Source organism: Deferribacter desulfuricans SSM1, from assembly GCF_000010985.1.
GTDB classification, from domain to species: domain Bacteria; phylum Chrysiogenota; class Deferribacteres; order Deferribacterales; family Deferribacteraceae; genus Deferribacter; species Deferribacter desulfuricans.
The window spans coordinates 587,501-702,843 of sequence record NC_013939.1 but is presented as its reverse complement, the minus strand read 5'-3'; the positions used below and the strand labels follow the sequence as shown (position 1 = coordinate 702,843).

The following is a 115,343-nucleotide window of genomic DNA, read 5'->3' as shown; positions in this document are numbered from 1 at the left end:
CAACCAACAATGCAAATCAAATTTTATTGGTGTTATAATATCAATAGCTATTATTAGTATTTGTTTTTTAATGGAATGGATTTATAAAAAAACAGAAAGGAAATAATATGGATAATTTATTTACTTTTTCCCTTACCGTTTTTACTGGTTTTTTTGCAATTATGAACCCTATCTCAAATATGCCAATATTTTTAAGTTTAGTTGAAGGAGCTGATAGAAAAACAAAACAAAAAATAAATTTAAAAGCAGTAGTCACAGCTTTTATTATAGTTACTGTATTTGTAATTTCAGGAAAATTAATATTTGAACTATTTGGAATTTCAATACCAGCATTTAAGATAACAGGAGGTATATTAATTTTCTTTGTAGGTTTTGAAATGTTGCGGTCTAAAAAGTCAACTATCAAACATTTAGAAAAAGTTAATATTGATGAAAATATAGCCGTTTCTCCTTTAGCAATACCAATTTTAGCAGGGCCAGGTACAATCGTAACAGCCATGAATTTTGTTGCCCATTCATCATATATCCACATTTTTTTAGTTATACTTATTTTTGGAATTATGTGTTTATTAACTTATATATCATTTAGCTTAAGCGAGTTCATTGCAAAAAAGATTGGAGACAATGTAATAGCTGTCATCGAAAAAATAATGGGATTAATTATAGCAATTATTGGAACAAGTATGGTTATAGAAGGGATAAAAATATCATTTAACTTATAAAATAACATTTTAATGGATAAATTTTCACTAAATAATGTGTATAACTAATTGTGAATCTGCTGTTAAGTTGAGAATGAATAATTGACAAAAGGGATCTGTTTATAAAAAGTTACTTACTAAAGGTTATTGCATAATTTCTGTATTTTCCAATTTTCATCATTTTCTTAAATTTTGCTCAATTTTCTACTCAATTTTTATTGCTTTTTGGCTTTTTATTCCTTGTTCACCTCCTCAAATAACTCCAAATCATCTAAAATCCCTAATTTTGGGCGCAATACACCTTTAAAAACATAATCTGATTGCTTTTGTTACGTTAAAACATATCGATTTCATCAGAAATTCATACAACACCTTACGCAAACCCATATATCTCGATCTATTTAGACCATACTGACTCTTCAATGTACCAAAACTACGCTCAATTTTATATCTCACCTGCTTACACAAATTATTTAGCTTTTTTTGTAATTCACTTAATTTCCCACCCTTTACCTTCTTATGCATAATAAAATCTTCTATATCTTTTGACTTCAACATATCTCGATTCTTCTTGCTACTATATCCCTTATCTGCAAATACTATTGGAACATTGTAACCCTTATCTCTTAACTCTGATATCAATGACTCTAAACAGCCTGACTCATGTACATTTGCCCCTGTCATATTTACTGCTAAAATAAAACCATCTATTGCATCACTCACTACATGCGCCTTATAACCATAATAAACTTCATTTCCCTTCTTTAACCAACTAGCTTCCTCTTCTCTGGAATAGTTGATATCCACGTCCCCTTCCTTTGCTGTTTCTTCTTTTGATGAAGATTCTTCTTCATTTTTGGGCTCTATACATTTATTTGGACGACTCTTAGCTTCTATTACTGTAGCATCAACTATCACTCCTTTTTCTAAAATAAATCCAGATTGCTTGAGCTGTCTGTTTATTTCTTCAAATAATACCTTATCCAAATTTAACTCACATAATCTCTTCCTAAATCTGCTTATTGTAGAATGATCTGGTACAGCATCTTCCATCGATAATCCCACAAAATCCATAAAACTTAATCTGTCATGTAAGGCTTCCTCTATCTCATAATCACTTAAATTGTACAAATTCTGCAAAAATACTATCTTGAACAGTAATAACGGTGGATAGGCTGGTTGACCACTTGCATTCTCTGTGTATTTGTACTTCTTCTTTAGCTTTTTCTCAATTTTTGAAAAGTTTATTAACTCATTTAAAAACCTTAATCTATTGCGCTTTTGTTTTGATAATTTATCTTGAGCTGCTATATCTGATACTGTCATCCCTTTTATCTCTTTTGAAGGCATAATTACCCCCTCTTTATCCAAAATTAAGCATATTTTAGCAGATAATAGATTAATTATCAATATGTTACATAAATTTTACTGTGCAACACCCTTTACTATTAATTTGAAATCATTAATATACTGTCTCATAATTGGCAACTTAATAAAAAGCTTGTTAATGTTGATAACAAAATACTTATTATACAAAAATCAAAACTATCATCTTCACGAATTCTTCATAAACATTTTGTTATTGATGGATTTATGGAAAATGTAAATGTAAAATTATTTTTATTAATAAATTCACTATCTGGAAATAAAATACTTGATCATATTTTTATTAATATAGCTAATTATTCTCCATATTTTTATATATTAATTATTTTATACTGTTATTTTTTTAATGACAAAGATAAGGCTTATTTTATTTTTTATTCGGCATGTTTAGGTTTATTACTTAATTTTATCATTACACTTTTTTACTATCACCCAAGGCCTTTTGAACTTGGAATAGGACACACATTAATACATCATTCATTAGAGACTTCATTTCCGAGTGATCATGCTACACTTGTGTTTTCCATATCCATTGCTTTGGTTATTTTTGGTATTGTTTTTGAAGGAATTATTTTGTTTATGTTAGCTATTGTTGTGGGATTTAGTAGAGTATATGTTGGCGCACATTTCCCTTTCGATATTTTAGGATCATTTATTGTTTCAGTGATTTCTACAACGATAATTTTTAAATTACAACATAAACTTTACAAAATAAATTTATTTTTAGATAAAATAGTTAGTTTAATAATTAAGCGTATTCCTTATATTAATAAATTATAAAGAGTAAAATGGCAAAAATACTAATTATTGAAGATGAAAAACAGTTAAATAAACAGATAAAAGAGATATTATCTGAAGAAGGTTACACAGTAGATGTCTCTTTTGATGGTGCTACCGGTTTGGAAAAGATCCTTAGTTCCCCTTATGATTTAATTATACTTGATATTATGTTACCAGAAATAAATGGATATAATATTTTGAAACATATTAGAGAAAATAAAATATTAACTCCTGTCCTGATGATATCTGCCAAAGGTGAAATAGATGATAGAATAAAAGGTTTGAATAGTGGAGCTGATGACTATTTATCAAAACCATTTTCAATAGCTGAATTAATAGCAAGGGTAAAAGCAATTTTAAGAAGGACTTTTTCTCAGTATGAACAAATCATTTCAATATATAACTTAAAAATAGATTTAAATACAAGAAAAGTTTATATAAATGATAGCGAAGTACAACTTACATCTAAAGAATATGGGATAATTGAATATTTAGTTTCAAACAGAAATAAAGTTGTTTCAAAGTTTGCAATAATCGAATATGTTTGGGGGGATGAGTTTGATCCTTTCAGTATGTCTAATTTTTTAGATGTACATATTAAAAATATAAGAAAGAAAATCGGTGACAAAGAATATAAAATTATACAAACAGTAAGAGGTATAGGTTATCTTTTAAAAGGTTAATATGAGTATAAAAAACAGAGTTCGTATTTTAATTTTTTTCTCTTTTACTACCTTAGTAATTTTGTTTACATTAACAATTTTCTTTTATATGAAAAATATGATATATAAGTCGGTCGACTCAGAACTGGATGTAATAGCTAAGAATATTAAAAACAACTTATTATCCAATAATAAAAAATTTATTAATAATAAAAATTATTTTATTAAGGTAATAACCAGCTCAAATAATACCTTATATGAGAATAACATTGCTAAAAGAATATATATACCATTTTACAATAAAAAAGACGCTTATAACTTTAGATTAAAAATTTCAAAAGAAATATTAGATATAGGACAAGATAAATGGGGTGAAGTTCTATTTAGAGTAAAGATATATAAACTTAATAGTGAAACTTTTTTATTACTAGGGAAACCGATCGAACACATTGATGAGCAAATTGTCCAGCTATCAAAAATATTATTTATAATGTTTCTTTTATGTTTAATAATATTAATATTAATTACTAATTGGTTGACTGATAAAATACTTTCACCCTTTCAGAATATAATTAAAAACATTTCAAAAGTTAATTCATCAAACTTATCAATGAAAATACCAGTTCCTAAAGAAAAGGATGAGATCTATTTCCTGGTTAGCTCTTTAAATGAAATGTTAGAAAGACTGGATAAACAATTTAAAAGGGAAAAAGAGTTTATGTCTAATATTTCTCATGAATTAAAAACTCCTCTCACTATTATACTATTATCATTGGAAAAGTTGATTCAGAATTCAGCTATTAGTGAAAAAGATAAAAAAGAGATAGTCCAAATTTATATAACTATCCAAAGACTTTCTTTATTAATTAAAAATTTACTTATGCTTCTGTCCCTAGAATCTAATATGCAATTCAAAAATTTTAAAAAGATGAATTTAACATGTTTAATTAAAGAACTTTTAGAAATTTATGATATTAAAATAAAACAAAAAAAGATAAAATTAGAAAAAAATATGGAAGAAATTTTTATAGTGGGCAGTAGAGAATTAATTAAAAGAATGTTTATGAATCTTTTAGACAATGCTATTAAATATTCTAATAAAAATGGTATTGTTAAGATTAACTTATATAAAGAAGATATTAAAGTTGTTCTGTCTATTTATAACAGCGGTAAAGGGATAACTTCAGATAAAATATATTTAATATTTGATCGTTTTTACCAGATAGATCAATCAAGAACTAATCGTGAAGGTAGCTTTGGTCTAGGTTTATCAATTGTTAAAGAAATAGTCAAAGTTCATAAGGGTGAAATTACAGTGGATAGCGATGGAGAAACATACACTGAATTTAAAGTTATGTTACCAATAAATATGGAGTAGAGACATGGAAGAATTTATTAAAAATACAATAATTTCTATAAGTAATCATCAGATACTGGTGTATGTATTATCTTTTATTATGGCATTTGCAGAATCTTTTGCATTTATAGGTATTATCATTCCTGGAGCTATAATTACAGTTACAACTGGTTTTTTAGCGTCAAGAGGTGTTTTGGATATATGGATTTTAATGATATCATCAGTATCTGGAGCTATTCTAGCCGATGTGGCAAGCTATTATCTGGCAAAATACTACGGTAATAAAATACAAAAAAGCAAAATTTATGAAAAAATAGAGAAATACATCGAATTAGGTAAAGTTTTTTTCCAAAAACATGGGGGCAAAAGTGTATTTTTTGGTAGATTTGTTGGCCCCGTAAGACCTGTAGTACCTTTTATGGCAGGTCTTATGAATATGAAGGAATTAAAGTTTAATATTTACGCAATAATTAGTGGCATACTTTGGGGTGTTATTTATATAGGTGGAGGTTATTTATTTGGTGCTAGCTGGCAATATATAGAAAAGATTTTTGGAAAACTAAGTTTATTATTTATAATACTGATATTACTAATTTACCTTATTATCAAAATATCTAAATTATTTTTTTCTATTATTAGTAAATTTATAAAATTATTGATACTGTCAACTAAAGAAGAGTCAATTGAACCTCATATTATCAAAATTTTGAAAAATAAAGCGCCACGTATATTTGAGATACTTAAGAAAAGACTTGATCCTGAAAAAGAAACTGGTTTGATTATAACAACAGGAATAATCTTTACAGTTTTTTTTACATATTTATTCTTTGGTATAGTTGAAGACATCATATTTAATGACCCTTTAGTTAGTTTTGACTTAAATTTATTCAATTTTCTACAAAAATTTCATACTTCAATTGCAAATGAAATTTTCATATTTTTTACATACCTTGGTAGTAAACTACCTATTATTCTTTTTTTTATTAGTATCAGTATAATATTAATTAGTTATAAAAAAATTAAAGAATTATTATTCTTCGCTGTAAATTTTTTTGGTGGTTTGATATTTCTTATTTCACTTAAATATATTTTTAATAGAGAAAGACCAGTTGCAATTTATCACTATTTTAATGAAATAACACCTTCGTTTCCTAGTGGGCATGCATTTATGTCTTTTATTACCTATGGTTTTGCCGGTTTTTTAATATTTAAAGTAGTTAAAAATAATTATATTAAAAAAATTTATTATTTTTCGTCAATTATAATAGTTTTCTTGATAGGATTTAGTAGAATCTATTTGGGTGTACACTGGTTTAGTGATGTTATTGGTGCTTATGTTTCAGGATTAATTTGGCTATCTATAATGATAACGGCTTATGAATACTATATTTTTAAATCTTCTCATGAAGATTATAAAAAATTGATACCAAATAAAGGTGAATATATAAAAAAAGCAGTTGCGATAACTTCCAGTATAGTTTTGTTATCTGTAAGTTGTTATTATTCTTTGGATAAAACCGAACAAACATTATCATCAGTCAAAATACTTAAACCAAAAAAACAAGTATTAAAAGGTAATCTCTCGGATAATATAAAAAAAGGCGTGTTATCTATTTATACTCAAAATCTTTTTGGCCTAGAAGAAGTTCCAATTTCTTTTATTATTTTAACAGATAAAAGTGATATCTCAGATTTATTTGTTAAAAATGGATTTATAAGATATAGTGATTTTACAATAAAAAAGATAGGAAAATCCTTTTATTCTTTACTAGATAAAAGTAGAAAATTATTACCTGTTTTTTATAGTTTTTATAATAATAAACCACAGGATTACATTTTTGTATATTTAGAAAATAAAGATAAAGCACTTCCAAGAATTATTGTAAAAATATGGAATACAAATAAATGGATTGAAGGGAAAAATATTTTTGTAGGTGAAGTAGTTAGAGAAACTGGGTTTAAAAAAATTGAAAAAAAGTTTAGTATACCAATTGTAAATTATGATGTATCTTTGGCTGATGTAAAAATTAAGCTTAAGCAACTTTTAAAAGGTATTATTGTTGACGAAATAAAAGTTTCTGATCCAGTCATTTTTAAATATCCTAATAATGATAAAGGATATTTTGATGGGATGCTGTTACTGATTCATTATTAGATTATTATTTAAAATATTAAAAAGATAATGTGAAATCACTTGAACCAAAGAGATTAATAAATAAAGTTAGAATGATAGTATAAAGTAGTTAAAGAGTTAAGAAAATACTAATGATATGAAGCTTATTTTTTAAAGTTTCGCAAAGCATTTAAACTGAAGTAAAGGAATTATGTGCGATAAAAATAATAATAACATTTAGCTTGATAATAAATTTATTGCATAAAAATCCACTTATTTTTTTCAAGAAATTCATAAAATGATCTCCTGCCATATTAATACATAATAGGATCATCAATATGTTACAAGAGTGGATAAAATTTATGACATAAAATTTAAGTGTTTACCTAAAAATAAGGTTGACCACTTCTTTTTATATTTAGCGTAAGAAGTTGTAGGTTGATTTGTTAAGGAGGGAGTATGAGAAAGGTTATAAGTATCGACATAGGATTTGGCAGTACAAAGGTTGCTTTTAATGAGGGAAGTGGTTTGCGGCTAGAAAAATTCCCTACCGCAATTGCACCAATTCCATCATCTAATCATTTCAATGATAACTTTTACCAAGAAGACAAACATTTTTATTTTGAAGGTCAGCTTTATACTGTCGGAGATGCTGCAAAAGCTGACGCTATTGTCACTACAAGTTATGAGTTTCTACACAAATATTCTCCGTTGATCCTTTATTATATTATTGAGAAGTTTAACATTGATTATTCAAATGCGGTATTTGCTCTGGGTTTACCTCTTTCATACTACACCAATGATAAGATCAATGAAATGTCAAACAGGTTAAAGAGTTTTACAGTCAATGATGTTGAAATATCAATTGATGTGAAAATCTTAGTTCAAGGTGTTGGATGTTTGTTTGATTATCTTTCTACAAATCAAAGCAATGTTAAAAATGGGATTGTGGTTGATATAGGCTACAATACAATCGAATTTATTGTTATTCAAAACGGTAAGGTTAAAAAAGCTGATTCGAGAGGTTTAGTTAAAAAAGGGATGAATATGTTGATTGTAAAATTACAGCAAGAAATACAATCAAAGTATGCTCTAGAATTAACGGAACATGAAGCTGTTTCAGCGCTGGAAGATGAAAGTATAAACTTATATGGCAACAAAATCCCATTAAAAGAAGATATTATTAAACTAAAAAAATGGTACACTGATACTGTGATTCAAAATTTAATAGGTATGTACGATGATAAAAATAAAGAAATCTGATATCATCATTGTTGCTGGTGGTGGAGCTTATCATTTAAAAGATTATCTACCTGAAAGATATTCGAATATCACTTATATTCCTGCTTATTCAGAATTTAGTAATGCAAGAGGGTTTTTCTACATCATGCAAAATCAGATAAATAGTAAAGGGCAGTAAAAACTGCCCTCTTTATTCATCAAATTCACTCATCATATCATCATAAGAAAGATTACTTTCTTCTTTTTCTGTTTTTTCGTCAAATTGTAAAGAATCATTATTATTTTTAGGGTTTTTATCGGATATTAAATCATCTTCTTTTTTATCCTCTTTTATATCTTTCAAATATTTTTTATGTGGAGATTTTACTATCCCTTTTTCCATTAATTCAATATATTCATTTAGGATATCAGCTATCACAATTCCCCTAAACGGTTGGGGAACATTTTCTAAAAAGTTAATAACCTCTCCATAATATTCACTATCAATAGTTAAAGTATATTTCTTCTTCTTCATACTCACCTCCATAACAAACTATCAACCTACCTATTACAATTATTATAACCACACAAGTCAATATAAAAATCAGTTAAAGTCGATAATATATAGATAATAAATTGATAATAAGTAGCGATAGAATAGTTTTCTACAATTAATGAATTATTGTACATAGATATTATTAAAAAGGTGCTTGCACTTTTTAATAATATCCTCATGTTACCAGTAACTTCTTACCGCTTTTACGGAAAAAATGTAAATTAACTAATTAATCTTCAACTTATTTATATTCATTCATGAATGGAAATCATCTTATTATTTTTTATTAAGGAGAGATTGGAGGCATAACCACATCGTTCACATTTCCAATGTGAATGATGTGGTTATGGAGAGATAATCCATTGATAATTATTAATATTGATTCTACAGAAAAAACAGAAAATTGGACTAGATGATGGAAAAACTGGCTGCAAGCTTGTTTTTACAGGTCTTGCCGTCTTTAAAACAGTGAGGGTGCCGACACTCACTGTTTTTCCATCATCGGAAATTACCCCCTTATAATCCGGCTTTGCCGGTTTACATAGATTGCCTGTGGGCTGTACGGGTGCCTTAAAACTCGTAGGACTTCGCTAAAAATGTATTTATCGGCTCAGGCAAGCATTCATGAAAAATGCTGGAAATATTTTATGTTGTCAGGGTGATTACCCTGCGTTATTAATTACCATGTACAAGAGGTGTGATCTGATCTATATCAGCCTTCTTGCTGGCTTTGTATAAATCATATTTCATTTGCAAACCCAACCAAAACTCTGGAGTTGTCCCAAAATACTTAGCCAACTTCAATGCCATTTCAGGGCTTATAGATCTTTTCTCATTTACAATTTCGTTAATCGTTCTATATGTCACACCTAAATCTTTAGCCAGTTTAACCTGATTTATCCCATAAGGAATCATAAACTCTTCTCTAAGTATTTCTCCTGGATGTGTAGGCATCCTTCTTAATATAAATGGCATTTTTTACCTCTCTAGTTATTTATGATAATCTATAATTTGAACATCATAAGCATTTCCCTGCTCAAATTTAAAAATTATTCGATATTGATCATTTATTCTTATACTATAGTATTCTTTTAAATTACCTTTTAGCCTTTCTAATCTGTTTCCTGGAGGTATTTCTAAATCTTTTATTTCATAAGCTGCATCTAACATATCTAGTTTCCTAATAGCAGTTTTAATAATATGTGATGGAAGCTTTTTACTGATACCTGTTTTAAACAGTCTTTCCGTTTCCTTATCCTTAAAATTTTTTATCATCTTACATATTACTATATAACACTTAACGTAATAATTCAAGAAATACCTAAAAATTATATTGACCCCATCAGTTACTATTTTTGAGAAGTGAAAAGGTTTAATTGGAGGAGGTAAAGTATGAAGATTAAAGTAAAGAGAAACTTTGTAGGGGAAAAGGATTTAAGTAGAAAGCAAGCAGCATTTAGGCTTGCAATGGAAGTTGTAAGATCAGGTAATGAAGGGACTATTAAAAAAACAGCCTATGCAATAATGAAACTGGCTAATTATGCTAAAGAGGTTTTAGAAATAAAAAATCTTACCAGGCTATCAAGCGAACACATGAAAGATTTTGCAGAACATCTTAGAGGTGAAGTGGGTATGGTAAAATTGGCTTAGGCCATGCTACCAATATTATATCAAGCCTTAATCGTGTATTTGACCATTACGGAAGAGATGATTTAAAACTATCTGCAAAAGCTGAAGGATTAAATAGAGGTTCAAGGTACTACAATATCGATAGAAGTGTAAGTGAACAAACTCATAATCAACTTACTGATTATTTAACAGAGAAATATCTATCCACTGGTGATATAAGATTTATAGCCCTTAGGATTCAAGTAGAAATGGAAAGAACCTTTGGATTGAGATTTAAAGAATCGGCATTACATGATTTAAAAGGTATCCATAAAAAAGATAATCTGCTTGATGTTGTCAAAGGTACAAAAGGTGGAAATCCAAGAAAGGTTCCCATTCTTAATGATAAAGGTTATGAACTTTTAGATTATGCAAGAGATTTTAAGAAAGAGTTCGATTTCAATCGTTCATTGATACCTGATGATATGAAATTTCAACAATGGCAGAATTTTGCTTATGGTGTAGTAAAAAGTTTCAATGAACAAAACGGCACAAATTATCATTTTCATGGGGAAAGGCATTATTATGCTCAGACAAGATACCAAGAATTAACTGGGTTTGATGCACCTGTGAAATCAGGATTTTTAAATGGCTCATATTTGAATGTCATGGCTGATTATTATGGAATAACATTGGAAGAAGCAAAAGAAATAGATATTGAAGCAAGGTTGACAATTTCAGAAGAGCTTGGGCATCACCGTATTGATATCACTAATTACTATTTGGGGAAGTAAAATGGGATTGTATGAACAATTCACCAGACAATATGATATCACTGGCAGTAATAGTACTGTTAAACAAAACGAACGGTTTTTGAAAAAATATTTCTTCCCTTACCTGGAAGAAAAATTTAAACTTAAAGACATTACTAAATTGAATCAAAATATGTTGAATAGCTTTTATCACCATATTCTAAAGCTTGTAAGAAAAGGTGAAATGAAAAAAAGTTCTGGAAAGAAATGTCTATATGCTGTTAAGAAATTTATCAGGGTATTCAATCGCATGCACAGAACCGATTTAACGGAATATAATGTACCTGCTTTTTTAGCAACAGTTGAAGGGAAAAAGAATATAAAAGTTACTGAAGAAGAATATAAAAACATAAAAAAGTGGAGGGAACTGAACAACGGGAAAGTGCCATCACCTGATGAAATCAATAAGTAATAAAATAAAACTGATTTATTGATCGTTCTCTTCAGATTCAACTTTAACAGCAAACCAATCTGGAAACTGCCATCCCATAAGCTTACAAAGTTTATATAATGTCTTTAATGTAATATTTAAATCTTCACCTTTTTTGAGCTGGGAAGCTATCTTCTTACCAAAAACTTTTTCTAATTGATAAAGAGTATATCGTTCATTTATATTCTGCAATATATCTTGCTTCAGCTTAATTGTTATTTTTTGTTTTTTTATTTTTTCTAGTTCTTCTGTAATCAAATTCTTTTTTCTTCCCATTATCAAAACCTCGTTATTTAACAATGTTACATTTATTTCAAATAAAATTCAATTTTTTATTGACAATCAATGAAAATCATCATATATCATCCCTACAGATTGGGATATTTAATAAAGAAGGAGGTAGTTATGAACGAAAAATTTAAAAACATTCACCCAAAGGACTATTCATTCAAAAAAGCCGAGTTAATTGACGCAAACAAACTCTTATTTGATCAGCTGGATAACTGCAATGGATTCCTTCATTTTGAAAAAACAAATGATCACAAATTTATGCTTTACCTAACTGATGATGAATTAAATGTATCTAAAATGACTTACCCTTTCACAGTAAGGGAGCTTACAAACCTAATAATAGAAGCTTTTGAACAGGGAAAAAGCAAGTTGGGTATGTTTCTACTGACTTATCTAACCGATGAATATGAAGAACTTATTAAAAATTAAAAAGGGAAAGGGTTCTACAGCTGCCACTGTAGAACCCCCAAGATTTGATATAAATGATAACAATAGTAATTCATTGCTAATGAAATTTAACATCTTTGTCAAGAAATAAGGAGGTTAAAATGAGATCAAATATAAATAAATCTAAAGATAAATTAGCTACTTTCATTAAAGAAAACTTTGATAGTAATATCTATAAGTTCCAGAAGTTTATTATTGAAAACAAACTAGCATTATCAGATATAGCAAGAAAAGTTGGATTGTCTGAAGGTTGGACAATCAGAAAGATGCGTCAATACTCATTAATCCCTTTTACTACACTCTCAGAAGCAAGGAGGGAATATATCTGTGAATATTGTGGGGCGAAATTCACAAACTATAAACACCGTGAAAAAGATGATAAAAACATCTATTGTTCTACAAAGTGCCGCATATTAGCCAATAAGAAAACCTTTTCATATGAAAAGTTCAGGTTTGATATTGAAAGTTATGAATTTACTAAACCATCACCTAAGCTTGGCGATTATTCAGATGTACCTAAAGGGAGAAGAAGATCGCAGTTTGTAAATAAATACAAAGTAAATCATTTTTTCTTCAAGAATGGTATTATAAATGAAGAAACAGCTTATATTGCGGGGATAATATTAACGGATGGTAATCTGGGTAAAAGTGGAACTAATTTTTATGTAAGGCTTGGGTTGGTAGATAAACAAATAGTAAAAGATATAGCATCAGAAATGGAATCAAAATATCCGATTAGGGAAGAAGATCGCTCAAAAAGGAACAGGAAAAATATTTTTGTTATAACCTTCTATAGTCCCTATCTTTATCACGATTTAACCTGCCTTGGTTGTGGAGAAAGAAAAACATATTATGCAAATTACCCTTATATTAAAAATAACGAATTACACAGGCATTTTATCAGAGGTGTTATTGATGGAGATGGTTGTTGGTATTTTCATAATGGTAGTTTAGTTTTATCAATATGTGGCAATGATATGCATTTATATGGAATAGCAAAAACAATTGAAAGGTTTTTAGGGATAACACCAACATCATTATATTATCCTGGCAAAAAGATGAAAAGTTTCTGTAAAATTGATTACTCGCCTGTTGATTCAGTTAAAATACGAGATTGGATATATCAAGATGCTAAAATATATTTAAAAAGAAAATATAATACAGCTTACAGCATTAAAGCAACTTTTCGTACAAGTGATGTTGCAAAAGCATGTAATGTATCTATGCCTTATGTAAGAAAGTTAATTAGAACAGGCGAAATTGATGCCTTTAGAAAAGGTAAAGTTTTTGAGTTTGATGAGGATGGGTACAAAGAAGCTATAAGTTATATACTAAAAAGAAAGAAACAACACCCTTCTCATTTTCCAACAAGATATTGGGTAAAAAAATATGATATCGAGTAGTAAAAAGACTCATTAAAAAGATTTGTGTACCAATTGGTACACCACTTCAAATTAACTTATATTTAGTATTATCATATAATTAAGGTAAATTTGATAAAATTTTTCTGCACCCCTTAATTTTATATTGACCACCCCTGTTTTTATTATTGCCCTCGAATGGGGGTAATAATTTTTAAGGAGGGATTGTATGAAGAAAGAAGTTTATTTTTTAGGGAATTTAGCTAAAATAGGGGGTGGTGAGCTGTTTGACAATCAAATACGACAAAGTGATGAGGAACTTTTATCTACTAATCGGATTTTCGCAATGGTAACCACACCTGATGGATTCCAGTATATTGAAGTAACTAATATTGTCAGAAAACTATTGAAAGAGAACGAAGAATTAAAAGAAAGGTTCAAGGGAGATTTTACGTTACTGACCACAAAAGAAATGGCTAAAGAACTCAGATGTACCGAACAGCATTTAAGAAACCTTATAAGCAAAAAGAAGCTTAAAATGAATTACCATTACGGAAAGTTAGGTTCAAAAGTGTTGTTTATCAAAGAGAGAATGTATGAATTTGCAAACCTCCGGGTGCTGGACTGTGGAAGAAAAAAACCGGAGGTGGTATAATGGGAGTTTTCAAAAGAGGTAAAAAGCTTTGGATTTCTTTTACATACAAAGGAATGCAATGTAAGGAATCTTTACATCTTGATGATACCCCTAGAAATCGTGAGGAAGCTGAAATTATGATGAGTCAAATTAAAAGGCAAATTCAAGATGGAACTTTTGACTATGAAAAATGGTTTCCTAAATCAACTAAACTAGTGAAATTAGGCTTGAAAAATCCTCAAAATGATAATGAGTATAATCCTACAATTGCAGAGCTTTGTGAGGAATGGATTACTATATCCAAAAAGAAATTTAAGAAAAAAACTATTAAATCATATAAAGAGTATGCACAAAGAACAATCCCAATTTTAGGGAATAAAAAAATTAAAGATGTAACATTGGATGATTTGGATAATTTCATAGAAGAATTATACGATTTTGGATATTCACCTAAAACTATTAAAAATACTAAAATATGTATAAATCAAGTTTTTGATATTGCAATGAGAAAAAATCTTGTTGATGTAAATCTGCCATCACGTGTAAGAAAAATTACTATACCACCCAGCAATATAGATCCATTTACACCAAATGAGGTTGAAGCGATATTATCACACATTAAAAAATATTATCCTAGATTCTATGCAATGTTTTCAGTACTTATACTTACTGGAATGCGAATTGGAGAAGTCCTAGGAATGAAATGGAAATTTCTTAATTTAGATAATGGTACATATTATATTATGGAAGCTATGACTGACGGAATACTTGACACCCCAAAAACCATTGGCTCAATACGTAAAATAAAGTTACATCCTGATGTAATAGACGCTTTAAAATATCATAAAAAGTTCTATGCTGTAAAAGATTCAGAGTTTATATTTAATACTCAATACGGAAAAGCTTACACAACTGCAGAATCTATTAGAAAAAATGTTTGGAAACCAACATTGGAAGCTTTGAATATTAAATATAGGATTATGTATCATTGTCGACATACTTATGCTTCGATGGCTCTTTTAGCTGGAGATCCACCAGTAAAAGTTGCAAGGAATTTGGGACATACAAGTGTTCAAATGGTTTATCGTGTTTATGGCCGTTTTATAGATGATGGTGAAGAATCCAAACTAAATAATAAACGTTTTTTTAAGTGATTATCACAATTTTATCACAGTGTATATTGGCCGATTTTAAATCTTTGATAGTAAATAACAAAAAAGACGGAGAGGGCGGGATTCGAACCCGCGGAACCCCTTTTGGGGGTTCACTCGCTTAGCAGGCGAGCGCCTTCGACCTACTCGGCCACCTCTCCTAACAAAAAAACGGAGGGGGAGGGATTCGAACCCCCGGTGGGCTCATCACCCACAGCGATTTTCAAGACCGCCGCCTTAAGCCGGGCTCGGCCACCCCTCCATTTAGGGCGAAGCACTATATAATACAATAATAATTTTTTTTCAATACTTTTTCACCCAAAAAATAATTTTTGTTGATGTTTCTATCTACATCTATAAAATAACAAACAGAATTTTGGAGAGGTGCCGGAGCCTGGCTTAACGGGCCTGACTCGAAATCAGGTGAGCCACTTTTGTGGTTCCGAGGGTTCAAATCCCTCCCTCTCCGTATTTATTTACAAACTAAAAATCTCTTTTAGATATTCTGTAAATCTTTTCCAAGATTTCTTATCTGCATCCTCTCTATAACGCTTACTACCAAACACTGTAAAAGCATGAGGTGCGCCGCTATATGTAATCATTTCGTGTTTTATATGGTATTTTTCTAACTCTTTTACAAGATTTGCAAAATCTTCTATTTTAACCGCTTTATCTGCACTTCCATGGAAAACAAGTATTTCCCCTTTTGTTTTTGAATAATCCTGTTTAGGTGGAGTTGCCAAACCACCATGAAATGTTATAAACGATTTAAAATCAGCACCACTTCTTGCAAGCTCCAATACAACCGCACCACCAAAACAATAACCCATAAAAGCAGCACTCTTAACATTTGCACCAATTGATTTTGCTTTATCAATGGCTGCATTTAAAATCCCTCTCATTTTCATCCTATTTTTATACAGAGCGCCAGTTAGAGCTCTCTTTTCATCAAGCGTAACAGGCTTAACCCCTTTACCAAACATATCAATAACAAATACAGAATACCCCAATTTATTTAACATCTCTGTTCTTTTTATTTCATAATCTGTGATTCCGTCCCAGTCATGAACCATAAAAATTAAAGGCGAACTCTTATTAACTTCTAAATAGTAACCCTGATAAGTTTTCCCATCATACTGATACTCAACATTAATTCCAGCAAAAGAAGCACCTGTAAATATAAAAAATACTAACAAAATTTTTAAAAGTTTCATCTTATCCTCCATAAATCAATAAAGGATAAAATGAGCCAAAATTAAAATTTTACAATTAAAAAATAGATAATAAAAAACTCCTGGCCTAAAATAAAGACCAGGAGCTTAAAATTTAGCTAAATGATTTTCTCCTCCAAATAAACACACCTGTAATGAGTGTTAACACATAGCTTAAAACTTCGATCAAAGATGGATTCCCATTATAGCCAAACAAGCTTTTTAAAAAACTACCTATCAACCCCTTTTCATGTAAAAGATGTGTTTCAGATGCTGGATTAATATCCCATACATGCTCAATTATAACAGGTAATACTCCAGCCTCTTGAAGTTCATGAATCCCATGAGCAAACAAACCTGCAGAAAACAATATTAACAAAACAGAAGAAGCATTGAATAAAGTTTTTAAATTTACTTTTGATAGACCCTTATAAACTACATAGCCAGTTATAACCCCAACTAAAATACCAGCTAAAGCAAAAAATACTTGTAACAAACCTGCATCTTTCATTGCTGCGTTTAAAAATATTACAGTCTCAATCCCCTCTCTTAGAATTGATAAAGTAACAAGCAAAAACAAACTTAATGCAGAGCCCGAAGATAAAGCAACATCAACTTTTTCTCTAATTTCATCTGCAATATTCTTTTTATTTGCCATCCAAGCAACTACGGTAATAATTAACAGAGAGCCTACAACCATAGTAACCCCTTCAAAGATCTCTTCTGCAGTCCCTTCAAAACCACCTGCAATAACATTAAAAACAAATGCTCCAATAAGAGAAGCAGCAACTCCCGCAACAATACCAAAATTGACATATCGCTTATAATCTTCATTATTTGTCCTAATTAAATAAGCAAAAATTATCCCAACAATTAAAGCTGCCTCAAGTGTTTCTCTAAAAGTAATTACAAATGATATCATCTTAACCTCCCTTATTTATTTTTAGCGTCATATATCAAAAGCAATATTAGTAGTCAACAACTTTGTTTTATTAGTCTAACTTTGTTAGATAATAAATACAAATAGAATCAATTATAAGAATTGTTAGATAATTTTTTCATCAAAACGTTTTATTTAGTTATATAAGTTTGATTATAAATGTTTTTAAACCTATACATACAAAATATAGTTTCATATAACTTATTGATAAACTATGATAAAAGGTAAAAATATATCAAAAACTTAAATTAGTCAGAAACAATATATAGCCAACTTAAATATTGACATATGTTCATAACTATATATATTCTCATTTGATTACGTCAATAAAATGAGGAGGAAGATGATGAAAGTAGTGGTAATAGGTGGTGGTCCAGGAGGAATTCAAGCAACAAGAACAATCAAAATGCATAACCCAGATGTTGAAATTACTATGATTAGACCTGAGCCTTACAGCGTAATTTACTGTGCTCTTCCATATGTTATTGAAAACTTAGTAGAAAAAGAAAAAATCAGAAAAAGTGATGAACTTGTGACCAGTGTTGGTGCTAAGTTAGTAAAAGACAAAGCAACAAAAGTTGATTTTAACAAAAAGGTTGTCTTTACTGAAAAAAGTGGTGAATTTACTTACGACAAATTGATAATAGCAACAGGGGCAAATCCATTTGTTCCACCAATCCCAGGAAGTGATTTATGCAATATAGCAACAGTAAAAACTGAGAGCGATCTTGAAAACATATTATCTTACCTTGAAAAAGGTGCAAAAAAAGCTGTTGTTGTTGGTGCTGGAAATATTGGGATTGAAATGGCCGTTGCAATGAAGGAAAGAGGGCTTGAAACCTATTTAGTCGAAATGCAAAATAGAGTTTTACCAAACCTTTTAGATGAAGATTTTGCTAAGTACCCAGAAGAAGATATCAGAGAAACAGGTATAAATTTATTATTAAATACAAGAGTGGATGCTTTAGAAGGGGAAAAATACGTTGAAAAAGTAGTTTTATCAAATGGCAATTTTATTGAACTAGGAGAACACGACTTAGTAGTTTTTGCTGTAGGAGTTAAACCAAACATAGAGATTTTCAAAGATACAGAATTAAAAATAGATCAATATGGAATAGTTGTTAATGAGCATATGATGACGAATATTGATGGTGTTTATGCTGTTGGTGATGTTGCTTCTTTTTTATCGTTTATCGACGGAAAACCAATAGCTGGTAAACTTGCTACCAATGCCGTTCCTATGGGTAAAATTGCGGCATACAATATCTTGGGTAGAAATTATAAATATCAGGGTTTTATAAACGGAGCAATTACTAAAGCTGTAAAGTGGAGAATGGGTGGTACAGGCTTTACTGAAGAAGTAGCAAAACAAAGGGGCTTTGATATAGTTACAGCTATTGGAGAAACAACCACAAGATTTCCAATAATCCCTGGTGCTAAAAAAGTTTACGTGAAACTTATTGCTGATAAAAAAACTATGAGAATTATAGGTGGGCAGGTTGTAGCAGGTGAAGGTGTTCCTGGAAGAATTGACACAATATCTCTTGCAATCCAAAATAGAAACACATGTTATGATCTATTTAATTTCAGTTATTGTGCACAACCTTTCCAAACTTTCTTCCCAGCAAACAACGCTATCGTAATGGCAGCAGAAAAACTTATAAACATATTTGAGTCTAAATAAAAATTATACCAGGGTAATTTAAATTACCCTGGTTTTTTAAACTCTCATTTTTTTATGATTAAGGATATTGAGCAATTATTATTGTGCAATACCCTTAAATTTTATTGTGTAATGTCTTGATTCGTATTATTTTAAAAGAATCAAGGAGGCAAAATGCATTTAGGTTTAGAAAATAAAACAGTTTTGGTTATGGCTGGCACATCTGGGCTGGGTTATGCAGTGGTTTTAGAGTTTGCGAAAGAAGGTGCAAATGTTGTAATTTTTGGTAGAAATGAAGAAAAATTTAAAAAAGCATCTAACAATATTTATGATATCACAAAAAATAAACCAGATTATTTTATAGGTGACATCACAAACCCTGATGATATTCAGCTTGCAGTAAACTATATTGTAGAAAAATATAGGCAAATTTTTGCACTTTTTAACAACACTGGCGGTCCCCCAGCAGGCAAGTTTGAAGATTTTAATGATGAGGATTGGTTGAATGCATTCAACTTAACACTTCTAAGCTACATCAGGACTATCAGAGCAGTATTACCCCACATGAAAAAGAATGGCTCTGGTAGAATAGTAAACAATGCTTCCTCATCTATTAAAAGAGTGATAGATAACCTTATACTTTCTAATACATTTAGAACTGCCATTATGGGGCTTTCTAAATCACTCAGCAGAGAATTAGGAATATATAATATTTTGGTAAATACTGTCGGAGCTGGTAAAATCTCCACAGAAAGGGTAAATTATTTGGATTCAATAAAAGCAAAAAAGGAAGGATTATCTTTAGAAGAATTCCAATCAAAAAATGCAAAAAATATACCCCTTGGTAGATACGGAAATGCTGAAGAATTTGCAAAATTAGTGGTTTTCTTATGCTCAGAAGCTAACAGCTATATCACAGGTCAATCCATACTGGTAGATGGAGCACTAACTGATTGCTATTAATCCTCCTTTTTATTGTTAACGTTATCAACGGATAAATTGATAATTTCTAAATCACCCACATATCGCATAGTATCGTACTTTTTCAAAGATGAAAGTTTATCTACAAGTTTTGAAATTCTATCTGTTGAATCCTCACACATCTTTAAATATCTCTCTATTTCTTGCAAAGCTTCAGGGTATTTATTAGACAATATGGTTCGTATTATTTCAAAACCCATAGTTAAAACAGTCAACGGTTGATTAAAATGATGAGCAATACCACCACCGAGCTGAAGCGCAACTTTATCTCTTTCATAATTTAACAGCTCTCTCTCCATCTTTTTGGCTTTTAAAATCCTTTTTACTCTTGCTAAAAATTCGTTTTCGTAAGATGATTTTATTATATAATCATCCGCACCTCTTTCAAATGCTTCATCAATTGCCTCTGCATCTGCTCTTACTGTAAGCATTATAACTGGAATATCTTTTGTATCTTTATCAATTTTCAACTCTTCTAAAACATCAAAACCGCTTTTTTCAGGCATCAAAACATCGAGCAAAATCAAATCCACCTTGTTATTCTTGATAAATTCAATTGCTTCATCAGATTTTGTAAAACCAAACACATCACAATCAAAGAATTTTTTTAGTTTTTTCTCCACATTTATCAATATCGACTCTTCATCATCTATTGCAACAACTGTAAATTTTTCAAAATTCATAAAACACCTCTCGATTCATAAAATATTTAAATACTTCACAATTATTTTTTTAGCAACTTCTCTATCCACCAATGATTCAAAACTACTTTCTTTTTCAACTAATGTTAGTGCCATATTAAAAAAGTATTTTGCATTTTTCAAATCATTTTTAGAGACTAAAGCAAACGCTAAAAATAGGTTATAAACAAAATTATCATTTAGCAACGCAGCTTTTCTTAAATAATCAACGGCTTTATCATAATTTTTTTCTTTATAACAAACTAACCCCTTAATAAAATAAAATTCATCATCACTCAAATAATCTCTATATTCCCTAAGTTTCTTTTCAATAATAAACAAATCATCATTGTTGAGATACAAAATAATTTCCTCTATTAATAGCTCTTTATCAAACTCTTCATTTTTTGCTTGAACGTTTTCAATAAGATTTATTGCTTCTTCTTTATTATTTAACAACTCTAGTGATTTTATTTCTCGTAAGTACCTTTCCTTTTTATCCGTGATTGGTAATTTTGTCCTATCTCTTTTAATTGAATATTGAGTATCCTGATAATTTCCCTTCTTAAAAACTATATTATTTTCTATAAAAATAGTCTTATAACCTAACTGATTGAGAAAATGAAATTCGCCTGGCGCTAAAAATAAATACCCATTTTCACTAAGGGATTCATCTATAAATCTTTCTACAACATATTTAATATTTTGCTCATTAAAATAAATCAAAACATTTCTACAAAATACGATATCACAATTTAAAAAATAATCATCTTTTAGTAAATTGTGCTTTTTAAATCTAACTAAGTCTCTTATATCTTCTTTCAAAATAAATTTATTATCATCTAATATAAAATATTTACTTAAATACGACTTATCTAAATTCCTTACATGCCATTTTGAATAAATTCCTCTTCTAGCAATTTCAATAGCATGTGATGATAAATCCGTGCCTATTATTGAAACATTATCTCTTAATTCTGAAAAATATTTATCAATTAATATAGCAACAGAGTATGGCTCACATCCATTTGAACAGCCAGCAGACCAAATCCTAATAGCCTCTTTACTCTTTTTAATATCAGGCAATATATGTTTTCTTATCATATCAAATTGAAATTCGTGTCTAAAAAAGTATGTTTCATTTATCAGTAAAGCTTCAATGATTTTGTCGAGGATTTTCGAATCACTTATGGCAAGGTCAATTATTTCTTCAGGATTTAACATCATTTGTTTTGCATAATTTGATACTATATTCTTTAGATTATCTTCATAAAGGCCATAAACTCTAAAGCCTGAAGTCTTTTCAATTTTCTCGCATAACATATTAAAATTTTCAGAATTCATAGGCAATGACCTTGCTTAAATCTGCCACACTAAAGACCTTATCACAATAGCCAGCATTAATTACAGATTGAGACATAGTGCTAACCAATGCTTCTTCTGGCTCTTGACAAAAGACTTTACCACCATTCTCTTTTACTGCTTTTGCTCCTTCTAATCCATCAGAACACATCCCAGTAAACACAAAAAATCTAATATTACTTTTAAATATTTTTGCAGCACTAATTACAAAAGGATCTGCAGGAGGGGTATATAAATCATTTTTAGAAATCTTTTGTAATTTAAAAAACCGAGAATTTATTTTTTTCAACTCTGTATGATATTTAGGATTTAAGACATATATACAATCTTTTTGCTCAAATAATAATTCATAATCGACACTTATAATCTCTTTAGAAGTTTTGCTCTCTATCCATTCTATATAACCTTCAAACATTTCGGGCTCAATATGTTGAATTAAAACAAAGGGAGCATTTATCGTTTCTATCTGTTTTAAAATTAATGGTGTAATTTTTGGACCACCTGTGGACATAGCAAAAATATATAAATTTTTTAATATATCTTCATCTGGCAATATAATTTCATTAATTTTATCCTTTAATCCATCGACCACCTTTTTTGATTTATAATTGATTGTGCTTGCATTTTTTATTTTTCTTAAAAGAATATCCTGAAATCCTTTACTAAACCCTTCAGGTTTATTCACTACATCAATACAATAATTTTGAATTAAACTAAAAGCTTGTTTAATCATTGCGCTATCTAGCGCAGTAACTACAATAATTGGCAATCTATAATTTTCATATATTACCCTTGAAGCCTCCTCCCCATTTACCTCAGGCATATCAAGATCCATAAGAACTACATCAATTCTTTTCTTACCACAAATTTCTATTGCTTGTTTTCCATTTTCTGCGAGAAAAATTTCCCCTATTTCAGCAGAATCTTCCAGCATACTTTTTAAAGCTTCTCTTATAAAAACGGAGTCATCAGCTATTAAAACATTAATCTTAGACACCTAATAATCCCCTTATTTTATTTATAAAATCTTCACCTGAAAATTCTGATTTTGTTATAAAATAATTTGCTCCAGCTCTCAGCCCCTTTTCGATACTTTCCTTATCAGATAATGTAGATACTAAAATGATTGGTATATTTGGGTTTTGCATACCTGTTCTGATACTTTTTGTTAATGTAAAACCATCCATTTCGGGCATCTCTATATCTGAAATAACTAACTCGATATCATCTCTATTATTAAAAATATGAAGTGCATCCTTACCGTTTGTTGCTTCCACAACTTCAAAACCGTTTGCTATCAAAATATGCTTTTCTAGCTCCCTGGTTGCAAAAGAATCTTCAACAAGCAAAATTTTGGGTTTCTTAATCTGAGTGGTAGATGGTTTGTCGATCTTCTTCACAGGGGCAATTTTGCTTATTTGCTCAAAAATGTATTCTATATCCAACATAGGGATAAATGTATCTTCTGATTCAAAAATTAAATGCGAATAATAATCTTGTTTTTCAATAAAATTATCGTATTTATACAATCTCCTTTTAACCACTCCTTCGATATTTTTTGCTGTAATACCAAAGATGTTGCCTCGATAATTTAAGAATATTATATAGTTATTGATATCATTTTCACATTTTAACAATTCTGAGGTATATTGAAATCTATAATTTTTATCATTGATACTGTAAAAAAAACCATTGTCACTATGAAATATAGATTTTTCATCTAAAACCACTAAATGCTCTATTAAATTTTCAAATAGTGCAAATCTATAACCAGCATATTCAAAAATTAACACATCTGTTTCCATAAAACTCACAGGCACATTTAATATAAACCTTGAATACTTCCCTTTTTCAAACTCAATATCAACTCTTCCACCAAGCTCATTTAATACCTCTTTAACAATACTCAAACCTTCCCCTCTCCCAGAAAGAGTGGAAACTGAATCCTTGGTGCTAAAAGATGATTCGAAGATTAAATGTGCTATTTCAATATCCTTCATACCTTTTGTATCAATGCCATTTGACTCAGCTTTCTTTTTAATCTTTTCTATATCTATTCCTCTACCATCATCTTCTATAGTTATTTTCACATACTTTCCATCGCTAACGCACTCAACTAAAATAGTACCTTCTGGAGACTTATTACTTTTTAACCTCTCTGAAACTTTTTCAATACCGTGATCTACTGAATTTCTCAAAATATGGATAAGAGGCTCCTGAAGCTTGAGTAAAACATCTTTATCAAGCTTTACCTCTTCCCCTTTGACAATAAATTTTATATCTTTTCCAAGTTCTTTGGCAATTTCAAGTGTGCTATTTTTAATAATCTCAAGAATATCTTTAAATCTAAACATCTTAAATTCTAAAGCATTATTATGGCAATAAATAGACTCATTTATTAATTTTTGAATATCGCCTAATAATTCCATTTTTATTTGAGTAAAAGCTGTATATGTTTCACTAACTAAATTTGAAAATAGCTCTTTAACTTTTTGATCTGTAAGATTAACTAAGTTATTACTGACCTTATCTAAAAAAGTGCTAAAAGCATCTATTAATTTTTCAGATTGATACTTACCCTTCTCACTCCCAATAACCAAATTGTACAAAAGCTGGATATGATTGTTTAAATCCTTTTCATGAATTTTATAAATATTCGATTTTAAAAGTTCTGTATCATCTTCTTCCTTTTTATCTTTTACATCTTTATCATTCGAATCAATCTCAAACTCTGCAATATTGTTAATACTTTTTATTTTTTCTATAAGTTCATTAATATCTGAATCGCTAACATTATCAATATTATTCAGTATATCGATTAATCTTTTTGAAACTTTTTTAATAAAATCAACAAAAGTTTCATCTATCAGCTCCTGATTATTTCTCATCTCTTTGACTTTATCTTCAACAGTATGAATCAAATTTGAAAAAGTTTTATAGCCCATCATACGGGATGAACCTTTAATTGTATGAAGATAACGAGCAATCAACTCAATGGTATTTTGGCGTAAATTAGAATCTAATAGATTATTAGCAGATTCCAATATATTTTGACAATGCTCTAAAGATTCGGATAAAAATATCTCTTTTAATCTATTATTCATTATCTACATGTTTTAAAATTTCTCTTAATCTTATAATGTTTTCTGAAATCACAGAAGCTGATGTTTTTGTCTCTTCGCTTGATTTTGTAATATCTGTAATTGCTTGTGAAATATCTTTTATTGTAGTTGCAATATCATTAATTCCAATTGCATGATCCTTAAATGATTCATTAATGTCAGAAATGCTCTTAGCTATTTTTTCAACAGCTTCTTTATTGTCAAACATCAACTTTTTCAATGGATTAAAATACTCTTTGGACTGCAATATATTTTTTATAGACTCTTCAGTTGACATAGTAGTTTTATTTACACTTGTAGTCATATCTGAAACAATCTTTTTAATATTATTAGATAAAGCTTCAACTTTTTGAGCTAGTTCTTTTACTTCTGTAGCAATAACTGTAAATTTACCAGAACCTTCCTCAGTTTTCGCAGCTTCTATAGCTATGTTAATAGCTAAAATCTTAGTTTGATTAGCAATATCAAAGATATTTTCAACAAAAGAGGTTACACTGTATGCTTTTTCAGAAAGTGCTGCAATTTCCATTGAAATAGTATTTGCAGAATTGTTTATCCTATCAATAACCTTTTCAAATTCTAATAACTTTTCAATATTTTCACTACTGTTATCTTCAATATGCTCTATCAACCCATTTATTTTTTCTAAAGAAATATCCAAGTTTTTAACTACACTTTTTATTTCATCCAGTGCAGAGCTTATTTCAGACAATGCTGAACTTTGCTCGGACAAAGAGGAAGAAGTATTTAGCACCGTTGATTTTAATTCATTAGAAATTGATGTAAGCTCGTAAATAGTAGACTCTATATTTTCAAGATATTTTTTAAGGTTTGAATAGCTTTTCCTTAAACTGGCATTTTCATTATGATATTTAGTGATATCCACTATTATAAAGATAGTATTATTCTTTGTATCATTTCTTTTTCTGATTATAAACTGGTGCCCTTCAAAAGAAAATTCTTCATTATCATTTAATGAATCCAGCATATTAAGAAAATCGTTAAAATCTTTTCGAGTAAGTAACTCCTCTATATTATTAATATCAGTGCCAAAATATTTATAAACAGAATCAGATACAAAAGTTACATTTTCATCAACATTTTTTAAAATTACAAGGTTTGTTGTAGACCTAATTACCCCTTCAAACAACTTGTTCTTCTCTAAAACAGCATTAAAATCATTCCTTAAGTTTTTATAAAGCTCTTTTAATACATCAGGTAAGTCATTTATATTTATATCCAAAATTTTCTTTTTTGATAGCTCAGCTATTAAATTTTTAAACGCCTGAGTTTCATTGTCAATTTTTGCGAGATATCTCACAACGCCCCAAAGCCCTACTATAAAAATGATAACCATTAAAATCACAAAAAGTATCACATTCCCCGTCAGGCTACTGTCACCTTTTAATGTAAATTGATTACTTAATAAAAATGGGTTATCCACATCAAATCTTGCAGGGTCGTTTATACTTTGATAATAAGGTAAAATCGCTAAATTATAGTCCTTAAAAATCAACTGTTGACTTAACAAATAAAGATTATTCATATCTTCTCTATAAAATGTATTAATTGTAAGCTTATTCTTTTCCCCTGTTATCAAAGAAATTGGTTTATGTAATACAAGATTGTTATACACTACAGACTTTTTCGTAACGGGAACCGTCTTGTTTACATTAACTCCTTCTATTGGTATAAAATTATCATCCTTATTCTTTTGGTATTTTACTAAACTGTATTTTTCAGATAAGGTTATCTTTGACAAATCGGCATCAATCAACCCTTTTAATATTGCCAAATTTTCCTGCTCTTTAGATGTAATAAGATTTACAATATTTATTTTTTCAAATTCTACATTTTTTTCATATTTCTCTTTAAAATACTTATAAAAATACACTGTTGATGTAAAAATAAAAAACAGTGAAAAAATAATATAGGTAATTATAATTCTACGAGAATTGGTATTGTATAAAATCTTGCTCATATTTTCCTCCTGCTAACCTTTTATATGCAACTCTTTGGCATTTAAAAGTTTGTTTTCATCTATAATTAAATGTTTTCTCCCATTAAACACTAAAAGCTTATTTTTTTCTATAAATGAAAGGTTACTAACATCATCACATTTGACATATTCATAATTATCTGCAACATCCATATCATCCGCCACTAAAGCAATAGTTTTTTCTTCATTACCTATAAAAATTAAATCTTTAAACTCTAAAGAATTCTCATTAAAAAAATACCCTAAATTATAAATAGGTATAACTTTTTCATCATAAAAATAAAATGTTAGTAAAGGTGGTCTTAAACCTGGATATTTACTGATTTTAACTAAATTTTTTGTGAAAACAATTGATTTTAAACCTATTGCAAAACTAATATTTTTTATATAAAATAAAAACATAATCATAAATATATTATAAACGAAAGGCTTTTTAATGACAACAGTTTTATTGGTTGATGATTCAAAATTCATTCAGGAAAGTATAAAAGAAGAAATAGAAGAAAAATATAAAGATACTTTAATTTTTTGTGCGAATAACCCAATAGAAGCTGAAAAAATAATGATGAATAATATTATAGACTTGTTATTATTGGATGTTCAAATGCCTATTAAATCGGGTAATATATTTTTAAAAGAACTAAGAAGCCTAAGCTATTATACCAATTTACCAATAATAATGTTAACTAGTGTTAAAGATAAAGAAACCGTAATTGAATTAGTAAAATTGGGTATTGATGGTTATATCATAAAAGATAATATCAGCCAAATTAATGCCAAAATAGAAAAGTATATAAAACAACCATCTGAAATAAATAGATTGAAACAATTTACTAGAACGAGTACTTTTATAATGCTAAAAGATGAATGGTTTAGAGCAATTTTTGATTTACTTTATGATGGAGACTTTACTACACTTAATAGTGAAGAGATTGAAAAGATTAATTCTCATTTAAAAAATATAAACAAGCATTTCAAATTATCAGATATAGAAACTGAAATGGATATCAGACCTTTAGCTGCTGTTATTTACAATAAGCAAACATCACCTCTATTTAGCTGGTATGAAGTATCCTATTTACAAGAAATAAAAGAGAAATTATCTGGATTACTGTTAGGATTGTATTTATATATTTCATTAAATGACATAGATGAGGAAAATTATAAGTTTATCATAGAGTTCATATTATCATTACTCATAATTACTGAGTTTTGTGGTAAATTAAAATATAATAAAGAACATTTAATTGAAATTTTAAGAGAAAAATATAAGCTTTTTTACAAAATGTTTATCCAAAATTGTCCAGTAAAACTAAAAAACAAGATTGAGTTTTTTGATAATAAAGAAATTAAAAATATTCTATCAAGCATAGAATACATATCGCAAAAACTTTTTCCTGATAACATGTTAACATTTAATTGGGGCCACAAATATGAAATAGAAATATCAGACTCGTATCTGAAACTTTTAGAAGAATTTTATAAAAATATTTAAGTCCTGCCTAATTTATAAATTTCTACTGTAAATATTTACAAAACACTAAACATCTGATATAATTATTTTATGAAAAAAATAGGTCTTTATTTAAAAGAACTTACAGATGTAAAAGAAAGATTGGTAACTTTTTGTGAAAACGAAGATTTTGATTTAATCGAAATAAAAGACGATAAAATATTAGAAGAAATAGATTTGTCATGGATAATGATAATCACCGACTCACCAGCAGATTTATTAAACATACAAAACAAAAAAATCCCACTAGTTTTAATTGGAAACAAAATATCGTGCGAAGGGAATATGCTCTGTTATAATATTTCTCAAGATTTTACAGATTTTTGTCTGAGAGGGGTTATTGATGCAATTTACCATGGTGGCATAATAGAAACATACAACACTTCTTCAAAACCTGAATATATCAAAAAAGTTATAAAAGTCTTTAATGATATAGCAAATGTTGACAAAATTGTTTACGGTTTGACAAAAGAACTTGTATATTTTTTAAAAATTTCAGAAATTCAAAAAATAAGAATAGGGATTTCCGAAATTTTAACAAATGCTATTGAGCACGGCAACCTTGAAATAAGTGGCGATGATAAATTTAAAGCAACTGAAAATGGTACATATCAAGAATTATTAAAGATGAAGATGTGTGATGAAAAGTATAAAAACAGATATGTAACTATGGAAATCGAAATCACTCCTGAAAAAATAACAGTGGTTGTGGAAGATATGGGAAACGGTTTTGACACATCCACATTAAATATGAATCCTGAAGAAAATCTTTTAAAACTTCATGGTAGAGGGATACTCATTACCAAGATGTATTTTGACGATATCGTTTATAATGAAAAAGGGAATAAAGTAACCCTAGTAAAAAATATTTCACAATGCTAACGATATTAGGCTCAAGAGGAACAATTCCAGTTTCTGGTTATTCTTATGTAAAATATGGTGGTTCTACACCTTCACTATTTTTGTCTTCAAATGACACGGCAATAATTTTTGATGCAGGGACAGGTCTTTATAAACTTAATAGTGTAAAAAACCTTAAAAATATATTTATCTTTTTAACTCATCTTCATTGGGATCATATTATGGGGTTGCCACTCTTTTCTTATTTTTATAACCCGTCCGCAAATATTAAAATATTTATAGATAAAAAGGATGATATAGATTCTACTGAGTTTATAAAACATTTATTTAAAGAGCCATTTTTCCCGGTTTCACACGAAAAATTAAATTGTAATCTACAAATAGAAAATATTTTTCATGGTGAAAAAATAACAATCGGTAATCATTCGATAACACCTTATGAAGGTAATCACCCAAATGGTGCCTCCATGTTTTTATATAAAAATCAAAACTATTCATTCCTTTATGCTACAGATTACGAACATGGCTCACCAAAAGATGAAATGTTAGTTGAGGTAGCTAACCACGTAAAATATTTCATTTATGATACTACTTATACCCCAGAAGATTACAGAGGGGAAAAGGACGGGATACCTAAAAGTGGTTGGGGGCACTCCACCTTTGAATACGGGGCATCTTTTGCAAAAAAAGCAAAAGTAAAAAATTTAGTATTATTTCATCATAATCCAGAGTATACCGACTGTTTCCTTGATAAAATGGTTATTAAATCAAAAAAACTTTTCACAAATACTATAGCCGCTACCGACGAGCTCATTTTAGATTAATTTTCTTCAAAATAATTATTGACTTTCTAATTTCATACCTATATTTTTATATTTGCAAAAATAATGAGGTGTAGAAAATGCTCTTAATTACCATATTAGCATTCATATTCAGTTTTCTTTTTGCACTTGGAGGAGTTGGCTCAGCAATAGTTTTAGTCCCTATAATGTATTGGATTGGAATACCTCTAAATGAAGCCAAACCAACAGGGCTCTTTATCAATACCATATCCTTGATAGGAGCTACTTACTCAAATATAAAAAATAAAAGACTTGATGTAAAAATTGGGATACCCATTATAGTTGCTTCAATGATTTTAGCACCTATTGGTGCATATTTCTCCACAATCATACCTAAAGAAATTGTTCTAATCATATTTATAATCTTCTTAATCTTTTCATCTTTTATGATGCTATTTTTTAGAGCTTCTAAATATGAGGATAATTATAGAGAAGATTCCCCTTACATTGCATTAGCACTTATCGGTTCATTAGCTGGTTTTATCTCAGGACTTTTGGGTATTGGTGGCGGCGGTTTAATTTCACCACTGATGATAATGCTTGGCTTCAACCCCAAAAAAGTGGCGACAGTAACTGCTTTTGTGGTCCCTTTTTCATCAATCACTGGATTTTTTGCTTATCTTGCAATGGGACATATAAATATCAAACTATTAATTTTTGTGGGATTGGCAGCATATTTAGGGGGGTATTTAGGTACACACTTTATGCATCTAAAAATGAAACCAGCTACAGTAAAAAAATTCTTAGGCGTCATTTTGCTAATTTTAGCAATTAAGTTATTAATAAAATTATTTTAAACAGGAGGTCAATATGTTTGACAAACACAGAGAGATTGTAAACTCAATCGAAAATCTTACCGACGAAGAAAGGGAATTTTTGTATTCAGCACTTAACATGCATGGACATATTTGTGGCGGTATGCCAATGGGTTATGTGGCTGGACTTGCAGCTTTAAAAGCTCTTGGAACAAGCAGAGAAAGAAATATGGATAAGTTTGTTATTATTAATGTAGGTGACAAACATGCTGCGGGTTGTTTTGCTGATGGTGTTCAATTTGCAACAGGTTGCACCTTTGGAAAAGGGATTATGAAAAAGGAAGCAAAAGGGAAATGGACTTTTACTTTGGTTGATAAAGTAAATGAAAAAGCTGTAAAAGTAAAAATCAAACCAGAACTTTTACAAAAAGCTTTTCAAGCTCCATTCATAACAGAGTACAGAATAAAAGGGGTAAGACCAACAGATGTACCTGCAGAAGTTGCAACACCTGCTTTTAAAAGACCCTTCTCATTAAAACTTGAAGACATTGTAGAAATCGAAGGGCCTTTTGACTTTAAAGTGCCAAAAGGGAAATCATGCTTTAACCTTGTAATATGTGAAAGCTGTGGAGATGCAGTTGCAGAAAATTATACAAGGCTTGTTGATGGCAAAAAAGTTTGTCCTGACTGCTTCCCATATTAATTTACTATATTATTGCTAACGTAACTTCACTTTACATTACAATCATAGAAGGGGTTTTCCCCTTCTTTAAAAATTGATTGAAAATTTTAACAAAAAATATATTATTCACCTCATGCAATTAAATGAAGAAAGAAAAGAGAACTTACTTTCAATTGACCATATTTTCAAAACTTATTTAGATTCAAATAAATACGATTTTATATACAGAGAAAAACTGTTCCCATTAAAATCTTCTAGTATTTCATTAAATAAAAGTGATGCATTGGACATTTTACAGAGTACAGCTTCAGTTGGCTTAAAGTCTTTAGCCCTTTTTCACAAAATACCAAGATTCCAAAAATTAGTAAGATTAAGGGCACCCCTAATTATAATAACCAGATTACTGCCTGAATATTTCGAAATACCCACTTTATTTATAAAAGAACTGGACAACCTGCTAGAATTATTAAACCTTGCTGAAAAGGTCTCCATCGAAACAAACTTGCCTGTAAATGTGGTTTTATCTCCAAATATTTTCAATAATATTTCGAGAAATCATAAAATTGAAAGAGATCACTCTGTAATAAAACCATATCTTACAAACGAAACTATGAAGCCAATAGAGGAAGATTTATTACATGAACAATTTCAATTAGCAGAAGCTTTGCTCTCCAATTATTTTAAAGAAACTAATATTTCAAATGTTATTTCTTTTTATAATCCGGAAAAATTCTTTATCCCATACCTTGTTCCGAATATTAAAAATAAATTTATTGAATCCATCTCTAATAAAGAATTAAATATTTACAAAGATGAGCTCAAATTTTTCAAACAGCTAGCTTATAACTACAATATTAGTCTGAAATTAAATATCAAAAATGATGATGAAATCGATTTTGAGACAAAAGATTATCTTTGCCCGGGGTGTCCATTCATACCATTAAAAAAAATCTTTGAAAAATATCAGCTGGTTTTCACAAATATTAATTGTGAAAGGATAAAATCCATTTTTAACATTAAAAATATCTCTTTTAGTGAATACTTTGGACTAACTTTTGAAAAGATTCAAGTTGATACAATCTTTATAGGTAATCTTTCCGATGCACATATCCAGCTAATTAACCAAACAAGACCTCATCAAAGGGTTGTTTTACTTGCAGACTCAGAACCTACCTGTTCAATAGCAAACTTTCAAACAGTAAAAAACTTATTTAAGCTTCCTAATAAAAACTTTATTTTCCCATACTCTTGTGAAAACATACCGCAGAAAAAATCACTAACTATTAAAGAGAAAAAATGTAAGTGCATTTTCAAAAATGAAAATCCAAAATGCATAGAATCCACTTTCTGCCCTGCGCTTTTCATTATAAATAAAAAAATATCTATTAATACATCGTTATGTATAGGTTGTAACTTCTGCAAAGAGTTTTGCCCATATGGAGCAATAAAATGAACTATCAGATAACATTCATTTACCTAAATAAAGATTTATTTTTATATGAAATTTTACCACTTTTAATAGAAACTTTTGAAAGCGCAGATTATTTTATAAAAATATGTGGAAACAATTTGACTATCCCTGACATAGCCCATCAAACCACAATTAAAATTATAGGAAGCAAAAAAAATGAAGTAAAAAAAGTAATTATTGATTTAGATAATGTTGTTAAAAATTCTAAGCACTTAGTAGTAAAACCAGATATTATTTTAAATAATAACAATCATTACTGGCAATTAGCTGGCTGTCTAATAAAATCATTTCCCGATACTTCAACAGCTTTTTTTACAGGTTATCTTACTGATAATAATAAAAAAGATTTATTAGAAATCTTTATGTCATCTAAGCCAATAGCTAATTTTTAAACTCATTTTCATCAAATATTATTGCTTGAAATTTAAATATTTCAACACCCCCTTTTTTCCATTCATCATAAGGTAATCCAGCTTTCATACAAGTATAAGATAAAAACTCATATCTATCCCAACCATGTTCAACAGCCACTTGAGGTAATAATACACCACTAAAGAAGCCTTTTTTTACATAAAGACCATCTTTACCAACCTCTATTTCATCTATATCTTCTACTTTTTGCATAGGTGTTAAAACAGAAATCTCTATGACAACATTATCTAACTCCTCTTTTTTTAAAGGTTGAAATCTCGGATCATGAAAAGCAGCCTGAATAGCCATATCCCTTACATTATACACTATATTAATATCATTTCGAAAATTACCAATACAACCTCTCAAATTACCACTTTTGTCATGTAGAGTAACAAAACAACCTGAGTTAAAGTTAAGCTCGCCCGGAATATTATCTGGTTCATATAATATACTTTCAAATTTTTTCTCTATCGTAATCCTAGCAATCTCCAATAAATATTTTTTAGCAGTAGCACTTAAATCCTTCATAAACCACCTCCTGTTGAAAACCTGTTGATAATTTATATTAAAAAAATATAGGATTAATAGTTTATTGCAAGCATTTATATTTATCTCTTTAATTATCAATATATTACAAAAAACCCCTTATTTTCCAGGGTTAATTTGTCAACAGGTTTTTTATATTTATAGTTTGTGAATTTCATGTGGATTATTTTTAAATATTCATGCGTTAGAGTTAGTTTTAGCATAACATTACTTAAAGTGATGAATTTTTAGTCAATATTTCTACTCTATTTTTACCTTTATTTTTTGCTTCATATAATGCTTTATCAACTAAATCTAATAGCTCAAAACTTTTTTCTGAAGTGTGTGGATACCCAACCACACCAACACTAACCGTTACATTAAAACCTCTTCCTTTATCAGTAAATACTGGTTTCATTGCAATATTATTTTTCAAACGCTCTGCAAAAATCTTACCATTGTTAATAGGTGTTTCCACTAAACATATCATAAATTCATCACCACCATATCTACAGGCAAAATCTGTCCTTCTGATATTTTTTTTGATTTCATCAGCAATAAAAAGTATCACTTTAGTGCCATATTTGTGTCCGTAAGTATCGTTGACCTTCTTTAAATCATCCGAATCAAGCATAATCACGGTAAAGTTCTTCTTATATCTTACAGATCTATAATATTCCTCCTCGAACTTTTTCAAAAAACCTTTCTGATTCAGTAAGCCTGTAAGATCATCTGTAATGGATAATTCATCTATCTCCTCTTCTAATCTATCTATTAACAATTTTATAAAAATTGAAAAAAATAAACTATATAATATCATTAACGAAAATGTTGATAAAATACTAATATTTAGATAAAATAAATCAAACAATATCAATAGAATAGCTAAAATAACCTTTATAACATAAAATTTACTATCAAAAACTAAAAAGGTAATTGCTAAAATTTGAAAATATATAAACTCTCTATTTGCAATAGATAAATAACCAATCAAAATTACAAATAAAGCGAAAAGGACCTCATCTAATTCGACTTTTTTTATCAAAGTGGCAGCAATATAACACGTTAAAAGAAGTGATGTTAAAAGAAGCAAATTTTCATTTGTTTTATTATATGTTTCATAAATAAGCAAAATTGAGGTTAAAATAACAAAAATATTTCTTTTTAAACTTTCATACATAACTAAATTATAAATTATTTAGCTTATATTACAATAAAAATCTTGAGATTGTTTCATCGCAGCAACTATAAATAGTAAATCATAGTTTTAAATACTTTCAAGGCTGTTGTACGACAACCTAATAATTAATAATTATCATAATTATGAGATTTCTTTTCCAACTTTTGTTGTCTTGCAATGACCCAAAAATACCGTCATTGCGAGCGTCAGCGAAGCAATCTGGGTCTTAAGCTATTACTATTGTGCAACAGCCACATACTAAATCTAAACTTGTCATACAACTAAATGGCGGGGTCGCAATAACTCAAAATGCCGTAATAGCGAGTGTTAACGAAGCAATCTTGTAAATTAAGCAGTTATTTCTGTGCAATATTATCTTTCTTTAGTACAACTTATATATATTTTAAATAACATTGTTCTATTATAACAAATATCTTATTCACAAATTTTTAACTTGATTAAACAATAGGATTTTACCTGTATATTGTATACAATCTAATTGACAAAAAGTTTTTCTTATGTTAGTTTTATGATAAATTTAACGATGTTTGTATCCTAAAATAAAGAAGGGGTGTAAAATGCCAAGAAAAGATCTTATCACGTATCCCAAAAAAGTTTCTTATCGTAAGCACACCGGTATGACCGCATGGTTGCTTCACAGAATTACCGGTGTAATTTTAGGTCTTTACCTTATTTTTCACATTTTAGGTAAAGCTGGCGTAGCAGAATGGTTTACTAGCCTCACTGCAAATGCCGGAGTAAGAGCAGTTGTGTTTTTAACATTCATTTATCATGCATTTAATGGTTTCAGAATAGTTTTAATCGATTTTAGCAACGGCGCTGAAAAAGGCGTTTTTGCAAAGCAGTTTATGGTTGTTATTTTCTTAGTAATTGTTGTTTTTATCATTGGTGCAATACCTATATTTTCATAAGGAGGAACTGGTATGAAATATTATAAGTTTATGGGTTCAAGCGACAGAGGTGTATTTGAATGGTTAATGCAAAGGATTTCTGGTGTTATCTTAATCCTTGTAATTTTTATACACTTTTTCTCAATGATTAAAAGCGGTGAATGGGGTTTGAAAAAGATAGTATTGGGACCACTTTTCGCTTTTGGTATATTCCATACGTTAAACGGCTTCAAAATGATTACTGATGACTACGTATCTAACCCAACATGGAGAGCAATTATTCTTGCAATTTACTGGATCGTTGGTGTTACTTTAGCTATACTTGCATTATCAGTAGTTTCATCATTATAAAAAATTATGTGAGGGGTAAAAGATATGTCTGTGAAAGTTGAATATCATAAGTTTGATGTTATTATACTTGGTGCTGGTGGTGCAGGGCTCAACGCTGCACAGGTAGCATCTCAATATTGTAAAACAGCTGTAATTTCAGAAGTTTATCCAACAAGAAGCCATACAATTTCAGCTCAGGGTGGTATTTCTGCAGCATTAGGAAACTTAGAAGAAGACCACTGGCATTGGCACATGTTTGACACAGTAAAAGGTTCTGACTATTTAGCTGATCAAGATGCATGTGAATATATGACTAAATTAGCTCCAGAAATGATTATCGAACTTGAGCACATTGGTTTACCTTTTAGTAGAACACCAGAAGGTAAGATAGCTCAGAGACCATTTGGTGGTCATACTGCAGAGTTTGGTAAAAGACCTGTAAAAAGAGCATGTTATGCTGCTGACAGGACTGGGCATGCTATGCTCCAAACCCTTTATGAAAAGTCAGTGGCTCAAGGTACACACTTCTTCAGTGAATTCTATGCTTTAGAGCTTTTAACAAATGATGGAGCTGTAAACGGCGTTCTTTGCTGGGATATCCAAAATGGTGGATTTCATATATTCCATGCAAAAGCTGTAGTTTTTGCTACAGGTGGTAGTGGTAGAATTTTTAAAACAAATTCAAATGCTCACATCAACACTGGTGATGGTATTGCTATGGCAATGAGAGCTGGATATTCATGGTGTGATGCAGAATTCTTCCAGTTCCACCCAACTGGTATTTATGGTGCAGGTAACCTCATCACAGAAGGTGTTCGTGGTGAAGGTGGTATTCTTCTTAATGCAAATGGTGAAAGGTTTATGGAAAGATACGCTCCAACTATTAAAGACCTTGCACCAAGGGATATAGTTTCCCGTTCTATGATGAGAGAGATTTTAGAAGGTAGAGGTGTTGGACCAAATAAAGATCATATCTTATTAAAAATAGATCATATAGGTGCTGATGCTATTATGGAAAAACTTCCAGGTATTCACGAATTAGCACTTGTATTTGCTGGCGTTGACTGTACAAAAGAACCAATACCAGTTGTTCCAACAGCTCACTATCAAAATGGAGGTATTCCAACTAATTACTTAACCCAAGTTGTAAAAGCTCAAGGTGAAAACCCTGAAGAGCCAGTTCCAGGATTCTTTGCTGCAGGTGAATGTGCTGCTGCATCAGTTCATGGTGCTAACAGACTTGGTACAAACTCATTGCTTGACTTAGTAGTATTTGGTAGGACAGCTGGTGAACAAGCTGCAAAATGGGCTCAAAATAATAAACTTGTTCCATTAAAAGACGATGCTGGTGATTTTGGTATCAAACTATTCCAAAAATTTGCTAACTCTAATGGTAAATACACATTTGGCCCAATTTACAACGAATTAATAGAAACAATGCAGAAAAATGTTTCCGTGTTTAGAACAGAAGAAGGATTAAAAGAAGCTTTAGAAAAACTTGATGAGTTAGAAAAGAAAATGGATGACTTTAGAGTTAATGATAAATCAAATATCTATAATCTCGAATTAATTGAGGCATTAGAATTAAATAATATGATTATGGTAGCAAAAGCGCTTACTAAAGCTGCTCTTGAAAGAAAAGAATCTCGTGGTGGGCACTATAGAGATGATTATCCTGAAAGGGATGATGAAAACTACTTAAAGCATACTGAAGTTTTCTATCAAGACGGTGAATTTGAGGTTAAATATAGACCAGTAAGAATGAAGCCTCTTACTGTTGATCCATTCCCACCAAAACCAAGAGTATATTAAGATAGGGGGCGATAATTATGAGTAGATATGTTACTTTCGAAATATTTAGATATGACCCAGAAAAGGATAAAGAACCTTATTATCAAACATACAAAGTAGAAATAAGAAGGCCCGGTATGCTCATGTTAGAAGGCCTCAATCAGATTAAATGGGAGCAAGATCCAACTCTTGCTTTCAGAAGATCATGCCGTGAAGGTGTTTGTGGATCTGATGGTATAAATGTAAACGGCGTAAATATGCTTTCATGTATTACAAAAATTGAAGATCTTGGTACAGACCATCTTGTAATTCAGCCTTTACCAGGCATGCCTGTAATGAGAGACCTTGTTGTTGATGTAACAGATTTTTTTGAAAAATTCATCACAGTAAAACCTTATTTAATCAGAAAATCTCCAACTCCAGACAAAGAGTTTTATCAGTCACCAGAAGATAGGAAAAAACTTGATGGGCTTTATGAATGTATCCTTTGTGGATGCTGTTCTTCATCTTGCCCTTCATACTGGGCAGATAAAAACTATCTTGGGCCAAACGCTTTCTTGAGAGCATGGAGATATCTTGCTGACTCAAGAGATGAAGGAGCTGATGAAAGATTACCTATCTTAAATGATAAACATGGTGTTTGGAGATGTCATACAATTTACAACTGTGTTGAGGCATGTCCAAAAGAGCTTAACCCAACTAAAGCTATCGTAGAAATTCGTAGAATGTTAATGAATAGAAACTATTAAAAAAGCGGGCATCAGGCCCGCTTTTTTTTATAATACTTATTTACTTTTCTTTCATAATAAATTTTCTAAAAAATACTCCACATATTTTGTTTTCATTATAAAAATAATTCATATTTAAATTTGTTGCAAATTAGTTTCATTGAGGATGTTGCACAACAAAAAATAAACTTTTTAGATTACTTACCAAGCCATTTAGCTACAATTGACGAGTTGAAGATGTTGCATAATAGACTAACTTGTTGATAATTAACATCATCATGAGATTGCTTCGCTAACGTTCGCAATGACGGCAATTTATTCTTATTATGAATAAACTAAGTTGCCGTATCTTTCTCAGTTTTAGTCACTGAATGAAATACAGTGACTAAACAGTCTTAATCCATCAAAAAATGAAATAACAATAGATTACTTGTATTTTTGTCACTTTATTAAAAATCTAATTTTTGTCATTGCAAGGAGCAACTGCGACGAAACAATCTCAAAATAAATAATTTCAAAGTCTTTGACTATTGTGCAATGTCAATATTGGGTAAAACGGGGTGCGACAAAACACCCCGATATAATTAACGATAAATAAGATTTGGTAAAAACAGTGATATTTGAGGCACGTAAGTAATAATTATTAAGCCAATCAGTAGGGCAAAAAACCAAGGCATTGATGCTCTTATTACCTCCTGCAAATTCATACCTGATACGCCACTTGCAACAAACAAGTTTAACCCTACTGGTGGTGTAAGCATACCTATTTCCATATTAACAGTGATAATAACACCCAGATGTATTGGATCTACACCCAATTTTACTGCAGCTGGGTATATCAACGGTGCTACAATCATAATAAGGCTTGATGGTTCCATAAAATTTCCACCTATCAGCAAAAGAATATTAATAAATATTAAAAACACTATTTTATTAAAATTCATATCAATTATCCACTGAGCCAAAGCTTGAGGTATTTGCTGAATTGTCAAAAAGTAAGCAAAAAGCATAGCATTTGCAATGATAAAAAGGATCATTGCAGAAGTAGCTGCAGATGTCATAATAACTCTTGGAATCATTTTCCATTTTAAATCTTTGTATATAAATTTAACAACAAAAAAGCCATAAACAGCTGATACAGCAGCAGCTTCAGTAGGAGTAAATATACCACCATATATACCACCAATCACTATTACAATAACAAATAACCCCCAAGACGCTTCTTTAAAAGTTTTCCATATTTCTGAAAATGGAGCTCTTTTCTGCTTTTTAAAACCTGCTCTTCTTGCAGCAATATATGTAACTACCATCAACATTGTTCCAAGAAAAACGCCTGGAACGAAACCAGCCATAAACAACTTACCAATAGATTGATCAACAGTTACACCATACACAATCAATACAATGGAAGGTGGAATTAAAATACCAAGAGACCCTGCGCATACAATTGAACCCACAGAAAATTTAGGTGAATACCCAGCTTCCTGAATTGCTCCAATCATAATAGAACCTATCGCAGCAACAGTTGCTGGAGAAGATCCACTAACAGCTGCAAATATTATACATGCAAAGATAGCACTCATAGGTAAGCCACCAGGTAAGTGCCCCACAACAGCTTTTGCAAACCTAATAATTCTCTCTGCTGCTCCACCTTGAGATAAAAAATTTCCAGCCAAAACAAAAAGAGGGATAGCCATAAGTGCAAATTTATCAATAGAAGTAAACATTTTTTGAGCAATTACAAGTGTTGGCTGATCAGTAAAAAGTAACATTGTAATTGTAGTAGATAGACCAAGAGATACAGCAATTGGTATCCCAACTATTAAAAATAAAAACAAAAGTCCGAATAATGTTATCGCCACCATCAGTGTTGCTCCTTCATTATCATATCATAACTAAATTTATCTGCCGGTATCTTAATAGTCGCTATAATTTTTAATAAAACTTGATATGCAGCTATACTCATTGTAATTGGAACACATAGATAAATAATCCAGAAAGGTAGATGTAAATCGATTGAAACCTGCTCTAATTCATAATTAAACATTACAAAATCATAACCCCATTTAACTAACAAACACAAATAAATAAAAATAACTATTAAAGAAATTGTCATAACAAATTTTGCTATTTTAGGCTTTAAAGCCTGTATTACGGCTGTAACACCGATATGCAAACCTATTTTAAATCCATAAGCAGCACCAAACAGAGCTGACCATATAAAAAGATATGACGTTAATTCACCTGCCCATACAAGTGAAGTGTTAAAAACATATCTTAAAACAACATTTATAAAAGCAACAATTGTGGCTAATGCCATCATAACAGTCATTACCGTCATATTTATATAGTCAAGCCATTTATCAAGTGTTTCAAAAATCTTTTTCATATCCACCCTCACAGAAATAAGCTCCCCTTAAAGGGGAGCACCTAACCTATTATCTTACTTAGTATTTAACGCTGCATCTATAAATTCTTTACCTATTACATCATAAAATTTTGGATAGATTTGCATCATAGTTTTTTTCCAGATTTTTCTCTCTTCAGGTGTAGTCACGTGAATTTGGATTTTTCCATACTCTTTAACTTTATTGTAATAATATTCATCAAGTTCTTTAGCCAATTTTCTTTCATATTCTGTAGCTTCTTTTACTGAATCTAAGAAAACTTTGTCTAAACCAGCTTTTTTAAGTTTTTTCATAAAGATTTTATTTGTAACAAGCATATAACCTAGATATCCGTGATAACTTACTGTCAAATACTTCTGTACTTCATAAAATTTCTTTGTGTAAAAGTTTGACCATGGGTTTTCAGCACCATCAACTACACCCTGCTGAAGCGCAGAATAAACTTCTGAAAATGGTAATACATGTGGAATAGCACCAATAACTTTAAATTGCTCTTCAAGAACTTTTGATGACATAATTCTAAACTTTATCCCTTTTGCATCTTTAGGAAGAATTATTGGTCTAATATTATTTGATAATACTTTGAAACCATTATCCCAATAAGCTAAACCTACAAGTCCTTTACTACCAACAAGTTTTAATATTTTTTTACCCCATTCACTATCCATAAACTTATGTAAATGCTCTGTAGAGTCAAATAAGAAAGGAAGGTCAAAAAGTTGCAACTGAGGAACAAAACCTGTAAATTTTGAAAAACTTGGACAGGCAAGTTGAATTGCATTCATTTTCAACGCTTCAACAGCTTCTCTATCACCATAGAGTGAAGCATTTGGATAAACTTCCATTTTAATCTTACCATTAGTTCTCTCTTCTAACAGTTTTTTAAGATACTCAGCTGCTTTCCCTTTAGGAGTTTCCACAGCAACAACATGGCTAAATTTTACCTTAATAGGTTTCGCCATAGCAGGAACAACCAACAAACTAAATGCTACCATTAAAAACATCATGTTTCTTAAAAGTTTCATAAAACAACCTCCAATATTTTTTGAATATAATGCAATTATGTAATATACAATTTTGATGCCAAAATAAAATCTATAATCATCCCTTATTTTATAACACTTTCTCAATTTAAAGTTGGTTTACTTTTTTGCATTTTTGCAATAAAAAAATATCCAAAGGTTTTCTCCATTTTTATTTTACAATATTTAGCAAATAGTTGTATATAATTTTAGTTTTTGCAATTTTGCAAGACTTCAATTGTAAATTTGACACCAACTAACAAATCAACATACCATTATCACGTCATTAAACTTTTTTAAATTTGACTTTACTTTTAATATGGTGTATATATTCAGAAAAATCATAGGAGATGAGAGATGCACAAAATCGCTGTTTTACCAGGTGATGGGATTGGCCCAGAAGTAATGAAACAAGCACTTAAGGTGTTAGATAAAATTTCTAAAAAATATAACATTCAATTAACCTATGAATTTGCTGATGTAGGTGGTATAGCTATAGACAAATACGATACACCCTTGCCAAAGCACACTGTAAAAATATGTGAAAACTCAGATGCAATTCTTTTTGGATCTGTTGGAGGACCAAAATGGGAGAATCTCCCACCTGAAAAGCAACCAGAAAGAGGTGCATTGTTGCCTTTAAGAAAGCATTTTAATCTTTTTGCAAATATTAGGCCTGTAAAAGTATTTAAACCTTTAAAAGATGCTTGCAGTTTAAAAAACGAATTAATTAGTGAGGGAATAGATATTGTAATTTTTAGAGAATTAACCAGTGGCATCTATTTTGGTCAGCCAAAATATATCAGCGAAGATAGAACCTATGCTGTGGACACTATGAAATACAGTGTTGAAGAAATCATAAGAATCGCACATTTAGCTTTTGAAGCAGCTAAATTGAGAAATAATAAAGTAACATCTGTAGATAAAGCAAACGTACTTATGAGTAGCGTCCTATGGAGAGAAACGGTTACAGAAATTCATAAGAAGTTTTATACAGATGTGGAATTGCAACATATGTATGTTGATAATGCATCTATGCAACTTGTAAGAAATCCAAACCAGTTTGATGTAATCTTAACAGGAAATATGTTTGGAGATATTTTAAGTGATGAAGCAGCCATGCTTTCTGGATCATTAGGGATGTTAGCCTCAGCATCAATAAACGAGTCAGGATTTGGTCTATACGAACCAATAGGTGGTACAGCACCTGATATAGCTGGTCAGAATATTGCAAATCCTATAGCTCAGATTTTATCGGCAGCTTATATGTTAAGATATTCATTAAAAAGTGATTCTGCAGCAACTGACATAGAAAATGCAATTGAACAAGTCTTAAATGAAGGTTATAGAACAGCAGATATTTTCTCAGGTAAAGATGGTGAAAAAAAGGTCAATACCGAAGAAATGGGTAATTTAATTTGCGAATATATTTAATCACTAAAAGAGGCTATAACGGCCTCTTTTTTATTTACTCCCCTTAAGTTTTTGGATATCTATCTTCTTCATCCTCACACTTAAAATCTTAGAAGGCCCACTGTATATACTTTCAGCATAATGAGGAATTTTAGAACTAAATGCGATAGAATCCCCCTCCCCTAACTCGATAATATCATTATTTAAATATAATTTTATGCGACCTTCAAGTATATACATAAACTCATAACCTTCATGGCTAAAAAGCTTCTTGTGAGTATCTCCAGGCTTAATGGTAACGACAAAAGTTTCAAAAAGATCATTATTTTTTATATGTGCTAACTCTTCATACAAATATCCATGCTTTGCACCTTCTCTAAAAACAAATTGCCTGTCACCCTTTTTTACAACATAATAATCTTTATAATTAATCTCTTCTTCAAAAAAATATGTCATCTTCACATTTAAAACATTAGCTATCTTAGCTAGAGTAGTAATAGGTGGCATGACAACATTATTTTCAATTTGTGAAATTAATGCCTTAGAAAAACCTGTTAAATTTGCAACATCCTGTAATGTCATCCCTCTATCGTTTCTAAGTTTTCTAATTCTTTCACCAATGTTAATATCAAAATCTGCCATACATCACCCGTTAATGATTGTTTTATTTTGTTTAGTTTAACTGAATATAATATTGTTTGTCAATATATTTTTGATTTTTAAAGATAAAATGCTATAATATACAATTAAGGAGGTATGATTATGCAAAATGAAGTTTTATCAAAATTTAAAAACAGTAACTTTTACTATATTAATTTAAAACAGTTAAACAAAGAAAAAAAAGTAGAAAAACTACCTTTTACCATCAGAGTGCTACTAGAAAACCTATTAAGAAACTACGATGGAAAAATAGTTAAAAAAGACCACATAGATGCGATACTAAACTGGGATCCAAAAAACACCGAAAAAATTGAACTACCTTATTTCCCATCAAGAGTTTTAATGCAAGATTTTACTGGGGTCCCTGCTGTTGTTGATTTAGCAGCGTTGAGAGATGCAGCACTAAAACTTGGTGTATCACCAGAAAATGTAAATCCTACTGTACAGACTGACCTCATTATTGATCACTCTGTACAAATAGATTATTTTGGCACATCTTATTCTCTGGCAAAAAATGTCGAAAAAGAATTTGAAAGGAATAAAGAAAGATACAAAGTTTTAAAATGGGCTCAACAATCTTTTAACAATTTTAGAGTAATTCCACCAAACAATGGTATTTGTCACCAAATAAATTTAGAATATTTATCAAGACCTATTAAAACTTCAATAATTGACGGAAAAACTATTGCTTTTCCAGATACTGTAATTGGGACAGATTCCCACACGCCTATGGTAAACGGTATCGGAGTACTCTCATGGGGAGTTGGTGGTATAGAAGCAGAAGCTGTGATGCTTGGACAGCCCTATTACCTTAGTATTCCTCAGGTAATAGGTGTGCACCTTTTGGGGGAATTACAGCCATATACTACGACAACTGACCTGGTATTGTCCTTAACTGAATTTTTGAGAAAATATGGTGTAGTAGAAAAATTTGTTGAGTTTTTGGGTGATAGTATAAAAACCCTTTCAGTTCCTGATAGAGCTACTATATCAAATATGAGTCCAGAAAATGGCTCAACAGCTACATATTTCCCTATGGATGAAAAAACAGCTGAATATCTTGTTTTAACAAACAGAGAAGAAGATGCAAAATTAATGATAAATTATGCTAAAGAAAATTTATTCTTTGGAGAAAATTGGGATACTATTAATTATACTGATATTTTAGAATTTGATCTTTCAAAAGTTAAACCTGTTGTAGCTGGTCCATCAAGACCCCATGATAAAATATTTTTAACAGATTTAAAAGAGAAGTTTAAAGAAATCAATCCAGATAAGAAAAAAACAGGAATCTTCAATAATAATGAAAAAGTAACCATTGAAGATGGCTCGGTGGTAATAGCAGCAATTACATCATGTACAAATACTTCAAATCCGAAAGTTATGATTGGTGCAGGTCTTTTAGCTAAAAAAGCTGTGGAAAAAGGGCTAACTACAAAACCTTATGTAAAAACATCTTTAGCACCCGGTTCTAAAGTTGTAACCGATTATTTGCAAAAATGTAATTTGTTACCATATCTTGAAGCTTTAAGATTTCATGTTACTGCTTACGGTTGCACCACCTGTATCGGAAACAGCGGACCATTACCAAATGAGATAGAAAAGGCTATTGATGATAATAAATTAACAGTTGCTTCCGTTTTATCTGGTAACAGAAACTTTGAAGCCAGAATTCATAATAAAGTAAAAACAAACTTTCTTGCATCACCTATTTTAGTAGTTGCATACGCCATAGCTGGCAGAATAGATATTGATTTTGATAAAGAACCCATCGGATATGATCCAAACGGTGAAGCTGTATATCTCAAAGATATATGGCCAACAAATGAAGAAATAGACAAACTGTTATCAACATCTCTAACAAAATCTGATTATGAAAAAGAGTATAAAGATATTGATAAAGGGGATAAACATTGGAATGAAATCCATATAAACACTTCTAAAACTTTTGAATGGGATGAAAAGTCAACCTATATTAAAAAGCCCCCCTATTTTGATAACTTCTCAATCGATTTAGAGCCACCAAAAGATATAAAAAATGCAAGAATACTTCTATTATTAGGAGACACAGTTACTACAGATCATATTTCACCAGCCGGCGCCATCAGAGCAGATTATCCAGCCGGTAAATATCTGTTAAGTAAAGGGGTTGATGTAAAAGATTTTAATACATATGGTTCAAGAAGAGGCAATCACGAAGTAATGATAAGGGGAACTTTTGGTAATGTGAGGGTAAAAAATTTGATGTTAAAAGGTAAAGAAGGTAGTTTTACAATTAAGTATCAAGAAAATGAGGAGATGTTTATTTACGATGCTGCTATGAAATACATTTCTGAAGGTACTCCTCTTGTAGTTTTTGCTAAAAAGGAATATGGATCTGGCTCTTCAAGAGATTGGGCAGCAAAAGGAACAAAGCTTCTTGGTATAAAAGCTGTAATAGCAGAATCTTTTGAGAGGATACATCGCAGCAATCTAATTGGGATAGGTGTTTTGCCTTTACAATTTTTACCTGGTGATTCATATGAAAAATATTGTATTACAGGAAGTGAGCAGATAGATATTTTAGGTATCGAAAATATACAACCTAAAAAACAACTAACAATAGTAGCAAAAAAGGATGATAAGACTGTAGAATTTCCAGTTATTGCAAGACTTGATACAGACATAGAAGTGGAATATTTTATAAATGATGGTATCTTGCCTTTTGTATTAAGAAATATAGTAAAAAAATAAAAAGGGGGAGCAAATGTATAGCTTAAAAAGAGATGATGCTGTTTTAGTAGTGGTGGATATTCAAAAAAAATTAGTAAAAATTATGCCAGAGAAAGTTTATGAAAAAATTTTAAAAAATAACCAAATATTAATAAAAGCTGCTAAAATATTAAACATTCCAGTAATTTACACCCAGCAATATACTAAGGGTTTAGGTGAAACTGTTGATGAGCTAAAAGAACTTTTGACTGATGAACATGTAGAAAAATTAACCTTCTCTTGCTGTAAAGAACAATCATTTTTAGAAAAATTAAAATCCCTGGGTAGAAAAAGCGTTATTTTAACAGGTATGGAAGCACATATTTGTGTATTGCAAACAGCAATCGATTTATTGGAGAATGGTTACAATGTTTTTACCGTTGCAGATGCAGTTTGCTCAAGATTTAAAGACAACTGGAAGTTTGGATTAGAGTATATGAGAGATGCTGGAGCCAAAATCACAGTGGTTGAAACAGTACTGTTTCAACTACTTGAAAGGTCTGATGCTAAAGAGTTTAAGGAAGTTCAGGCTTTGATAAAATAACTTGACAAAAATTTTTAAAAATAATATAAGCGGTCTCAGTCAAACGCCGGGGTGGTGGAACTGGTAGACACGCAGGACTAAGGATCCTGTGGCCAGAAATGGCTGTGCGGGTTCGAGTCCCGCCTCCGGCATTCTTCAAAGTTTATCCTTCATACAATCAAGAGTATTGCACAATGGTATTTTGCTAAAGTCAATAAATAGCTTCGCTAACGCTCGCAATGATTGCATTTTTGGTTATTGCAAACCCACCTACTAGTGGAAGATGTTGAGTTTATAGTTTCTTGAGTATACAAGTTCTAAATGATAATTACCAAAGTTTAACGTTATTGGCAGAAGAAGCAATCTGGAAAACTAGAACAACCATTACTGTATAACACCAACTATTTTATTACTTGATAAATCTTCTTAATTTCATCATCTTTTAGAATCAAATTTGGCATCAAAGAATTTTTCTTAACATCTCTTGTATTTTTAAGCCATTTTTTAAACAAATCATAATCCCAAAATCTATCATTTATTTTGTAGTAATATTTACTAAAGAGTCCTGATAAATTTGGTCCATAAACCCCTTCTCCAAGCGGACCACTATTTTTTGATAAAACTTTATGACAGCCACCACATTTTTCTTTAAAAATCTCTTTTTCATCCCCCTTATTAATATGAATAACTTCAACAATCTTTTTAGATAAATTATTTTTTGCCCCATTATAAATGGCATTTATTATATAAACAATTTGTTCATCAGAAAAACGAAAATCAGGCATAAAATTATTAGGCTTTTTTATGCTATCAAAAATTTCATCATCACTTTTGTAATTCCAACTCAAATCAAGATTAATAGCCAACAAATTCCCCTTCCCAGCTATTATATGACATCTTCTACAATGACCTAACTCAATAAGTTCATAACCTTTGGTAACTCGAGTGGAGTTATCAAAAAAATAATATGAATATTTACCTTTAATAATTCTATAATGAGCAATATCCTGTCTGCTCGATTTTTCTATCCCTCTATGGCAAACACTACATGAGCCGATTTTTTCATAATGAACAGTATGACACTTCACACATTTTGCAGCAGAATAAGCATTTATTGCTACAAAAATTATTAATATCAAAAACCTATTAATTGCCAATACGGTCCCCTAAAATAATAAGCTATAATTGTAAATATATTAATAAGCATCAATATTATTAAAAATGTTACTATTTCAAAAGTACACCCTTTTTGAAACCATTTTGCGTTTTCAGGTATAAAGCCTTTTCTAATTTTTGGTAAATATAACATGTATAAAAACAAAAAAATTACAAAATATATCATATATCCTGAATAACTTACCAATTCCTGCATCCAGAGTAAAAACCAAGCAGATTTTGAAGGGTTTGGCACTACTGCTGGATTTGCAGGGGGTTGTAAAGGTGCATCAATAAAATACGCTAATACCATTAAAATTATCAAAAAAATCATAAATGATTTTTTAATTATAGGGAAAAAATATTCTTCACTTTTTACCTTTTTCATAAGTATGGCAAAACCCCTTTATCTTTCCTAATTCTGTAAAAATGGATCATACTTAACAAAAAAATAGACATAGGTACAATTACAATATGTAAAGTATAAAATCTTGATAAAGTCATAAATCCACCAACGCCATCTGGAGCAATTAAATTAACTATTTCATCACCCAAAGGCACAAGCTTTAAAATTTCCATACCTGTTTGTGTAGCCCAATAAGCAAGCTGATCCATGGGAAGTAAATAGCCAGTATAACCAGCAACTATAGATAAAAACATCAATAGTAACCCTACTATCCAATTATAACTTCTTACTTTAAAAGCCCCTGTTAGCACTACTCTTACAGTGTGCAAAAAAATTAAAATTAATAACGCATGAGATGAAAGACGATGCAAGTTTCTAATATATTTTCCCAAAAATACATTTTCTTCAAGATAGAGTATAGAATTATAAGCATGCTCAGGATGAGGTACATAATAAAACATTAATAAAACACCAGTAACAATTAAAACTATAAAAGCACTAAAAGCCAATCCACCAAGGCAAAAAGTATATGTTATTTTAAGGTTTTCTTTTAAAATAAATCTTGGAAATAAGTGTTTAATAAACTCTTTAACAAAACTCATAATAAATAAATTTTAATCTTATTTTTATTAATCTTAAAATTAAGTTTATTTAAATCTTTATTTGCTGGGCCATGCAATACTTTGCCATCAAAACTAAATTTACTGCCGTGACATGGACAAACAAACTTTTCACCATCAGAGTTTAAAGTGCAACCCAAATGAGTACATTTTATACTCAAAGCATAAACTTTGTTATTTTTATTAACTACTGCTACCTTTTCATCTCTTAATAATAATACAGAATTATCAGATAACTGATTTAAATCCAGAGTGATAGCCATCTTATTTGACTTAGCAGCATCTATTTTTAAAAACTTATATATAAAATAGATTGGCAATAAGAAAATAAGCTTTAAAAAGTTTCTCCTCTTCAATAAATTCTTAAATTCCATGTTTGCATTTATCTCACAAAATAAAAAAAAAGTAAATAAAATAGAAAAGATAAAGGGAACCCTAAAGGCTCCCTTTACTCAAATTCAGCAAATGGATCATTAGAGGAGGATTGCCCACTGCCAGAACAATTTACTTGTATCTTATCCCATTTAATGGGTTCATTCTTGGCCCTTAGTTTCATTAATTCATCATATTTTTCCCATGCATCTACATTATAAGGATTAAACTGTACTGCTCTCCTAAAATACATTATCGCTGATGCCATATCCTTTTCTTTCAAAGATTCCTCGCCAAGCTCTATCATCTTCTTACTCTGCTCTAAACTCAAATCTGAGCTATAACCTTTCGCAACATTTAAACCTACAAACATTACTCCCAATAAAATTATCCCTACAATTATTCTTCTCATTATTTACCTCCCAATATACTGTACAAATTTCTCTGTGTATGCTCCTGCATGGATTATTAAATACCTCAAATAAAAACCACCTAAAAGGACTAAAGCTTCAATCAATACTATACTCTTTTTAGATAAATGTAGTTTTTTAGATTCCACAAAAGTGTAAACAATAATTGGTAATATCAAACCCAATATTAGAAACATACTCCAAAATTGAAATGCATATTTGCCCACTAACAACAATTTCATAGAATATACCATCTCTGGTACACCGTTTAAACCAATCAGAATCATTCCAAAAACAATTACAAATTCAATCAATAAAAGATAGTAGTGCATTGTTTCAATCATATGAAGTTCGCCTTTATCTTTTATAAACAACTCTTTCATAATTACTGCTGCTGATATCCCTGTTGATGCAGCTGAAATTATAAACAGTATTGGCAAAGCTGTTTGATGCCACAAAGGAATCGCTTTTAATAACCCAAGTAATACCCCTGTATAGCCACCTGTCCCAAGACATAACAAAATCAACGCTATTTTAACAAATGTACCGCCACCAAATTTGATAAAATTAAAATTATACGCAGCATATATCAAGGAAATAAAAATAAACAACGATAGTATCGCTGTACCCCAGGTAATTGCAGATGTAGGGTTAGATAAAAGATAGATCAATAACCATGGTTTTTTTAAACCTTGCCCCAAATCAATCAGCAAAAATAAACATCCTATAGACACCGCAGGCATACCTACAAGGGATGCACCCTTGATATAAGCCAAATATTTCTCTCTATCATAAAAATCAACAATAACTGCACTTAGGATAGCCCCTGCACCTACCCCTCCTAAAAAGAGATACAACGCAATTTGCCATTCAAAAGCTTCTTGAAGTACCATACTCTCCTCCTACGATTTTATATAATAAATATTAGGCTCTGTACCTAAATCTTCTCTCAGTTTCCATATCTTATCCTTACGTTTTATCGCTTCCTTCAATACCTGACTCACTTCGCTTTCTGGATCGTTTATATCACCAAAAATCCTTGTTCTACTTAAACAGGTGTGCACACATGCCGGCTCAAAACCTTCTTTTATCCTCGGCAAACAAAATGTACATTTCTCTGCTACTCCAAGCTCCTCATTAAAGAACCTAGCATCATAGGGGCAAGATACTATACAGTACTTACAGCCTATACAACGTCCTCTATCAATATACACAATGCCATCATCTCTTTTATGACTTGCTTTTGTTGGACATACGTGCACGCAAGGAGGATCATCACAATGGTTACATTGTGATGGTAAAAAATACATCCTAGATTCTCTATTTATTTCATCTACAATATCAAATTTTTCATCGACATGCGTTCTGAAGTGATCCTCTGGTACACTCCATTGAGCTTTGCATGCAACCATACATGCTTTACAATCAATACATCTATCAATCAAATAAAGCATTACATATTTTTCTTTTTTACTCATAATTCACCCCTACACTCTTTCCACTTTTACAAAGCCATTATGAAATGCAGCCGCACCACTAATAGGATCAACACCATTTGAACAAAACTCAGCATCAGATGCTCCTTTCATCTCATATGCATACTTCATAAACTTTGAAAATCTACCAAATCCATGAGGGATAAATATACATTCAGGATGGATGAGATCTGTTACATATGCTGTAAGCTCATCTGACACCTTGTCCCCTTTTCTGATTCTTACTTTTGCTCCATCTGTAATACCCAGCTGAGCAGCCCTCTTTGGATGTATCCATAATTTCACATCAAAATTATGCAATGCTAAAAGCCACCTGTTATTTTGTGTCCTTGCATGTGTATGATAACTCATTCTACCAAATAGTAGTCTAAATTCATCCGGTGCAGGATTAGGAGCTTTGGTATATTTAGGGATGGGATCAAATCCAAGCCTATCAAGGAATTTACTATACAACTCTATCTTTCTACTCATTGTTCTAAATTTCAACTCTTTACCTTCAGCCTGTGGATACATCCCCTTTTTCACAGGGAATACATAGCAGCCATCTCGTTTCAAAACATCTTCAGATATACCAATTGTTTTTAGAAATTCTTTATTATATTCCTGGACTGTCTTATATTTAATCTTTAAGTTCATTGTTTTTGCAAGCTCACTCGCTATCTCCCATGCACCTTTTGTATTAAAAAGTTTTACTGATGCTGGCTCTCTATACTGTATAAATGGGTATTTATCTGCCTGAATAGTAATAGGATCCCATCTCTCTAAATATGTAGATTCTGGAAGTATTACATCTGAATAAAGTGCTGTTTCTGTCATATAAATTTCGCAAGTTACAAGCAAATCAAGGCTATTGGCTATCTTTTTAGCAACTTTATTATCAGGGTAGTGCTCAAAAAAGTTTGTACCATAGACAAATAACCCTTTTATCGGATAAGGTTTACCTGTTAATATTGCTTCAAAAAGTCCATTCTCTCTACCAAGATTTTTAGGTGCTAACTTATATTTTTCTCCAGCACCATCAACCCTTTCAAATTTATGCTTCCCGTGTTCCTCTTCGAGCTCATACATATGTGGAGTTTTTATTTTCATAGCTACAGGCACATAAAATCCTCCTGGCATACCCCAGTTGCCAAACAGTGCATTTAAAATACCTATAGCTCTAACCGTCTGAGTATCATTCCCATATCTTGTTAATCTTCTACCAGGATGGATAAAACACTGAGGTGCAGCTTTTGCAAGCTCATAGCACACTTCTGCTATTTGTTTAGCTGGTATCTCTGTCTCCCTTGATGTCCATTCAAGAGTATACTGTTTTACCTCTTTTTTTAATTCATCAAACCCATAACAGTATTTTTTTACAAAATCTTCATTATAAAGCTTGTTTTCTATAATAAAGTTTATCATTCCAAGCAAAAGAGCTAAATCTGTACCTGGTTTTATCTGAAGCCAATAATCTGCCTTCGCAGCTGTTTTAGAATATCTTGGATCCACATAAATTAACTTGGCTCCTTTACTCAAGCCATCTATAACCTTTTTAGCTTCTCCTACTTGCAATGCTTCAAGTATATTTCTACCTAAAAACATCATACATTTACTGTGCTCACCATCACCATATTCATGGCCTGTAAAACCCATACCATAAGTAAGCCACCAACCTATTTCTCTGGAACCCATACACTGACTATATGCAGGAATTGCTATATTATGAGAACCCAAAGCTTCTAATAAAGAAATAAATGCATGCTCACCACTACCATGAGCAATCAAAGCAAGTGATTTTGAACCATAATAATCGCTTATCTTTTTTACCTTTTCTGCAATATAGTTATAAGCTTCTTCCCAGCTAACCTCCTTAAATTTTCCAGAACCTCTCTCACCAGTTCTAATCATTGGAGATTTTAATCTATCTGGATCATAAAGCTGATATACTCCAGCATTACCCTTTGCACACAATTTACCATAATTATTTGGGCACTTCTCTTGACCTTCTAATTTGAAAACTTTTCCATTTCTTTTTAGGGCTGTTACTCCACAACCCCAAAAGCACATCTCACACCAAGTATGTATTTTTTTTAAACCGTATTCACGGGATTTGTTTCTTTTTTCACTATTATTAGCCATTAAAACGCCACTATTAGCTAAAACAGCAGATGAAATTAGAGCAGTACTCTTTAAAAATGTCCGCCTATTCAACTTTAAACCCATAATCCACCTCTTTGAATAAATAAAATCTTTACCAGTATAGGCAGGCTTCAAGCCTGCCCATATTACAACCTACAGGAGGGAAAAAATCAAAATCAATTAACAACCCTGAAGTTGAGGAGTCAATTCTTCTGAATCTTCTGAACCACCTTTTTTAATAGTAACTGCATCACCTTTTTTCAGTTTGGTTACATCATCTTCAACTTTAATCAATACCTTATTCCCTTTAATACCAATTACTGTCCCTTTGCATACTACTACTGCTGCTGATACTACAGCTGAAACCAATGAAACAGCTAAAATAAACGCTAACACTTTCTTTTTCATATCTGCCTCCCTTTATTATAATCTAACTTGTAAAAATAACTGAAATGTTTTGAAATCTTGATAATCAGGATCAGTATTGTCCTCTTTATCAAAATCTGTTTTAGAGTACTGACCAGTTATTTTTAAGTTCTGGCCATAAATGTAGTAATTAAATCCAACTCCATACCATTTGATCTCTTGATCATAAAAGTTACCATATTTACCAAAAGAAAAATTATCAAATCTGTAGAATAACTGCAATTTACCGGGACCAATATTCATTGGAAACATATAACCGGCTTTCACATAATATCCATCTCTTTCACCATGCAACCCTATAACTTCATCATCTGGGTCAGCGCCTTTGTAGGCATCATCAAAGTCTACTTTCAAATATGCACTTGAAAGTGTAACAGTTCCAAAAGAAAATGGATATTCAAAGAAACCATCTACTGAATATGCTTGATAATCTTTTTCACCTGTAGCATTTGCTACATCATCATAAACTGCATCAGGCTCATACTGATAACTTGCACCAATAGTTAATACTTTCTTTTTGCCTAAATATGTACCTTTATAACCATAGCTTTTTTCTGGATCAAGGAATGTAAGGTGTATTCTACCTGTGTATCTAAAGTTTGATTTAGGTGAAGGGTCTCCTGATGTTTTACCTTCCATTACATCAAATCTGTACTGGAATATATTATCAAATAAGTTACCCCAAAAAACCACACCTTTATCCCTACTTGTCTTAAATGGCGCATAAACAAATAGTGACCTATCCATTGTCAAAGGTTCAAAACATCCTTCCAAGTTTTCTCTTGTGAGATTATGTTTAAATTTGCCCAATCTTATATGAAATGCGTTGCTAAATTTAAATCTAACCTGTGCGTCCAACACATAAAAGTTTTTCTCTTCATCTGATAAATCAGTTGTTAAAGGACCTACCTGCTTATCTTCTATATACTCTGTCTGAAAATAGAATGATACCATCCTGTTATATGTCCCTATAAACCCAATTCTGTTTCTTCTGAAGTTAAATTCATTGGTATCTTCAGTACCATCTGCACCTGCACCTTCATCCCTATAATTATATCCAAATTGTGCATCATAAAAAATCTTTAAATATTTCCCTTTTGCTATCTTAAATGCAGGGAAGGCATTTGCCATCCCTACCATCATTACTAATATACTCAATATCGTTAAAACTCTTCTCATAACTTCCTCCTTATTATAATTCAATCAAATTAACATCCGCCACCTTGAGGTACAAATGCCTCAGGTGCAGAACCGCCACCGCCACCGGTAAAGCCACTGTAATCTTCATCTTCTATCTTAGTTTCGCTACCATCACCAACATAACCTGGATATGTGGTAACTGTTGGCCAATCTATAACACTATCATATTCTTTAGTATTAGAAACATTATCAGAACTACCCATTGTTCCAGTATTAACCAAATTATCAGGTCTAAATACTACCTTTTCAGACCTACTAATTGTATCCCATGCTGTATTACCTGAAAGATTTCCACCAAGCTGTACTGGACAATCAGGATCAGTAACTTTACATTCAAAATAAGGAACTGAAGTCATTGAGATATTATCAGCAACTGCCCAAAGTTCGCCATTTCTATTTTCTATATGGAATGTTGTAAAATCACCAGAGCCGAAAACTAAAAGTTTTGGCATATTTAATGTAGCAGCTAGAGTGGTTTTTGGGAACCACTTATAAACTTCAGAGCTTACAACTTTTAAACCCTGAGTCACATTGTCATAATTTGGCTCAAAAGCAACTAATGAACCCCATTCAATCCAAGATCCATCATAAAGTTTTACATTTTTATATCCAAGTACTTCTGTTAAGTAAAACCAGTAAGTTGCTGCCATTGCACCGGAGTTACAGTAAGTAATTATAGTCTGATTTTTATCAGGAAGTACTCTTGCAAACATTTCTGCTACAGTTACATTATCAGCCCAATCAGTACCATCCCATGCTTCATCTGTTGGTTTTTTATACTTTCCAAAAGCTAAAAATGCAGGCATTCCTGTCGAATTATCTATAACTTTAACAACATTAATAAAAGCTGGTGCAGCTATATTGAATGGAACACCACTGGCATTTTTACCTTTAATAAGCTTACTACCTTTAATTTCACCATCAAAAGCAGCAGCCTTTGCACTAATATTAAAAGGATAAGGGAAACCATTTTTAACAAAAGCTTTAATTTTACTAGCATATGCACTTACCGTACCATCTGCGTTTGTATCATTACCATTGAAATCTATTGGCATAAAACCTTTATCATACCATTCAGGTAAATTCGTAGAACCTTTCAGAGTATGTTTCTCCGGTGAATATTCAGAGATGTTATCAAAATAAAATGGTGCAGGAGGCTGTCTACCATCAAGTACGGCAACCGTGCCATCAGTAGTTTTACCTTCATCAACTAATTTAATTAATTCACCTATTGTAACTTTAATATCTAAATTCCTTCTTGGAAAATCAGCTACATCGATATTTGATGGTGTTATTTTAGGACAAGTAAGACCTTTTTGTAGTCCCATAGTAGCAATTTCATCAGGATGATTAGTTTTTATATAATCAGCCCAAGCAACATTTCCACCATCTAATATTTTTAAATATTTTTTAGAAATACCCCAGTATCTTAATGTCCAATAAAATCTTGCTGGACAAAATCCAGGATATGTAAGATTACCTTGAGTCAAAACAATTACTGTATTTTTTGTAATACCATATTTTTGCAACCATTGAGTAATTAAATCCCCAGATCCTACCAAATGATCCGTATCCATTGGTCCATCACTTCTATTTGATACTATATACCCTTCATGTGATACAGAATAAACAGCTCCAGGAATGTGCCCTAAGTATCCTGCATCATCAAGAGCTTGTGCAGCTGCCATCCCTCCTGGACCAACAACATTCGCAACCTTAGCTACATCACCAGCAAACCATATTTTTTCATCACCAGGATTGTTTTCAATATGAATTATACGAACAGGGTTCCCTTCATCAGTTTTGTAACCATTCTTAATCCACTTATAAAGAGTTTCAGGTTCAATTAGTGCTGATACATTCTCTTCCCCTGCATAATACTCTTCATTGGGATCATCATAGCTTGATGTGGCTCCACCACATCCAAAAATCAAATACAGCGAAAATAGTAGCGTTGCAAACAACGCCAATGAAATGAATCGTTTCTTGGTTAACATATACACCTCCGATAAATAAAATTAATAAACTTTAGAGCATTTGCTCTAATAAAAGCATATCAATGACAAATATCGTTGTCAATAGAAAAATGAAAAATTTTTCATATGTAAAATTATCCATATATTATAATATGCTAATATTTTAATATTCTAATAATTGAAAATTATTGCATATATAATTTTAATTGTTATAATTTGCTGAAAATTAATAAAGTGAGAGGGCGTTGCACAGTAGTTGCTTTACAGGTTGCCAGATTGCTTCGTTAATGCTTGCAACGACAGCTAGACATTCTTCGCGAGGAAGCGTAAGCTGACGAAGCAATCTCAAGTAATAGATAAATTAGAAGATTATGAAAACATTAAAACTTTTGATAATAATTATAATAGTTTTTATACCATTTTACAGCTATTCCTGCATCAAGTGCCATAAAGGAATTGAGCAAACTTCACCATCTCATAACTTTGCATGTGTGATCTGTCATGGAGGCAATGATAAAACTGATGATAAAAATTTAGCCCACAAAAATATGATTGGAGGTAGAAATCCATCAAATGTAAAAAATTGGGATAAAAGTTGTGGGAAATGTCATGAATATAATCTCAAAAGAGTAAAAAATACAATAATGTACACCAATACAGGAATTATCAAAAATGCAATTCTCGCTTGGGGTGAAAACTTTTCCAAAATTTATTCAACCTCTAATTCACAAACATTTGACTCAAATGGACATGAAATAATTACTACAAACGTTTCAAAAAGAGAAACGTTGGCAGGAGAACTTTACAGAAAGTTTTGCTCAATGTGTCATGTGGGAGTAGATAGATTACTCGGTTATAGAGCACATCACTCTTCAGGTTGTGCAGCTTGCCACTTTTCGCATGACAGATCAGGAAAATATTTAGGAAAAGATAAATCTATTTTAGGTAAAAAAGGTTATGCAAAAACACACAAAATGAACATCTTACCAGGAAATGATACCTGTCTGAGATGCCATCACAGAAGTGGTAGAATAGCCTTAAGCTACGAGGGCTACTACGATGGAAATAACTCTCTTGTCCCCACTAAATATGGACTGCCTGGTCCAGATCTTATAAGTGGTGTAAGAAATATCAGACATATGCCAGAAGATATCCATAAGAAATATGGTATGGAGTGTATAGATTGTCATACATCAAGAGAGCTTATGGGTGATGGCTATTTATATGAAAACTTATATAATCAAATAGAAATTTCATGTGAAGACTGCCACGGTTCTCCAAATTCTCGTCCCAAAACAGCTAAAATTACCAAGGAAAGTGATCCACCAATAATTGAATCAAAACACTATAAAGTAAAACTACATTATGGACAAAATGCCGTACTCACATCAAAAGGTAGAATGTACTCAAATGTAATTGAGGAAAATGGTAAATATTACCTTTTTACAAAAAGAACTGGTAAAAAACTGGAAATCAAAACGATAACAAATGATGACAATCATACTGTCTATGGCCATGAAAAATTAGAATGCTATACCTGCCATTCAAAAGTCATAATCCAATGTTATGGCTGTCATACTTTTTATGATAAAAGAAAAAAAATGTTTGATGTAATAAAAGGGAAAGAAACGGATGGATTATTTTATGAAAAAGAGGATTACAGGAGCTTTTATCCATTTCCTCTTGCAGTCAATCAAAAAGGGAAAATCTCTCCAAGTACTCCAGGCTGTCAAACATTTTTGACAGTTATCGATAAAAATGGACACAAAACTACCAATGATGATCTTATTAGACTTAACAATAAAAAAGTATATAAATTTGCCCCATTTTTTGGGCACAATGTTGGAGATAAAGCAATATCATGTATGGAGTGTCATAATACTCTGTTTTTTGTAGGTTTTGGAGATGGACTTGTAAGCTTGATAGATAAAAGTATAAAAACAACTATTAGATGTAGTAAATTAGGAAAACCTCTAAATGCAATCAATGAAATCGCAAATGGAAAATTAACAACCACATCAAAAATAGTTAGAGAAACTTCAAGGCCTTTAAAATTAGAAGAAATTAAAAGATATTTAAGAGCAAATCTATGTATAATATGTCATGATAAAGGGGATAAAAAAATCTATGGTAAAAAAATCGATTATAGTATCCTTAATGATACTATTCATAAACAGCTACTTGGCTCTGGCAAATAACAATTGCTCTAAATGCCACAAAAACACACACTTAAATGGTAAACATAGAGATATTGGATGTATCCCCTGCCATCCAAAAACAGAAAAACACTACTCAAACATTTTCACTTTTAACAACAATAACTGCTTAAACTGTCATAAAGAATACGAAAATATTAAAAACAGCGTTATGCACACGAGAATTAAAGAAAAGTATCAAGTTGAAAAAATCTTTTATAAATATGATAAAAACTTTTTTAATAAAAATTGCGCTAAAAGTTGCCATATAAATAGTTGCTTGGATTGTCACGAATACAATACAAAAAAACACGATATTGACCTGCCTCAAACTGAAACTTGCCTAAAATGCCACAACGGTTATTTTGTAGGCACTGATTATGTTGGACTGGGGATAAAAGATGATCATGAAAGATATCAAATAGGCAAAAAGCTTCATGATAAATATTATTTATCAATGCTAAAAGATATCCATTATGAAAAAGGGTTAAAATGTAATAACTGCCATGATATGATAAGCTTATCAAAAGGGGATATTGCAACAAAAAGATGTAATGAATGCCACACAATTAATACTGATATTATAGAACATTCAATAAATGCACATATTGAAAAAATGGAATGCTATGCCTGTCACTCATCTTGGGCACCAATGGAATTTGGCACTTTTTTCATTCAATTTATTAACAGTAAAAATAAAAAGTATTTTCGCTGGCTTACAGAAAAAAATGATGAATATGTCAAAAGCTCCTATTTTATAACCAATAGTGAGCCGCTATTAGCAAAAAATAAAAAAGATAAATATTCTCCAGTAAGACCTCAATTTATATATTTTTTTACAAAAATAGTTAATAATGTCCCTGTGGGAAAAGAGAATAAATTACTAGCAGCAAACTGGAAAACATTTTTTCCACATACTATTAGAAAAGAAACAGTTTTATGTGCAAACTGCCACTTTAATCCAAAAAAATATGTACTTCAAAAAGATAAAGATAGAATTTTTTTGCCAGAAAAAGAAGGGTTAGAACTTACTAATTTTTACAACAGCAAAAATCAAAATATTATTAACGGAAAATTTGTAACAGAAAAAGAATTTAATGAAAAAATCAAAATTTCAACAAAAAAATACAAAAGGCTTTATCTAAAAAAAATAAATGAACTGTATAATGTATTGAATCTCATCGATAAAAATCAGTGAGAATCAATACACATAATCATTTTGCCAACACAATCAAGCTTTAAATAATATTTGATTTTCTTACCTTCTCTAACAGAATCTACTATACCACTGTTTTTAAGAACTGCTAATTGTTTTGATATTGATGTGGGATCGTAATTACTAAATTCCTCTTGCAGATCATTTACGTATTTGGGTGATTTTGATAAAGACTGTACAATATCAAGTCTTAACTCATTAGACAAAGCCTTAAAAACGTCCAATACCAATTTTTTATTTTTGATTTCTTCTAACAAAGTTTCCATATTTTCATTATAAAACATAGCTTGAAAATTTCAAGCATAATTATTTTTGCTCTTCTTTGCCATTTTAAGCAATTTTTGTTTAGCTATTGATTAATAAGCTTGAAATTAATAAAATTTGCCATACTATTTAATGAGGAAATACAAATTAGAGGTTGTTTATGAGTTTTATTTTAAAGTCTGATTATAAAGCGGAAGGGGATCAACCTAAAGCAATAAAAGAAATAGTAGAAAACTTTAAAAAAGGGATAAATAAGCAAGTCCTTTTAGGAGTTACTGGTTCTGGTAAAACATTCACCATGGCAAACGTTATAAAAGAATTAAACGTGCCCACATTAATTATTTCACACAACAAAACACTTGCAGCACAGCTCTTTGGAGAATTTAAAAACTTTTTTCCAGATAATGCAGTGGAATACTTTGTAAGTTATTACGATTACTATCAACCTGAAGCATATTTACCAGCTTCAGATGTTTATATAGAAAAGGATTCTTCAATCAATGAACACATTGATAGAATGAGACACTCTGCTACAAGAAGTCTTCTTGAAAGAAGAGATGTTGTTATTGTTGCAAGTGTATCCTGTATCTATGGATTGGGTTCACCTGAAGCTTATTACGGCAAATTGGTAAGTCTTGAAGTAGGAGATGAAGTTGAAATAGAATCAGTGCTCTCAAAATTAATAGAAATTCAATATGAGCGAAACGATTATGATTTTCATAGAGGAACCTTTCGACTCAAAGGGGATATTTTAGAGGTATTTCCATCTCATGAAGACTCTGTAGCTTATCGCATAGAGTTTTTCGGGGATGAGGTAGATGCAATTTCTGAATTTGATCCAGTAACGGGCAAAACAATTAGAAACAGGGCTAAAATAGCAATTTATCCAAACACCCATTATGTAACAGCAAATGTCCCAATGGAAGAAGCGATAAAACAGATAAAAATGGATTTAATAAAAAGAGTAGAATATTTTGAAAGTGAAGGGAAACTGATTGAAGCTCAGAGATTGCAACAAAGGGTGATGCACGATATTGAAATGCTCAAAGAAACAGGGCACTGCAAAGGGATTGAAAACTACTCAAGATATTTCGAAGGTAGAGAATCTGGAGAAACTCCCCCTACTCTTTTAAACTACTTACCCGAAGATGCTTTAATAATAATCGACGAATCACACATAACAATACCTCAAATAAAAGGGATGTATCACGGTGATAGATCAAGAAAAATGAACCTTGTAGAATATGGATTTAGACTCCCAGCTGCTCTTGACAATAGGCCACTAACATTTGAAGAATTTTATGAAAAAGCCAAAAGGATACTATACGTAAGTGCAACACCTGGGGATTTCGAAATAAATGACAGCGATGGTGTTATTATCGAGCAAATTGTTAGACCGACAGGGTTAATTGACCCAAAAATTGAAGTAAGGCCAGCTAAAACTCAAGTTGATGATCTCTATAAAGAAATTTTAAACACAACAAAACGAAATGAAAGGGTAATGGTAACTACTTTAACAAAACGTATGGCCGAAGATCTTACTTCGTATTACAAAGAATTAGGAATCAGAGTTGAATATTTGCATAGTGAAATAGATACTTTGGAAAGGATTAAAATTATAAGAGACCTAAGACTAGGGAAATTTGATGTATTAGTAGGGATAAATTTGTTAAGAGAAGGGCTTGATATACCAGAAGTAAGTCTTATTGCCATTTTAGATGCTGATAAAGAAGGGTTTTTAAGGTCGGACAAGGCCTTGATTCAAACAGTTGGTAGGGCTGCAAGAAATGTAAATGGAAGGGCAATCTTTTATGCTGATAAAATGACCGACTCAATGAAAAGAGCAATTGAAGAAACTGAAAGGAGAAGAAAAATACAAGAGGAATACAATAAAAAACACAACATAACTCCTGAAACTATAAAAAGTAAAATTAACAATATATTAGAAACAATTTATGAGAAAGATTATTATACCGTTGATATCGATGATGAATTAGGACTTAACTTAACAGGAAATAGGAAAAAAGACATTGAAACAATAGAAAAAGCAATGTATAAAGCAGCTGAAGATTATGATTTTGAAAAAGCGGCAAAACTGAGAGATTTATTGTTTGAATATAAAGGGGTAAAGAGTGAAAAAAGTTAAATTCACTGTTGATGGAATGGGTATAAAAGGTGGCTTTTTATGAATGGGATGTCCCGATGCCATTAGGGCACATCTTGCCGGGTTGCAGGATGTAAAAAATATTGTTTTTGATATCGAAAGTAGAGATTTTGAAATGACAGTTGATAATGACTTTACTAAAGAAAAGTTAATTAATGAATTAAAAATAGTTTCAAAACAAGAAAAAAGGGAGTTTACATTAGATACTTATCATGAAGTTTCTTAAAATTTTTTTAATAATCTTTTTGATTTTTACGATATTAATAACAGGTGGTTTGACAGCATATTTTCTTAAACTTAGCAGTGAATTACCATCAGTAAAAGAGCTTAAAAATTTTCAATATAAAACCCCTACTCTGATTTTAGATGAAAAAGAAAGAATTATAGCTGAAATTGGAACTGAAAGAAGATACCCTGTTCCTCTCTCCAAAATACCTGATTATCTTAAAAAAGCTGTAATTGCCGTGGAAGACAGTAGATTTTATGAACATGGTGGGGTTGATTTATTAGGAATTATCAGAGCATTTATAAAAAATATAAAAGCTGGTCGCATAGTAGAAGGTGGCTCTACTCTTACACAACAACTTGTAAAAATACTCTATCTAACACCTGAAAGAAAACTAAAAAGAAAGGTTAAAGAAGCTATACTTGCCTACAAACTTGATAATTATTTATCAAAAGACAAAATTTTGGAAATGTATTTAAATCAGGTTTATTTTGGTAGAGGTGCTTATGGAGTAGAAGCTGCAGCAAGGGTTTACTTTGGCAAACATGTTGATGAATTGACAGTAGATGAAGCAGCATTAATAGCAGGCTTGCCAAAAGCTCCTGGTCTATATGCTCCACATCTACACCCAGATAAAGCACTAAAAAGAAGAAATCATGTTCTTTATAGAATGTTTGAAGAGGGGTACCTTAGTGAACAGCAATATAAGGAGTATGCATCTCTCCCTATAAACATTGTTAAAGATTCACCAAAGATGATTAAACATGCAGAATACTTTGTTGATTTTGTTAAAAAATATATAAAAGATAAATATGATATCGATATAGTTGATAAAGGCTATAAGATCTTTACAACCTTAGACTTAGATTTTCAAATAGCTGCTGAAAAATCAGTAGCAGAAAATTTATTTAATCTATCAAAAAGACAGGGGTATTTTGGCCCTCTTGGTAATATAAATGATACCGATTTAAAAAAGATAATAAATAGATACAATTATATACAAGATTTTGGGATGCAAATTGCAGTTGTTAAAAATGTAGAAAGAAACAAACTAATAGCAACTTTAGACAATAAAGATATCACATTAAATTTAAAATATAATAAATGGGCAAAACCTTTTGGTGCCAGAATCAGATACTTAGATGATTTTAGAAAAATCCTTAAAAAGGGTGATATAATATTAGTAATATTAAAAAATAATAGATACTATTTATCCCAAATACCTAAAGCTGAAAGTGCTCTTTTATCAATATCTCCAAAAGATGGTTCAATCTATGCCATGGTTGGCGGTTTCTCTTATAACAAAAGTATGTTTAATAGAGCTGTTCAATCCAAAAGGCAAGTAGGAAGTCTTTTTAAGCCTATAGTTTATTCTGCAGCAATTGAAAATGGTTATAATATAAATACTTTAATTTATGATGCCCCAATTATATTAAGTAATGGGAAAGATCTAGGGTATTGGAAACCGGAAAACTTTGAAGAGGAATTTTACGGATTCACTACACTTAAAGAGGCCTTAACACATTCAAGAAACGTTGTCACTATTAAATTAGCTGAACGTCTTGGTGTAAAAACTATAAAAAGTTATGCAAAAAAGTTTGGAATAACTACAGAGCTAGAAAACGATCTATCTATAAGTATTGGTTCGGGTTCAATATCACTTATTGAAATGGTTTATGCATACTCAGCTTTTGCAAATTTAGGCAAAAGAGTAAGCCCATATTTTATAAAAAAAATCAATGATAACAGTGATAATGTCACTTATGAAGAAACACCTCCCGAATTGATTGATACGATTAAACCTTCCACAGCTCACATCATGTCTGATTTACTCATAAATGTTGTAGAAAACGGTACTGGAAGAAAAGCAAAATCTATCCCCAGAATTATTGGTGGTAAAACTGGTACAACAAATGAATATAGAGATGCCTGGTTTATCGGTGTAATGCCAAATATAATAACAGGTGTATGGACAGGTTTTGATGACTTTAAACCACTTGGAAGATTAGAAACTGGTTCAAGGGCAGCGTTACCTGCATTTGTAAGTTATACAAAAAAAATCATCGATTTTATACCTTTTGAAGAATTCCCTGTTTCAAACGATATTACCTATTATAAAGTGGATAAAAACACACACAAAATAACTGATAGCTATTCCACTGAATACACATTTGAACCTTTTTATGACAAAAACTCTAAAGAGTCTATAGAAATCAAATAGCAACATGAAAGTAAAAAATAGCATACCCTATATCACAGTCAGAGATAATAGTATTGTTGATTTTAACGAAGATGGAGAAAAGTTACTAAATAAATTTTATACAAGCGGTATTAATGATATCCCTCAATTTTTATTAGAGAGAGAAAAAGGCTCTAACAATTTAATAACGATCAAGGATGAATTTTTTGTATTCCATACCGAAAGAGAGGATGAAAAAACTACCTTTTATTTCATACAAATAAATAACATCGATATAAATAACTTTTTTGACACTAGTATGTTACAGCACGAATTAAAAAATCCTTTAACAGTGATTAGTGGTACAACTCAACTTTTGCTTAGCAAATCAAACGACAGTTTTGTCAATAAATGTGCTGAAGTTATTAGCAGAGAAGTTGAAAGACTCCTTGAATTTGTGCAAAATCTTAAAGTCTTTTTCGAATTAAAAATTGATGCAAAAGTTAATAGTTTAAAACAACTAATTGAACAATTGATAGACTCAATGAGTATTATTTTTAAAGAAATCGATTTCAAAATAGAGATTGACCCAGAAATCCAAAACTTTTATTTTGACTCTAAAAAACTATACATTGCTCTTATGAACATATTAAAAAATGCATGTGAAGCACAAAAAAAGGGTGAAATAACTATATCTATTCAGATTGATCCTACAATAAAATATTTAAACTCTGAAAAAAATCAGTTGTCCCCTATGATAAAAATTAGTATAATTGATAGAGGTAAAGGGATTGATGAGTTTAATTTAACAAATATTTTTAAACCTTTTTTTACTACAAAAAGTAAAGGGATGGGGATTGGATTGGCAATAGCAAAAGAAATTATCACTGCTCATAAAGGGAAAATTGAAGTAAACAGCCAAGAAAACAAAGGAACTACCTTTAATATATTTATACCATATTTAAAGGGCGAAAATGAGTAATAACAGTACCGTTTTAGTAATTGATGATGAAGAGCAGATTTTGTGGTTACTCGAAGAAGCTTTGAGTGATAGTTTTCAGGTTTTAACAGCAAAAAATTCAAGAGAAGCTGAAAAACATTTAGATAACAATAAAATAGATGTTTGCATAATTGACCTTTTTTTAGAAAATGAAACAGGTTTTGACCTCATTAATTCATGGAAAGATAAATATGACACAAAGTTTATTGTAATAACAGCACAGGACACAAGCAGCAATGTCATAGAGTCAATGCAAATTGGTGCAATAGATTTTATTTCAAAACCTTTTGTCCTTGATGAAGTTAAAAACAAAATTGCTGAAGCTATTTCAATACATAAATCACAAACAGAAATAACCAAAACTGAATATGATTATCAATCCAAATCAAAAAAAATGATAGAGATTTACAAGCTTATAGGTAAAGTTGCCACTTCTAATATAAATATACTTATTACGGGTGAAACTGGCACTGGGAAAGAAGTCATCGCGAGGCTAATACATAAAAAAAGCAATAGAGCCAATAAACCTTTTGTAGCTTTAAACATGGGTGCAATCCCAGCTGATCTTATAGAAAGCGAACTTTTCGGACACACAAAAGGTGCTTTTACAGGGGCAACTACTGATAAACCTGGCAAATTTGAAGAAGCAAATGGTGGCACTATATTTTTAGATGAAATATCTGAAATGGATCTCAATTTACAGGTAAAACTTTTAAGAGTTTTGCAAGAAAAAGAAATTTATAGATTGGGTTCAAATAAACCGATAAAACTTGATGTCAGAGTAATCGCAGCAACAAACAAAGATTTAGAACAATTTATTAGAGATGGTAAATTTAGAGAAGATCTATATTACCGTCTAAATGTTGTAAATTTAGAATTGCCACCTTTGAGAGAGAGAAAAGAGGATATACCTATACTTATAGAACACTTTCTAGACAAGTATAAATATATCAAGAACAAAACATTAACCGTAACACAAGAAGCTATGGATAAACTTGTATCATACAATTGGCCAGGAAATATTAGAGAGTTAGAAAACATAATTCAATATTTGATAGTCCAGGCAACTGGAGAATCAATAAAATTAAAAGATTTACCAGACAAAATAATAAAAGGTCATCATAATGGCAATTCAATAAAAAAAGAATTATTTAATCTGGCAGAAAAACTGCTTAATTGTCATAACGAATCAAACGACCTATCCATATTTGATGAATACTTAAGAATTGTTGAAATACCTCTAATTCAAGCAGCTTTAGAAAAGACAAATAATAATAAATCAGCTGCAGCTAAGATTTTGGGTATAAATAGAAATACATTAAGAAAAAAAATAAAGGAATATAATCTTGAATAATAACATAGAAAAACAGATACTAAACTTCCTGAAAAATTCAAAAAAACCACTAAGCTTCAATGCGATACTAAACAATGTTAGTATAGAAAAAAAACTTTTAAGAAAAATATTAAGAAAATTAATTATACAAGGCGATATTATCAAATTTAAAACAGGTAAATATGCACCATGTGATGATTTGGGTATAATAAAAGGGACAATTGACGGACATCCTGATGGTTATGCATTTTTAGTCCCTGAAGACAAAGAATTAGATGACCTATTTATTCCACCAAAAAAATTAAATGGAGCAGTACACGGAGATAAAGTTACCGCTAAAATTGTTGAATTTCGTGGTAAAAAAGAAGCACATGTAATTAAGGTTGTAGAAAGAGGATTTAAAAAGGTAGTTGGACGTGTAGAAAAGTCAAAATATTTTGCATATGTAATCCCTTACGAAAAAAAATTCTTTTATGATATCTATATCCCCAATAAATATGCAAAAAAGTTGAAAGACGATGATGTTGTAGTTTGTGAAATAATAAAATACCCCACAAATGGGAAAAATCCAGAAGGGCGAATAAAAAAGGTTCTTGGCAACATCTATGATAAAGGTATAGAAAATAAGATAGTTCTTGCAAAATATGATTTAAAAATAAATTTTCCAAAATCTGTCAAAAAAGAGGTTAAAGAAACTGCTACAACCCTTTACTCAAATCCAGGTAAGAGAACCGATTTTACAAAACTTTTCACGGTTACCATTGATGGAGAAGATGCAAGAGATTTTGATGATGCAATTTCAATAGAAATAACTAAGCAAGGCTATATTCTTTATCTTCATATTGCTGATGTGGCTCACTTTGTAAGAGCTGGTACAAATTTAGACAAAGAAGCATACAACAGAGGAACAAGCGTCTATTTTCCAGAATTTGCAATCCCTATGTTACCAGAAAAACTTTCCAACGACCTATGCTCTCTCATGCCAGAAAAAAAGAGATTAACACTTACAGTAAAAATTGAATATGATAAGAATGGTAACAGAATAAAATCTGAGATTTTCCAATCTATTATAAAAAGTAACTACAGGCTTACTTATAATTATGTAAATGATATAATAGAAGGTAACGAAACAACAAAAGATAAAAAGTTATTAAATCTTATTAATCTAAGTAAGGAATTAACCGAGAAATTAATTGCAAAGCGTAAAAGAATCGGAATGATAGATTTTGATCTTCCTGAAGCTGTATTTAAATTTGATGATGATGGAAACTTAATAGATATTGTCCCTTTTGAAAGAAAACTTTCGCACAAAATTATTGAAAACTTTATGATAGAAGCAAATGAAGCTGTAGCAGAATTTTTAGAAGAAAATTCCCCAGTTTCCGTCTTTAGAGTACATGATTACCCCGATCCGAAAAAAATTAAAGAATTTATTAAATTGTGTCACTATTTTGGTATCGATGTCTATGAGCCAGAGGAGATTACTCCTGAAGCAGTTCAAGAATTGGCTGATAAGGTTGCAAACTCAAAATTTGGATATGTTCTTTCATCCACTCTTGTGAGGACTATGCAAAAAGCTGTGTATTCAATTGATAATATTGGTCATTTCGGTTTAGCATCAAAATCGTATACGCATTTTACAAGTCCAATAAGAAGATACCCTGATTTATTAGTCCACAGGATTTTAAAAACACTTCTATTTAAATATGACTACAAAATAAACAAAGAGTATCTTAAAAAGGCAGCTGAACACTCTTCAGCAAGAGAGCAAAATGCGGAATCCGCAGAAAGAGAAATACATCAATACAAAAAACTTAAATTCTTACTCGAAAATCGTGAAAAAACTTATGATGCATTCATTAATAGAATCTCATCAAACGGTTTCTTCATATTTATAGAAAAACTGTTATTAACAGGTTTTGTACATCTTTCCTCTCTTGAAAACGATTTCTATATAGTAGATTTAGAATCAAATTCTGTGATTGCAAAAGGTTCAGGGAGAAAATATAAAATTGGTGATATTGTCAAAGTAAAACTTGATAAAGTAAATTTTGACCATTTAGAAGCAGACTTTACGTTAGTAGAATAGAGGGTGTTGCACAGAAATAGATGCTACATATGCTAGATTGCTTCACTAACGCTTGCAAAGACGGCATTTTCTGGTCATTGCGACCCCGCCATTTCTTGGCAGATGTTGAGTTTATAATTTTTTTAGTATATTATGATATTGATGTATAACTATAAAGATGTTAAGTTGATGGCGGGGGAAGCAATCTCGTGATTATGATAATTATCAATATGTTAGTCTGTTTTGCAACATCCTATTTATAAAACACTGGAAGTATAAATAAGCTGGTATAGCTCAGTAGGTAGAGCAACGGATTCGTAATCCGTAGGTCGCCGGTTCAAGTCCGGCTACCAGCTTTTAAAAAAGGTTGCCTAAAAGGCAACCTTTATAAAATTGTATGTTTTTTCTTACCTAAGTATGCTTCCTGAATTTTCTCAGAATTCAAAAGTTCTTCAGAAGAACCAGAATAAACAATTTTTCCGACTTCTAAAACATAACCTCTATCTGCAAGTTTTAATGCAGCTCTTGCATTTTGCTCAACCAATAAAACAGTAACTCCACTTTTACTAATTTCTTTAATAGTCTTAAAAATAGATTTAACAAGCAATGGAGCAAGACCCAAGCTTGGCTCATCAAGTAAAAGAAGCTCAGGATCTGACATCAAGGCTCTACCTATGGCAAGCATCTGTTGCTCACCACCTGATAGTGTACCTGCAAGCTGCTTTTTTCTCTCCTCAAGGCGAGGAAAAAGCTCGTAAACCCATTTAAGTTTATCATAGTCAACATTGTCCTTAGAATAGGCGCCTAAAATCAAATTTTCTTCTACTGTAAGCGTTGAAAAAACTCTTCTACCCTCTGGAGCTTGTGTAATGCCTAACTTTACAATATCATGAGCTTCAAGTTTAGTGAGTTCTTCACCTTTATATTTGATACTTCCTGAAGCTGCTTTGATAATACCACTTATTGTCCTCAAAGTAGTAGTCTTTCCTGCTCCATTTGCACCAATAATGGTAACAATTTCACCCTTATTTACATACAAGGAGATCCCTTTTACTGCCTCTATATTCCCATAATTAACTTTTAAATCATTTATCTCTAATAATTTTTCACTACTCATCGTCATCCTCATCGCTACCTAAATATGCTTCTATAACTTTTGGATCATTTTGAACCTCTTCTGGAGTCCCTTCACATATCTTTTTACCAAAATTTAAAACTGCTATTCTATCAGTCACATTCATAACTAAATCCATATCATGCTCAATCAGTAAAACGGTAACACCCATATCCCTAATTTTTGAAATAATGTCTATCAACTCCAGAGTTTCTTTGTCGTTTAATCCTGCAGCAGGCTCATCTAATATCAATAGCTTAGGCTCAGTAGCCAAAGCCCTTGCCATCTCAACTTTACGCTGAATTCCATATGGCAAACTTGTAGCAGAGGTTGCAGCGAACTCCGTTAGATTAAATAATTTCATATAATCATAAACTTTTAACCAGTTTTCTTTTTCATCTTTTGCTGAAAGAGGTGTATGCAATATACCGTGATACCATCTCTGCTTACTTTTATAATGCCTTCCAGACATTATATTTTCAGCAACACTCATTTCACCAAAAAGCCTAATTGTTTGAAATGTCCTGACAATACCTAAATTTGCAATTTTATATGGTTTTAATCCTGTTATATCTTTTCCATCAAAAACGATATTACCTTTTTCAGGTTTATAAACACCTGTAATACAGTTGAAAACAGTTGTTTTCCCAGCACCATTTGGCCCAATCAGACCAAAAATCTGCCCTTTTTCTACATTAAACGTCACATCATCTACAGCAACCAATCCGCCAAATATTTTTGTCACATTTTTCAATTCCAATAATGCCATAGCTTAATCCTTCATAATATATTTTGGTATTCTACCAAACTTAGCTGGCCAAACGCCTCTTGGCCTCAAAATCATCGTTAGAATCATAGCTATACCAAACACAAAATATCTTGCTGTTGCAAATTGTCTAAAAATTTCTGGTAAAACAAACATTACGAAAGTTCCAATTAAAATACCAGGTATAGAAGAGGGTCCACCCACTATAACGATTGTAAAAAACAGTACTGATTGAATAAAGCTAAACGCTTCGGGGCTAACCGCTGCATACTGCACTGCAAAAAGAACCCCGGCAAGTCCAGCAAGTGCTGCACCAAGCCCAAAAGCATACAATCGATAAAATCTTGTATTTATCCCTACACACTCAGCAGCCAATGAATCTTCATTTAAATAATGTAAAGCTCTACCTATTTTACTAGTTTCTAAGTTCCTAATTATAAAAAATGTTAACATCAATACTACAAAAGACATATAATATATTGATTGCTGTGTCATAATTTGAAAACCAAAAATAGAAGGTACGCCAATACCAAAAATCCCATTTGGGCCACCAGTGATGCCAAACAAGTTGTTTTTTAGAACCTGTTCAAATACAATATTAAATCCAATAGTGGTAACTAAGAGATAGTCTCCTCTTAAATGGATTATGGGAGCTGCAAGCAAAACTCCAAAAACCATCGGTAATAACACTGCAACCGGTATAGTCCACATAACAGGGACATTGTATACTGTGTTTAAAATTGCTGTAGAATAAGCACCCAACCCAAAAAATAGAGCATGCCCCATATCAAACATTCCTGCTCTACCGAGAACAATATCCTGACTAAGAGCCACAATTGAATATATGATAAACGTAGTACCTACAGCAAGCCATCTTGAATTAGCCATAAATGGAAAAACTATTAAAAAAATAATAAATATCAAAAACCCTATTAAAGTCTTTTTATTGTCCATTATACTTTCTCCGCAACTCTTTCTCCAAGTATACCAGTAGGTCTAAAAATAAGTATAATTATTAACAAAATATATGTAAAAGCATCGGCCCATGTTGTCGAAACATAACCTGCAATAAAGGCATTGAACAATCCAAGTAACATACCACCTAACATAGCACCTGGAATATTACCAATACCACCAATTATTGCAGCAACAAAGGCATTTAAGCCATATATCCAACCCATATTAAAATAGATACCTTTATAGTACATACCTATAAAGAGTCCCCCAACTGAACCAAGAGATGAACCTATAACAAATATCATTACAATAATCTTATTTACATCTATACCCATCAATTTTGCAGCAAGCTGATCAATTGCGCTTGCCCTAATAGCAGTACCAATCTTTGTTTTATTTACGAAAATATAAAGAACAACCATCAATATCAAAGATAAAACTAAGATAATTAATTGCATTAAACCAATAGATACACCACCAATATTCCAATAAACAGCAGGCACAACATCTGATGGATATATCTTAGGTCTTGGCCCCCATATAAGCATTATACCATTTTGAATAACCATCCCTGCACCCAATGCAGAAACTACAGCACTCAATCTTGGAGCATGCCTTAGGGGTCTATAAGCAATTCTTTCTAATATCACACCTATAATAGCAATAACAATCGCTGTAATTATAAAAACAGCTGGGATTACTATGTAATTAGGAATAGAAGCACCTGTTAGTTGCATCATAATAACAAGTCCAATATAAGCAGAAAGAGCAACAAGATCACCGTGAGCAAAGTTAATAAGTTTCATTACCCCATAAACCATTGTATAGCCAAGGGCTACGAGAGCATAAATGCTCCCGATTGTTAGCCCATTGATCAATTGCTGGAAAAATATTTCCATTTTAAACCCTTTTATTATTTTGTAGGATAAACTATTTTATAATCACCATTTGGCTGAATTTCATAAGCCATATAAGCACTTGTTATTCTTTCACCATTTTTATCCCAAGTAATTGGACCTGTAATACCAGGAAAATCTTTTAGTTCATTATGGAGATAATCAGCAATTTTCTTAGTATCAGTAGTTTTTAAAACTTCAATAGCATGAAGTATTGCTCTTAATCCATCAACATTGAAAAGTGTCCAAATGCTTGGAGGATCTTCATGATATTTTGCTCTATAATCAGCTAAGAATTTTTTAGCAATATCGTATGGCAAGTACTCTGGCAATGGAACATTTATGATATAAGCACCAGCTGCAGCAGATCCAGCAAGTTTTACAAACTCTCTATTGTCATTTGAGTCCCCACCTACGAAATCTGCTTTAATACCAAGCTGTTTCATTTGTGCTCTTATCAAACCACCATCAGTATAATAACCGCTGAAATAGATAACATCAGGATTGTATGATTTAATTTTTGTTAAAATAGGTGTAAAGTTCTGATCACCTGATTTAATTTTTCCTCTGTAAACTATATTTCCACCAAGTTTTTTAGTGTTTTCATAAACAGCTTTTTCAAGGTCTACAGAAAATGTAGAATAATCTGAAATTGTAGCTATTCTTTTATATTTTTTAAATTTCATAAAGAATTCTGCTGTAAATTTACCTTCTGCACTGTTTGGTGAAGAATTTCTGAAAAATGTCCAATATCCATGTTTTACAAGAGTATCACTGGTTCCATCACTAGTTTGCAAAACACCAGCTCTAAAATATGTTGCTTGAGCAGCTTCTGTTGCAGTAGATGTGTAAGAACCTATTACAGCTATAACACCTTTATTAACAAGCTCTCTTGCACAGATTGCTGCTTTAACAGCTGTACCTTCGTCATCGCAAGTAATAACTTCAATTTTTTTACCTAAAAGACCACCTTTTGCATTTACCTGCTCTACCCAGAGTCTTACTGCATTATCAATCCCCTGCCCTTCACTTGCAAACTTCCCAGTAATTGGAGCTTGAACCCCAATCTTAATTGTTCCTGCGGCAAAAGAAAAAGAAACCATAGCTAATACAACAAACAATGCCAACAACAGTCGTTTCATAACTACCTCCTAAAAGTAAAATTCTGTTTTATAAAAAGCAATTTATTATCTTAAATATTTTTATTTTTGTCAAGTATAATGAACAAATTTCATAAAAAAATAATTCAAAAAAATAATTCAAATATTATCTTTTATCATCAGTATGTTACGATAAAATACTATTTTAAAATTTATTCTATATATTGAACAAAGCTTATTAACCTGTGTTTTATAACTGAATTATAGCTTTAACATAATATTTTATCTTTTAATTAATACAAAAATATAAACCAATATTTAAATTATTAAAATGTCTTTTCGAGCTTTAGCGAAGCAATCTGGGATCTAAGCAGTTATAAATAAGTAACATCCTCAAAACTTAAATGTAAATTAAATTATATCTCTTGAAATTAAAATTAATTTATTTTAAAAAAAAGATATGATTAGTTTAACTAAACTATTAACTAAGTTAAACAAATACAATTTCATAACTCTTCTTGTTGCTTTTTTAATCTCTGTTTTTTTAGTTATTATTTTAACAATTTACCATTTCAAAAAAGCCTTTATTGAAACATCTTCTATTCTATCTGAAAACATTAAGTATTATTTTGAAGATTCTATACAAGAAATTAGAAATAATGAGGAAAAATTTAAAAACTTGCATTTAAAATATGTTTCACTTTTAAAAGATTCTGACAGTGCCAATTTAAATTCACTAATTCATCAAATTAAACATGAAGTTGAAAACCAATTAAAAACTGAAGTATCCGTTGCCATCATAAATAGAAATCTTAAAATAAGTTACACTACCTTACAAAAAGAAATCGGTTTAGATTTGAGTCAATTTGAAGATGCAAAAATCACAGCTAATTATTTAATTAATAAAAATAATGATAATATCGTAAATATTGAATACCCAGTTTATACACCTGCTGCTAATACATTCAAAATTTATACCTTATCATTTATAAAAGAAAAAAATATTTTTCTCCAATTAGGTTTAGATACTTCTTTAATGAATCACCTCCTATCTCTCATAAAAACAATAAAACCACACAATAAAGACATTAGCTTAATATATTTTGCAGATCAAACCCCACTTTTTCCTATAACAGGATCAATGATTAAATTTAAAAATAAAAATATTATAAATAATATTTTTAAAAATAATTACCACATCTTGAGTTCTTTAAGTCAATATACTTATCTTTCTAAAATTATAGATTTCCAATATTTAAAAGATATGTCAAAACCTATCAATGCTTCTATAGTTTTAGTCGTAAAACAAAGTAAATCTTTAATTTATAAATACATTTTATTTTCTTTTATTATTATGTTACTATTATTTTCTTTCATTTACTATTTCAATCTGAAACATATCCAATATTATAAAACTAATTTCTTATTACCTTTTATTAAAATTCTAAAAGCTATGAAAATAAACAAGTTTGTTGAAGATAAAAATTTACCAGATAAACCGATAAAGGAATTAAACCTTTTATCAAAATACTATAATAATCACCTGAATGAACTACTAACTCAAAAGAAACATTTAGAAGATGCCCTCATAGAAATCAAAACTTTGAAAAAATTAGTACCAATATGCTCATCCTGTAAAAAAATAAGAGGGAAAGACGATAAATGGTATACTATTGAAGAATACTTATCAAATAAATTTGAAATGGATTTCACACATGGAATTTGCCCAGACTGTATCAGGGAGCTCTACCCAGATCATGCTGAAGAAATACTAAAATCAATAAACAAAAGAAACAAAAAATGATAATTTTTCAAAGAAATTTAATAAGTATTTCACTAACAATTGGTTTCAACACATTAGTTTTTTTAAAAAGATATTACAAATATTTAAAATAAACAGCTCTGCAACAAAATCCCTATAATGCTTAATTATTAAACAATTAAGATTTTTATATAAATAACCAATTAAAATTATCTTATTAAAATTTCACAACTAATTCACAATAAAGAATTGAATAAATAATAATCCCCGATACCAAAAGGCACCGGGGAACTTCTTTTTATTTAAAAAGTTCTAAATCTATTATCACTAAACCATCAGCTCCATCAGCTACATATGCCTTAGTTCCATCATTTGATAAGATTAAAGAATAAGAATAACCAGATGTATTATATTTACCAAGTAAAGTTGGATTACTAGAATCACTAACATCTAACATTACAACAGAAGCCCCATCCACAAAATATGCTATAGTATCATCAATTGATAGAGATAAATCATGAATATAACCCTCAGTAGAATATGTACTAAGCAGTGTTATATCCATGGGATTACTCACATTTAATATTTCTACTCCATGATTCTTTACAGAGACATATGCTTTATTTTCATTGTTTGATAGGGTTACACTTCTTATACTTCCTATTGTATCATAAATATTAAGCAAATTTGGACGGCTGGGATCACTAACATCTAATATGACTAAACCACCATCTCCATCAGCTACATATGCTCTTGTCCCATCACTTGATAAGATTACACTGTAAGCATTACCAGCTGTATCATAACTACCAAGCAACGTTATATTACTCGAATCTTCCACATCAAATATTAATAAACCATTAACTCCATCGGCTACATATGCTTTCGTTCCATCATTCGATAAAATTATACCATATGCATAGCCAGCTGTTACATAACTGTTAAGCAAGGTTGGAGCACTATGAGCACTCACATCTATTATCAACAAACCATTATCTCCATCTGCCACATATGCTTTATTTCCATCTTTTGATAAAATTACATCTTGAGCATAACCAGTTGTATCAAAACTACCAAGCAAAACCAAATTATTAAAATTGCTTACATCTATTATTAACAAACCATCATCTCCATCTGCCACATATGCTATGGTCCCATCATTTGATAGAGTTACGTCTTCAGCGTACTCATCTGTATCATAACTACTAGGAAAAACTAAGTTTTTGGGATCACTAACATCTAGTATCATCATTCCACGACTTCCATTAGCCACAAACGCTTTATTTTCATCGTGTGATAGAATTAATCCGTATGATGTATCACTTGTATAATAACTGCCAATTAATTTTATATTACTCAAATCATTCACATCTAATATCTCCAATCCAACACCTCCAACAGATACATATGCTTTGGTTTCATCTCTTGATAGACTTACTGCTCGAGCGTAACCTTCAGTATTGTAACTACCAATTTTTTTTGGATTATTATGATCTCTCACATCTATTATCACCAAACCTCCATTTCCATCAGCTACATATACCTTAGTTCCATCATCTGATAAAGTTACACTGTTAGCATAACCAACTGTATTATATCTGCCAAGCAACGTTATATGATTTAAATCACTCAAGTCTAGTATCGTCAAACCATTACCTCCATCAGCTATATATATCTTGGAACCATCACTCGATGGAATTGCAGCTCTAGTATCACCTCCGGTATCAAAACTGCCAAGTAAGTTTGGATCACTAGGATTACTAACATCTATTATTACTAAACCATTGGTTCCATCAGCTACATATGCCTTGGTACCATCACTAGACAATGTTATACCTTGTGCCTGACCCGTTGTATTAAAACTACTAAGTTTAGTTGGATTATAAGGATCACTCACATCTAATATCACCAAACCATTATCCTCATCAACAACATATGCTTTGGACCCATCACTTGATAGAGAAATATCCAGAGCCGAATCTGGTGTAGAGAAACTGCTAAGTAACTTTGGATCACTAGGATCACTAACATCCAATATCTTTAAACCATAATTCCTGTCAGTAACATATGCCTTAGTCTCATCACTCGATATTTTTATACCTCTAATATAACTGTTTGTACTATATATACCGAGCACTGGAGATAGCATTAAAGCTGGTATTTTCCCCTGGTGGATAATATTTATTATCTCATCTCTTCTAATCATATAATTATCCATAAGTTTATTCCTATGTAATACTGGATTATAATATAACATATCCTGACAATCTAAAACTCCATCATCAGTTATATCACTTTGAAGCACTTTAGCTACTGCTATATTTAACAATGTTTGAAATTTATTTTTATCAAAATTGTATTTTATTTCTCGAATAACCTTTTCATATACAATTTCAGACACATAAGTGACTCTAAGATTATCAGCGGATTCTTTAATATCACTACCTTTCGCAATAAGTCTTATAACACCGTTGTTCAAAGTATAGTTATCATCTAATAACCCATCATCATTTGCATCCCAATCTTTACCACCTACAACTTTAAATAGGTAATAATCTGAATCATTAAGAGATTCTACGTGTAGATTAAACTTTCCTATTTCATCAAGTGCAGTACCATCACTGGTTTTCTCAGTAAATAAAAGGGTAAAAGTGCCATCATCTTCTATTCTATAAATTGTTACATTAGCATTTGCTAAATTTCCCAATTGTGCAGTGCCATAAATAGATTTATTTGATTTAGAAGTTGAACTTCCAGACCCACCACTACATGAGATAAAAAATATTATTACTAGTAAAACTAAAGAAATTTTAAATATTCTCATTTCACTTTTACCTCCTTTTAATATTTGTTAAGAACATGGAACTTTCTATAAAGATTTACCACAATCATTAATAGATGTTACAAACTGTGGTACTTGTTTCTATTTTGCACATAAAAATACATTTATAGTTGCTTATCAAATAATCTAAAAATACCTATAATTGATAATTTTAGATCATCTTAGAGATAACAAATTGTTTGTGTATATATATTAAAGCATGGAGCCTTAAAGATAGATTATATTAATAAAATAGATTTTTTTTCAGTAAATTCAAGTTATTATTTATGATGTCACAACATTATTGAATACTAAAATAAACAATTTTCAATATTTACATGATGTTATTAATAATTCACATTCAAATTATGCTTAAAAAATAAATTGAAAAAATTGTAGAATGGATTAAAAACATTTCTTGCAACGCAAATATTCTTATATAATGTTAAAAATATTACCTCAAGTGCACTTTTTTTGAAATTGTTTGACAAATGTCAGAAATAACACATCTTAATACTTTGTAAATTCTTTGCGATACTCGCGTGCCAGAAAGCTAGGATCTAAATTTCTATGATTTCTACCTAAATATATAATTTTATAGATATTGATGTTAACGGTATACTTTTTTACAATCATTACAAATATTGAAAAATAATAATTTTGAGATTGCTTCGTCGCTTCCGCTCCTCGCAATGAAAGCTTTTCGTCATTTCGAGCGTCAACGAAACAATCTGGATTGCTTGATCAACTACTAAGCGGGCGACGGGGCTCGAACCCGCTACCTCAAGCTTGGGAAGCTTGCGCTCTACCAGGTGAGCTACGCCCGCATCAGACTAACGAATTTAACAATTTTTTTATAAATGTCAATATAGTTCATCAACAATCGAAGAAAAATCTTTATCACCTAAATTATTTTTTTCTAAAGCTCTATAAATTTCCTTTATCATAGATGAAATTATTGTAGGATAATTATTTTCCTTTGCCATTTCATAATAATAGTCAAGATCTTTAAGTAATGTTTTCACATCAAAATGAGCTGTATAATCTCTATTCAGCACTTTACTCTTTTTACCCCTTAAAACAAGACTATCCCCTGCCCCATTCTCAAGGAGATTAATAGCAGTATTTCTATCCAAACCTATTGCCTCAGCCATATTTATAGCTTCTTTTAGAACAGCCATAAAACTACCAAGCACCATATTGTTAATCAATTTAAACTTTGTCGCTACCCCATATTCTTCAAAATGAAAAATCTTATTGCCAAAAAGGGAAAGGATATGCTCATATTTATCAAACAAAACCTTTTTACATCCTGCTAATACAACTAAGGAACCATTTTTTGCTGGCACTACACTCCCTATTACAGGGGCTTCAATATATTCATTCCCACTCTCAATCACTCTGTCAGATATTTCCAATACCTCTTCATAATGATTAGTTGTTGTATCAATTATAATTTTATTTTTTACTTGGTCATTGATTAGGCCATTTTCACCAAAAAGAACCTCTTTTACTGATTTGCTATCAAACAGATTTAATACAACAACATCAACCCCTTCTTCCCAAATCTTAAAAGGTAGATCTTTCTTAATGACCTGTTCAAAAGTATCCATTTTTTCTTTAGTTCTGTTCCACCCAACAACCTTTATATCATGTTTTAACAAGTTTTCTACCATCGCAGAACCTAATTTTCCAAAACCAATAAAGCCAAGTTTCATTTAATCACCCTCTTTAACACAAATTGCATCAATTTCTATATCAACATTTTTAGGTAAATTTGAAACCTCGACAACAGCTCTGGCTGGCCTATGCTCACCGAAAAACCCTGAGTATACTTCATTTACTTTAGTAAAATTAATCATATCTTTTAAGTATATTGTAACCTTAGCCACATCACTAATGGTAAAGCCTGCCTCTTCTATAATATTTTTTAAATTGTTTAATACCAAATCAGTTTTATCTTCTATGTTACCTTCAAACAATTCATTAGTCTCAGGATCAATTGGTATCTGTCCAGAAATAAATAACATATTACCAACTAAAACTGCTTGCGAATAAGGGCCAATAGCTTTTGGTGCTTTAGTAGTATTAATAAACTTCATACAACCCCCTTAAAATTAAATTTTCATACCAGAAATTATTTTCCATACAAAATAAAATTCATTGTCAACTCTATCAATTAGCTTAAAAAACTTTTTTAACTCACCATCATTTTTAAACAAAAATGGTTTAAAATTCTTTAAACTAAAAAAGGTTGTAATCTCATCGGTACTAACATCTTGAATCAATTCTTCTTCTTTAACATTTATAAAAATATTACTCAATCCATTCTTAAGTGAAACATACCATCTCTTAAGTTTTTCATAGACAGGTATCTCACTACCTGCACTCAAAATTTCCAGCACATTTTTACCACTCTTCCCATAAACTTGGGGGTAAACAACAAAAATGAATTTCCCACCCACATTTAAACTCATATTTATTGCATATATTACATCGTATAGGGGTTGAAAATTAAATGTTCCGCAAAATGATGTCAAATAATCAACTTTTACTTTTGACAATGAATATGCAAGATTAACCTCGTATTTAACAGGGATAGTATTTTTATAACTTAAAACTTTATCTTTATTGATAACATAAATTCTCTTAAATTCTTTTTTATCAACCAAATACTTAGCTGTCACATAATCATTAAATGATATATCACAAACTGTTAAACCCACTCCGTTTTCTAAATCTAAACCATCAAAAAGTTTTAAAAAAGTAAGATATTTCTCTTCTACTTGTGTAAAATTCATAAAAACACCCTTTAATTTTGTATTTACTCTATCGTTTTTTTAAGATATATAAAACGACTATAATTTTCAATACAATAAAATTATGAGGTGTTACAAATTGGGTATAACCAGCATAAATGAAGTTTTTGAACTTTTGAAAGATGACATAAAATCAGTAGAAGATGAACTTCTTAAAAACTTAGATTCTGAAGTTCAAATGGTAAACGAAGTGGCATCTTACGTTTTTAAAAGTGGTGGGAAAAGGCTTAGACCTGTATTCTTAATACTATCTTCAAAACTATCAGGTTATGAAGGTAACCGCTCTATTGTAATAAGTGGTGTTGTAGAATATATACATACGGCCACATTACTTCATGATGATGTTATAGATGGAGCTATGTATAGGAGAGGCAAAAAAGCCGCTAATAGAGTTTTTGGAAACGATATCACTGTATTGTGTGGGGACTTTCTTTATTCTAGAGCTTTTGTAAACCTTGTCAAAGATGGTGATCCAGAAGTCCAGATGATATTGGCAAACGCTGCAAAAACTATGAGTGAAGGGGAAGTCTTTCAACTTGTAAAAACAGCAAATTTTGATCTTACTATGGAAGATTACCTTAAAATTATATTCAGTAAAACTGCTATACTTTTTTCAAGTTGCTGCGAAATTGGTGCTGTATTGTCAAAATCAGACAAAGATAAAAGAGAAAATTTAAGGGAGTACGGACGACTTATCGGTTTAGCTTTCCAGATGAGTGATGATATCTTAGATTATTTAGGTGATGAAAACAAAACAGGTAAAAAACCGGGTACTGATTTAAAAGAAGGGAAAATGACTTTACCATTGCTTCTATTAAGAGATCTTATTGATGATAAAGAGAAGAAAAATTTAAAAGAGATTATTTTGAAAGAAGATCCATCTGAAGATGATTTAATATACATTATTGGTTTGATGAAAAAACATAATATAAAAGAGAAAGCTGAACAGTTTGTGGATTCATATATCGAAAAAGCAAAAGAAAAACTTCAAATCTTTCCAAACTCAACTTATAAAGAAGCATTAATATATCTTAGTGAATATGTCATAAAAAGGGACAGATGATTAAAGAAGCCCTTTTTTATGAAAAAAAAGATGATTTAACTGTCAAATGTAATATCTGTCCAAATAACTGTTTATTAAAACCAGGTGGAAAAGGTATTTGTAAAATCAGAGAAAATATTGATGGAAAACTTTATCTGACATCATACAATGAGGTTACATCAATAGCTCTAGACCCAATAGAAAAAAAACCTCTTTATCACTTTTATCCAGGAAGCTCAATTTTATCTATTGGAACTAATGGATGTAATCTGCAGTGTCCATTCTGTCAAAACTGGCAAATATCTACACAGATAACTTACAGAGAGGAAATATCTATTGAACAGCTTTATCAAATTGCAATAGAAAGGGGTTCCATTGGGATTGCTTATACCTATAACGAACCTACAATATGGTATGAATTTGTATTAGACTGCTCTAAATATTTTCATTCAAAAGGGTTAAAAAATATTCTAGTAACAAATGGGTATATAAATGAAGAACCTTTAACGCATTTACTTCCATACATAGATGCCGTAAACGTTGATTTAAAAGGGTTTACTCAGGAATTCTACAAATGGGTCAAAGGTAATCTTGATACAGTAAAAAGAAGTATTGAAATTTATTTTAATAATAATGTTCATACTGAAATTACAAATCTTGTAATCCCTAATAAAAACGATGATTTTGTTATATTTGAAGAAATGTGCAAATGGATATCTTCTTTAAGCCCTGATATACCATTACACATTTCTAGATATTTCCCTAATTACAAATTAAATGAGCTACCAACCGATTTAAACACACTTAAAAACTGTTACAAGATAGCTAAAAAATATTTAAATTTTTTATATGTTGGTAACGCTATAATAGATAATACAACAAACAGTTACTGCCCACATTGTAACTATTTATTAGTTGAAAGGACTTTTTATAGCATTAAATCTAATATAAAAGAGCCAAAATGTCCAAATTGCCAAAATCCATTATATTTTGTTTTATAACTTTCATTTTAATATCCTGCAGTAACGACAATAAATATATCTCAAAAAGCTTTTACGCATTGGGAACTATAGTTAATATAACTGTCCCTGCTAAAAATGAAAATTTAATCGAAAAAACTTATAAATTAATCCAAAATAAAGAATCTGAAATTAAGTCATTCTACGAAAACATAAACAGTGCAAAACCTTTTCAAAAAATAAAAATTAATAGTGAAATAAAATCTTTGTTAAAAGACTCAATTTATTTTTCAAACATTTCAAACGGTAAGTTTGATATAACAATTTATACAATTACTTCACTTTACGGTTTTCCAGAAGGCCCATTTAAACAACCTGCATATGAAAAAATAAGAGACGCATTAACAAAAATTGGCATATCACATATTCATATGGAAAATGAGACAATTTTTAAAGATAACGACATATTAATAGATATGGGAGCATATGCAAAAGGTTATATTGTAGACAAAGCAGTGGAACTACTAAAAAATAATGGAGTAAAAAACGCAATTGTAGATGCAGGGGGTGATCTTTTCGCATTGGGTGATAAAAATGGTAAAAAATGGAAGATTGCAATCAAACACCCTGATAAACCAGATAGTTTTTTAAGCATAGTATCAATAGCAAATAAAGCGGTGGTCACAAGTGGTAATTACGAAAGATTTTTTATTACAAAAGATGGGAAACGGATAATTCATATCTTCGATGCGACAACTGGTAAAACAGCGAACAACTATAAAAGTATTTCCGTCATTGCTGACAATACAGAAATAGCTGACGCACTAAGTACAGTATATTTTCTTTTACCAATCGAAAAAATAAAAAAATTATGTGAAAAACTCAATACACCTGTTTTAGTTTACACATTAGACAACAAACTTATCAAGCTCTGCTCCTGGGAATCTTATGAAAATTAAACCTTTAGACATAATAGTAATTTCAATTTTAATTTTAATATCTTTTTACCCTTTGATAAATAAACAAAATGGGAAGAAAAAGCTATATCTACTAGTAGAGGATAGAAAAATTCAAATATCTTTTAAAGATGATAAAATTAGTTTAAAAGAAAGCTTTAATAAAAATATGGTTATCGAAATAAAAGATCACAAAGCAAGAATTTTAGAATCTGATTGCCCTTTGCAAATATGTGTCCGAACGGGCTGGATATCTGAGTGTAATGATGCAGCAGTATGCATACCAAACAAAGTTGCAATAATAATAGAATGTGAAAAGCCAAAATATGACGCAATATCAAAATAAAAAATTACCTCTTATTGCTATATTAACTGCCATTTCTATTGTATTAGGTTTTTTTGAAAACTTTTTCCCCATTCCAATACCAGGCGTTAAGCTGGGATTAAGCAATCTTGGTATTATGATATCACTATATTTATTAAATTTTAAGTATACACTTTTAATAGCCCTTTTAAAATCGATCCTGATACCTATTATTACAGGCAATTTAATTGTTAAAATAACCATTGGACTACCTGCCACATTATTTGCGTTTTTAGGTATGTTTGTTTATTTTAAATTAACAAAGCATTTATCATCCCCCATTTCCACTGGTGCACTGGGAGCCTTTATACATATATCCACTCAATTTATTATTATTAAACATCTTTTTATAAAAAATCTTGCATTTTTTAAAATTTTCCCTTATTTCTCAATAATATCAATTTTTACAGGTATTTTAACAGGATTAATTACATACAAAGTTATAAAAACAATTAATGATTTGAGGTAGAGAATGTATCAAAAACTTATTTTAGCAAGCGGTTCACCCAGAAGGAGAGCTTTACTCTCTAGACTAGGGATAAATTTTCAATATGTTACATCAAGTATCAGTGAAGATTTTAATGAAAATAACGACTACACTGAAGAAGTTATAAGGTTAGCCACAATGAAAGCATACGATGTGGCAAGAATATATGATGAAGCATTTATCATAGGTGCAGATACTATTGTTATATGTGAAAATAAAGTATTGGGCAAACCTATCACTTATGAAAAAGCTTTTGAAATGTTAAAATTTTTGAGCGGAAAAACCCACGAAGTAATTACTGGAGTAGCAGTAATCAATAAAAACAAAAAATTTATAAAACAATTTTATGATAAAACCGAAGTCACTTTTAAAAATTTAAGTGATGAACTCATCAAATGGTATATAGAAAATGATGAGCCATATGATAAAGCTGGAGCTTACGGCATACAAGGGATGGGCTGCCTTTTGGTGGAAAAAATAAATGGCAGCTATGAAAACGTTGTGGGGTTACCAGTATCAAAACTTTTTGAAGTTTTTAAAGAGATTGGTATAAGTCCATACAGGGGGTTATAATGAATTTTAAAAACTTAGGTGATATGCTGATACAAAACGCAAAAAAATTAAAATCAAAAAAATATATTTTCTTTGAAGATAAAAAATATACCTATGCAGAAGTCAATAAAATTACAAATAAAGTTGCACATGCTCTGACAAATTTAGGGCTTAAAAAAGGGGATAGAGTTGCAATACTTCTTGATAATTCGCCTGAATTTCTCTTTTCATTTTTTGGAATAACAAAATGTGGAGCAGTAGCAGTTCCAATAAACAACTTTTTGAAACAGGAAGAAATTGGATATATTCTAAACGATTGTCAGGTAAAATACCTTATTACCTCAGAAAATTATCAAGATTTTTTCCCATATTTAAAAGAAAATGTTTCATCGTTAAATGCAACTTTGACATATAACTTTTTATCTCCACATTCCGTTAATTTTAGCGAACTGATAAATAATGAGCCTGATAACGACCCACCTTGCGATTTTGAGATGGATGATTTAGCTGTTTTGATATATACGTCCGGCACTACAGGTCATCCAAAAGGGGCGATGCTTACACATAAAAATTTGCTTTCAAACTGTGATGCATGTAATAAGGCGTTTAAAGTAAAAAAATCTGACCGATTTTTACTTTTCTTACCCATGTTCCATTCTTACGCATTCACAACTTGTGTTTTATTACCAACGTTCTTAGGTTGCTCAATAATAATTTTACGCTCCGTCATGGAGTTAAGAAGCAAAAAATTTAAAAATGTTCTTTTATTTAAAAGGCCTACATTCTTTTTGGGTGTGCCACAGGTTTATTCGGCACTTTCAAAAGCTAAACTACCTAAATGGTTTATAAAGTTTTTATATCCAGTAAGAATTCATGTCAGTGGTGGAGCTCCATTACCAGAAGAGATTTTAAATGTATTCAAAGAAAAATTTAAAAGACCAATCATAGAAGGCTATGGCTTATCCGAAGCCTCACCTGTAGTTGCTGTAAATAGACTAGAATGGCAAAAACCATATTCTGTTGGTTTACCTCTTCCTGATGTCGAAGTAAAAATTGTTAATGATGATGAAGAGGAATTGCCAGTTGGAGAAATAGGTGAGTTGATAGTAAAAGGTCCGAATGTTATGAAAGGGTATTGGAATCTGCCAGAAGCTACTGAACAGGCAATTAGAAATGGATGGCTTTTTACTGGTGACATGGCAAAAATTGATGAAGATGGTTTTATCTACATCGTAGATAGGAAAAAAGATCTTATAATTGTAAAAGGGATAAATGTTTATCCAAGAGAAATAGAGGAGCTGCTCTATCAATATCCTGGAGTTGAAGCGGCTGCTGTCATAGGGGTTCCTGATGAGGCAAGTGGCGAAGTGCCCGTTGCTTATGTAATGCCTAAAGAGAATGAATCTTTAAATGAAAAAGATATAAAAAATTATCTAAAATCTCATCTGGCTAATTTCAAAGTTCCAAAGAAAATACATATTGTTGACGAATTACCAATGACTGCAACAGGCAAAGTTTTAAAAAGAAAACTTAAAGAGCAAGTTTTACAATCAACAGAATAAATTTTTAATGGGGAGAGGCATTGGTTCTGTGACGCCTCTCTTCATTCTTTAATTATGAATTAATCTATTTTTAGCTCTTCTTTTGATTTTTGCTTCCTTTTTATCTTTTTTATATAACATATATTGAGTTAAAACTGTCATAATCAACAAAACAATAAATAATAAATCATTTTTCATGACAAAAGCCTCCTTTCTCTTATTTCATACCAAATTGATATTTTAACAATTGATTAGTTCAAAGATTTTTTTGTAAGTTTATGTTGCACGTTAATAATTGCTTAAACACATCAGATTGCTTCACTAACGTTCGCAATGACCAATTTCCCTGTCATTGCGAGGAGCAAATGCGACGAAGCAATCTCAAATAAGACATTAAAGCAGAAAATTGCTTCGCTAAAGCTCGCAATGACGGTATTTTTGGGTCATTGCGACTCCGCCATTATGGGATATGTTATAATTATAATTTTTTGAATATATTATGTTATAGATGTATAAATATCAAGGTGTAGAAGTTAACGGAGGGGGATGCAATCTTATAAAAATCTAGTTTATCTATATCGTTTTACAATTATTTTAATAAAAAAAGGGGAGAAAATCACCCCTCTTTTATTATTATTTATTACATTCAAGTAGCTTAAATGCATCAACAATCTGCTGTAGTTTAACAGCTAATTCTTTAAGCATCTCAGCCTGATTATGATTTTCTTGAGCAATGGATGCATTCTCTTGCGAAATTGTTGCAATTTCAGCCATGTTACTTGAAATTTCCTGGCTTGTAGCTGACTGCTGATCAACAGCTGAAGCAACAGCATTTATCTTGTCTGCAACATCCAAAACTCCATTTATAATCTCTTCTAAGCTCATTTTCAAATTACCTACAAGCATTGACCCTTCTTCGGCAAGTTTTGCTCCTTTATCCATTTGAACAACAGAAGATTGAACTTCACTTTGTATTGATCTTATCATTTCATCAATTTCACCAGTTGCTTTGGCTGTTCTCTCAGCAAGTTTTCTTACCTCATCTGCAACAACAGCAAAACCTCTACCATGTTCACCTGCTCTTGCAGCCTCAATTGCAGCATTTAAAGCCAATAAGTTTGTTTGATCTGCAATATCAGAGATTACCTGCAAAATCTCTCCTATCTGTTCAGATGCTTTACCAAGCTCTTTTATCTTATCTGCAGAATTAATAACATTGTTAGAAAGATTACCAATCCCCTCAACAGTTTCATCTATAACTTCTCTACCAGTTTCTGCAGAATTTCTAATGGTATTTATCTCACTATTTATCTCTTCTAAATTTCTACTTATCTCAGTTATCGTCGCAGTCATCTCCTGCACTGCAACCTCAACAGATGAGACCCTTTCAGCCTGAGATTCTGCACCTGCTGTCATCTGGTTACTTGATGCAGACAACGCTTCTGCAGAGCTTGCCACAGTTTTTGTTGAATGGGTAACTTCACACAAGGCATTATTCATCTGAATTACCATTTTATTTACATTCTCAATAATCCTACCAATTTCATTTCTTCTATCCACTTTGAGTGTTTGGGTAAGATCACCTCGAGCAATTTTTTCAAAAAGCTTTTCTAACTCTTCAACAGGCTTCAAAACATTTATTTGAAAAACTAAACGTAGAACAACTAATAAAATAATAAAAGTGATAACACTGGTTAAAACAAAAGTTTTAATAGTAGCTTTAACTGCATGTCCAAGGAACTCATCTTCATAGCTACCACCAGCAATTATCCAATCCCTCTTAGGATAATATGTATATGCAACAATCTTATATTTACCCTGCCATTTATACCTGACAACACCATTTTTCTTTTTGGTCATCTCTTTTGCAAAATCGTATTTATAAACATTCTTCCCCTCAAATTTCTTTGATGGGTGAACAACAAGTACACCTTTAGAATTCATCACATAATAATAACCAGTTTCACCTATTTTTAGCTTTTTAATTGTCATTTTTATATCGTTTAAAATCTCATTCTGCACCCTATCAGCAACTTTCATCAACTCTTTTTCAGGTATAGTTAATACAATAATCCAGTCTAGTTGTGGAAGATACCTAAAAGCTGCATAAACTTTAGGATGATTCTCATCTGTAGTTCTTTCATATACAATCACACCATTTTTCTCTTCTAACATCTGGTCTATATGCTTTACACCTTTTAAATTTTTGCCCTGTTTGGTAGGGTGCACTACAAGAGTCCCGTTTGAATCAAGAGCATATGCATAACCACTCTCCCCAATCTTTGTTTGTAAAATTTCCGTACTCAGTTGAAACTTAATAACAGTTGGTGTCATCCCAACAGATGTATAAGTTGAATAAAGTTTCGTAAGAGTACTTTTTAGATTCTGGGCTCTCTCAGTTAAATCATACAAGGCGTCTTCTTCTATTTGTTCTCTAATCTCTTCAGTTGTTTTATCAGTAGAGTCTAAAAAAGATTTTAATGTTTCCACCTCTGCTGTTAATTCCTTAGCAATCTCTTTTGACACATGTTTCTTAGTAGACTTAATTATAAAATAACCAGATATTGCATAGCCTAATACAAGAATAATAACCAAAAAGATGAAAATTTTTGTTGACACATTCATATCTTTCCAAAAATTTCTTTTTGAATTTGTACTTTTCATAATCACACTCCCTATTAATTGTATATATTTATTATCGTAAAAAATTACCTTAACTTAACAACTTTGTAATTGCTTAGGCAACTTATTTTACCTCTCAATGAACCACTGTTTTTGTCATTGCGAGCGAAGCGAAGCAATCTCAAATAGTCTTTCAACATCCTCAAATTCTTTAAAAAACTACGCTTTTTTTAGTAGCGGGAATCCAAGCTCTTCCCTTGTTTTTAAATAGTTTTCTGCACAAAGCTTAGCAAGATGTCTTACTCTTGCAATATAACCTGTTCTCTCAGTAACAGATATTGCATTTCTTGCATCTAAAAGATTAAATGTATGGCTACATTTCAAGCAGTAATCATAAGCTGGTAAAGATAACCCTTTTTCTACTAATCTAACACACTCTTTTTCATACATATTAAACAGAGTAAAAAGCATTTCCGTATCAGCTTCTTCAAAATTATATTTTGAAAACTCTACTTCATTTCTATGATAAACATCACCATATGTAACATCTTTGTTCCATTTTAAGTCGAAAACAGAATCAACCTTTTGCAGGTACATTGCTATTCTCTCTAAACCATAAGTAATCTCTCCAGAAACAGGTGATAAATCTATTCCCCCTGCTTGCTGAAAATATGTAAACTGTGTAATCTCCATACCATCTAGCCAAACTTCCCAACCTAGCCCCCATGCACCAAGAGTAGGAGACTCCCAGTCATCTTCTACAAATCTTATATCATGTTCTAAAGGATCAATCCCTAAATATTTCAAACTATCTAAATACAACTCTTGAATATTATCAGGAGATGGTTTTAATATAACTTGAAACTGATAGTAATGTTGTAATCTGTTTGGATTTTCACCATATCTACCATCAGTAGGTCGTCTACTTGGTTCCACATAAGCCACATTCCATGGCTCAGGTCCAAGGCACCTTAAAAAGGTTGCAGGGTTAAAAGTTCCAGCACCAACTTCTATATCATAAGGTTGATAAATTATACATCCATGATCAGCCCAAAATTGCTGCAGTTTTAAAATTACATCCTGAAAGTACATAATGCCTCCTAAAAAAATTTTAAACAACTAATAAGATGATGCACAATAAGCTAACTTGCTAAAAATTAGCAAAATAATGAGATCGCTTCGTCAGTTTACACTTGCTCGCTATGACTGCCTTTGTCATTGCGAGCGTTAGCGAAGCAATCTTAAAATATTATTTTTATCGTGCAACACCCTAAACCAATTCACTACAAAAAAAACAAGCAAAAATCAACCTAATTATCTTCTAAGCGACAACGATACTCTGTTTCTATCCTTATCCACTTTTATTACTGTTGCCAAAACATTATCACCCACACTTACAACATCTAACGGATGCTTAACAAACTTATCTGCTAACTCAGAAATATGTACAAGTGCATCATTTTTAAGCCCTATATCAACAAAAGCACCAAAATCTGTTACATTTGTCACTTTACCTCTAACCTTCATCCCCTCTTTCAAATTTTCAATATTTAAAGCTGATTGTTTAAATATAAGAGGATCCACATCATCTCTAATATCTCTGTCCGGCTTTTCAAAATTATCAATTATATCCTGTAAAGTGAGTAAACCTATACTACATTTTTTACTCAACTCATCCAAATCTTTCCCTTTAAGAGCAAGCTTTATCAAATGTCTATTGTCTAAAGAAATATTCAACTCATTTAGCAGGTTATATACTTTCTCATAATTTTCAGGGTGAATAAATAAAGCATCTAAAGGTTCTTTGCCATCATAAATCTTAAGAAATCCAGCACATTGCTCAAACACTTTCTCCCCAATTCCATCAACATTTAATAGTTCTTTTCTTTCTTTAAACTTACCGTTTACATCCCTATAACTAACAATATTTTCAGCAATTTTCTCATTTATCCCAGACACATATTTTAGCAAAGACACACTAGCAGTATTAAGATTTACACCCACATTATTAACCACATCCTCCACAACATCATAAAGCTTTTCAGATAAACGTTTTTCATTAACATCGTGCTGATACATCCCAACACCTATTGATTTCGGATCAATTTTAACGAGCTCTGATAAAGGGTCTAAAACTCTTCTAGCAATAGAAATAGCTCCACGAATCGTCAAATCTAACTCAGGAAACTCTTGATTTGCTACTTTACTTGCAGAATAAACACTTGCTCCAGCTTCGTTTACAATAGTGTAAACAATATCTAACTTCTCATCTTCAATAACTTTTGATACAAACTCCTCCGTTTCTCTACTTGCTGTACCATTACCTATTGCAATAATATCAATGTTATTTTTTGAAATCTCATCTAAAACTACTTTTTTGCTATTTTCATAATCATTTTGAGGCTCCACAGGATATATAACTCCATAGCTTAAAAGCTTACCCGTTTCATCAACACAGGCATATTTACAACCTGTTCTAAATGCTGGATCAATCCCCATAATCCTTTTCCCTTTTACAGGAGGTGTCAAAAGAAGTTTTCTTAAATTTTCAGCAAAAACTTTTATAGCCTGCTCTTCCGCTTTCTCTTTCAAATCTTTTCTAATTTCTAACTCTAAAGATGGAAACAAAACTCTTTTTAACGCTTTTTTAATAGCTTCATTTACATAACTGTTCTGAACTATACCAATATTAATAAGCTCGTTCTTTATAATCGATTCACAAAATTCAAAGTCAGCATCAAGCTTAACCTTTAAAACCCCCTCTTTTTCTCCTCTAAATATGGCAAAAATTCTGTGAGGCGGTATCGATTTTATAGCTTCAGAATAATTGTAATAATCTTCATAATTTGTTCGCTCATCCCTGTATTCTTTTTTTACTTCGCTAAGAATCTTTGCATTATCCCACAAATAATCTCGTAATCTGCTCTTTATCGTTACATCGTGACCAAACTCTTCGATAATTATATCTAAGGCCTTCTCTAAAGCTTCATCAACCGTTTTAACTTGCTCACTTAGAAAATCTTTAGCTTTTTCAACAATTTTAGTTTCATCAGATTCCTTTTTTATATAGATTGCTAAAGGTTCTAATCCTAACTCTTTTGCAATATCTGCCTTTGTTTTTCTTTTAGATTTATATGGTGCATAAAGATCCTCTACCTCTTTTAATGTAGTTGAATTTAAAATTTTCTGTTTAAGTACATCTGTTAATTTATTTTTTTCTGCAATAAGCTTTATAACTTCAGACTTTCTCTCTTCTAATTTAACTAAGTATTCATATCTTTCGATAATCTCTCTTATAACATTTTCATCCATTCCGCCCGTTTTCTCTTTGCGGTATCTTGCAATAAAAGGGACCGTATTACCTTCTTTATAAAGGGCAATAAGGTTATCTATATGTTTTTTCGCATAATTATATTCAGAATATATAGTTTCTATCACCACATCCTCCTATTTTATTACTTAATAGTTATATGCTTCATCACTATCGCTCATCACAATAACAAATATATTTTCGTCATTGCGAGCGTCAGCGAAGCAATCTGGGTAACTTGAGCATCTATAAGTATAAAACATCATTAAAATATAGAATTAGTTATGAGATTTAGTATCTAATTCTAAAATCTGAATAATTTACCAGTTTATCGGTTATTTCAAAATCAATATTTGTAACATTTGACAATGAAGGCCCAACTCTCAAATGACTCAAAAGCTCTATCAAACTTTTTTCATCCCCTTCTGCATCAACCTCAACAGTTCCATCTGGCAGATTTTTTACATAACCTTTTAAATTAAGGTTTAGAGCCTTATCGTAAACAAAGGCTCTAAACCCAACACCTTGAACTCTACCTGATACTATTGCATGCAATCTTTTCATATTTTCCTTTTACAACTTTTTTACTTCGTTATACCCAGTCTTTAAAGCATCTCTATTAATAGGGAGTAAAGAATGATATTTTTCAGGTATAGCATATTTGAGAGCTTCTTCTGCTTCATTTAAATTGAACAGTTTGGATACAGATAACAAAGCACCAATCATTACCATATTTGCAACTTTAGTATTACCCAATTCATTTGCTATTTCAGTGGCATTAATACCATAAAAATTTATATCATCTCTTGTTAGAAACTCTCTTTCTACCAATGATGTATCCACTATTACATTCGCACCAGTATTAAACCTGGGCTGAAATTTATCTAAAGATGGTCTATTCATTATAAATCCATAATTAGGTTTAGATACAATTGGAGATCCGATCTCTTCGTCAGAGATAACAACAGTACAATTTGCAGTACCGCCTCTCTGCTCAGCCCCATAAGATGGCCACCAAGTTACATTTAAGTCTTTTCTTACGGCCATCTGTGCTAATATCATACCAGCACTTAAAATCCCCTGGCCTCCAAACCCAGCCATAACACAATCAAACATCATTTTTGCACCTCTTCATCTATATCTTTGAAAACACCTAGTGGATAATAAACAGACATAACATCGTCTATCCATTTTATAGCATCAACTGGACTCATACCCCAGTTTGTAGGACAGGTTGACAATACTTCCACAAAAGAAAACCCTTTATCATTTACCTGATTCTCAAAAGCTTTTTTGATAGCCTTTTTAGCTTTCATAATATTTTTTGGATTAGTTACAGAAACTCTACTTGAATATGCTACAGCTGGAAGACCACCAATGATTTCTGCCATTCTAAAAGGGAATCCATGTTGTTTTTCAACACGACCCATTGGGGTAGTTGTAGTCTTTTGGCCTGGCAAAGTAGTAGGTGCCATCTGCCCACCGGTCATACCGTAATTAGCATTATTAACAAATACCACAGTTAAACTATCTCCGCGATTAGCAGCATGCATTATTTCTGCCATCCCAATAGATGCAAGATCACCATCCCCTTGATAAGTAAAAATAGTCAAATTTGGTCTTACCCTCTTCATTGCAGTTGCCATTGCTGGTGCTCTACCATGAGGAGCTTCAACTATATCAAAATTAAAATAATCGTATAACAATACGGCACATCCAACAGGAGCTACCCCAACAGTACTTTCCCTTAATCCCAATTCATCAATAGCTTCTGCAACCAATCTATGAATGATCCCATGATTACACCCTGGACAATAAATTGTTTTATTACCCAGCAAACTCTCAGGTCTTTCAAATACTACTTTCATATTAACCACCCACCATATTTTTTACTTTTTCTATAATTTCATCAGGAGCAAATACTTCCCCTCCTGGTTTACCTATAAATTCTATTTTAGAGTCATCACAAACAGCAAGTTTAACATCAAACAACATCTGTCCAGTATTCATTTCAGCAACTAAAATCTTTTTAGCATTTTTAGAAGCATCTCTTAAAGCATCATATGGATAAGGGGAAATTGTTATTGGTCTAAACAAACCAACTTTTAACCCATCTTCGTTTAAAGTTTTTATGGCTGATTTTGCAACCCTAGCAGCAGTTCCAAAAGCCACAATTAATATTTCATAATCATTTTCTAGGTATTCATATTCTACTTCATTTGCTTCCATCTCATCATATTTTCTTTTTAGATGCCAATTATGCTCTTTTAACTTCCCTTCAGCTAATCTTAATGATTTAACCGATCTAGGTGCTCTACCTTTTGCACCATTTAATTCCCACCCTTTATCTTCATCTACAATTTCTCTCATTTCAGGTAAAACAACAGCTTCAGCCATCTGCCCCAAAGCACCATCACCCAAAATCATAACAGGATTTCTATACTTTTCTGCCTTATCAAATGATTTATACACTAAATCTATTGCTTCTTGAATAGTATGTGGTGCATACACTAACAACTTATAATCTCCATTACCACCACCCCTTGTCGCTTGATTATAATCACATTGGCTTGGTCCTATATTTCCAAGGCCGGGACCACCTCTAGTAATATTGACAATAACAGCTGGGACTTCAGCTCCACACATATATGAAATCCCTTCTTGCATCAAAGCAATACCTGGGCTAGAAGAAGTTGTCATAACACGAACCCCTGTTGCACCAGCACCATAAACCATATTAATTGCTGCCAATTCACTTTCAGCTTGCACAAATGCTCTGCCTAATTCTGGCATTCTCCATGACATATAAGCTGTAACTTCATTTTGTGGTGTAATAGGATATCCAAAATATCCAACTAAGCCAGCTCTAACAGCAGCTTCAGCTATAGCTTCATTCCCTTTCATCAAAACCTTATCACTCATATTTATTACCCCTTAACTTTTTCTTCTTTTATTAAAGTAAAACAAACATCCGGACAAATCAGTGCACAGCTTTTACAACAAATACATTTAGACTCATCAATACACTCTACAAAATTGTATCCAGACTTGTTAAATTTCCCTGAATATTTTAAAATCTCCTTTGGACAAACAGTTATACAAAGGCCACAACCTTTGCATCTTTCGGTATCAATAATTACACGTGGCATTAAAACCTCCAATATTTTTTAGCAGTTAATTATTATGTTATTTTGATAAAAAATCAAATATTTTTTACATCTAATCGAAACACTGTTTAATTTTACTTAACTAAAACCCTCTCTCTTTAGAAAGCAAGATTATCATACCAAATATAAAAAATAAAATATGCAGACTAAAATTAGCTAAAAACGGGTTTATAACACCATTTTTACCCAATGAATAAAATACAGAATAACTGACCCAAAAAATTATAGTAACACTAAGAGATTTGGCTGCAACTTTAATATATTGATAACTTCTAGAAATAGTGATAGTCAAAGGAAGCAATAATATCGTCAATACTATCAAAATAAGAGGAACAGCTATCTTATTGTAATAAATCAATCTAAAACTTTCAGCTGATAACCCTTTCGACTCATACACTTTGATAACTCGGCTCAACTCTTTAAAACTCAATTTCTTTGGCTCATCAGGTTTGATTTTGATAAATTTTGTTAATATTTTACTTTTTAGCTTATATTTATCATAAATTTTTAAAAGCGTTGGAATTTTTTTAACATCAAAAATCTTAAAATCTTGAAATTCCCATATGTTGTTACCCAAATATTTTGCTTTTTTAGCTCTCTTTACAATACTGATTGTATCTTTATCTTTTTCATAAATTGTTACACCATCAAACTCTTTTTTATCAAAATTAATCAGATCTATTGAAATTATACTCTCCTTATCTTTAAAATAAAAATCTGTAACAGTTAATTTTTCTGTATGTTTTTGAAAAAATATTTTTTCATCTTTGTATTTGGCTCTAATCTTTTCAATCTTAGGATTAATTGCATCAGAATAATATAATAAAATTAAAAAAAATAAAAAATTTACAGACAAAAAAAGTACAGCAATCTGTCTTAATCTACCACCAAAACTTAGATAAGCTATCAATTCATTATTTTTTATCAATTTGAGCATTGTCACAACAATGGCAGCTGAAGTAGCAACCGGAAAAACTTGATATATTGAATAAGGGATTTTCATTAAATCATAAATTAAAATATTCAAAAATGGTGTATTATATCTACTAATATATTTTGTATGTTGTACTACTTGAAAAAATGTATAAATAATTAATATAAAAATCAAAATAGCAACTAAACTATTTAAATAAGATTTTATTAAATATTTGTTGAATTTTTTCATCTTAAGCCCTTCTTAACAGATAAACTAACAATATTATAAAGATAATATTAGCAACCCAAGCAGCTAAATAAGGGTTTAACATATTTATTAAATTTTGAGAAAGTAACAAAAGTGTATTATAAATTAGTACAATAATGATTGATACTGATAAACCAAAAGCTTTGCCTCCTCTATGAAAAAATGAGCCTACCACCGCTCCGAAGATGGCCATAATTATAGAAGCAAATGGTAAAGCAAATCTCTTTGAAAGCTCAAATTTAATAATATTGCTTTTATTTAAATGGTTTATTAAGTTTCTTATACTCATCAATCTTTCATTTCTTACATCAAACTTTTTCTCTGTAATAATAGGAACATTTACTACAAAACTTTTAAATTCAAGCTTGGATGGAATTTCACCTTTTGTATCAATCAACACTCCATTATCTAAATTAAACACAAGGCTGCCTTCAGTAGTATTAACTATCTCCCCTTTTTTAGCCTGAATAACAATATGATCCTTTTTATTTATTATTATCAGTCCAAGAAATTTATTTTTATCAACCCTTTTATCCGTATATAAAACAAACCCCGGTATTTCGGTATACAACTCATTCTCTTTAAAATCGTTTATGGAAACATATTTAGATATTTGCATTAATCTTTCTATAGCAAAATCGTTTCCTTTTGGCATCAGATATAAACTCATTAGTAGAGCTAATACCAAAGAGATAAAACCCAATAATATAGAAGGTTTAAAAATATTATACTTATCAGCACCAAGTGATTTCATAGCAACCAGCTCTGAATCATCAGACAACCTTCCATAAACTATCAAAGCTGATAATAAGGTAGATGTTGGAATTGTAATTACCAAAAAAGAAGGGATGTAAGCTATAATGAGTTCAGCCACGAAAAAGAAGGGAACATTTTTAGCTAAGATAAGTTCAGATAAATCAACAATTTTATCTATCAATAAAATAAAAATAAAAAAAAGATTACCGACTAAAAAAACTGGAACCAGTTCTTTTAATACATACTTTTCAGTTATTCTCATGAATTATTTTTATAAAGTCTAATAACGGGAGTTTCTTTTTCTAATATAACTTCATCAATTCTAACAATATAATTTATGGGAATAAATGTTCTTTCTACATCCTTAAATTCACTCTTTATTTTATCATCATTTGGTGTAAAAAGTATCTCAGAAGTATCTAAAAACACGATATCAGAGATTTCTATTAACCCTAAAAAAGAAGATGTGTTTACACTACTTGCATGTATTGTAAGTAGCTCTTTCTTTTCATTTAAAAACATAATCCTATATAATTTTTTTTTCATTTCTTCTGCCTTATTAATAATTTTGGTTTACCATTTACATGTTCAATCTTTAAATCTATATCTTTCACACCGTTCTTTTTCATCGTCTCTATTTTTTTCATAATCATCTTACGAATCCCTTCTTTATTATAAGAATCTGGAAGTTTTTCAAGCTCTTTTTCAATTCTATTATCAATATCAACATTATAACCATTATCTGATTCAATATTCAGATAACCCAAGGTTTTTACTGGAGATTTTTTGACCCCCTCCAACTCCATCATTTTTTTATTCCAACGCTCTCTATATGTTAAAAACCTTGCCACTAAATTGTTAAACTTAAACCTTAAAGTTGGATTGGTAATTTGATTAATATTGTATTTTTTTATTATCTTATTAATTTCTCTTTCTCTAACTACAGGAGGGAACTTCATATTACCAAGAAAATAGTTGTTAAACTCAAAATTATACATTTTAATCAAATTTTCAAACTTTTCTAAATCTTCTTGAATCTCCCTTATTTCCATTCGAAAAACCTTATTTCTGCATTTGTAGCAAATAAATCAAAAATAAAATTTACTATACCTATAACAATACTTCCTCCAACTGCTGCCCAAAATCCATCAATATAGAAACCATCTGTTATAACTGAAGTAAGTTTTAAAATAAAAGCATTTGTAATTATATAAAAAAATCCCAAAGATAAAATCTGTATAGGCAATGTTAAAATAAGTAAAATTGGCTTCAAAACAAAGTTCAACAATGTGAGTAAAATCGCTCCCAAAAATAAAGACAAAAATGAATTTACAACGATATGTTTAAACAATAAAGCAGCAAAACCTAAAGCTATAGTATTCACACATATCCTATAAATAAAAAAATTACTTTTGTACATGCAATATAATATAAATAAATTTTTATAAATAGCAAATAAAAGATATTAAAAAAGCCAGCCTTTGAGGCTGGCAAATTATATATTTTAAGGAGGGGGGAGGAGGGTCCTTAAAATATCAATATTCAATATATATAAAAAACAGACTCTGTCAAGAAAAAATTAATCTTACAACATAATGATAATTAAGCTCTATTTTATTTAGATAAATATTAACAAACATTTGATTCATATTGAATAAGCAATCACTCTTATTATAACATCAGTATCGATAACTTCTATTTCATAAATGGTGTTGCACAATAAATAATTGCTTAAGCACCTCAGATTGATTAGTAGACACCTGCTATGACAGCTAATCAGTTATCGCTAGGAAGCGCAAGCTGATGAAGTAATCTCAAATAACACTTTGAAGTAGGAGATTGCTTCATTGCGTTCGCAAGGGCGTGTAAAGCAATTTCAAAACTATGTTGATATCAAAAAATTGATCCATTGTGCAAAAACCTCAGATTATATCGATAAAAGAAAATGTGGACTTTATTACAAGTTAGTTTATAATAAAATCTAATTTAAAAATATTTAAAGGAAGAAAATGAACACAAAAGTTAAGTATTTTTATACTCAAAAATTTAACAACCTTTTACAAGAAGAAAATTATCAAGTAGCAGAAAAAATTTTAAAAAATCATTTAAAAGATGAATACCTTCCACACAAAGAAAAATCTAAAGTGTATGAACTTTTGGGAGTTTTAAAATTTCAAACAGGAAACTACTCTTTAGCAAAAAAATATTACAACCTTTCCCTAAAGTATAACATACAAAATATAAATTCCCTTCTAAATCTCAGTAATATCTTAATTATTGAAAATAAATTTTATGATGCAATAAACTTGCTAAAAAAATACATCCCCTTTTTAAAAGGGAGGAAAGAGATTCTTAAAACTTTAGTTTCATGCTATTCTTTTATAGGTGATATCACACACTCAAAAATCATTTTTGATAAAATTACCACAAAAGATAACGTGGATGAGCAAACATACGTAGATTATTCCTACGGTTACGTTTTAAATAAAAATTTTGAAGAAGCAAAAAAAATATTACTTACAGGGTTAAGCAAATATCCTGATAGCTTTATCCTTTTTGATGCATATGAAGAATTTACTGAAATTGAAGTAAATATGAAAAATATAAAAAAAGAGGTACTTATCCCCTTTCTAAAAAACCTAAACAAACTAGTTTTTGTAAAAGCTGCTACTTTGCTTACAGAAAATATGTGTATAAGAGGTTACTTCAATTTTGAAATCGAAAAAGGTTTAGATTTAATAAAAATATTCCATGATAACAATTTAAATATAAAAGATAGTGTATTGCTTGCTGCAATATGCGAATATTTCACTACTTTGAGTATTTCAGATGCAGAATTTACATTAAATACAATTGCAAATTTTTATAACCTTAATAAGTCAAGACTAAAAAAACATGTTTTAAACATCGAAACAGAGTTCTCAGAAACAGTAGAAACTTTCCTATCTGAGCTAAATCTTTTTTACAATATTGAGCTGGATAAAATTTCAGAAGAGTTGGATGGTTTTGATGAGTAGAAAAAATATTGGCGAACTTTTGTTAGAATACAAAATGATTACTGAAAAAGATTTGCAAGAAGGTTTGGAGTATCAAAAAAAACGAGGGTTAAGATTAGGAGAAGCCTTAATTGAGCTTGGGAAAATATCAAATGATGATATAGAATATGTTTTAAGTAAGCAACTTGATATCCCTTTTGTTATCCTCAATGAAAAAGATTTAGATATTAACTACATAAAATCTTTCCCATCTCATCTCCTAAAAAAATATAACTTCTTGCCTTTATATGAAACTGAAAGCGAAATTAAAATTGTAACAGATGACCCTTTTAGAGAAGATTTAATCAAAGATCTTACTAAGCTGACAGGTAAAAAAGTTTCACTTTCTGTAACAAGTGGGAAAAAAATTGAAAAATTTCTAAATGAAATATTCAACTACTCTATGGATCTTTTAACCTATATAAGTGATTTGTTTGAAAAATTAGACAACTCATTTTTCTATAGAGTTGACTTTATAAAAAATTCTAATCTTTTAATCACCAACATATATGGTTGTGGGATATTGAAAAAATACTCTGAAATAGAATATAATAGTGATTTTTTTAATGAGCTAACTAAAGTTTTATCTAAACTGGATTTTGACTTTTTTTATCTTAAAACAACCGAAAAAGAGGATTTATTCATCTCGATTTATCCTGTAAAAAAGAGTAGTTTTTACAAAAATTTTAAAAATAATGTTTTTGTTACTTCTAAATTCGGCTTAGTATTTCAAACTAACTCATTCTCCTTTAAAACAAATGTATACAGTGAAAATTCAGATATACTCCATACTAATACTGTTATTCCTGGTTACACTCATTACATATTTGAACAGACAGATTATTTAAACAATATAAATATAATCACTACTCCAGATTTTTTACCAGAAAGTAAAAACTTTTACTTTGAAGGATACATACCGATTGAATGTGAATGCAAAGGAACAGGCTGTAATTTATGCAATAATCTTGGTTATTTATCAAAAGAACTTATAAAAGAAACGAATAAAAACGAGTTAAAAAAGATTATGGAAGAAACATATGGCAAAGATTGATGCTTTTTTCAAATTTTTAATTGAACAAGGTGGAAGCGACCTTCATTTAAGCGCTGGTTGCAAACCTCTAATGAGAGTTCACGGCGAGCTTGTAGAAATAAAGTATCAAACTTTGACTGATGAGCTTTTACGAACTCTTCTCTTTGAAATAATAGACGAAAAATCAAAAAAAGAGTTTTTAGAAAAAAGAGATTTAGATTTTGCATATGAGATAAAAGGGTTAGCTAGATTTAGGGCAAACTACTTTTTTCAAAAGAGAGGGATAGGAGCCGTTTTTAGACAAATACCGGCTAAGATTTTATCTGTAGAAGAGTTAGGGTTGCCTCCTCAGATTTTGAAATTTGCAGACTTATCAAGGGGTTTAGTACTGGTCACTGGTCCCACAGGAAGTGGTAAATCAACTACACTAGCTGCAATCATTGATTATATAAACAGAAAAAGACATGACCACATTTTAACAATTGAAGATCCAATAGAGTTTGTACATGTAAATAAGGGGTGTTTAGTTAATCAAAGAGAAGTTGGAAATCATACTGCATCCTTTGCCTCAGCCCTAAGGGCTGCGTTAAGAGAAGACCCAGATGTAATATTAGTTGGTGAGATGAGAGATCTTGAAACAATAGAACTGGCTATCACAGCAGCGGAAACAGGTCATCTTGTTTTTGGTACGCTTCACACAAACTCTGCAGCAAAAACTATAGATAGGATTATAGACGCCTTCCCAGCAGGGCAACAAGCTCAAATTAGAACGATGCTTTCAGAATCTTTAAAGGGTGTCGTTGCACAACAGCTTTTAAAAAGATGTGATAAGCCTGGTAGAGTAGCTGCATTAGAAATACTTTTTGTCAATAGTGCTGTAGCTAATTTAATTAGAGAAGGTAAAACGTTTCAGATCCCTTCTGTAATTCAAACAGGAAAAAATGAAGGGATGCAACTCATGGATCAAGCTATAATGGATTTACTTATGCAAAAAATTGTTTCACCAGAGGAAGCTTATATAAAAGCAAACGATAAAAAAACTTTTGAGCGTTTTTTGAATAAATAAATATGGATGGTCTCTCTCTTTTTAAAATCTTATACAATTATAAAGATTTCCTCCTAAAAGCACGTATAAACTACTGTGAATATAATAATGAAATATTTGTTTTGAGTATTTTCAATAGAGCACATAAAAATTTAGTTGTTAACTTAAATAATAAATTCCCTTTACAATTTAGCGATGAAAAAATCAGTTTATCTAATAAAATTCCCTATCTTTCGAACTCATTGATAGAAGATATAAAACAAAAGGGGTTTGATAGAGCTTTTTACATCATGATTGCAAAACGCAAACCGAGCGGTAAATTGATAAAATACAAAATAATCTTCGAGCTTGTGGGAAAATTATCAAATGTAATAATTGTAGATGAAACAGAAAAAATAATCTTTTGTTGGAATAACAACAACATAGATATGGACAGAGAATTAAAAACCGGAAAATATTATGTACCATTTAAAAGTAATAAAAGATATAATCTATTATCTTCTCAAAACTGCAAGTTTGAGGAATTTGAGGGTTTTTACAACGTAACATCAAAACATGCATATAAAATTTTAGAACAAAATAATTATGACTGCGAAAAAACAAAAGAAATGATATTGAACTCACTAAAAACTGATACTTTCTATATTGATTTAAATAAGAAAATCATCCCTTTTCATATCCCAGACTTTTTAGATAAAATCAATATAGATCAGCTAAACTCTTTAAATTCAAAAACTGAAAAAAACGAAAATCAAAGTATAAAAATAAATCGTTTAAAAAAATATTTTTCAAAATTAATTGATAAGAACATTAAACTATTAGAAAAGCTTAAGGAAGAACTATCTGAAGCAAAAAATTTTATAAAATATCAGGAGGAAGCTGAGCTCTTAAAAAATAATCTGCACATCATAAAAAATAATAGAGGGCTTGTTACATTAAATAAATATACAGAAAATGGAATCGAACAAGTTTCATACTATCTTGATGAAAATGAAAACATACCAGAAAAAATTAACAAACTTTTTGAAAAAAGTGAAAAGCTAAAAAGATCGATACCAAAACTGGAAAATAGAATACAAGAGATTAAAAATATGATACTCTATTATCAAGACACTTTATATAGTATTGAGTATTTAGATAAAAACGAAATAGAAGAATTATACCAGCAAATCTACACAAAAAGTAAAAATAAAATATCAAAAAAAAGTACACCATCTTATTTGCTTTTTCAACTTGATGACACACAATATTATGTAGGTAGAAATAGCAAATCAAATCAATATATCATAACCAAAATAGCAAACCCAGAAGATTACTGGTTTCATGCCCACGAAATACCATCAGCTCATCTCATAGCAAAGAAAAACGGTGAGCTTACCGAAAACGAGATTATTACTGCTGCAAGGATTGTAGCTCATTTCTCAAAATATAAAGATGAAAATAAAGTACCGGTTGACTATACAAAAAGAAAATATGTAAAAAAACCTAAGAACACGCCAGAAGGTTTTGTAATATACAACAACTATAAAACTATTACTGTTTCACCTTTTACCGAAAAAGAGTTAGAAAAATTAAAAACTAAGAATGAAACTCTTTAAACTGAGATCTATATAAATCACTTACTGTTTTAAAACCGTTCTTCATTTTAACGACAATTTTATTAAAAACCTCAGCAGTAGCTAAAGCATCGCCAAGAGCTGTATGCCTACCGATACATTTCACATTGAATTTTTCAAGCAAAAAATCCAAACTTATATGATCATCTCTACACAAAATATTCTTTGAATATAAAAACATAGTATCTATCCATATATTCTTAATCTCAGAGCCATAATATAATTTCAAATCTTTGTTTATCATTTTTAAATCAAAATTAACATGATGACCTACAATCACAGAATCTCTAATAAACTTTAAAAAATCAGGCAAAATTTCGGCTACAGTTGGCTTATCTTTGACCATATCATCAGTGATACCATGCCATTTTATTGATTCTTCTGGGATAGGAATTTCTGGATTGATAAAAACATCATAAATATCTAAAATCTTAAAATTAACAACCTTTACAGCTGCAATATTGATAAGCTTAGCTGTTTCAAAATCAAGACCTGTAGTTTCGGTATCAATAACGCAAAACTTTGCATGTTCTATTTTTTGATTGAATATTTTATCATTGTTAACACTATCAATAAGACTCTTAATATATGAAGATAAAGGATCTGTTTTTGAACTTTTTTTATTATATTTGAAACTTTTAAAAAATTTTTTTATCATCCCCCACCTGTTGACTTTTATTTTATATTGATTTGTGCTAAAAATCAATTAAAACGATGTGCTAATTAAGTGAGAGGTTAAATTGAAATACTTGTTTGCCTTAGCCTTTGCCTTTCAGAGATTTAAACAGAAAAAGCTATCAATACATTCATCATCTTTAGCTTTATATTTTATACTTTCAATATTCCCAACTATTATGATAACTTTATTAATATTAAATGCACTATTTATAAAATCAAAATATTACACAATAATAATTAATGAATTGAACAACTTAATAAACAACAATAAAATAATAGAACTTTTAGGATTAACCCTATCTAACTTTAAAACAATAGCTATTAGTTATGGTAGTATAAGTTTTTTGATAGTACTGCTATTTTCAAGTATTTTCATAAAAGGTTTATTTGATTCAGTAAATTTTATTTTTAATATCAATCCCAAAAAATCTAAAACAAGATTATTATTGCCCATTTTTTCATCATCAATCACAGTTTTATTATTAATCATTTTAATCCTTATAAAAGGAGTATCTATATTAATTTTTGATTACTTTGGGACAAATTTCTATTTCAATAAAATTGCTTATTTCTATTTTAAAATTATATATTTTCTTTTCAGCTGGCTTATCTTGGCCTTAACCTATTATTCTATATTGGGGAAAAACATTAAATTAAAAAATTTAATACATGCTTCTTTTTTTTCATTAGTGCTCATATACCTAATAAGCAAAATCTATTTTATAGTAGTTAATAAATCGGTTTATAATCTTTTATATGGCTCACTCTCAACAATCATTTTATCAATAATGTACTTATGGTTTGTATTTAATATATTACTCTTTATATTAAATTACTTTTATATAACTGAAAATTTCTTAAAAGTGGCAAACAATTATTTAAGATATGATAATAAAAGATTCTTATACTTCATTTTAAAAAAATTGTTTGATATGCAAAATAAACCTTATATTATAAAAGTTAATACAAAAGAGATTTCATTAAAATACGGTAAAAAAAGTTTTATAATAAAAGAAATTAGGGAGTTAAATTAATTGGATGCAATAACTTTTTTGGCAGAACTAAAAATAAAAGAAGCCATAGAAAAAGGGGAATTGGATAATTTGAACTGTAAAGGTAAAAAACTAGAAATCGAAGACTTAAGTATGATACCTGAAGAACTCAGAGCCGCATACAAAGTTTTAAAAAATGCAAATGTCTTACCAGAAGAGCTACATCTACAAAGAGAAATAAAAACCATTGAAGATCTTTTAGAGCACTGCTTTGATGATGAGGAAAAACAGCGACTTACAAAGAAATTAACAGAAAAAAGTTTAAGATTTAACATTTTAATGGAAAAAAGGGGGCGCTCGTTAGCTTATTATGAATACAAAGAAAAAATTTATTCTTGTAAAATTTTTAAAAATGATTAAATATTTTAAAATTTAAATAAACAGCTGAGGGGTTAACATGAGATTTGATATCGCAAAAAGTGGTAATGGACTAACTTACGAAATCAGAAATATAGTAAATATTGCTAATAAACTACAAGAAAGCGGCATGGAAATTTATTGGGAAAATATAGGAGATCCAATTTTAAAAGGGGAGAAATTGCCAGATTGGATAAAAGAAACACTAAAAGAGATAATAGAAGATGATGCTACTTTCGGATACAGTCCTACAAAAGGGGTCGATGAAACAAGAGAGTTTTTAGCTGAACTAAATAACCAAAAGGAAGGAGCTCAAATCACTAAAGAAGATATAATATTTTTCAATGGATTAGGTGACGCAATAGCAAGAAGTTACAGTGCAATCCGTGTAGATGCTAGAATTATTATGCCAGAACCAACTTACTCTACTCACCTTTTAGCAGAAGTTTTGCATGCATCATTTCCTCCAAATACATACAGAATGAATCCTTACAACAATTGGGCACCAGACCTCAACGAACTTGAAAGAAAGGTAAAAAGCCATAGATCGATAGTTGGAATATTGGTAATAAATCCTGACAACCCCACAGGTTATGTCTATGATAAAGAAACCCTTTTAAAAATTGTTGAAATAGCTAAAAAATACGACCTGTTTTTGGTTTTTGATGAAATATACAACAATATGGTTTACAATGGTAAAGAAACTGTTTCATTGGCTGAAATCATTGGTGATGTGCCTGGTATGAGTATGAAAGGGATTTCCAAAGAAGTTCCTTGGCCTGGAGCTAGATGTGGATGGATTGAAGTTTATAATATTAAAAATGATGAAGCATTTGAAAGGTATATAAACGCTATTTTGCAGCAAAAAATGGCTGAAGTTTGTTCTACCACATTTCCTCAAATGGCTATACCAAAAATTTTAAGCAATCCTAAGTATCAAGAATATTTAAACGAAAGATTGAGACATTATGAAAAACTTTCAAATATTGCATACAACATTTTAAAAGATGTTCCATATATTGTTGTAAACAGAACCAATGGTGCATTTTATATGTCTGTGGTATTTATAGAGGCGGTATTAAATAATAAACAAACTCTTCCCATATCAAACCCTTCTGTTAAGGATTATGTGGAAAAAATAACCAATGAGCCAATAGAAAACGATAAAAGATTCGTTTATTACCTTCTTGCATCCACTGGAATCTGTGTTGTTCCATTAACATCTTTTTTTACACCTTTGCCAGGATTCAGGATGACATTACTTGAAAAAGACGTAGACAAATTTGAACACACAGTAAAAACATTAGCAGAAAAAATTGTTGAATATGTAGAATCTTCCAAATAAATGGCTTATATTTTATTAAGTCTAAGTGCCCTTTTTTGGGCTGGAAACTTTGTTATCGGTAAATGGGTATCCACCTCTATACCCCCTGTTGCTCTTGTATTCTGGAGGTGGGTAGTAGCCTTTTTAATACTACTTCCTTTCACTTTAAAAAAATTAATTCATCAAAAAGATATAATTAAAGATAATTTAAAGCTATTGACTGTCTTTGGATTTTTAGGTGTAACTTTATTTAATACATTGATTTATAAAGCAATGCACTATACCACAGCGATAAATGCATTACTAATCAATTCCTTTGTACCAATACTAATTTTTATTATTTCATTTTTCCTCCATAAATTAAAAGCTAAAAAACTCCAGATTTTAGGTGCTATAATATCACTTATTGGTGTAGCTATTATAATTACACATGGAGATCTTACATCTATACTTAAATTAAAAATAAACCCTGGTGATCTTCTTGTGTTACTTGCTGCTCTAAGCTGGGCATTATATTCTGTTTTACTTAAAAATTTAGATAATAGATTAAATCCTCTCGTTTTTTTAGAAACTATTATTTTTATCGGACTTATCTTTTTACTACCTATTTATTTAGCTTCAAATAAATATTTCGAATTAAATTATAAAAATATAATTGTTATATTATATGTAGGCTTATTTGCATCAGTTTTAGCTTTTATATGTTGGAATAGAGGCATCAGAGAAGTTGGAGCAAATAAAGGTGGAAACTTTGTTCACCTAATGCCAGTTTTTGGCACTATTATGTCTGTCTTTTTACTTGGTGAGCACTTTTATACCTATCATATAATTGCAATAGTATTAGTCTTCTCAGGAATTTTACTAAACATAACTACAAAAAAATAAAAAAATACAATACAATTTGATAATTATCATAATCATAAGATTGCTTCGTCGCATTTGCTCCTCGCAATGACTGGGAAATTGGTCATTGCGAGCGTAGCGAAGCAATCTCAAAAAGTATTACTTTTTTTCGTGCAACAACCTCAACCTCATTTATTGATTCTCTTTTTTCTTGTTTATAAAGAGAAATATGAGAAAAGAAAGTCCAACAATACCAAAATAACCAGCATGTCTAAAAGTATCTTGAAAAGCATGAGAAGCACTCATCAAATATTGAACTTTACCCAAAAGGGCATAGGATTTAATCGCAGCCAACTGTTCATTCATAGTCTGAGATAAAAATAATTTTGCTGTATTGAGATAATTGTTTACATAGCCATAATTTTGTATCGCTGAAATCTCATCATAATGAAAACTAATTTTAGACTGCAACGTATTTGTCGCAATTGCAGTCCCAAAAGAACCTCCCATAAAACGAATGTAATGTAAAAAACTCACCCCCATCTGAGTCTTAGGACCAAGTTTTCTCATAGCTAAAGTAGATATAGGTGCAAAAAATGTTCCAAGTGAAAAGCCAAGAGGAATTGTTAAAAGTATTGTTTTCACAGACGGAGTATAATAATTTAATTTAGGCATTAAAAATATCGATGTGGTAATATACAAAACGGCATTTATTACTAAAATGTTTTTCTCACCATATTTGTCAGAAAGTGCTCCAGCAAAAAAGGATGTAAAACCTATAAAAATAGCAAAACCTAACATATGTAAACCGGTCTGCAAAGTAGTATAACCCTTTAAATTTTCGTAATACAGAGGCAAAAGATAAAACAGTTGATAGATGGACAAACCAAGTGTTAAAGCGTATATAAGTATTGCAACTCTATACTCTTTTATCTTAAATATCTCATAATCTATCAGCTTTTTTTTACTTACAATTTCTGATATCGCAAATAAAAACAAACCTAATATAGACAAAAATAGCAGTTTAGTAATAAAAGGGGATTGAAACCACCCTTTTTGCTGCCCTTTTGAAAGCATAATAAGTAACGGTATTGTGAACATGGCAAAAAAACCGTAACTTATAAAATTAAAGTGAAGCTTCTCTTTCTTCTCCAAAATTTTAGGTAAAATAAACAATCCCAGAACTACAACCATTAATCCAACTGGAAGATTTACATAAAAAACATATCTCCAATTAAAATGTTCTGTTAAATAGCCTCCAGCTGTTGGTCCAAGAGCCGGTGCAAAACTTACCCCAGTACCAAATATCCCCATAGCAATCCCTTTTTTTTCTGGTGGGAATATTGAAAACATTATGGTTTGAGCAGTCGCAACAATGAAAGCTTCACCTAACCCTTGAAAAGACCTTGATACAATCATTTGAGGTAAATCAGTAGCAGAACCACAAGTAGCACTTGCAGTAGTAAACAAACCAACACCAATTAGAAATAAATTTCTTAGTCCAAACACCTTTACAAGGGATTCTATTAACAACAACCCTGTTGCTGCAGCAGCCATGTAAGAAGTAATAACCCACTGTACACCATACAAGTCAGTTTTCAATGGCGACATCATTTTAGGCACAACTACGTCTACAATTGTAGTGTCAAGTATCGCCATAAAGGTACCTGTCATTACAATAAATGTAATCAAAAATCTTGATGTATTATCTATTTTTTTATATAAAGGTTCTTTTCCCACCATCATCAGTTTGCTCTTTTAATTTTAATCTCTCCTCCCATACCTACCTTCAAAATTGATTTATCGCCCTCATCAATAGATACTCTAACTGGGATACGCTGCGCAACTTTTGTAAATTCACCCGCAGAAATATCTCTTGGCACCAAGGCATAAGTAGCTGCTGATGCAGGATATATTTCCTTTACTTCCCCTTTAAATGTTATGTCAGGATATGAATCCACAGAAAATTCAGCTTCACACCCAGGCTTTACACCTTTTAATTTTGTTTCCTCCAACAATACTTCTACATAAAGACTATCAGTATCCACTACAGAATATACAGGGAAGCCAGAATTGATAATCGCACCTTCTTCAACAAACTTTTTACCTATTTTCCCATCAAAAGGAGCTTTAAGTTTACAATATTCGATTAAATTTTCTAAATCTTGAAGTTGTTTTTTAGTGGCAGCAATTTCACTATCCAACGATTCTAAACTTTTTTTAAGTTCATCAACATTTTTATATTCCACATACACCATTTTCAACTCATCTTCTGCTACACTTTTTTGTTTTTTAAGCCCTTCCAATTTGCTTAATAAAGACTTCTTCTTTTTCTGAAGTGCTAAAAGATTTGTCTCAATATCTTCAAATTTCCTTTTCGATACTGCTTTTGCTTCATAGAGACTTTTAAATCTTTTATAATCTCTTTTTAACTGTTTAATATTTTGATTTAATTCAGCAATAGAATATTTTAGGGATTTTATCTCATCGTCTAAGTAAGTTATCTTTTTCTCTCCTATATTCTTCTTTAAATCAAGTTCATCTTTAACCTTTATTATTTGTATATTTAGCTGTTCTCTTTTCTTATTCAAAGATTCAATTTTTTTGGCCACTTGATCATATTTTATTTTATAATCAATAGGATCAATTTCAGCTATAACTTCACCTTTTTTAACTATATCCCCTTCTTTTTTATACATTTTTATTATTTTACCACCAACTCTTTTGAAGCTCACATTTGTTATTTTATCACTTCTAATAAAAACTGCATCAGATGTGGCATACTCTTTAATAAAGACTAAATAATTATAAGCGAAATAAACGAAAACCATTAAGCCAATAACAAGTAAAATTAATGCAATCTTTTTCTTATTTCCCATATCCTCACCTCAACTCTTTACCAATAGATTTTTCCAATGCAAAATACTTATCTATCATTTCATAATATGCATTTTTTACATTCATCTTAGCCTCAACCAGCATAGCGTTGGCGTCCAACAAATCAGTGTTACTTGCTAACCCTTCTTTATATTTAAGATCAACTATCCTAAAATACTCAGCAGCTTTTTCTTCCTGAACCTTTGCAACTTCTAAATTTTTTTTAGCTGTTTCATACGACTTATAAGCATTTTGAACTTCCAACATAATTTTCAGTTTCATATCATTTTTATATTTTATAAGTGCATATTTCATAGAATCTTTAGCTTTAACCTCTTTAATTGGTTTATCCCAAGTCAAATTGTAGCTTATACCAAATTGAACCATAAAATTCCCTTTAGGCTCTACCTCATCAACGCTATTTGAATACTGATAACCACCTTGCACATACAGTTTTGGCAAGAGATTCGATTTTGAAACACTTTTTAATAAATCTATTACTTTTATATTTTCATCAAAAGTTTTTAGTATAGATCTATTTTTAGTGGCTAAAGTTAAAAGTTCATCAAGTTTTCTTTCTAAAGAAACATTAATATCTATATCTTCCACATCAAATGTGCTTTTACTTTTCCCCATCAAAGTGGCTAGATTAAATTTCGCAATTTCTATTTTATTCTCTATATCAATAAGTTTTTGTTTTGCATCCTCTACCTTCACTTCAGTCTGCAAAATATCAATATAAGGAACAACACCTTGCTCATACATAACTTTCACATCGTTTAAATGCTTATTAAGACTCCTAATATACTCTTCTACAACTTTCTTATTAGCAATCAATTTTAAGATGTTTATATAAGCACTCTTCGCTTTATAGATTAAACCATTTTTTTCTTCCTCAAATTTATAATCTTCTATTTTTTTCTCATGTAATTTTGCTTTTATTGATGAACTAATCAGACCACCTGTATATATATTAAATCTTAACCCTGCGAAAAGCTCGTAATAATCTTTTTCTAAGATTGTAACATCATTAGTACCAAAAGGGGTCGAAAAAGGCTCAGTCTTCTTTTCATCTAAAATTGTATATTTACCATCTAAAATAAATGTAGGAAATCTATTTGCTTTAACTGATTCATATTCAAATTTTTTACTCTCAATTACTTTAGACTCATATTGAAGACCCAAATTATTCTGTAATGCATTCTTAACTGCATCATCAAGTGTTAAAGCATAA

At 30.6% G+C, this 115,343-nt stretch carries 113 protein-coding genes, 6 tRNA genes and 1 pseudogene (2 of these 120 running past the window's edge); 59 read left to right on the top strand and 61 right to left on the bottom strand.

The window, feature by feature from the left end; translation table 11 throughout:
- Both DEFDS_RS03660 and DEFDS_RS03655 read left to right on the top strand, forming a co-directional pair.
- On the top strand, nucleotides 1–106 hold the 3' portion of the coding sequence (locus tag DEFDS_RS03660; protein WP_013007454.1) for an APC family permease. It extends 1,172 nt beyond the left edge of the window; only the last 106 of its 1,278 coding nucleotides appear in the window; its start codon lies off the left edge, out of view; it ends in the stop codon at nucleotides 104–106.
- Nucleotide 107: 1 nt separating this feature from the next.
- Nucleotides 108–722, top strand: a complete 615-nt coding sequence (locus DEFDS_RS03655) for a MarC family protein (protein WP_013007453.1) — start codon at nucleotides 108–110, stop codon at nucleotides 720–722.
- A gap of 282 nt (nucleotides 723–1,004) precedes the next feature.
- Here the strand turns inward: DEFDS_RS03655 and DEFDS_RS03650 are convergent, their stop codons facing one another.
- Nucleotides 1,005–2,051 carry an IS5 family transposase gene (locus DEFDS_RS03650; RefSeq protein ID WP_013007452.1) on the bottom strand — a complete coding sequence of 349 codons (1,047 nt, stop codon included), beginning with the start codon at nucleotides 2,049–2,051 and terminating at the stop codon, nucleotides 1,005–1,007.
- A gap of 243 nt (nucleotides 2,052–2,294) precedes the next feature.
- On the opposite strand from DEFDS_RS03650, the gene DEFDS_RS03645 reads away from it, so the two are divergent.
- From DEFDS_RS03645 to DEFDS_RS03620, 6 genes are all read left to right on the top strand, one after another.
- Nucleotides 2,295–2,867 (top strand): undecaprenyl-diphosphatase, encoded by a 573-nt coding sequence (locus DEFDS_RS03645; RefSeq protein WP_013007451.1) that lies wholly within the window; start codon nucleotides 2,295–2,297, stop codon nucleotides 2,865–2,867.
- Nucleotides 2,868–2,875: 8 nt separating this feature from the next.
- Entirely contained in the window at nucleotides 2,876–3,550 is a 675-nt protein-coding gene (locus DEFDS_RS03640) for a response regulator transcription factor (protein ID WP_013007450.1), read from the top strand.
- Between the two features lie 88 nt (nucleotides 3,551–3,638).
- Nucleotides 3,639–4,907 (top strand): sensor histidine kinase, encoded by a 1,269-nt coding sequence (locus tag DEFDS_RS03635; RefSeq protein ID WP_161595869.1) that lies wholly within the window; start codon nucleotides 3,639–3,641, stop codon nucleotides 4,905–4,907.
- Nucleotides 4,908–4,911: 4 nt separating this feature from the next.
- On the top strand, nucleotides 4,912–7,041 hold the full coding sequence (locus DEFDS_RS03630) for an LssY C-terminal domain-containing protein (RefSeq protein WP_013007448.1): 2,130 nt from the start codon (nucleotides 4,912–4,914) through the stop codon (nucleotides 7,039–7,041).
- 417 nt (nucleotides 7,042–7,458) lie between these two features.
- Nucleotides 7,459–8,262: a ParM/StbA family protein gene (locus DEFDS_RS03625; RefSeq protein ID WP_013007447.1), complete on the top strand. Its 804-nt coding sequence runs from the start codon at nucleotides 7,459–7,461 to the stop codon at nucleotides 8,260–8,262.
- On the top strand, nucleotides 8,240–8,419 hold the full coding sequence (locus tag DEFDS_RS03620) for a hypothetical protein (RefSeq protein ID WP_041223596.1): 180 nt from the start codon (nucleotides 8,240–8,242) through the stop codon (nucleotides 8,417–8,419). Before DEFDS_RS03625 ends, DEFDS_RS03620 begins: the two co-directional genes overlap by 23 nt.
- Before the next feature lie 12 nt (nucleotides 8,420–8,431).
- On the opposite strand, the gene DEFDS_RS03615 is transcribed toward DEFDS_RS03620, so the two are convergent.
- From DEFDS_RS03615 to DEFDS_RS03605, 3 genes are all read right to left on the bottom strand, one after another.
- Nucleotides 8,432–8,755: a hypothetical protein gene (locus DEFDS_RS03615; RefSeq protein ID WP_013007446.1), complete on the bottom strand. Its 324-nt coding sequence runs from the start codon at nucleotides 8,753–8,755 to the stop codon at nucleotides 8,432–8,434.
- Nucleotides 8,756–9,451: 696 nt separating this feature from the next.
- Nucleotides 9,452–9,751: a HigA family addiction module antitoxin gene (locus DEFDS_RS03610; RefSeq protein ID WP_013007445.1), complete on the bottom strand. Its 300-nt coding sequence runs from the start codon at nucleotides 9,749–9,751 to the stop codon at nucleotides 9,452–9,454.
- A 15-nt stretch (nucleotides 9,752–9,766) separates the two neighbouring features.
- Complete coding sequence (locus DEFDS_RS03605; protein WP_013007444.1) at nucleotides 9,767–10,051, bottom strand: type II toxin-antitoxin system RelE/ParE family toxin; 285 nt, start codon at nucleotides 10,049–10,051, stop codon at nucleotides 9,767–9,769.
- Nucleotides 10,052–10,168: 117 nt separating this feature from the next.
- On the opposite strand from DEFDS_RS03605, the gene DEFDS_RS13220 reads away from it, so the two are divergent.
- From DEFDS_RS13220 to DEFDS_RS03590, 3 genes are read left to right on the top strand one after another with little or no spacing between them, the layout of a single operon-like run.
- The gene (locus tag DEFDS_RS13220) at nucleotides 10,169–10,426 is read left to right on the top strand and encodes a hypothetical protein (protein ID WP_013007443.1); all 258 of its coding nucleotides are present in this window, start codon (nucleotides 10,169–10,171) and stop codon (nucleotides 10,424–10,426) included.
- Nucleotides 10,417–11,178, top strand: coding sequence for an integrase domain-containing protein (locus DEFDS_RS13215; protein WP_331385859.1), 762 nt, complete (start codon nucleotides 10,417–10,419; stop codon nucleotides 11,176–11,178). Before DEFDS_RS13220 ends, DEFDS_RS13215 begins: the two co-directional genes overlap by 10 nt.
- A 1-nt stretch (nucleotide 11,179) precedes the next feature.
- Nucleotides 11,180–11,608 carry a hypothetical protein gene (locus DEFDS_RS03590; protein ID WP_013007441.1) on the top strand — a complete coding sequence of 143 codons (429 nt, stop codon included), beginning with the start codon at nucleotides 11,180–11,182 and terminating at the stop codon, nucleotides 11,606–11,608.
- A 15-nt stretch (nucleotides 11,609–11,623) separates the two neighbouring features.
- Here the strand turns inward: DEFDS_RS03590 and DEFDS_RS03585 are convergent, their stop codons facing one another.
- The gene (locus DEFDS_RS03585) at nucleotides 11,624–11,902 is read right to left on the bottom strand and encodes a hypothetical protein (RefSeq protein WP_013007440.1); all 279 of its coding nucleotides are present in this window, start codon (nucleotides 11,900–11,902) and stop codon (nucleotides 11,624–11,626) included.
- Nucleotides 11,903–12,031: 129 nt separating this feature from the next.
- On the opposite strand from DEFDS_RS03585, the gene DEFDS_RS03580 reads away from it, so the two are divergent.
- The 4 genes from DEFDS_RS03580 (at nucleotide 12,032) to DEFDS_RS03565 (ending at nucleotide 15,513) form a co-directional block, all read left to right on the top strand.
- On the top strand, nucleotides 12,032–12,346 hold the full coding sequence (locus DEFDS_RS03580) for a hypothetical protein (RefSeq protein WP_013007439.1): 315 nt from the start codon (nucleotides 12,032–12,034) through the stop codon (nucleotides 12,344–12,346).
- A 119-nt stretch (nucleotides 12,347–12,465) separates the two neighbouring features.
- Nucleotides 12,466–13,767 carry a helix-turn-helix domain-containing protein gene (locus DEFDS_RS03575; RefSeq protein ID WP_013007438.1) on the top strand — a complete coding sequence of 434 codons (1,302 nt, stop codon included), beginning with the start codon at nucleotides 12,466–12,468 and terminating at the stop codon, nucleotides 13,765–13,767.
- 187 nt (nucleotides 13,768–13,954) lie between these two features.
- A complete protein-coding gene (locus tag DEFDS_RS03570; protein WP_013007437.1) occupies nucleotides 13,955–14,380 on the top strand; it encodes a helix-turn-helix domain-containing protein in 426 nt (141 codons plus the stop codon).
- Nucleotides 14,380–15,513 (top strand): site-specific integrase, encoded by a 1,134-nt coding sequence (locus tag DEFDS_RS03565; RefSeq protein ID WP_013007436.1) that lies wholly within the window; start codon nucleotides 14,380–14,382, stop codon nucleotides 15,511–15,513. The genes DEFDS_RS03570 and DEFDS_RS03565 overlap by 1 nt, the downstream gene beginning before the upstream one ends.
- Before the next feature lie 67 nt (nucleotides 15,514–15,580).
- Here the strand turns inward: DEFDS_RS03565 and DEFDS_RS03560 are convergent.
- A tRNA-Ser gene (locus tag DEFDS_RS03560) sits at nucleotides 15,581–15,671 on the bottom strand.
- Between the two features lie 11 nt (nucleotides 15,672–15,682).
- A tRNA-Ser gene (locus DEFDS_RS03555) sits at nucleotides 15,683–15,772 on the bottom strand.
- A gap of 116 nt (nucleotides 15,773–15,888) precedes the next feature.
- On the opposite strand from DEFDS_RS03555, the gene DEFDS_RS03550 reads away from it, so the two are divergent.
- Nucleotides 15,889–15,979, top strand: a tRNA-Ser gene (locus DEFDS_RS03550).
- A 7-nt stretch (nucleotides 15,980–15,986) separates the two neighbouring features.
- On the opposite strand, the gene DEFDS_RS03545 is transcribed toward DEFDS_RS03550, so the two are convergent.
- On the bottom strand, nucleotides 15,987–16,724 hold the full coding sequence (locus DEFDS_RS03545) for a dienelactone hydrolase family protein (protein ID WP_013007435.1): 738 nt from the start codon (nucleotides 16,722–16,724) through the stop codon (nucleotides 15,987–15,989).
- A gap of 112 nt (nucleotides 16,725–16,836) precedes the next feature.
- The gene (locus tag DEFDS_RS03540; protein WP_013007434.1) at nucleotides 16,837–17,643 is read right to left on the bottom strand and encodes an FTR1 family iron permease; all 807 of its coding nucleotides are present in this window, start codon (nucleotides 17,641–17,643) and stop codon (nucleotides 16,837–16,839) included.
- A gap of 364 nt (nucleotides 17,644–18,007) precedes the next feature.
- Between DEFDS_RS03540 and DEFDS_RS03535 the strand changes: the two genes are divergently transcribed.
- Complete coding sequence (locus DEFDS_RS03535; protein ID WP_013007433.1) at nucleotides 18,008–19,345, top strand: NAD(P)/FAD-dependent oxidoreductase; 1,338 nt, start codon at nucleotides 18,008–18,010, stop codon at nucleotides 19,343–19,345.
- A gap of 153 nt (nucleotides 19,346–19,498) precedes the next feature.
- On the top strand, nucleotides 19,499–20,287 hold the full coding sequence (locus DEFDS_RS03530; protein ID WP_013007432.1) for an SDR family oxidoreductase: 789 nt from the start codon (nucleotides 19,499–19,501) through the stop codon (nucleotides 20,285–20,287).
- Here the strand turns inward: DEFDS_RS03530 and DEFDS_RS12560 are convergent.
- Genes DEFDS_RS12560 through DEFDS_RS03500 form a run of 6 tightly spaced genes read right to left on the bottom strand, consistent with a single transcriptional unit; the run spans nucleotide 20,284 to nucleotide 27,876 of the window.
- Nucleotides 20,284–20,988, bottom strand: coding sequence for a response regulator (locus DEFDS_RS12560; RefSeq protein WP_013007431.1), 705 nt, complete (start codon nucleotides 20,986–20,988; stop codon nucleotides 20,284–20,286). The genes DEFDS_RS03530 and DEFDS_RS12560 overlap by 4 nt on opposite strands.
- Nucleotides 20,989–21,003: 15 nt before the next feature.
- Entirely contained in the window at nucleotides 21,004–22,329 is a 1,326-nt protein-coding gene (locus tag DEFDS_RS12555; protein WP_013007430.1) for a CheR family methyltransferase, read from the bottom strand.
- Nucleotides 22,319–23,344, bottom strand: a complete 1,026-nt coding sequence (locus DEFDS_RS03515) for a chemotaxis protein CheB (protein WP_013007429.1) — start codon at nucleotides 23,342–23,344, stop codon at nucleotides 22,319–22,321. The genes DEFDS_RS12555 and DEFDS_RS03515 overlap by 11 nt, the downstream gene beginning before the upstream one ends.
- Nucleotides 23,337–25,451, bottom strand: coding sequence for a hybrid sensor histidine kinase/response regulator (locus DEFDS_RS03510; protein ID WP_013007428.1), 2,115 nt, complete (start codon nucleotides 25,449–25,451; stop codon nucleotides 23,337–23,339). Before DEFDS_RS03510 ends, DEFDS_RS03515 begins: the two co-directional genes overlap by 8 nt.
- Entirely contained in the window at nucleotides 25,444–27,450 is a 2,007-nt protein-coding gene (locus tag DEFDS_RS03505) for a methyl-accepting chemotaxis protein (RefSeq protein ID WP_013007427.1), read from the bottom strand. The genes DEFDS_RS03510 and DEFDS_RS03505 overlap by 8 nt, the downstream gene beginning before the upstream one ends.
- 12 nt (nucleotides 27,451–27,462) lie before the next feature.
- A complete protein-coding gene (locus DEFDS_RS03500) occupies nucleotides 27,463–27,876 on the bottom strand; it encodes a hypothetical protein (RefSeq protein WP_153801461.1) in 414 nt (137 codons plus the stop codon).
- Nucleotides 27,877–27,904: 28 nt separating this feature from the next.
- Between DEFDS_RS03500 and DEFDS_RS12550 the strand changes: the two genes are divergently transcribed.
- The 7 genes from DEFDS_RS12550 (at nucleotide 27,905) to DEFDS_RS03465 (ending at nucleotide 33,984) form a co-directional block, all read left to right on the top strand.
- Nucleotides 27,905–28,963: a response regulator gene (locus tag DEFDS_RS12550; protein ID WP_013007425.1), complete on the top strand. Its 1,059-nt coding sequence runs from the start codon at nucleotides 27,905–27,907 to the stop codon at nucleotides 28,961–28,963.
- A 69-nt stretch (nucleotides 28,964–29,032) separates the two neighbouring features.
- Nucleotides 29,033–29,863, top strand: a complete 831-nt coding sequence (locus DEFDS_RS03490) for an ATP-binding protein (RefSeq protein ID WP_013007424.1) — start codon at nucleotides 29,033–29,035, stop codon at nucleotides 29,861–29,863.
- Complete coding sequence (locus DEFDS_RS03485; RefSeq protein WP_013007423.1) at nucleotides 29,857–30,666, top strand: MBL fold metallo-hydrolase; 810 nt, start codon at nucleotides 29,857–29,859, stop codon at nucleotides 30,664–30,666. Before DEFDS_RS03490 ends, DEFDS_RS03485 begins: the two co-directional genes overlap by 7 nt.
- Nucleotides 30,667–30,743: 77 nt before the next feature.
- The gene (locus DEFDS_RS03480) at nucleotides 30,744–31,481 is read left to right on the top strand and encodes a sulfite exporter TauE/SafE family protein (protein ID WP_013007422.1); all 738 of its coding nucleotides are present in this window, start codon (nucleotides 30,744–30,746) and stop codon (nucleotides 31,479–31,481) included.
- A gap of 13 nt (nucleotides 31,482–31,494) precedes the next feature.
- Nucleotides 31,495–32,142, top strand: a complete 648-nt coding sequence (locus tag DEFDS_RS03475; RefSeq protein WP_013007421.1) for an FmdE family protein — start codon at nucleotides 31,495–31,497, stop codon at nucleotides 32,140–32,142.
- A 112-nt stretch (nucleotides 32,143–32,254) separates the two neighbouring features.
- The gene (locus DEFDS_RS03470) at nucleotides 32,255–33,574 is read left to right on the top strand and encodes a 4Fe-4S binding protein (RefSeq protein WP_153801460.1); all 1,320 of its coding nucleotides are present in this window, start codon (nucleotides 32,255–32,257) and stop codon (nucleotides 33,572–33,574) included.
- Nucleotides 33,571–33,984 carry a hypothetical protein gene (locus tag DEFDS_RS03465; protein WP_013007419.1) on the top strand — a complete coding sequence of 138 codons (414 nt, stop codon included), beginning with the start codon at nucleotides 33,571–33,573 and terminating at the stop codon, nucleotides 33,982–33,984. The genes DEFDS_RS03470 and DEFDS_RS03465 overlap by 4 nt, the downstream gene beginning before the upstream one ends.
- On the opposite strand, the gene amrA is transcribed toward DEFDS_RS03465, so the two are convergent.
- Both amrA and DEFDS_RS12545 read right to left on the bottom strand, forming a co-directional pair.
- Nucleotides 33,974–34,534, bottom strand: a complete 561-nt coding sequence (gene amrA, locus DEFDS_RS03460) for an AmmeMemoRadiSam system protein A (protein ID WP_041223591.1) — start codon at nucleotides 34,532–34,534, stop codon at nucleotides 33,974–33,976. The genes DEFDS_RS03465 and amrA overlap by 11 nt on opposite strands.
- Before the next feature lie 229 nt (nucleotides 34,535–34,763).
- Nucleotides 34,764–35,711, bottom strand: a complete 948-nt coding sequence (locus DEFDS_RS12545) for a GGDEF domain-containing protein (RefSeq protein WP_013007417.1) — start codon at nucleotides 35,709–35,711, stop codon at nucleotides 34,764–34,766.
- A 578-nt stretch (nucleotides 35,712–36,289) separates the two neighbouring features.
- Here DEFDS_RS12545 and DEFDS_RS03450 point away from each other — a divergent pair.
- From DEFDS_RS03450 to DEFDS_RS03435, 4 genes are all read left to right on the top strand, one after another.
- Nucleotides 36,290–36,643: a succinate dehydrogenase, cytochrome b556 subunit gene (locus DEFDS_RS03450; protein WP_041223590.1), complete on the top strand. Its 354-nt coding sequence runs from the start codon at nucleotides 36,290–36,292 to the stop codon at nucleotides 36,641–36,643.
- 123 nt (nucleotides 36,644–36,766) lie between these two features.
- Nucleotides 36,767–36,973: a hypothetical protein gene (locus DEFDS_RS03445; protein WP_231841033.1), complete on the top strand. Its 207-nt coding sequence runs from the start codon at nucleotides 36,767–36,769 to the stop codon at nucleotides 36,971–36,973.
- A gap of 24 nt (nucleotides 36,974–36,997) precedes the next feature.
- On the top strand, nucleotides 36,998–38,764 hold the full coding sequence (sdhA, locus tag DEFDS_RS03440) for a succinate dehydrogenase flavoprotein subunit (RefSeq protein WP_013007414.1): 1,767 nt from the start codon (nucleotides 36,998–37,000) through the stop codon (nucleotides 38,762–38,764).
- A 17-nt stretch (nucleotides 38,765–38,781) separates the two neighbouring features.
- On the top strand, nucleotides 38,782–39,492 hold the full coding sequence (locus tag DEFDS_RS03435) for a succinate dehydrogenase iron-sulfur subunit (RefSeq protein ID WP_013007413.1): 711 nt from the start codon (nucleotides 38,782–38,784) through the stop codon (nucleotides 39,490–39,492).
- 563 nt (nucleotides 39,493–40,055) lie between these two features.
- On the opposite strand, the gene DEFDS_RS03430 is transcribed toward DEFDS_RS03435, so the two are convergent.
- From DEFDS_RS03430 to DEFDS_RS03420, 3 genes are read right to left on the bottom strand one after another with little or no spacing between them, the layout of a single operon-like run.
- Nucleotides 40,056–41,336, bottom strand: coding sequence for a TRAP transporter large permease (locus DEFDS_RS03430; RefSeq protein WP_013007412.1), 1,281 nt, complete (start codon nucleotides 41,334–41,336; stop codon nucleotides 40,056–40,058).
- On the bottom strand, nucleotides 41,336–41,860 hold the full coding sequence (locus tag DEFDS_RS03425; RefSeq protein ID WP_013007411.1) for a TRAP transporter small permease: 525 nt from the start codon (nucleotides 41,858–41,860) through the stop codon (nucleotides 41,336–41,338). The genes DEFDS_RS03430 and DEFDS_RS03425 overlap by 1 nt, the downstream gene beginning before the upstream one ends.
- 54 nt (nucleotides 41,861–41,914) lie before the next feature.
- A complete protein-coding gene (locus DEFDS_RS03420; protein ID WP_013007410.1) occupies nucleotides 41,915–42,904 on the bottom strand; it encodes a TRAP transporter substrate-binding protein in 990 nt (329 codons plus the stop codon).
- Between the two features lie 354 nt (nucleotides 42,905–43,258).
- Between DEFDS_RS03420 and leuB the strand changes: the two genes are divergently transcribed.
- Nucleotides 43,259–44,335, top strand: a complete 1,077-nt coding sequence (gene leuB / locus DEFDS_RS03415; RefSeq protein ID WP_013007409.1) for a 3-isopropylmalate dehydrogenase — start codon at nucleotides 43,259–43,261, stop codon at nucleotides 44,333–44,335.
- Between the two features lie 30 nt (nucleotides 44,336–44,365).
- Here leuB and DEFDS_RS03410 read toward each other — a convergent pair whose 3' ends face one another.
- Complete coding sequence (locus tag DEFDS_RS03410) at nucleotides 44,366–44,956, bottom strand: helix-turn-helix domain-containing protein (protein ID WP_013007408.1); 591 nt, start codon at nucleotides 44,954–44,956, stop codon at nucleotides 44,366–44,368.
- A 120-nt stretch (nucleotides 44,957–45,076) separates the two neighbouring features.
- Between DEFDS_RS03410 and acnA the strand changes: the two genes are divergently transcribed.
- The 3 genes from acnA to DEFDS_RS03395 all read left to right on the top strand — a co-directional run bounded on the left by acnA (nucleotide 45,077) and on the right by DEFDS_RS03395 (nucleotide 48,400).
- A complete protein-coding gene (gene acnA / locus DEFDS_RS03405; protein WP_013007407.1) occupies nucleotides 45,077–47,707 on the top strand; it encodes an aconitate hydratase AcnA in 2,631 nt (876 codons plus the stop codon).
- Between the two features lie 13 nt (nucleotides 47,708–47,720).
- On the top strand, nucleotides 47,721–48,269 hold the full coding sequence (locus DEFDS_RS03400) for a hydrolase (RefSeq protein ID WP_013007406.1): 549 nt from the start codon (nucleotides 47,721–47,723) through the stop codon (nucleotides 48,267–48,269).
- Between the two features lie 45 nt (nucleotides 48,270–48,314).
- Nucleotides 48,315–48,400, top strand: a tRNA-Leu gene (locus DEFDS_RS03395).
- 249 nt (nucleotides 48,401–48,649) lie between these two features.
- On the opposite strand, the gene extS is transcribed toward DEFDS_RS03395, so the two are convergent.
- From extS to DEFDS_RS03340, 11 genes are all read right to left on the bottom strand, one after another.
- A complete protein-coding gene (gene extS / locus DEFDS_RS03390) occupies nucleotides 48,650–49,405 on the bottom strand; it encodes a selenite/tellurite reduction operon c-type cytochrome lipoprotein ExtS (RefSeq protein WP_013007405.1) in 756 nt (251 codons plus the stop codon).
- Nucleotides 49,384–49,791 (bottom strand): hypothetical protein, encoded by a 408-nt coding sequence (locus DEFDS_RS03385; protein ID WP_013007404.1) that lies wholly within the window; start codon nucleotides 49,789–49,791, stop codon nucleotides 49,384–49,386. Before DEFDS_RS03385 ends, extS begins: the two co-directional genes overlap by 22 nt.
- Nucleotides 49,788–50,411 (bottom strand): cytochrome b N-terminal domain-containing protein, encoded by a 624-nt coding sequence (locus DEFDS_RS03380; protein ID WP_013007403.1) that lies wholly within the window; start codon nucleotides 50,409–50,411, stop codon nucleotides 49,788–49,790. Before DEFDS_RS03380 ends, DEFDS_RS03385 begins: the two co-directional genes overlap by 4 nt.
- On the bottom strand, nucleotides 50,408–50,803 hold the full coding sequence (locus DEFDS_RS12540) for a ubiquinol-cytochrome c reductase iron-sulfur subunit (RefSeq protein WP_013007402.1): 396 nt from the start codon (nucleotides 50,801–50,803) through the stop codon (nucleotides 50,408–50,410). The genes DEFDS_RS03380 and DEFDS_RS12540 overlap by 4 nt, the downstream gene beginning before the upstream one ends.
- A gap of 74 nt (nucleotides 50,804–50,877) precedes the next feature.
- The gene (locus DEFDS_RS03370; RefSeq protein ID WP_013007401.1) at nucleotides 50,878–51,213 is read right to left on the bottom strand and encodes a hypothetical protein; all 336 of its coding nucleotides are present in this window, start codon (nucleotides 51,211–51,213) and stop codon (nucleotides 50,878–50,880) included.
- A 3-nt stretch (nucleotides 51,214–51,216) separates the two neighbouring features.
- Nucleotides 51,217–52,104 carry an NrfD/PsrC family molybdoenzyme membrane anchor subunit gene (gene nrfD, locus DEFDS_RS03365; RefSeq protein WP_013007400.1) on the bottom strand — a complete coding sequence of 296 codons (888 nt, stop codon included), beginning with the start codon at nucleotides 52,102–52,104 and terminating at the stop codon, nucleotides 51,217–51,219.
- Between the two features lie 9 nt (nucleotides 52,105–52,113).
- Nucleotides 52,114–52,689: a 4Fe-4S dicluster domain-containing protein gene (locus DEFDS_RS03360; protein WP_013007399.1), complete on the bottom strand. Its 576-nt coding sequence runs from the start codon at nucleotides 52,687–52,689 to the stop codon at nucleotides 52,114–52,116.
- A 9-nt stretch (nucleotides 52,690–52,698) separates the two neighbouring features.
- Nucleotides 52,699–54,912: a molybdopterin-containing oxidoreductase family protein gene (locus DEFDS_RS03355; protein WP_013007398.1), complete on the bottom strand. Its 2,214-nt coding sequence runs from the start codon at nucleotides 54,910–54,912 to the stop codon at nucleotides 52,699–52,701.
- Nucleotides 54,913–55,008: 96 nt separating this feature from the next.
- Nucleotides 55,009–55,236, bottom strand: coding sequence for a hypothetical protein (locus tag DEFDS_RS03350; RefSeq protein WP_013007397.1), 228 nt, complete (start codon nucleotides 55,234–55,236; stop codon nucleotides 55,009–55,011).
- Between the two features lie 15 nt (nucleotides 55,237–55,251).
- Entirely contained in the window at nucleotides 55,252–56,433 is a 1,182-nt protein-coding gene (gene extI / locus DEFDS_RS03345; RefSeq protein WP_013007396.1) for a selenite/tellurite reduction operon porin ExtI, read from the bottom strand.
- A gap of 29 nt (nucleotides 56,434–56,462) precedes the next feature.
- Nucleotides 56,463–58,451 carry a sulfurtransferase gene (locus tag DEFDS_RS03340; protein ID WP_013007395.1) on the bottom strand — a complete coding sequence of 663 codons (1,989 nt, stop codon included), beginning with the start codon at nucleotides 58,449–58,451 and terminating at the stop codon, nucleotides 56,463–56,465.
- Nucleotides 58,452–58,801: 350 nt separating this feature from the next.
- Between DEFDS_RS03340 and extM the strand changes: the two genes are divergently transcribed.
- Together extM and extO are read left to right on the top strand one after the other, a co-directional pair.
- Nucleotides 58,802–60,628, top strand: a complete 1,827-nt coding sequence (extM, locus tag DEFDS_RS03335; RefSeq protein ID WP_013007394.1) for a selenite/tellurite reduction operon c-type cytochrome ExtM — start codon at nucleotides 58,802–58,804, stop codon at nucleotides 60,626–60,628.
- Nucleotides 60,534–61,823, top strand: coding sequence for a selenite/tellurite reduction operon b-type cytochrome iron-sulfur cluster-binding subunit ExtO (gene extO, locus DEFDS_RS03330; RefSeq protein ID WP_153801459.1), 1,290 nt, complete (start codon nucleotides 60,534–60,536; stop codon nucleotides 61,821–61,823). Before extM ends, extO begins: the two co-directional genes overlap by 95 nt.
- Here extO and DEFDS_RS03325 read toward each other — a convergent pair.
- Nucleotides 61,817–62,107 carry an ArsR/SmtB family transcription factor gene (locus DEFDS_RS03325; RefSeq protein WP_161595867.1) on the bottom strand — a complete coding sequence of 97 codons (291 nt, stop codon included), beginning with the start codon at nucleotides 62,105–62,107 and terminating at the stop codon, nucleotides 61,817–61,819. The two genes, extO and DEFDS_RS03325, sit on opposite strands and share 7 nt — an antisense overlap.
- A 158-nt stretch (nucleotides 62,108–62,265) precedes the next feature.
- Here DEFDS_RS03325 and uvrB point away from each other — a divergent pair, with 158 nt between their 5' ends.
- The 7 genes from uvrB (at nucleotide 62,266) to DEFDS_RS03290 (ending at nucleotide 71,431) form a co-directional block, all read left to right on the top strand.
- Nucleotides 62,266–64,251, top strand: coding sequence for an excinuclease ABC subunit UvrB (uvrB, locus tag DEFDS_RS03320; protein WP_013007391.1), 1,986 nt, complete (start codon nucleotides 62,266–62,268; stop codon nucleotides 64,249–64,251).
- Nucleotides 64,252–64,294: 43 nt separating this feature from the next.
- Nucleotides 64,295–64,495 carry a hypothetical protein gene (locus DEFDS_RS03315; RefSeq protein WP_041223588.1) on the top strand — a complete coding sequence of 67 codons (201 nt, stop codon included), beginning with the start codon at nucleotides 64,295–64,297 and terminating at the stop codon, nucleotides 64,493–64,495.
- Nucleotides 64,482–66,716, top strand: coding sequence for a penicillin-binding protein 1A (locus tag DEFDS_RS03310; RefSeq protein WP_013007390.1), 2,235 nt, complete (start codon nucleotides 64,482–64,484; stop codon nucleotides 66,714–66,716). Before DEFDS_RS03315 ends, DEFDS_RS03310 begins: the two co-directional genes overlap by 14 nt.
- Nucleotides 66,717–66,720: 4 nt before the next feature.
- Complete coding sequence (locus DEFDS_RS03305) at nucleotides 66,721–67,656, top strand: two-component system sensor histidine kinase NtrB (protein WP_013007389.1); 936 nt, start codon at nucleotides 66,721–66,723, stop codon at nucleotides 67,654–67,656.
- Nucleotides 67,649–69,028, top strand: a complete 1,380-nt coding sequence (locus DEFDS_RS03300; RefSeq protein ID WP_013007388.1) for a sigma-54-dependent transcriptional regulator — start codon at nucleotides 67,649–67,651, stop codon at nucleotides 69,026–69,028. The genes DEFDS_RS03305 and DEFDS_RS03300 overlap by 8 nt, the downstream gene beginning before the upstream one ends.
- A complete protein-coding gene (gene rnr / locus DEFDS_RS03295) occupies nucleotides 69,021–71,096 on the top strand; it encodes a ribonuclease R (RefSeq protein WP_013007387.1) in 2,076 nt (691 codons plus the stop codon). The genes DEFDS_RS03300 and rnr overlap by 8 nt, the downstream gene beginning before the upstream one ends.
- Before the next feature lie 262 nt (nucleotides 71,097–71,358).
- Nucleotides 71,359–71,431: transfer RNA gene (locus DEFDS_RS03290), tRNA-Thr, on the top strand.
- A 29-nt stretch (nucleotides 71,432–71,460) separates the two neighbouring features.
- On the opposite strand, the gene DEFDS_RS03285 is transcribed toward DEFDS_RS03290, so the two are convergent.
- Genes DEFDS_RS03285 through DEFDS_RS03265 form a run of 5 tightly spaced genes read right to left on the bottom strand, consistent with a single transcriptional unit; the run spans nucleotide 71,461 to nucleotide 75,950 of the window.
- Nucleotides 71,461–72,192 (bottom strand): ABC transporter ATP-binding protein, encoded by a 732-nt coding sequence (locus DEFDS_RS03285; RefSeq protein ID WP_013007386.1) that lies wholly within the window; start codon nucleotides 72,190–72,192, stop codon nucleotides 71,461–71,463.
- On the bottom strand, nucleotides 72,185–72,958 hold the full coding sequence (locus DEFDS_RS03280) for an ABC transporter ATP-binding protein (protein WP_013007385.1): 774 nt from the start codon (nucleotides 72,956–72,958) through the stop codon (nucleotides 72,185–72,187). Before DEFDS_RS03280 ends, DEFDS_RS03285 begins: the two co-directional genes overlap by 8 nt.
- Before the next feature lie 3 nt (nucleotides 72,959–72,961).
- Complete coding sequence (locus DEFDS_RS03275; RefSeq protein ID WP_013007384.1) at nucleotides 72,962–73,909, bottom strand: branched-chain amino acid ABC transporter permease; 948 nt, start codon at nucleotides 73,907–73,909, stop codon at nucleotides 72,962–72,964.
- The gene (locus DEFDS_RS03270; RefSeq protein ID WP_013007383.1) at nucleotides 73,909–74,811 is read right to left on the bottom strand and encodes a branched-chain amino acid ABC transporter permease; all 903 of its coding nucleotides are present in this window, start codon (nucleotides 74,809–74,811) and stop codon (nucleotides 73,909–73,911) included. Before DEFDS_RS03270 ends, DEFDS_RS03275 begins: the two co-directional genes overlap by 1 nt.
- A gap of 14 nt (nucleotides 74,812–74,825) precedes the next feature.
- Nucleotides 74,826–75,950, bottom strand: a complete 1,125-nt coding sequence (locus DEFDS_RS03265; RefSeq protein ID WP_013007382.1) for a branched-chain amino acid ABC transporter substrate-binding protein — start codon at nucleotides 75,948–75,950, stop codon at nucleotides 74,826–74,828.
- A 418-nt stretch (nucleotides 75,951–76,368) separates the two neighbouring features.
- Here DEFDS_RS03265 and DEFDS_RS12535 point away from each other — a divergent pair, with 418 nt between their 5' ends.
- Entirely contained in the window at nucleotides 76,369–77,712 is a 1,344-nt protein-coding gene (locus tag DEFDS_RS12535; protein ID WP_013007381.1) for a hypothetical protein, read from the top strand.
- A 256-nt stretch (nucleotides 77,713–77,968) separates the two neighbouring features.
- Here the strand turns inward: DEFDS_RS12535 and DEFDS_RS03255 are convergent, their stop codons facing one another.
- From DEFDS_RS03255 to DEFDS_RS03235, 5 genes are all read right to left on the bottom strand, one after another.
- Nucleotides 77,969–80,494 (bottom strand): LVIVD repeat-containing protein, encoded by a 2,526-nt coding sequence (locus tag DEFDS_RS03255; protein WP_013007380.1) that lies wholly within the window; start codon nucleotides 80,492–80,494, stop codon nucleotides 77,969–77,971.
- 751 nt (nucleotides 80,495–81,245) lie between these two features.
- Nucleotides 81,246–81,318, bottom strand: a tRNA-Gly gene (locus tag DEFDS_RS03250).
- Nucleotides 81,319–81,354: 36 nt separating this feature from the next.
- Nucleotides 81,355–82,209 (bottom strand): NAD(P)-dependent oxidoreductase, encoded by an 855-nt coding sequence (locus DEFDS_RS03245; RefSeq protein ID WP_013007379.1) that lies wholly within the window; start codon nucleotides 82,207–82,209, stop codon nucleotides 81,355–81,357.
- Nucleotides 82,210–82,593, bottom strand: a complete 384-nt coding sequence (locus DEFDS_RS03240) for a RidA family protein (protein ID WP_013007378.1) — start codon at nucleotides 82,591–82,593, stop codon at nucleotides 82,210–82,212.
- Nucleotides 82,594–82,608: 15 nt separating this feature from the next.
- Nucleotides 82,609–83,292, bottom strand: coding sequence for a hypothetical protein (locus tag DEFDS_RS03235; protein ID WP_013007377.1), 684 nt, complete (start codon nucleotides 83,290–83,292; stop codon nucleotides 82,609–82,611).
- 82 nt (nucleotides 83,293–83,374) lie between these two features.
- Here DEFDS_RS03235 and DEFDS_RS03230 point away from each other — a divergent pair, with 82 nt between their 5' ends.
- Genes DEFDS_RS03230 through DEFDS_RS03200 form a run of 7 tightly spaced genes read left to right on the top strand, consistent with a single transcriptional unit; the run spans nucleotide 83,375 to nucleotide 89,232 of the window.
- Nucleotides 83,375–84,373 (top strand): polyprenyl synthetase family protein, encoded by a 999-nt coding sequence (locus DEFDS_RS03230; protein ID WP_050742503.1) that lies wholly within the window; start codon nucleotides 83,375–83,377, stop codon nucleotides 84,371–84,373.
- Nucleotides 84,370–85,353 (top strand): AmmeMemoRadiSam system radical SAM enzyme, encoded by a 984-nt coding sequence (gene amrS, locus DEFDS_RS03225; protein WP_013007375.1) that lies wholly within the window; start codon nucleotides 84,370–84,372, stop codon nucleotides 85,351–85,353. Before DEFDS_RS03230 ends, amrS begins: the two co-directional genes overlap by 4 nt.
- Before the next feature lie 59 nt (nucleotides 85,354–85,412).
- On the top strand, nucleotides 85,413–86,270 hold the full coding sequence (locus DEFDS_RS03220) for an FAD:protein FMN transferase (protein WP_231841032.1): 858 nt from the start codon (nucleotides 85,413–85,415) through the stop codon (nucleotides 86,268–86,270).
- Complete coding sequence (locus tag DEFDS_RS03215) at nucleotides 86,260–86,613, top strand: NusG domain II-containing protein (RefSeq protein WP_013007373.1); 354 nt, start codon at nucleotides 86,260–86,262, stop codon at nucleotides 86,611–86,613. Before DEFDS_RS03220 ends, DEFDS_RS03215 begins: the two co-directional genes overlap by 11 nt.
- On the top strand, nucleotides 86,594–87,100 hold the full coding sequence (locus tag DEFDS_RS03210; RefSeq protein WP_013007372.1) for a Gx transporter family protein: 507 nt from the start codon (nucleotides 86,594–86,596) through the stop codon (nucleotides 87,098–87,100). The genes DEFDS_RS03215 and DEFDS_RS03210 overlap by 20 nt, the downstream gene beginning before the upstream one ends.
- Nucleotides 87,101–87,103: 3 nt before the next feature.
- Nucleotides 87,104–87,691, top strand: a complete 588-nt coding sequence (locus DEFDS_RS03205) for a Maf family protein (protein WP_013007371.1) — start codon at nucleotides 87,104–87,106, stop codon at nucleotides 87,689–87,691.
- Nucleotides 87,691–89,232 (top strand): fatty acid--CoA ligase, encoded by a 1,542-nt coding sequence (locus tag DEFDS_RS03200; protein ID WP_013007370.1) that lies wholly within the window; start codon nucleotides 87,691–87,693, stop codon nucleotides 89,230–89,232. Before DEFDS_RS03205 ends, DEFDS_RS03200 begins: the two co-directional genes overlap by 1 nt.
- A gap of 48 nt (nucleotides 89,233–89,280) precedes the next feature.
- Here DEFDS_RS03200 and DEFDS_RS13310 read toward each other — a convergent pair whose 3' ends face one another.
- The 14 genes from DEFDS_RS13310 to DEFDS_RS03135 form a co-directional block, all read right to left on the bottom strand.
- Nucleotides 89,281–89,409 carry a hypothetical protein gene (locus tag DEFDS_RS13310; protein WP_269446358.1) on the bottom strand — a complete coding sequence of 43 codons (129 nt, stop codon included), beginning with the start codon at nucleotides 89,407–89,409 and terminating at the stop codon, nucleotides 89,281–89,283.
- A 435-nt stretch (nucleotides 89,410–89,844) separates the two neighbouring features.
- Nucleotides 89,845–91,875, bottom strand: a complete 2,031-nt coding sequence (locus tag DEFDS_RS12530) for a methyl-accepting chemotaxis protein (RefSeq protein ID WP_050742502.1) — start codon at nucleotides 91,873–91,875, stop codon at nucleotides 89,845–89,847.
- Between the two features lie 177 nt (nucleotides 91,876–92,052).
- Nucleotides 92,053–92,925: a glycine--tRNA ligase subunit alpha gene (gene glyQ, locus DEFDS_RS03190; RefSeq protein WP_013007368.1), complete on the bottom strand. Its 873-nt coding sequence runs from the start codon at nucleotides 92,923–92,925 to the stop codon at nucleotides 92,053–92,055.
- Nucleotides 92,926–93,147: 222 nt separating this feature from the next.
- Nucleotides 93,148–95,271, bottom strand: a complete 2,124-nt coding sequence (locus DEFDS_RS03185) for a Tex family protein (protein WP_013007367.1) — start codon at nucleotides 95,269–95,271, stop codon at nucleotides 93,148–93,150.
- Nucleotides 95,272–95,434: 163 nt separating this feature from the next.
- The gene (locus DEFDS_RS03180) at nucleotides 95,435–95,707 is read right to left on the bottom strand and encodes an acylphosphatase (RefSeq protein ID WP_013007366.1); all 273 of its coding nucleotides are present in this window, start codon (nucleotides 95,705–95,707) and stop codon (nucleotides 95,435–95,437) included.
- Nucleotides 95,708–95,716: 9 nt separating this feature from the next.
- Nucleotides 95,717–96,262 (bottom strand): 2-oxoacid:acceptor oxidoreductase family protein, encoded by a 546-nt coding sequence (locus tag DEFDS_RS03175; protein WP_013007365.1) that lies wholly within the window; start codon nucleotides 96,260–96,262, stop codon nucleotides 95,717–95,719.
- Nucleotides 96,259–97,011 (bottom strand): thiamine pyrophosphate-dependent enzyme, encoded by a 753-nt coding sequence (locus DEFDS_RS03170; RefSeq protein WP_013007364.1) that lies wholly within the window; start codon nucleotides 97,009–97,011, stop codon nucleotides 96,259–96,261. The genes DEFDS_RS03175 and DEFDS_RS03170 overlap by 4 nt, the downstream gene beginning before the upstream one ends.
- A 1-nt stretch (nucleotide 97,012) precedes the next feature.
- Nucleotides 97,013–98,065 (bottom strand): 3-methyl-2-oxobutanoate dehydrogenase subunit VorB, encoded by a 1,053-nt coding sequence (locus DEFDS_RS03165; protein WP_013007363.1) that lies wholly within the window; start codon nucleotides 98,063–98,065, stop codon nucleotides 97,013–97,015.
- 5 nt (nucleotides 98,066–98,070) lie between these two features.
- Nucleotides 98,071–98,292: an indolepyruvate ferredoxin oxidoreductase subunit alpha gene (locus DEFDS_RS03160; RefSeq protein ID WP_013007362.1), complete on the bottom strand. Its 222-nt coding sequence runs from the start codon at nucleotides 98,290–98,292 to the stop codon at nucleotides 98,071–98,073.
- 100 nt (nucleotides 98,293–98,392) lie between these two features.
- Nucleotides 98,393–99,475: an LptF/LptG family permease gene (locus tag DEFDS_RS03155; protein ID WP_013007361.1), complete on the bottom strand. Its 1,083-nt coding sequence runs from the start codon at nucleotides 99,473–99,475 to the stop codon at nucleotides 98,393–98,395.
- 1 nt (nucleotide 99,476) lies between these two features.
- Complete coding sequence (locus tag DEFDS_RS03150; protein WP_013007360.1) at nucleotides 99,477–100,511, bottom strand: LptF/LptG family permease; 1,035 nt, start codon at nucleotides 100,509–100,511, stop codon at nucleotides 99,477–99,479.
- A complete protein-coding gene (locus DEFDS_RS03145; RefSeq protein ID WP_013007359.1) occupies nucleotides 100,508–100,795 on the bottom strand; it encodes a DUF1820 family protein in 288 nt (95 codons plus the stop codon). The genes DEFDS_RS03150 and DEFDS_RS03145 overlap by 4 nt, the downstream gene beginning before the upstream one ends.
- Nucleotides 100,792–101,301 (bottom strand): hypothetical protein, encoded by a 510-nt coding sequence (locus DEFDS_RS03140; RefSeq protein WP_013007358.1) that lies wholly within the window; start codon nucleotides 101,299–101,301, stop codon nucleotides 100,792–100,794. The genes DEFDS_RS03145 and DEFDS_RS03140 overlap by 4 nt, the downstream gene beginning before the upstream one ends.
- Nucleotides 101,292–101,669 (bottom strand): phage holin family protein, encoded by a 378-nt coding sequence (locus DEFDS_RS03135; RefSeq protein ID WP_013007357.1) that lies wholly within the window; start codon nucleotides 101,667–101,669, stop codon nucleotides 101,292–101,294. Before DEFDS_RS03135 ends, DEFDS_RS03140 begins: the two co-directional genes overlap by 10 nt.
- A gap of 589 nt (nucleotides 101,670–102,258) precedes the next feature.
- On the opposite strand from DEFDS_RS03135, the gene DEFDS_RS03130 reads away from it, so the two are divergent.
- Genes DEFDS_RS03130 through DEFDS_RS03115 form a run of 4 tightly spaced genes read left to right on the top strand, consistent with a single transcriptional unit; the run spans nucleotide 102,259 to nucleotide 106,960 of the window.
- Nucleotides 102,259–103,266 carry a tetratricopeptide repeat protein gene (locus DEFDS_RS03130; RefSeq protein ID WP_013007356.1) on the top strand — a complete coding sequence of 336 codons (1,008 nt, stop codon included), beginning with the start codon at nucleotides 102,259–102,261 and terminating at the stop codon, nucleotides 103,264–103,266.
- Nucleotides 103,259–104,338, top strand: coding sequence for a hypothetical protein (locus DEFDS_RS03125; RefSeq protein ID WP_013007355.1), 1,080 nt, complete (start codon nucleotides 103,259–103,261; stop codon nucleotides 104,336–104,338). Before DEFDS_RS03130 ends, DEFDS_RS03125 begins: the two co-directional genes overlap by 8 nt.
- Nucleotides 104,325–105,383 carry a type IV pilus twitching motility protein PilT gene (locus DEFDS_RS03120; RefSeq protein WP_013007354.1) on the top strand — a complete coding sequence of 353 codons (1,059 nt, stop codon included), beginning with the start codon at nucleotides 104,325–104,327 and terminating at the stop codon, nucleotides 105,381–105,383. Before DEFDS_RS03125 ends, DEFDS_RS03120 begins: the two co-directional genes overlap by 14 nt.
- A 2-nt stretch (nucleotides 105,384–105,385) precedes the next feature.
- Entirely contained in the window at nucleotides 105,386–106,960 is a 1,575-nt protein-coding gene (locus DEFDS_RS03115; RefSeq protein WP_013007353.1) for an NFACT RNA binding domain-containing protein, read from the top strand.
- Here the strand turns inward: DEFDS_RS03115 and DEFDS_RS03110 are convergent.
- Nucleotides 106,941–107,636, bottom strand: coding sequence for a 3'-5' exonuclease (locus DEFDS_RS03110; protein ID WP_041223586.1), 696 nt, complete (start codon nucleotides 107,634–107,636; stop codon nucleotides 106,941–106,943). The two genes, DEFDS_RS03115 and DEFDS_RS03110, sit on opposite strands and share 20 nt — an antisense overlap.
- An 82-nt stretch (nucleotides 107,637–107,718) precedes the next feature.
- Here DEFDS_RS03110 and DEFDS_RS13370 point away from each other — a divergent pair.
- From DEFDS_RS13370 to DEFDS_RS03090, 5 genes and pseudogenes are all read left to right on the top strand, one after another.
- Nucleotides 107,719–108,420: pseudogene (locus tag DEFDS_RS13370) on the top strand (YhjD/YihY/BrkB family envelope integrity protein); the annotation flags it as partial.
- Between the two features lie 24 nt (nucleotides 108,421–108,444).
- Nucleotides 108,445–108,690, top strand: a complete 246-nt coding sequence (locus DEFDS_RS13205; RefSeq protein ID WP_231841030.1) for a hypothetical protein — start codon at nucleotides 108,445–108,447, stop codon at nucleotides 108,688–108,690.
- Nucleotides 108,691–109,068: a DUF1992 domain-containing protein gene (locus DEFDS_RS03100; protein WP_013007350.1), complete on the top strand. Its 378-nt coding sequence runs from the start codon at nucleotides 108,691–108,693 to the stop codon at nucleotides 109,066–109,068.
- A 37-nt stretch (nucleotides 109,069–109,105) separates the two neighbouring features.
- Complete coding sequence (locus tag DEFDS_RS03095) at nucleotides 109,106–110,410, top strand: pyridoxal phosphate-dependent aminotransferase (protein ID WP_013007349.1); 1,305 nt, start codon at nucleotides 109,106–109,108, stop codon at nucleotides 110,408–110,410.
- Complete coding sequence (locus DEFDS_RS03090; protein ID WP_013007348.1) at nucleotides 110,411–111,274, top strand: DMT family transporter; 864 nt, start codon at nucleotides 110,411–110,413, stop codon at nucleotides 111,272–111,274.
- Between the two features lie 150 nt (nucleotides 111,275–111,424).
- Here DEFDS_RS03090 and DEFDS_RS03085 read toward each other — a convergent pair whose 3' ends face one another.
- The 3 genes in view from DEFDS_RS03085 to DEFDS_RS03075 are tightly spaced (at most 4 nt apart) and all read right to left on the bottom strand, a layout consistent with a single transcriptional unit that may run on beyond the window.
- The gene (locus DEFDS_RS03085) at nucleotides 111,425–112,978 is read right to left on the bottom strand and encodes a DHA2 family efflux MFS transporter permease subunit (RefSeq protein ID WP_013007347.1); all 1,554 of its coding nucleotides are present in this window, start codon (nucleotides 112,976–112,978) and stop codon (nucleotides 111,425–111,427) included.
- A complete protein-coding gene (locus tag DEFDS_RS03080; protein WP_013007346.1) occupies nucleotides 112,978–114,111 on the bottom strand; it encodes an HlyD family secretion protein in 1,134 nt (377 codons plus the stop codon). The genes DEFDS_RS03085 and DEFDS_RS03080 overlap by 1 nt, the downstream gene beginning before the upstream one ends.
- A 4-nt stretch (nucleotides 114,112–114,115) precedes the next feature.
- Nucleotides 114,116–115,343, bottom strand: the 3' portion of a protein-coding gene (locus DEFDS_RS03075) for a TolC family protein (protein ID WP_013007345.1). It continues 50 nt past the right edge of the window; the window shows 1,228 of its 1,278 coding nt (coding positions 51–1,278); its start codon lies beyond the right edge, outside the window; the stop codon is at nucleotides 114,116–114,118.

What these genes read in the sequence shown, in the direction of transcription:
- DEFDS_RS03655 (WP_013007453.1), top strand. Translation starts at nt 108, where the DNA reads ATGGATAATTTATTTACTTTTTCCCTTACCGTTTTTACTGGTTTTTTT.
- DEFDS_RS03650 (WP_013007452.1), bottom strand. Translation starts at nt 2,051, where the DNA reads ATGCCTTCAAAAGAGATAAAAGGGATGACAGTATCAGATATAGCAGCT.
- DEFDS_RS03645 (WP_013007451.1), top strand. Translation starts at nt 2,295, where the DNA reads ATGGAAAATGTAAATGTAAAATTATTTTTATTAATAAATTCACTATCT.
- DEFDS_RS03640 (WP_013007450.1), top strand. Translation starts at nt 2,876, where the DNA reads ATGGCAAAAATACTAATTATTGAAGATGAAAAACAGTTAAATAAACAG.
- DEFDS_RS03635 (WP_161595869.1), top strand. Translation starts at nt 3,639, where the DNA reads ATGAAAAATATGATATATAAGTCGGTCGACTCAGAACTGGATGTAATA.
- DEFDS_RS03630 (WP_013007448.1), top strand. Translation starts at nt 4,912, where the DNA reads ATGGAAGAATTTATTAAAAATACAATAATTTCTATAAGTAATCATCAG.
- DEFDS_RS03625 (WP_013007447.1), top strand. Translation starts at nt 7,459, where the DNA reads ATGAGAAAGGTTATAAGTATCGACATAGGATTTGGCAGTACAAAGGTT.
- DEFDS_RS03620 (WP_041223596.1), top strand. Translation starts at nt 8,240, where the DNA reads ATGATAAAAATAAAGAAATCTGATATCATCATTGTTGCTGGTGGTGGA.
- DEFDS_RS03615 (WP_013007446.1), bottom strand. Translation starts at nt 8,755, where the DNA reads ATGAAGAAGAAGAAATATACTTTAACTATTGATAGTGAATATTATGGA.
- DEFDS_RS03610 (WP_013007445.1), bottom strand. Translation starts at nt 9,751, where the DNA reads ATGCCATTTATATTAAGAAGGATGCCTACACATCCAGGAGAAATACTT.
- DEFDS_RS03605 (WP_013007444.1), bottom strand. Translation starts at nt 10,051, where the DNA reads ATGATAAAAAATTTTAAGGATAAGGAAACGGAAAGACTGTTTAAAACA.
- DEFDS_RS13220 (WP_013007443.1), top strand. Translation starts at nt 10,169, where the DNA reads ATGAAGATTAAAGTAAAGAGAAACTTTGTAGGGGAAAAGGATTTAAGT.
- DEFDS_RS03590 (WP_013007441.1), top strand. Translation starts at nt 11,180, where the DNA reads ATGGGATTGTATGAACAATTCACCAGACAATATGATATCACTGGCAGT.
- DEFDS_RS03585 (WP_013007440.1), bottom strand. Translation starts at nt 11,902, where the DNA reads ATGGGAAGAAAAAAGAATTTGATTACAGAAGAACTAGAAAAAATAAAA.
- DEFDS_RS03580 (WP_013007439.1), top strand. Translation starts at nt 12,032, where the DNA reads ATGAACGAAAAATTTAAAAACATTCACCCAAAGGACTATTCATTCAAA.
- DEFDS_RS03575 (WP_013007438.1), top strand. Translation starts at nt 12,466, where the DNA reads ATGAGATCAAATATAAATAAATCTAAAGATAAATTAGCTACTTTCATT.
- DEFDS_RS03570 (WP_013007437.1), top strand. Translation starts at nt 13,955, where the DNA reads ATGAAGAAAGAAGTTTATTTTTTAGGGAATTTAGCTAAAATAGGGGGT.
- DEFDS_RS03565 (WP_013007436.1), top strand. Translation starts at nt 14,380, where the DNA reads ATGGGAGTTTTCAAAAGAGGTAAAAAGCTTTGGATTTCTTTTACATAC.
- DEFDS_RS03545 (WP_013007435.1), bottom strand. Translation starts at nt 16,724, where the DNA reads ATGAAACTTTTAAAAATTTTGTTAGTATTTTTTATATTTACAGGTGCT.
- DEFDS_RS03540 (WP_013007434.1), bottom strand. Translation starts at nt 17,643, where the DNA reads ATGATATCATTTGTAATTACTTTTAGAGAAACACTTGAGGCAGCTTTA.
- DEFDS_RS03535 (WP_013007433.1), top strand. Translation starts at nt 18,008, where the DNA reads ATGAAAGTAGTGGTAATAGGTGGTGGTCCAGGAGGAATTCAAGCAACA.
- DEFDS_RS03530 (WP_013007432.1), top strand. Translation starts at nt 19,499, where the DNA reads ATGCATTTAGGTTTAGAAAATAAAACAGTTTTGGTTATGGCTGGCACA.
- DEFDS_RS12560 (WP_013007431.1), bottom strand. Translation starts at nt 20,988, where the DNA reads ATGAATTTTGAAAAATTTACAGTTGTTGCAATAGATGATGAAGAGTCG.
- DEFDS_RS12555 (WP_013007430.1), bottom strand. Translation starts at nt 22,329, where the DNA reads ATGAATTCTGAAAATTTTAATATGTTATGCGAGAAAATTGAAAAGACT.
- DEFDS_RS03510 (WP_013007428.1), bottom strand. Translation starts at nt 25,451, where the DNA reads ATGAATAATAGATTAAAAGAGATATTTTTATCCGAATCTTTAGAGCAT.
- DEFDS_RS03505 (WP_013007427.1), bottom strand. Translation starts at nt 27,450, where the DNA reads ATGAGCAAGATTTTATACAATACCAATTCTCGTAGAATTATAATTACC.
- DEFDS_RS03500 (WP_153801461.1), bottom strand. Translation starts at nt 27,876, where the DNA reads ATGATTATGTTTTTATTTTATATAAAAAATATTAGTTTTGCAATAGGT.
- DEFDS_RS12550 (WP_013007425.1), top strand. Translation starts at nt 27,905, where the DNA reads ATGACAACAGTTTTATTGGTTGATGATTCAAAATTCATTCAGGAAAGT.
- DEFDS_RS03490 (WP_013007424.1), top strand. Translation starts at nt 29,033, where the DNA reads ATGAAAAAAATAGGTCTTTATTTAAAAGAACTTACAGATGTAAAAGAA.
- DEFDS_RS03485 (WP_013007423.1), top strand. Translation starts at nt 29,857, where the DNA reads ATGCTAACGATATTAGGCTCAAGAGGAACAATTCCAGTTTCTGGTTAT.
- DEFDS_RS03480 (WP_013007422.1), top strand. Translation starts at nt 30,744, where the DNA reads ATGCTCTTAATTACCATATTAGCATTCATATTCAGTTTTCTTTTTGCA.
- DEFDS_RS03475 (WP_013007421.1), top strand. Translation starts at nt 31,495, where the DNA reads ATGTTTGACAAACACAGAGAGATTGTAAACTCAATCGAAAATCTTACC.
- DEFDS_RS03470 (WP_153801460.1), top strand. Translation starts at nt 32,255, where the DNA reads ATGCAATTAAATGAAGAAAGAAAAGAGAACTTACTTTCAATTGACCAT.
- DEFDS_RS03465 (WP_013007419.1), top strand. Translation starts at nt 33,571, where the DNA reads ATGAACTATCAGATAACATTCATTTACCTAAATAAAGATTTATTTTTA.
- amrA (WP_041223591.1), bottom strand. Translation starts at nt 34,534, where the DNA reads ATGAAGGATTTAAGTGCTACTGCTAAAAAATATTTATTGGAGATTGCT.
- DEFDS_RS12545 (WP_013007417.1), bottom strand. Translation starts at nt 35,711, where the DNA reads ATGTATGAAAGTTTAAAAAGAAATATTTTTGTTATTTTAACCTCAATT.
- DEFDS_RS03450 (WP_041223590.1), top strand. Translation starts at nt 36,290, where the DNA reads ATGCCAAGAAAAGATCTTATCACGTATCCCAAAAAAGTTTCTTATCGT.
- DEFDS_RS03445 (WP_231841033.1), top strand. Translation starts at nt 36,767, where the DNA reads ATGATTAAAAGCGGTGAATGGGGTTTGAAAAAGATAGTATTGGGACCA.
- sdhA (WP_013007414.1), top strand. Translation starts at nt 36,998, where the DNA reads ATGTCTGTGAAAGTTGAATATCATAAGTTTGATGTTATTATACTTGGT.
- DEFDS_RS03435 (WP_013007413.1), top strand. Translation starts at nt 38,782, where the DNA reads ATGAGTAGATATGTTACTTTCGAAATATTTAGATATGACCCAGAAAAG.
- DEFDS_RS03430 (WP_013007412.1), bottom strand. Translation starts at nt 41,336, where the DNA reads ATGGTGGCGATAACATTATTCGGACTTTTGTTTTTATTTTTAATAGTT.
- DEFDS_RS03425 (WP_013007411.1), bottom strand. Translation starts at nt 41,860, where the DNA reads ATGAAAAAGATTTTTGAAACACTTGATAAATGGCTTGACTATATAAAT.
- DEFDS_RS03420 (WP_013007410.1), bottom strand. Translation starts at nt 42,904, where the DNA reads ATGAAACTTTTAAGAAACATGATGTTTTTAATGGTAGCATTTAGTTTG.
- leuB (WP_013007409.1), top strand. Translation starts at nt 43,259, where the DNA reads ATGCACAAAATCGCTGTTTTACCAGGTGATGGGATTGGCCCAGAAGTA.
- DEFDS_RS03410 (WP_013007408.1), bottom strand. Translation starts at nt 44,956, where the DNA reads ATGGCAGATTTTGATATTAACATTGGTGAAAGAATTAGAAAACTTAGA.
- acnA (WP_013007407.1), top strand. Translation starts at nt 45,077, where the DNA reads ATGCAAAATGAAGTTTTATCAAAATTTAAAAACAGTAACTTTTACTAT.
- DEFDS_RS03400 (WP_013007406.1), top strand. Translation starts at nt 47,721, where the DNA reads ATGTATAGCTTAAAAAGAGATGATGCTGTTTTAGTAGTGGTGGATATT.
- DEFDS_RS03385 (WP_013007404.1), bottom strand. Translation starts at nt 49,791, where the DNA reads ATGAAAAAGGTAAAAAGTGAAGAATATTTTTTCCCTATAATTAAAAAA.
- DEFDS_RS03380 (WP_013007403.1), bottom strand. Translation starts at nt 50,411, where the DNA reads ATGAGTTTTGTTAAAGAGTTTATTAAACACTTATTTCCAAGATTTATT.
- DEFDS_RS12540 (WP_013007402.1), bottom strand. Translation starts at nt 50,803, where the DNA reads ATGGAATTTAAGAATTTATTGAAGAGGAGAAACTTTTTAAAGCTTATT.
- DEFDS_RS03370 (WP_013007401.1), bottom strand. Translation starts at nt 51,213, where the DNA reads ATGAGAAGAATAATTGTAGGGATAATTTTATTGGGAGTAATGTTTGTA.
- nrfD (WP_013007400.1), bottom strand. Translation starts at nt 52,104, where the DNA reads ATGGTACTTCAAGAAGCTTTTGAATGGCAAATTGCGTTGTATCTCTTT.
- DEFDS_RS03360 (WP_013007399.1), bottom strand. Translation starts at nt 52,689, where the DNA reads ATGAGTAAAAAAGAAAAATATGTAATGCTTTATTTGATTGATAGATGT.
- DEFDS_RS03355 (WP_013007398.1), bottom strand. Translation starts at nt 54,912, where the DNA reads ATGGGTTTAAAGTTGAATAGGCGGACATTTTTAAAGAGTACTGCTCTA.
- DEFDS_RS03350 (WP_013007397.1), bottom strand. Translation starts at nt 55,236, where the DNA reads ATGAAAAAGAAAGTGTTAGCGTTTATTTTAGCTGTTTCATTGGTTTCA.
- extI (WP_013007396.1), bottom strand. Translation starts at nt 56,433, where the DNA reads ATGAGAAGAGTTTTAACGATATTGAGTATATTAGTAATGATGGTAGGG.
- DEFDS_RS03340 (WP_013007395.1), bottom strand. Translation starts at nt 58,451, where the DNA reads ATGTTAACCAAGAAACGATTCATTTCATTGGCGTTGTTTGCAACGCTA.
- extM (WP_013007394.1), top strand. Translation starts at nt 58,802, where the DNA reads ATGAAAACATTAAAACTTTTGATAATAATTATAATAGTTTTTATACCA.
- extO (WP_153801459.1), top strand. Translation starts at nt 60,534, where the DNA reads ATGATAAAGGGGATAAAAAAATCTATGGTAAAAAAATCGATTATAGTA.
- DEFDS_RS03325 (WP_161595867.1), bottom strand. Translation starts at nt 62,107, where the DNA reads ATGGAAACTTTGTTAGAAGAAATCAAAAATAAAAAATTGGTATTGGAC.
- uvrB (WP_013007391.1), top strand. Translation starts at nt 62,266, where the DNA reads ATGAGTTTTATTTTAAAGTCTGATTATAAAGCGGAAGGGGATCAACCT.
- DEFDS_RS03315 (WP_041223588.1), top strand. Translation starts at nt 64,295, where the DNA reads ATGGGATGTCCCGATGCCATTAGGGCACATCTTGCCGGGTTGCAGGAT.
- DEFDS_RS03310 (WP_013007390.1), top strand. Translation starts at nt 64,482, where the DNA reads ATGAAGTTTCTTAAAATTTTTTTAATAATCTTTTTGATTTTTACGATA.
- DEFDS_RS03305 (WP_013007389.1), top strand. Translation starts at nt 66,721, where the DNA reads ATGAAAGTAAAAAATAGCATACCCTATATCACAGTCAGAGATAATAGT.
- DEFDS_RS03300 (WP_013007388.1), top strand. Translation starts at nt 67,649, where the DNA reads ATGAGTAATAACAGTACCGTTTTAGTAATTGATGATGAAGAGCAGATT.
- DEFDS_RS03285 (WP_013007386.1), bottom strand. Translation starts at nt 72,192, where the DNA reads ATGAGTAGTGAAAAATTATTAGAGATAAATGATTTAAAAGTTAATTAT.
- DEFDS_RS03280 (WP_013007385.1), bottom strand. Translation starts at nt 72,958, where the DNA reads ATGGCATTATTGGAATTGAAAAATGTGACAAAAATATTTGGCGGATTG.
- DEFDS_RS03275 (WP_013007384.1), bottom strand. Translation starts at nt 73,909, where the DNA reads ATGGACAATAAAAAGACTTTAATAGGGTTTTTGATATTTATTATTTTT.
- DEFDS_RS03270 (WP_013007383.1), bottom strand. Translation starts at nt 74,811, where the DNA reads ATGGAAATATTTTTCCAGCAATTGATCAATGGGCTAACAATCGGGAGC.
- DEFDS_RS03265 (WP_013007382.1), bottom strand. Translation starts at nt 75,950, where the DNA reads ATGAAACGACTGTTGTTGGCATTGTTTGTTGTATTAGCTATGGTTTCT.
- DEFDS_RS12535 (WP_013007381.1), top strand. Translation starts at nt 76,369, where the DNA reads ATGATTAGTTTAACTAAACTATTAACTAAGTTAAACAAATACAATTTC.
- DEFDS_RS03255 (WP_013007380.1), bottom strand. Translation starts at nt 80,494, where the DNA reads ATGAGAATATTTAAAATTTCTTTAGTTTTACTAGTAATAATATTTTTT.
- DEFDS_RS03245 (WP_013007379.1), bottom strand. Translation starts at nt 82,209, where the DNA reads ATGAAACTTGGCTTTATTGGTTTTGGAAAATTAGGTTCTGCGATGGTA.
- DEFDS_RS03240 (WP_013007378.1), bottom strand. Translation starts at nt 82,593, where the DNA reads ATGAAGTTTATTAATACTACTAAAGCACCAAAAGCTATTGGCCCTTAT.
- DEFDS_RS03235 (WP_013007377.1), bottom strand. Translation starts at nt 83,292, where the DNA reads ATGAATTTTACACAAGTAGAAGAGAAATATCTTACTTTTTTAAAACTT.
- DEFDS_RS03230 (WP_050742503.1), top strand. Translation starts at nt 83,375, where the DNA reads ATGAGGTGTTACAAATTGGGTATAACCAGCATAAATGAAGTTTTTGAA.
- amrS (WP_013007375.1), top strand. Translation starts at nt 84,370, where the DNA reads ATGATTAAAGAAGCCCTTTTTTATGAAAAAAAAGATGATTTAACTGTC.
- DEFDS_RS03215 (WP_013007373.1), top strand. Translation starts at nt 86,260, where the DNA reads ATGAAAATTAAACCTTTAGACATAATAGTAATTTCAATTTTAATTTTA.
- DEFDS_RS03210 (WP_013007372.1), top strand. Translation starts at nt 86,594, where the DNA reads ATGACGCAATATCAAAATAAAAAATTACCTCTTATTGCTATATTAACT.
- DEFDS_RS03205 (WP_013007371.1), top strand. Translation starts at nt 87,104, where the DNA reads ATGTATCAAAAACTTATTTTAGCAAGCGGTTCACCCAGAAGGAGAGCT.
- DEFDS_RS03200 (WP_013007370.1), top strand. Translation starts at nt 87,691, where the DNA reads ATGAATTTTAAAAACTTAGGTGATATGCTGATACAAAACGCAAAAAAA.
- DEFDS_RS13310 (WP_269446358.1), bottom strand. Translation starts at nt 89,409, where the DNA reads ATGAAAAATGATTTATTATTTATTGTTTTGTTGATTATGACAGTTTTA.
- DEFDS_RS12530 (WP_050742502.1), bottom strand. Translation starts at nt 91,875, where the DNA reads ATGAAAAGTACAAATTCAAAAAGAAATTTTTGGAAAGATATGAATGTG.
- glyQ (WP_013007368.1), bottom strand. Translation starts at nt 92,925, where the DNA reads ATGTACTTTCAGGATGTAATTTTAAAACTGCAGCAATTTTGGGCTGAT.
- DEFDS_RS03180 (WP_013007366.1), bottom strand. Translation starts at nt 95,707, where the DNA reads ATGAAAAGATTGCATGCAATAGTATCAGGTAGAGTTCAAGGTGTTGGG.
- DEFDS_RS03175 (WP_013007365.1), bottom strand. Translation starts at nt 96,262, where the DNA reads ATGATGTTTGATTGTGTTATGGCTGGGTTTGGAGGCCAGGGGATTTTA.
- DEFDS_RS03170 (WP_013007364.1), bottom strand. Translation starts at nt 97,011, where the DNA reads ATGAAAGTAGTATTTGAAAGACCTGAGAGTTTGCTGGGTAATAAAACA.
- DEFDS_RS03165 (WP_013007363.1), bottom strand. Translation starts at nt 98,065, where the DNA reads ATGAGTGATAAGGTTTTGATGAAAGGGAATGAAGCTATAGCTGAAGCT.
- DEFDS_RS03160 (WP_013007362.1), bottom strand. Translation starts at nt 98,292, where the DNA reads ATGCCACGTGTAATTATTGATACCGAAAGATGCAAAGGTTGTGGCCTT.
- DEFDS_RS03155 (WP_013007361.1), bottom strand. Translation starts at nt 99,475, where the DNA reads ATGAAAAAATTCAACAAATATTTAATAAAATCTTATTTAAATAGTTTA.
- DEFDS_RS03150 (WP_013007360.1), bottom strand. Translation starts at nt 100,511, where the DNA reads ATGAGAATAACTGAAAAGTATGTATTAAAAGAACTGGTTCCAGTTTTT.
- DEFDS_RS03145 (WP_013007359.1), bottom strand. Translation starts at nt 100,795, where the DNA reads ATGAAAAAAAAATTATATAGGATTATGTTTTTAAATGAAAAGAAAGAG.
- DEFDS_RS03140 (WP_013007358.1), bottom strand. Translation starts at nt 101,301, where the DNA reads ATGGAAATAAGGGAGATTCAAGAAGATTTAGAAAAGTTTGAAAATTTG.
- DEFDS_RS03135 (WP_013007357.1), bottom strand. Translation starts at nt 101,669, where the DNA reads ATGTACAAAAGTAATTTTTTTATTTATAGGATATGTGTGAATACTATA.
- DEFDS_RS03130 (WP_013007356.1), top strand. Translation starts at nt 102,259, where the DNA reads ATGAACACAAAAGTTAAGTATTTTTATACTCAAAAATTTAACAACCTT.
- DEFDS_RS03125 (WP_013007355.1), top strand. Translation starts at nt 103,259, where the DNA reads ATGAGTAGAAAAAATATTGGCGAACTTTTGTTAGAATACAAAATGATT.
- DEFDS_RS03120 (WP_013007354.1), top strand. Translation starts at nt 104,325, where the DNA reads ATGGCAAAGATTGATGCTTTTTTCAAATTTTTAATTGAACAAGGTGGA.
- DEFDS_RS03115 (WP_013007353.1), top strand. Translation starts at nt 105,386, where the DNA reads ATGGATGGTCTCTCTCTTTTTAAAATCTTATACAATTATAAAGATTTC.
- DEFDS_RS03110 (WP_041223586.1), bottom strand. Translation starts at nt 107,636, where the DNA reads ATGATAAAAAAATTTTTTAAAAGTTTCAAATATAATAAAAAAAGTTCA.
- DEFDS_RS13205 (WP_231841030.1), top strand. Translation starts at nt 108,445, where the DNA reads ATGTACTTATGGTTTGTATTTAATATATTACTCTTTATATTAAATTAC.
- DEFDS_RS03095 (WP_013007349.1), top strand. Translation starts at nt 109,106, where the DNA reads ATGAGATTTGATATCGCAAAAAGTGGTAATGGACTAACTTACGAAATC.
- DEFDS_RS03090 (WP_013007348.1), top strand. Translation starts at nt 110,411, where the DNA reads ATGGCTTATATTTTATTAAGTCTAAGTGCCCTTTTTTGGGCTGGAAAC.
- DEFDS_RS03085 (WP_013007347.1), bottom strand. Translation starts at nt 112,978, where the DNA reads ATGATGGTGGGAAAAGAACCTTTATATAAAAAAATAGATAATACATCA.
- DEFDS_RS03080 (WP_013007346.1), bottom strand. Translation starts at nt 114,111, where the DNA reads ATGGGAAATAAGAAAAAGATTGCATTAATTTTACTTGTTATTGGCTTA.